Origin of the sequence: Streptomyces sp. CA-181903 (genome assembly GCF_050937075.1) — a bacterium.
Taxonomy (GTDB): Bacteria; Actinomycetota; Actinomycetes; order Streptomycetales; family Streptomycetaceae; genus Streptomyces.
Genome location: NZ_JBNJLY010000001.1, coordinates 916,036 through 1,029,008 on the forward strand (window position 1 = coordinate 916,036; position 112,973 = coordinate 1,029,008).

At 73.1% G+C, this 112,973-nt stretch carries 104 protein-coding genes, 5 pseudogenes and 1 riboswitch (2 of these 110 only partly in view); of the genes and pseudogenes, 48 read left to right on the top strand and 61 right to left on the bottom strand.

The window, feature by feature from the left end; translation table 11 throughout:
• From ACQEVS_RS03845 to ACQEVS_RS03865, 5 genes are all read right to left on the bottom strand, one after another.
• Positions 1-671: the 5' portion of an alpha/beta hydrolase gene (locus ACQEVS_RS03845; protein WP_433027234.1), read on the bottom strand. Its footprint begins 76 nt before the window's first position; the window shows 671 of its 747 coding nt (coding positions 1-671); its start codon is at positions 669-671; the stop codon falls past the left edge of the window.
• A 231-nt stretch (positions 672-902) separates the two neighbouring features.
• Positions 903-2,285 carry a protein kinase domain-containing protein gene (locus tag ACQEVS_RS03850; protein WP_433015199.1) on the bottom strand — a complete coding sequence of 461 codons (1,383 nt, stop codon included), beginning with the start codon at positions 2,283-2,285 and terminating at the stop codon, positions 903-905.
• Entirely contained in the window at positions 2,282-2,611 is a 330-nt protein-coding gene (locus ACQEVS_RS03855) for a hypothetical protein (protein WP_433015202.1), read from the bottom strand. The genes ACQEVS_RS03850 and ACQEVS_RS03855 overlap by 4 nt, the downstream gene beginning before the upstream one ends.
• On the bottom strand, positions 2,518-4,620 hold the full coding sequence (locus ACQEVS_RS03860) for an AAA family ATPase (RefSeq protein WP_433015205.1): 2,103 nt from the start codon (positions 4,618-4,620) through the stop codon (positions 2,518-2,520). The genes ACQEVS_RS03855 and ACQEVS_RS03860 overlap by 94 nt, the downstream gene beginning before the upstream one ends.
• A gap of 11 nt (positions 4,621-4,631) precedes the next feature.
• Positions 4,632-8,114 carry a protein kinase domain-containing protein gene (locus ACQEVS_RS03865; RefSeq protein WP_433015208.1) on the bottom strand — a complete coding sequence of 1,161 codons (3,483 nt, stop codon included), beginning with the start codon at positions 8,112-8,114 and terminating at the stop codon, positions 4,632-4,634.
• 241 nt (positions 8,115-8,355) lie between these two features.
• Here ACQEVS_RS03865 and ACQEVS_RS03870 point away from each other — a divergent pair, with 241 nt between their 5' ends.
• Positions 8,356-8,982 (top strand): TetR/AcrR family transcriptional regulator, encoded by a 627-nt coding sequence (locus ACQEVS_RS03870; RefSeq protein WP_433015211.1) that lies wholly within the window; start codon positions 8,356-8,358, stop codon positions 8,980-8,982.
• A 121-nt stretch (positions 8,983-9,103) separates the two neighbouring features.
• On the opposite strand, the gene ACQEVS_RS03875 is transcribed toward ACQEVS_RS03870, so the two are convergent.
• Positions 9,104-9,544: a hypothetical protein gene (locus tag ACQEVS_RS03875; protein WP_433015214.1), complete on the bottom strand. Its 441-nt coding sequence runs from the start codon at positions 9,542-9,544 to the stop codon at positions 9,104-9,106.
• An 82-nt stretch (positions 9,545-9,626) separates the two neighbouring features.
• Positions 9,627-10,118 (bottom strand): peptidylprolyl isomerase, encoded by a 492-nt coding sequence (locus ACQEVS_RS03880; RefSeq protein ID WP_433015216.1) that lies wholly within the window; start codon positions 10,116-10,118, stop codon positions 9,627-9,629.
• 160 nt (positions 10,119-10,278) lie between these two features.
• Here ACQEVS_RS03880 and ACQEVS_RS03885 point away from each other — a divergent pair, with 160 nt between their 5' ends.
• The 3 genes from ACQEVS_RS03885 (at position 10,279) to ACQEVS_RS03895 (ending at position 13,260) form a co-directional block, all read left to right on the top strand.
• Positions 10,279-10,452 (top strand): hypothetical protein, encoded by a 174-nt coding sequence (locus tag ACQEVS_RS03885; protein WP_433015219.1) that lies wholly within the window; start codon positions 10,279-10,281, stop codon positions 10,450-10,452.
• A 725-nt stretch (positions 10,453-11,177) separates the two neighbouring features.
• Positions 11,178-12,185 carry a DUF6895 family protein gene (locus ACQEVS_RS03890; protein ID WP_433015222.1) on the top strand — a complete coding sequence of 336 codons (1,008 nt, stop codon included), beginning with the start codon at positions 11,178-11,180 and terminating at the stop codon, positions 12,183-12,185.
• 97 nt (positions 12,186-12,282) lie between these two features.
• Complete coding sequence (locus ACQEVS_RS03895) at positions 12,283-13,260, top strand: serine hydrolase domain-containing protein (RefSeq protein WP_433015225.1); 978 nt, start codon at positions 12,283-12,285, stop codon at positions 13,258-13,260.
• A gap of 3 nt (positions 13,261-13,263) precedes the next feature.
• Here ACQEVS_RS03895 and ACQEVS_RS03900 read toward each other — a convergent pair whose 3' ends face one another.
• Positions 13,264-14,079: a TetR/AcrR family transcriptional regulator C-terminal domain-containing protein gene (locus tag ACQEVS_RS03900; RefSeq protein WP_433015228.1), complete on the bottom strand. Its 816-nt coding sequence runs from the start codon at positions 14,077-14,079 to the stop codon at positions 13,264-13,266.
• 97 nt (positions 14,080-14,176) lie between these two features.
• Here ACQEVS_RS03900 and ACQEVS_RS03905 point away from each other — a divergent pair, with 97 nt between their 5' ends.
• The 7 genes from ACQEVS_RS03905 (at position 14,177) to ACQEVS_RS03935 (ending at position 20,646) form a co-directional block, all read left to right on the top strand.
• Positions 14,177-15,064: an alpha/beta fold hydrolase gene (locus ACQEVS_RS03905; protein ID WP_433015231.1), complete on the top strand. Its 888-nt coding sequence runs from the start codon at positions 14,177-14,179 to the stop codon at positions 15,062-15,064.
• 116 nt (positions 15,065-15,180) lie between these two features.
• Complete coding sequence (locus ACQEVS_RS03910) at positions 15,181-16,014, top strand: helix-turn-helix domain-containing protein (protein ID WP_433015234.1); 834 nt, start codon at positions 15,181-15,183, stop codon at positions 16,012-16,014.
• Complete coding sequence (locus ACQEVS_RS03915; RefSeq protein ID WP_433015237.1) at positions 16,007-16,222, top strand: DUF397 domain-containing protein; 216 nt, start codon at positions 16,007-16,009, stop codon at positions 16,220-16,222. Before ACQEVS_RS03910 ends, ACQEVS_RS03915 begins: the two co-directional genes overlap by 8 nt.
• 116 nt (positions 16,223-16,338) lie before the next feature.
• Positions 16,339-16,566 carry a hypothetical protein gene (locus tag ACQEVS_RS03920; RefSeq protein WP_433015240.1) on the top strand — a complete coding sequence of 76 codons (228 nt, stop codon included), beginning with the start codon at positions 16,339-16,341 and terminating at the stop codon, positions 16,564-16,566.
• A gap of 49 nt (positions 16,567-16,615) precedes the next feature.
• Positions 16,616-17,212 (top strand): TauD/TfdA family dioxygenase, encoded by a 597-nt coding sequence (locus ACQEVS_RS03925; RefSeq protein ID WP_433015243.1) that lies wholly within the window; start codon positions 16,616-16,618, stop codon positions 17,210-17,212.
• Positions 17,213-17,479: 267 nt separating this feature from the next.
• Positions 17,480-19,102, top strand: coding sequence for a glycosyltransferase family 4 protein (locus ACQEVS_RS03930; protein WP_433015246.1), 1,623 nt, complete (start codon positions 17,480-17,482; stop codon positions 19,100-19,102).
• A 179-nt stretch (positions 19,103-19,281) separates the two neighbouring features.
• Positions 19,282-20,646, top strand: coding sequence for an NAD(P)/FAD-dependent oxidoreductase (locus ACQEVS_RS03935; RefSeq protein ID WP_433015249.1), 1,365 nt, complete (start codon positions 19,282-19,284; stop codon positions 20,644-20,646).
• 25 nt (positions 20,647-20,671) lie between these two features.
• On the opposite strand, the gene ACQEVS_RS03940 is transcribed toward ACQEVS_RS03935, so the two are convergent.
• On the bottom strand, positions 20,672-21,337 hold the full coding sequence (locus tag ACQEVS_RS03940) for a DUF1345 domain-containing protein (RefSeq protein ID WP_433015252.1): 666 nt from the start codon (positions 21,335-21,337) through the stop codon (positions 20,672-20,674).
• Between the two features lie 201 nt (positions 21,338-21,538).
• Here ACQEVS_RS03940 and ACQEVS_RS03945 point away from each other — a divergent pair, with 201 nt between their 5' ends.
• A complete protein-coding gene (locus ACQEVS_RS03945) occupies positions 21,539-22,210 on the top strand; it encodes a TetR/AcrR family transcriptional regulator (RefSeq protein ID WP_433015255.1) in 672 nt (223 codons plus the stop codon).
• 129 nt (positions 22,211-22,339) lie between these two features.
• The gene (locus ACQEVS_RS03950) at positions 22,340-22,882 is read left to right on the top strand and encodes an N-acetyltransferase family protein (RefSeq protein ID WP_433015258.1); all 543 of its coding nucleotides are present in this window, start codon (positions 22,340-22,342) and stop codon (positions 22,880-22,882) included.
• A gap of 10 nt (positions 22,883-22,892) precedes the next feature.
• Here ACQEVS_RS03950 and ACQEVS_RS03955 read toward each other — a convergent pair whose 3' ends face one another.
• The 5 genes from ACQEVS_RS03955 to ACQEVS_RS03975 all read right to left on the bottom strand — a co-directional run bounded on the left by ACQEVS_RS03955 (position 22,893) and on the right by ACQEVS_RS03975 (position 27,514).
• Complete coding sequence (locus ACQEVS_RS03955) at positions 22,893-24,149, bottom strand: DUF6986 family protein (protein ID WP_433015261.1); 1,257 nt, start codon at positions 24,147-24,149, stop codon at positions 22,893-22,895.
• A gap of 164 nt (positions 24,150-24,313) precedes the next feature.
• Positions 24,314-25,276, bottom strand: coding sequence for an electron transfer flavoprotein subunit alpha/FixB family protein (locus tag ACQEVS_RS03960; RefSeq protein ID WP_433015264.1), 963 nt, complete (start codon positions 25,274-25,276; stop codon positions 24,314-24,316).
• A gap of 70 nt (positions 25,277-25,346) precedes the next feature.
• On the bottom strand, positions 25,347-26,132 hold the full coding sequence (locus tag ACQEVS_RS03965) for an electron transfer flavoprotein subunit beta/FixA family protein (RefSeq protein WP_004938466.1): 786 nt from the start codon (positions 26,130-26,132) through the stop codon (positions 25,347-25,349).
• Between the two features lie 187 nt (positions 26,133-26,319).
• The gene (locus ACQEVS_RS03970) at positions 26,320-26,826 is read right to left on the bottom strand and encodes a flavin reductase family protein (protein ID WP_433015268.1); all 507 of its coding nucleotides are present in this window, start codon (positions 26,824-26,826) and stop codon (positions 26,320-26,322) included.
• Positions 26,827-27,172: 346 nt separating this feature from the next.
• The gene (locus ACQEVS_RS03975; protein ID WP_433015271.1) at positions 27,173-27,514 is read right to left on the bottom strand and encodes a TlpA family protein disulfide reductase; all 342 of its coding nucleotides are present in this window, start codon (positions 27,512-27,514) and stop codon (positions 27,173-27,175) included.
• A 313-nt stretch (positions 27,515-27,827) separates the two neighbouring features.
• Here ACQEVS_RS03975 and ACQEVS_RS03980 point away from each other — a divergent pair, with 313 nt between their 5' ends.
• Entirely contained in the window at positions 27,828-28,556 is a 729-nt protein-coding gene (locus ACQEVS_RS03980; RefSeq protein WP_433015274.1) for a lysophospholipid acyltransferase family protein, read from the top strand.
• A 259-nt stretch (positions 28,557-28,815) separates the two neighbouring features.
• Here the strand turns inward: ACQEVS_RS03980 and ACQEVS_RS03985 are convergent, their stop codons facing one another.
• The 4 genes from ACQEVS_RS03985 to ACQEVS_RS04000 all read right to left on the bottom strand — a co-directional run bounded on the left by ACQEVS_RS03985 (position 28,816) and on the right by ACQEVS_RS04000 (position 32,894).
• Entirely contained in the window at positions 28,816-29,883 is a 1,068-nt protein-coding gene (locus ACQEVS_RS03985; RefSeq protein ID WP_433015277.1) for a threonine aldolase family protein, read from the bottom strand.
• Positions 29,880-30,653: an SDR family NAD(P)-dependent oxidoreductase gene (locus ACQEVS_RS03990; protein ID WP_433027237.1), complete on the bottom strand. Its 774-nt coding sequence runs from the start codon at positions 30,651-30,653 to the stop codon at positions 29,880-29,882. Before ACQEVS_RS03990 ends, ACQEVS_RS03985 begins: the two co-directional genes overlap by 4 nt.
• Before the next feature lie 59 nt (positions 30,654-30,712).
• Positions 30,713-32,119 carry a DUF6421 family protein gene (locus ACQEVS_RS03995; protein WP_433015280.1) on the bottom strand — a complete coding sequence of 469 codons (1,407 nt, stop codon included), beginning with the start codon at positions 32,117-32,119 and terminating at the stop codon, positions 30,713-30,715.
• 208 nt (positions 32,120-32,327) lie between these two features.
• Complete coding sequence (locus tag ACQEVS_RS04000) at positions 32,328-32,894, bottom strand: GNAT family N-acetyltransferase (protein WP_433015283.1); 567 nt, start codon at positions 32,892-32,894, stop codon at positions 32,328-32,330.
• Between the two features lie 80 nt (positions 32,895-32,974).
• On the opposite strand from ACQEVS_RS04000, the gene ACQEVS_RS04005 reads away from it, so the two are divergent.
• From ACQEVS_RS04005 to ACQEVS_RS04015, 3 genes are all read left to right on the top strand, one after another.
• Positions 32,975-33,367: a VOC family protein gene (locus tag ACQEVS_RS04005; protein WP_433015286.1), complete on the top strand. Its 393-nt coding sequence runs from the start codon at positions 32,975-32,977 to the stop codon at positions 33,365-33,367.
• A 158-nt stretch (positions 33,368-33,525) separates the two neighbouring features.
• Positions 33,526-34,137, top strand: coding sequence for a DUF5134 domain-containing protein (locus tag ACQEVS_RS04010; RefSeq protein ID WP_433015289.1), 612 nt, complete (start codon positions 33,526-33,528; stop codon positions 34,135-34,137).
• Between the two features lie 150 nt (positions 34,138-34,287).
• On the top strand, positions 34,288-35,226 hold the full coding sequence (locus ACQEVS_RS04015) for a M56 family metallopeptidase (RefSeq protein WP_433015292.1): 939 nt from the start codon (positions 34,288-34,290) through the stop codon (positions 35,224-35,226).
• 195 nt (positions 35,227-35,421) lie between these two features.
• Here the strand turns inward: ACQEVS_RS04015 and ACQEVS_RS04020 are convergent, their stop codons facing one another.
• The 4 genes from ACQEVS_RS04020 to ACQEVS_RS04035 all read right to left on the bottom strand — a co-directional run bounded on the left by ACQEVS_RS04020 (position 35,422) and on the right by ACQEVS_RS04035 (position 38,348).
• Positions 35,422-36,603, bottom strand: coding sequence for a hypothetical protein (locus ACQEVS_RS04020; RefSeq protein ID WP_433015295.1), 1,182 nt, complete (start codon positions 36,601-36,603; stop codon positions 35,422-35,424).
• 331 nt (positions 36,604-36,934) lie between these two features.
• Entirely contained in the window at positions 36,935-37,639 is a 705-nt protein-coding gene (locus ACQEVS_RS04025) for a hypothetical protein (RefSeq protein WP_433015298.1), read from the bottom strand.
• Complete coding sequence (locus tag ACQEVS_RS04030) at positions 37,636-38,154, bottom strand: RNA polymerase sigma factor (protein ID WP_223770083.1); 519 nt, start codon at positions 38,152-38,154, stop codon at positions 37,636-37,638. Before ACQEVS_RS04030 ends, ACQEVS_RS04025 begins: the two co-directional genes overlap by 4 nt.
• 29 nt (positions 38,155-38,183) lie before the next feature.
• Positions 38,184-38,348, bottom strand: coding sequence for a hypothetical protein (locus tag ACQEVS_RS04035; protein WP_433015302.1), 165 nt, complete (start codon positions 38,346-38,348; stop codon positions 38,184-38,186).
• 430 nt (positions 38,349-38,778) lie between these two features.
• On the opposite strand from ACQEVS_RS04035, the gene ACQEVS_RS04040 reads away from it, so the two are divergent.
• The 6 genes from ACQEVS_RS04040 to ACQEVS_RS04065 all read left to right on the top strand — a co-directional run bounded on the left by ACQEVS_RS04040 (position 38,779) and on the right by ACQEVS_RS04065 (position 44,106).
• Positions 38,779-39,738 (top strand): hypothetical protein, encoded by a 960-nt coding sequence (locus tag ACQEVS_RS04040; protein WP_433027240.1) that lies wholly within the window; start codon positions 38,779-38,781, stop codon positions 39,736-39,738.
• 211 nt (positions 39,739-39,949) lie between these two features.
• Positions 39,950-41,401 (top strand): amino acid permease, encoded by a 1,452-nt coding sequence (locus tag ACQEVS_RS04045; RefSeq protein WP_433027243.1) that lies wholly within the window; start codon positions 39,950-39,952, stop codon positions 41,399-41,401.
• Positions 41,402-41,445: 44 nt separating this feature from the next.
• A complete protein-coding gene (locus ACQEVS_RS04050; RefSeq protein WP_433015305.1) occupies positions 41,446-42,306 on the top strand; it encodes a GNAT family N-acetyltransferase in 861 nt (286 codons plus the stop codon).
• A 228-nt stretch (positions 42,307-42,534) separates the two neighbouring features.
• Positions 42,535-43,011: a hypothetical protein gene (locus ACQEVS_RS04055; RefSeq protein ID WP_433015308.1), complete on the top strand. Its 477-nt coding sequence runs from the start codon at positions 42,535-42,537 to the stop codon at positions 43,009-43,011.
• A gap of 174 nt (positions 43,012-43,185) precedes the next feature.
• The gene (locus ACQEVS_RS04060) at positions 43,186-43,404 is read left to right on the top strand and encodes a MazG-like family protein (RefSeq protein WP_433015311.1); all 219 of its coding nucleotides are present in this window, start codon (positions 43,186-43,188) and stop codon (positions 43,402-43,404) included.
• A gap of 45 nt (positions 43,405-43,449) precedes the next feature.
• On the top strand, positions 43,450-44,106 hold the full coding sequence (locus tag ACQEVS_RS04065; protein ID WP_433015314.1) for a hypothetical protein: 657 nt from the start codon (positions 43,450-43,452) through the stop codon (positions 44,104-44,106).
• Positions 44,107-44,113: 7 nt separating this feature from the next.
• Here ACQEVS_RS04065 and ACQEVS_RS04070 read toward each other — a convergent pair whose 3' ends face one another.
• Positions 44,114-44,938, bottom strand: coding sequence for an alpha/beta fold hydrolase (locus ACQEVS_RS04070; RefSeq protein WP_433015317.1), 825 nt, complete (start codon positions 44,936-44,938; stop codon positions 44,114-44,116).
• A gap of 788 nt (positions 44,939-45,726) precedes the next feature.
• On the opposite strand from ACQEVS_RS04070, the gene ACQEVS_RS04075 reads away from it, so the two are divergent.
• On the top strand, positions 45,727-46,419 hold the full coding sequence (locus tag ACQEVS_RS04075) for an HAD family hydrolase (RefSeq protein WP_433027246.1): 693 nt from the start codon (positions 45,727-45,729) through the stop codon (positions 46,417-46,419).
• A gap of 39 nt (positions 46,420-46,458) precedes the next feature.
• Here ACQEVS_RS04075 and ACQEVS_RS04080 read toward each other — a convergent pair whose 3' ends face one another.
• Complete coding sequence (locus ACQEVS_RS04080; RefSeq protein ID WP_433015320.1) at positions 46,459-47,025, bottom strand: glycoside hydrolase family 25 protein; 567 nt, start codon at positions 47,023-47,025, stop codon at positions 46,459-46,461.
• A gap of 207 nt (positions 47,026-47,232) precedes the next feature.
• On the bottom strand, positions 47,233-48,699 hold the full coding sequence (gene rox / locus ACQEVS_RS04085) for a rifampin monooxygenase (RefSeq protein ID WP_433015323.1): 1,467 nt from the start codon (positions 48,697-48,699) through the stop codon (positions 47,233-47,235).
• A 666-nt stretch (positions 48,700-49,365) separates the two neighbouring features.
• Between rox and ACQEVS_RS04090 the strand changes: the two genes are divergently transcribed.
• Positions 49,366-49,617, top strand: coding sequence for a DUF397 domain-containing protein (locus tag ACQEVS_RS04090; RefSeq protein ID WP_433015326.1), 252 nt, complete (start codon positions 49,366-49,368; stop codon positions 49,615-49,617).
• A 23-nt stretch (positions 49,618-49,640) separates the two neighbouring features.
• Here the strand turns inward: ACQEVS_RS04090 and ACQEVS_RS04095 are convergent, their stop codons facing one another.
• Entirely contained in the window at positions 49,641-50,327 is a 687-nt protein-coding gene (locus ACQEVS_RS04095; protein ID WP_433015329.1) for an NAD(P)H-dependent oxidoreductase, read from the bottom strand.
• 59 nt (positions 50,328-50,386) lie between these two features.
• Entirely contained in the window at positions 50,387-50,719 is a 333-nt protein-coding gene (locus ACQEVS_RS04100) for an ArsR/SmtB family transcription factor (RefSeq protein WP_433015332.1), read from the bottom strand.
• 164 nt (positions 50,720-50,883) lie between these two features.
• Between ACQEVS_RS04100 and ACQEVS_RS04105 the strand changes: the two are divergent.
• Together ACQEVS_RS04105 and ACQEVS_RS04110 are read left to right on the top strand one after the other, a co-directional pair.
• A pseudogene (locus tag ACQEVS_RS04105) lies at positions 50,884-51,716 on the top strand (alpha/beta fold hydrolase).
• Entirely contained in the window at positions 51,709-52,263 is a 555-nt protein-coding gene (locus ACQEVS_RS04110) for a TetR/AcrR family transcriptional regulator (RefSeq protein WP_433015335.1), read from the top strand. The pseudogene ACQEVS_RS04105 and the gene ACQEVS_RS04110 overlap by 8 nt, the downstream one beginning before the upstream one ends.
• Here ACQEVS_RS04110 and meaB read toward each other — a convergent pair.
• The 4 genes from meaB to ACQEVS_RS04130 all read right to left on the bottom strand — a co-directional run bounded on the left by meaB (position 52,238) and on the right by ACQEVS_RS04130 (position 59,619).
• Positions 52,238-53,266: a methylmalonyl Co-A mutase-associated GTPase MeaB gene (meaB, locus tag ACQEVS_RS04115; RefSeq protein WP_433015338.1), complete on the bottom strand. Its 1,029-nt coding sequence runs from the start codon at positions 53,264-53,266 to the stop codon at positions 52,238-52,240. The genes ACQEVS_RS04110 and meaB overlap by 26 nt on opposite strands.
• Positions 53,267-53,282: 16 nt before the next feature.
• Complete coding sequence (gene scpA, locus ACQEVS_RS04120; RefSeq protein ID WP_433015341.1) at positions 53,283-55,475, bottom strand: methylmalonyl-CoA mutase; 2,193 nt, start codon at positions 55,473-55,475, stop codon at positions 53,283-53,285.
• On the bottom strand, positions 55,475-57,337 hold the full coding sequence (gene mutA, locus ACQEVS_RS04125) for a methylmalonyl-CoA mutase small subunit (protein ID WP_433015344.1): 1,863 nt from the start codon (positions 57,335-57,337) through the stop codon (positions 55,475-55,477). Before mutA ends, scpA begins: the two co-directional genes overlap by 1 nt.
• Positions 57,338-57,450: 113 nt before the next feature.
• A complete protein-coding gene (locus ACQEVS_RS04130) occupies positions 57,451-59,619 on the bottom strand; it encodes a SpoIIE family protein phosphatase (protein WP_433015347.1) in 2,169 nt (722 codons plus the stop codon).
• 79 nt (positions 59,620-59,698) lie between these two features.
• On the opposite strand from ACQEVS_RS04130, the gene ACQEVS_RS04135 reads away from it, so the two are divergent.
• Both ACQEVS_RS04135 and ACQEVS_RS04140 read left to right on the top strand, forming a co-directional pair.
• On the top strand, positions 59,699-61,129 hold the full coding sequence (locus tag ACQEVS_RS04135) for a lipase maturation factor family protein (RefSeq protein ID WP_433015350.1): 1,431 nt from the start codon (positions 59,699-59,701) through the stop codon (positions 61,127-61,129).
• A gap of 24 nt (positions 61,130-61,153) precedes the next feature.
• Complete coding sequence (locus ACQEVS_RS04140; protein WP_433015353.1) at positions 61,154-62,164, top strand: PHP domain-containing protein; 1,011 nt, start codon at positions 61,154-61,156, stop codon at positions 62,162-62,164.
• A gap of 167 nt (positions 62,165-62,331) precedes the next feature.
• Here the strand turns inward: ACQEVS_RS04140 and ligD are convergent, their stop codons facing one another.
• The 3 genes from ligD to ACQEVS_RS04155 form a co-directional block, all read right to left on the bottom strand.
• Positions 62,332-63,237 (bottom strand): non-homologous end-joining DNA ligase, encoded by a 906-nt coding sequence (gene ligD / locus ACQEVS_RS04145; RefSeq protein ID WP_433015356.1) that lies wholly within the window; start codon positions 63,235-63,237, stop codon positions 62,332-62,334.
• A gap of 16 nt (positions 63,238-63,253) precedes the next feature.
• A complete protein-coding gene (locus ACQEVS_RS04150; protein WP_433015359.1) occupies positions 63,254-64,339 on the bottom strand; it encodes a Ku protein in 1,086 nt (361 codons plus the stop codon).
• Positions 64,340-64,530: 191 nt separating this feature from the next.
• Positions 64,531-67,227 carry an ATP-binding protein gene (locus ACQEVS_RS04155; protein ID WP_433015362.1) on the bottom strand — a complete coding sequence of 899 codons (2,697 nt, stop codon included), beginning with the start codon at positions 67,225-67,227 and terminating at the stop codon, positions 64,531-64,533.
• 545 nt (positions 67,228-67,772) lie between these two features.
• Between ACQEVS_RS04155 and ACQEVS_RS04160 the strand changes: the two genes are divergently transcribed.
• The 5 genes from ACQEVS_RS04160 to ACQEVS_RS04180 all read left to right on the top strand — a co-directional run bounded on the left by ACQEVS_RS04160 (position 67,773) and on the right by ACQEVS_RS04180 (position 72,100).
• Positions 67,773-69,260, top strand: a complete 1,488-nt coding sequence (locus tag ACQEVS_RS04160) for a sensor histidine kinase (RefSeq protein ID WP_433015365.1) — start codon at positions 67,773-67,775, stop codon at positions 69,258-69,260.
• 4 nt (positions 69,261-69,264) lie between these two features.
• A complete protein-coding gene (locus tag ACQEVS_RS04165) occupies positions 69,265-69,672 on the top strand; it encodes a roadblock/LC7 domain-containing protein (protein WP_004954301.1) in 408 nt (135 codons plus the stop codon).
• Positions 69,669-70,031 carry a DUF742 domain-containing protein gene (locus ACQEVS_RS04170; protein WP_185940792.1) on the top strand — a complete coding sequence of 121 codons (363 nt, stop codon included), beginning with the start codon at positions 69,669-69,671 and terminating at the stop codon, positions 70,029-70,031. Before ACQEVS_RS04165 ends, ACQEVS_RS04170 begins: the two co-directional genes overlap by 4 nt.
• On the top strand, positions 70,012-70,635 hold the full coding sequence (locus tag ACQEVS_RS04175; RefSeq protein WP_185940791.1) for a GTP-binding protein: 624 nt from the start codon (positions 70,012-70,014) through the stop codon (positions 70,633-70,635). Before ACQEVS_RS04170 ends, ACQEVS_RS04175 begins: the two co-directional genes overlap by 20 nt.
• Positions 70,636-70,720: 85 nt before the next feature.
• Complete coding sequence (locus ACQEVS_RS04180) at positions 70,721-72,100, top strand: cytochrome P450 (RefSeq protein ID WP_433015370.1); 1,380 nt, start codon at positions 70,721-70,723, stop codon at positions 72,098-72,100.
• A gap of 281 nt (positions 72,101-72,381) precedes the next feature.
• Here ACQEVS_RS04180 and ACQEVS_RS04185 read toward each other — a convergent pair.
• Together ACQEVS_RS04185 and ACQEVS_RS04190 are read right to left on the bottom strand one after the other, a co-directional pair.
• Positions 72,382-73,212: pseudogene (locus ACQEVS_RS04185) on the bottom strand (terpene synthase family protein); the annotation flags it as partial.
• Between the two features lie 2 nt (positions 73,213-73,214).
• A complete protein-coding gene (locus ACQEVS_RS04190) occupies positions 73,215-74,126 on the bottom strand; it encodes an SAM-dependent methyltransferase (protein WP_433015373.1) in 912 nt (303 codons plus the stop codon).
• Between the two features lie 562 nt (positions 74,127-74,688).
• Here ACQEVS_RS04190 and lnt point away from each other — a divergent pair.
• The gene (gene lnt, locus ACQEVS_RS04195) at positions 74,689-76,257 is read left to right on the top strand and encodes an apolipoprotein N-acyltransferase (protein WP_433015376.1); all 1,569 of its coding nucleotides are present in this window, start codon (positions 74,689-74,691) and stop codon (positions 76,255-76,257) included.
• Here lnt and ACQEVS_RS04200 read toward each other — a convergent pair.
• Entirely contained in the window at positions 76,229-77,134 is a 906-nt protein-coding gene (locus ACQEVS_RS04200) for a Gfo/Idh/MocA family protein (RefSeq protein ID WP_433015379.1), read from the bottom strand. The genes lnt and ACQEVS_RS04200 overlap by 29 nt on opposite strands.
• 130 nt (positions 77,135-77,264) lie before the next feature.
• Here ACQEVS_RS04200 and ACQEVS_RS04205 point away from each other — a divergent pair, with 130 nt between their 5' ends.
• Together ACQEVS_RS04205 and ACQEVS_RS04210 are read left to right on the top strand one after the other, a co-directional pair.
• Positions 77,265-77,780 (top strand): DinB family protein, encoded by a 516-nt coding sequence (locus tag ACQEVS_RS04205; protein ID WP_433015382.1) that lies wholly within the window; start codon positions 77,265-77,267, stop codon positions 77,778-77,780.
• 91 nt (positions 77,781-77,871) lie between these two features.
• The gene (locus tag ACQEVS_RS04210; protein WP_433015385.1) at positions 77,872-78,687 is read left to right on the top strand and encodes a hypothetical protein; all 816 of its coding nucleotides are present in this window, start codon (positions 77,872-77,874) and stop codon (positions 78,685-78,687) included.
• Positions 78,688-78,733: 46 nt separating this feature from the next.
• On the opposite strand, the gene ACQEVS_RS04215 is transcribed toward ACQEVS_RS04210, so the two are convergent.
• Positions 78,734-79,723: a helix-turn-helix transcriptional regulator gene (locus ACQEVS_RS04215; RefSeq protein ID WP_433015388.1), complete on the bottom strand. Its 990-nt coding sequence runs from the start codon at positions 79,721-79,723 to the stop codon at positions 78,734-78,736.
• 286 nt (positions 79,724-80,009) lie between these two features.
• Entirely contained in the window at positions 80,010-80,996 is a 987-nt protein-coding gene (locus ACQEVS_RS04220; RefSeq protein WP_433015391.1) for an NAD-dependent epimerase/dehydratase family protein, read from the bottom strand.
• 290 nt (positions 80,997-81,286) lie between these two features.
• On the opposite strand from ACQEVS_RS04220, the gene ACQEVS_RS04225 reads away from it, so the two are divergent.
• Positions 81,287-81,700: a DUF3224 domain-containing protein gene (locus ACQEVS_RS04225; RefSeq protein WP_433015394.1), complete on the top strand. Its 414-nt coding sequence runs from the start codon at positions 81,287-81,289 to the stop codon at positions 81,698-81,700.
• 80 nt (positions 81,701-81,780) lie between these two features.
• Here the strand turns inward: ACQEVS_RS04225 and ACQEVS_RS04230 are convergent, their stop codons facing one another.
• From ACQEVS_RS04230 to ACQEVS_RS04250, 5 genes and pseudogenes are all read right to left on the bottom strand, one after another.
• Complete coding sequence (locus ACQEVS_RS04230; RefSeq protein WP_433015397.1) at positions 81,781-82,467, bottom strand: uracil-DNA glycosylase; 687 nt, start codon at positions 82,465-82,467, stop codon at positions 81,781-81,783.
• Positions 82,468-82,578: 111 nt separating this feature from the next.
• Complete coding sequence (locus tag ACQEVS_RS04235) at positions 82,579-83,340, bottom strand: SDR family oxidoreductase (RefSeq protein WP_433015400.1); 762 nt, start codon at positions 83,338-83,340, stop codon at positions 82,579-82,581.
• Positions 83,341-83,356: 16 nt separating this feature from the next.
• Positions 83,357-84,069: pseudogene (locus tag ACQEVS_RS04240) on the bottom strand (SDR family oxidoreductase).
• Between the two features lie 154 nt (positions 84,070-84,223).
• Positions 84,224-84,631, bottom strand: coding sequence for a DUF3037 domain-containing protein (locus tag ACQEVS_RS04245; RefSeq protein ID WP_433027249.1), 408 nt, complete (start codon positions 84,629-84,631; stop codon positions 84,224-84,226).
• Between the two features lie 8 nt (positions 84,632-84,639).
• Positions 84,640-85,467, bottom strand: coding sequence for a HipA family kinase (locus tag ACQEVS_RS04250; protein WP_433015403.1), 828 nt, complete (start codon positions 85,465-85,467; stop codon positions 84,640-84,642).
• Between the two features lie 296 nt (positions 85,468-85,763).
• Between ACQEVS_RS04250 and ACQEVS_RS04255 the strand changes: the two genes are divergently transcribed.
• Both ACQEVS_RS04255 and ACQEVS_RS04260 read left to right on the top strand, forming a co-directional pair.
• Entirely contained in the window at positions 85,764-86,432 is a 669-nt protein-coding gene (locus ACQEVS_RS04255) for a hypothetical protein (protein WP_433015406.1), read from the top strand.
• A 289-nt stretch (positions 86,433-86,721) separates the two neighbouring features.
• Positions 86,722-87,579 carry a DMT family transporter gene (locus ACQEVS_RS04260; RefSeq protein ID WP_433027252.1) on the top strand — a complete coding sequence of 286 codons (858 nt, stop codon included), beginning with the start codon at positions 86,722-86,724 and terminating at the stop codon, positions 87,577-87,579.
• A 41-nt stretch (positions 87,580-87,620) separates the two neighbouring features.
• Here ACQEVS_RS04260 and ACQEVS_RS04265 read toward each other — a convergent pair whose 3' ends face one another.
• A complete protein-coding gene (locus ACQEVS_RS04265; protein ID WP_433015409.1) occupies positions 87,621-88,952 on the bottom strand; it encodes an aminotransferase class I/II-fold pyridoxal phosphate-dependent enzyme in 1,332 nt (443 codons plus the stop codon).
• Between the two features lie 35 nt (positions 88,953-88,987).
• On the opposite strand from ACQEVS_RS04265, the gene ACQEVS_RS04270 reads away from it, so the two are divergent.
• Positions 88,988-89,722, top strand: coding sequence for a pyridoxamine 5'-phosphate oxidase family protein (locus tag ACQEVS_RS04270; protein WP_433015412.1), 735 nt, complete (start codon positions 88,988-88,990; stop codon positions 89,720-89,722).
• Here the strand turns inward: ACQEVS_RS04270 and ACQEVS_RS04275 are convergent.
• The 4 genes from ACQEVS_RS04275 to ACQEVS_RS04290 all read right to left on the bottom strand — a co-directional run bounded on the left by ACQEVS_RS04275 (position 89,709) and on the right by ACQEVS_RS04290 (position 93,541).
• Complete coding sequence (locus ACQEVS_RS04275) at positions 89,709-90,800, bottom strand: DMT family transporter (protein WP_433015415.1); 1,092 nt, start codon at positions 90,798-90,800, stop codon at positions 89,709-89,711. The genes ACQEVS_RS04270 and ACQEVS_RS04275 overlap by 14 nt on opposite strands.
• A 220-nt stretch (positions 90,801-91,020) precedes the next feature.
• Positions 91,021-92,220, bottom strand: coding sequence for an EamA family transporter (locus ACQEVS_RS04280; protein ID WP_433015418.1), 1,200 nt, complete (start codon positions 92,218-92,220; stop codon positions 91,021-91,023).
• Between the two features lie 12 nt (positions 92,221-92,232).
• Positions 92,233-92,793, bottom strand: a complete 561-nt coding sequence (locus tag ACQEVS_RS04285) for a Clp protease N-terminal domain-containing protein (protein ID WP_433015421.1) — start codon at positions 92,791-92,793, stop codon at positions 92,233-92,235.
• Between the two features lie 145 nt (positions 92,794-92,938).
• Positions 92,939-93,541 carry a PadR family transcriptional regulator gene (locus ACQEVS_RS04290; protein ID WP_433015424.1) on the bottom strand — a complete coding sequence of 201 codons (603 nt, stop codon included), beginning with the start codon at positions 93,539-93,541 and terminating at the stop codon, positions 92,939-92,941.
• A 399-nt stretch (positions 93,542-93,940) separates the two neighbouring features.
• On the opposite strand from ACQEVS_RS04290, the gene ACQEVS_RS04295 reads away from it, so the two are divergent.
• The 4 genes from ACQEVS_RS04295 (at position 93,941) to ACQEVS_RS04310 (ending at position 96,398) form a co-directional block, all read left to right on the top strand.
• Entirely contained in the window at positions 93,941-94,240 is a 300-nt protein-coding gene (locus ACQEVS_RS04295) for a hypothetical protein (RefSeq protein ID WP_433015427.1), read from the top strand.
• Between the two features lie 156 nt (positions 94,241-94,396).
• Positions 94,397-94,651 (top strand): MerR family DNA-binding protein, encoded by a 255-nt coding sequence (locus tag ACQEVS_RS04300; protein ID WP_433027255.1) that lies wholly within the window; start codon positions 94,397-94,399, stop codon positions 94,649-94,651.
• A gap of 190 nt (positions 94,652-94,841) precedes the next feature.
• Positions 94,842-95,345: a hypothetical protein gene (locus ACQEVS_RS04305; RefSeq protein WP_433015430.1), complete on the top strand. Its 504-nt coding sequence runs from the start codon at positions 94,842-94,844 to the stop codon at positions 95,343-95,345.
• Between the two features lie 225 nt (positions 95,346-95,570).
• Entirely contained in the window at positions 95,571-96,398 is an 828-nt protein-coding gene (locus tag ACQEVS_RS04310; protein ID WP_433015433.1) for a PhzF family phenazine biosynthesis protein, read from the top strand.
• Between the two features lie 33 nt (positions 96,399-96,431).
• Here the strand turns inward: ACQEVS_RS04310 and ACQEVS_RS04315 are convergent, their stop codons facing one another.
• Both ACQEVS_RS04315 and ACQEVS_RS04320 read right to left on the bottom strand, forming a co-directional pair.
• Positions 96,432-97,199 (bottom strand): CPBP family intramembrane glutamic endopeptidase, encoded by a 768-nt coding sequence (locus ACQEVS_RS04315; RefSeq protein ID WP_433027258.1) that lies wholly within the window; start codon positions 97,197-97,199, stop codon positions 96,432-96,434.
• Between the two features lie 407 nt (positions 97,200-97,606).
• Positions 97,607-99,103: a glutamate--cysteine ligase gene (locus ACQEVS_RS04320; protein WP_433015438.1), complete on the bottom strand. Its 1,497-nt coding sequence runs from the start codon at positions 99,101-99,103 to the stop codon at positions 97,607-97,609.
• Between the two features lie 479 nt (positions 99,104-99,582).
• On the opposite strand from ACQEVS_RS04320, the pseudogene ACQEVS_RS04325 reads away from it, so the two are divergent.
• Positions 99,583-100,166: pseudogene (locus ACQEVS_RS04325) on the top strand (hypothetical protein).
• 329 nt (positions 100,167-100,495) lie between these two features.
• The gene (locus ACQEVS_RS04330; protein WP_433015441.1) at positions 100,496-100,702 is read left to right on the top strand and encodes a DUF5999 family protein; all 207 of its coding nucleotides are present in this window, start codon (positions 100,496-100,498) and stop codon (positions 100,700-100,702) included.
• Between the two features lie 115 nt (positions 100,703-100,817).
• On the opposite strand, the gene gcvP is transcribed toward ACQEVS_RS04330, so the two are convergent.
• Positions 100,818-103,703: an aminomethyl-transferring glycine dehydrogenase gene (gene gcvP, locus ACQEVS_RS04335; RefSeq protein ID WP_433015444.1), complete on the bottom strand. Its 2,886-nt coding sequence runs from the start codon at positions 103,701-103,703 to the stop codon at positions 100,818-100,820.
• Between the two features lie 190 nt (positions 103,704-103,893).
• Positions 103,894-104,015: riboswitch (glycine riboswitch) on the bottom strand.
• Between the two features lie 191 nt (positions 104,016-104,206).
• Here gcvP and ACQEVS_RS04340 point away from each other — a divergent pair.
• Positions 104,207-104,587: a PRC-barrel domain-containing protein gene (locus tag ACQEVS_RS04340; protein WP_433015447.1), complete on the top strand. Its 381-nt coding sequence runs from the start codon at positions 104,207-104,209 to the stop codon at positions 104,585-104,587.
• Positions 104,588-104,741: 154 nt separating this feature from the next.
• Here ACQEVS_RS04340 and ACQEVS_RS04345 read toward each other — a convergent pair whose 3' ends face one another.
• The 9 genes and pseudogenes from ACQEVS_RS04345 to ACQEVS_RS04385 all read right to left on the bottom strand — a co-directional run.
• Positions 104,742-106,154: a DNA polymerase IV gene (locus ACQEVS_RS04345; protein WP_433015450.1), complete on the bottom strand. Its 1,413-nt coding sequence runs from the start codon at positions 106,152-106,154 to the stop codon at positions 104,742-104,744.
• Positions 106,155-106,300: 146 nt separating this feature from the next.
• Positions 106,301-106,785, bottom strand: a pseudogene (locus ACQEVS_RS04350) (MerR family transcriptional regulator).
• Between the two features lie 450 nt (positions 106,786-107,235).
• A complete protein-coding gene (locus tag ACQEVS_RS04355) occupies positions 107,236-107,709 on the bottom strand; it encodes a bifunctional nuclease family protein (protein WP_004947186.1) in 474 nt (157 codons plus the stop codon).
• A gap of 77 nt (positions 107,710-107,786) precedes the next feature.
• A complete protein-coding gene (gene ftsR, locus ACQEVS_RS04360; protein ID WP_433015454.1) occupies positions 107,787-108,572 on the bottom strand; it encodes a transcriptional regulator FtsR in 786 nt (261 codons plus the stop codon).
• A gap of 58 nt (positions 108,573-108,630) precedes the next feature.
• Positions 108,631-109,455: an FHA domain-containing protein gene (locus tag ACQEVS_RS04365; RefSeq protein ID WP_433015457.1), complete on the bottom strand. Its 825-nt coding sequence runs from the start codon at positions 109,453-109,455 to the stop codon at positions 108,631-108,633.
• A gap of 130 nt (positions 109,456-109,585) precedes the next feature.
• Positions 109,586-110,482: a DUF881 domain-containing protein gene (locus ACQEVS_RS04370; RefSeq protein ID WP_433015460.1), complete on the bottom strand. Its 897-nt coding sequence runs from the start codon at positions 110,480-110,482 to the stop codon at positions 109,586-109,588.
• Positions 110,483-110,487: 5 nt separating this feature from the next.
• Entirely contained in the window at positions 110,488-110,820 is a 333-nt protein-coding gene (locus ACQEVS_RS04375; protein ID WP_004947174.1) for a small basic family protein, read from the bottom strand.
• Positions 110,817-111,734 carry a DUF881 domain-containing protein gene (locus ACQEVS_RS04380; protein ID WP_433015464.1) on the bottom strand — a complete coding sequence of 306 codons (918 nt, stop codon included), beginning with the start codon at positions 111,732-111,734 and terminating at the stop codon, positions 110,817-110,819. The genes ACQEVS_RS04375 and ACQEVS_RS04380 overlap by 4 nt, the downstream gene beginning before the upstream one ends.
• A 112-nt stretch (positions 111,735-111,846) precedes the next feature.
• Positions 111,847-112,973 carry the end of a sugar phosphate nucleotidyltransferase gene (locus ACQEVS_RS04385; RefSeq protein ID WP_433015467.1) on the bottom strand. It continues 1,369 nt past the right edge of the window, so the window shows 1,127 of its 2,496 coding nt (coding positions 1,370-2,496); its start codon lies off the right edge, out of view; the stop codon is at positions 111,847-111,849.

The window sequence follows — 112,973 nt, forward strand, 5'->3', positions numbered from 1 at the left end:
TTGGCGTGCAGGGTCTTCTCCCGGGAGCCGAAGGCGTCGAACAGCTCCAAGGCCGCCTGCCGGTCGTTCCCTTCGTCGTCCCACTGCAGCATGACGTGCAACGGAATCGTCACCCGGCGGGCCTCCTCGTACATGGCCCGGGGGACGAAACTCCCGGCGAACAGGACGGCCGCCGAGATGCGCGGCTCGACCGCCGCCAGCCGGGTCCCGATGGAGATCACTCCCCCCGCGTACCCGACCGGGCCGCCGATCTCGGGCAGTGACAGCAGGGCGTCCAGGGCGGTCTGCCATTCCGGGACCGACGTGTCGACCAGCGGGAGGATGAGCGCGTCGATGATCTCGTCGGTCACCGGCTCGCCGGCCTCCAGCGCCCGGCGCAGATCGGCGCGGACCTGCTCGGTGGCCGGTCGGCGTGGCCGGTCGCCGCATTCGGGGAGCTCGATGGTGGCCGCGGCGAAGCCGTCCGCCGCGGCGTGCCGGGCCCGGTCCGCCAGCCGGGGGTAGGACTTGCGCAGCCCGAGAGGAGGGGGGCCGATCAGGACCAGCGGTACCGGTGCGGACACGGACGCGGACGCGGACGCGGGCGTCCACAGGATGCCGGGAACCCCACCGAGGGTGAATTCGCGTTCGAGGACCGCGTCGTCAAGACGACGCTCAGAAGTGAAGTGCACGGTCGTGCCTTTCAGGAGTGCCACGGAACGGCGCTCCCGGACGACCTATCGCCCGACCGTGACTCCGGAGGGGAGCACCCATGTCGATACTGCGTTCACGGGTACCACCTCCTCGTTCTCTCGCACGGCCGCCGGCAACGTAGCAGAGGCCGTCGCGGTTCCGCCAACGGTTTTCGCCGAGGCCCCGCGGCCGGACGCCACGACGCCGGAGAGCGGGCCCCGCCGCCCCGCTCAACGCCGGCGCCCTGGCGCCGCCTTCTCCAGCGCCTTGCGGAAGTCCGCCGCACTCTGGAAGCCGATCCTCGGCCGCTCCTGGAGTGCTTTGTCGATGACGTCGGCCAGCCCCCGGGGTATGCCGGGTTCCCGTCGGCGGATCGGCACCGCCGGCTCCTGCAGTACGACCATCCACGGGTCCTTGCCCCGCGGGAACTCCCGGGGCACCGCTCCGGTCAGCGCGTTGTACAGGCATGCCGCCATGGCCCACACGTCCACCGCCGGCGTCGCCTTGCGGAAGTCGATCACCTGCTGCCGCGCCATGAACGTCGGCTTGCCCGCTGTCGCCCCGGTGCGGGTCAGTCCGCTGAGACCTGCCTGGTCGAATGCCTTGCCGATGCCGAAGTCGGCGATCTTCGCGGTGACGGTGCCGCCCTGCTCCTCGTGCAGCAGGATGTTGGAGGGGCTCAGGTCCCGGTGCACCACTCCCTGAGTGTGCGCGTGTTCCAGGCCCTTGAGCGCCTGCAGCGCGATCGGCAGCGCTTCCTCCACCGGCATCCGCCGGTTCTCCCGTCGCTCCAGCAGCCGGTCCAGGCTGCCGCCGGTGCAGAACTCGGTGGTGAGGTAGAAGGTGCCGTCCGCGAAGCCGGCGTCGAGCAGGGAGGCGACGTGGGGGTGGCGCAGTGCCCGGGTGAGCGCCACCTCGCGCAGGAAGCGGACACGTGCCGTCTCGCTCGCCGCCGCCTTCGGCAGCATCACCTTCAGCGCCACCTCCTTGCCGGTGGTCTCGTGCCGTGCCAGGTACACGGCGCCCATGCCGCCGCGGCCGAGTTCGCGGATCACGTGGTAGCCGGAGATGGCCGTGAGGTCGGGGCGCCCGCCCTTGGCGAGCTCCAGCAGCAGCTTCAGCACGGCTCCCGGTTGCAGTTGGCAGGAGGCGCACAGGACCGGGCCGTCGTCCTCACCCGCCGCCTCGCTCATCTCCCGGCCGCACTTCACGCAGTGGACCCGCACCGACGTGGCCGGCCGGCTGATTCTGACGCCGACGCGGAAGACGGTGTCGCCGAGCTTGATCTCGTCCCCGTCGGCCAGGTCGTGCTCCGGGTACGACTCGGCCGCCGCCTCCTGGGCGGTGAGGCCCTCGCGCCGCTGACCGATCTTCTCGCCGTTGACGTAGGTGCCGTTGAGGCTGCCGAAGTCGCGGATGCGGATGTCCGGCGGGTTGATGTCGAGCAGGCAGTGGTGGCGGGAGACGGTGCGGTGGTGGTCGTCGTCCGGCAGCCGTGGCGAGCAGTCGGCGGATCTGCCCAGTACGCAGGTGGTGCGCTCGTCGAAGACGAACTCGCCGCGTTCGAGCCGCCCCTTGACGAGAGTCAGGGTGACGGTGGCGGGTGGCGTCATCGTTCTCCTTCGGAAGGTGCGGGGGAGCCTTGCCGGGGCAGGACCAGTCTCCCGCCGGCGGCGTCGGCCCGTACGGCGGCTCCGGCGGCGAGGTCCCCGGCGATCAGCGCGCGGCCGAGCGGCTGGACGAGCAGCCGGTCGACGGCCTGCTCCAGCGCGCGGGCGCCGGCCCGGGGGTCGGAGCCGTGGCGGAGCAGCAGCCGCCGGGCGGCCGGGGTGACGGTGAGGTCGATCAAACGGTCGCGGAGCCGGTCGCGGACCTGGGCGAGCAGCTTGTCCAGCACCTGCTCCAGCGCGGCGTCGTCCAGCGGTGAGAAGACCACCACGCGGCCGATCCTGCCGAGGAGTTCGGGCCGCAGCCCCTGCCGGAGCGCGGCCTTGACTCGTTCGTCCGCGCCGTCCCCGCCGGGACGTGCCTGCCGGGGGCGAAGCCGAGGGTTCCGGTCGCCGGAGCCGGCGTGGCGCCGAGGTTCGACGTCAGGATCACGACCGACTCGGAGAACGGCACCCGCCGCCCCCGGGAGTCCGTGAGCTGCCCCTCGTCGCAGATCTGCAGCAGGATGTCGAGGATGTCCGGGTGCGCCTTCTCCACCTCGTCGAAGAGCACCACGCTGTGCGGGTGGTCGCGCAGCGGGCCGCTCAGCTGCCCCTCGCGTTCGTGGCCGATGTAGCCGGGCGGGGCGCCGAGCAGCCGGGAGAGCGCGTACCGCTCCTTGTACTCGGACATGTCGATGCGCACGAGCCGCCGCTCGTCCCCGAAGAGGAACTCCGCGAGGGCTTTGGCCAGTTCGGTCTTGCCTGTGCCCGTCGGCCCGGCGAAGAGGAAGACGCCCGTCGGCCGCCGGGGGTCGCCGAGTCCGGATCTGCCGGTGCGCACCGCCTCGGCGACGGCTCGCACGGCCCTGTCCTGTCCGGCCACCCGGCGCCGCAGGTGCTCCTCCATCGTGAGCAGCCGCCGGGCCTCGCTCCGTACGACCCACTCCAGCGGCAGCCCGGCGCGCTCGGCCACCGCCGCCGCCACCTCGTCCCGCCCGACGCGCATGGCCACTTGGTCCCGCACGGCGCGCACGGCCGCCTCCGGTCTCGTCCCGTCAGGGCTGAGGGTGCGGATGCGGACCGCGGCGCACGCCTGGTCGAGCGCGTCGATCGCCTTGTCGGGCAGCCGCTGCTCCGGAAGGTGACGGACGGTGAGGGCGACGGCGGCCTCGCACGCGTCCGTGTCGATCCGTACGCCGTGGTGGGCGGCCAGTGCCGCACGCACGCCGGCCAGGATCTCGACGGCCTGGGCCGCGGTGGGCTCGTCGACCCGGATCACCTCGAAGCGGCGGCGCAGCGCCGCGTCACCCTCGATGTCGCGGCGGTACTCGCCCGGCGTGGTGGCGCCGATGCAGCGCAGGTCACCGCGGGCCAGCGCGGGCTTGAGGATGTTGGCCGCGTCGCTCGCGCCGCGTCCGCCGGCGCCGAGGACGGTGTGCAACTCGTCGATGAAGAGGATCACCTCCGGCGAGCGGCACGCCTCGTCCAGCACTCCCTGCAGCCGTTCCTCGAAGTCGCCCCGGTATCTTGCACCCGCCACCAGCGCCGCCATGGACAGCTCGACGATGCGGGCGTCGGCCAGCTCGGCGGGTGCGCCGGCGGACACCAGCCGCTGGGCGAGCCCTTCGACGATGCCCGTCTTGCCGGTTCCGGCGTGCCCGACGAGTACGGCGTTCGCCTTGCGCCGGCGCACCAACACACGGGCGAGCGCGCGCAGTTCGTCGCCGCGGCCGATGAGCGGCGGCAGCTTTCCCCCGCGGGCGAGGCCGGTGAGGTCGCGGCCGTAGCGATCGAGGAAGGGCGTGCCGGCGCCGCTGTCCGCCCGTTCGGGGAAGAAGGCCGCCGACGGATCGGTGATGCCGTGGTCCTCCAGTACCTTCCGCCCCACGGGGGTGAGCGCTTCGAGTACGGCCCGCAAGAGGTCGACGGCGCTCACCGTGTCCGGCCCGGACAGTTCCGCGGCGCGGGTGAAGACGCGGCGGGCGGCGCGACCGCGGCGGGGCTCGGCTCCGATGCCCGGCGCGGCGCCCGCGGCGAGTGCCGTGCGCAGGGCGCGGCGCACGATCCGCGGGTGGACTCCGGCCCGGTCGAACCGCTCCCGTACCCGCTTCGCGTCGGCGGTGACCGTCTTCCGCCCGGCGGCGTCCAACCCGTCGCGGACGAGCAGTTGTTCAAGGTCCGACCGGCACAGGGTGCCCAGGCCGATCAGCAGATGGTCCGGTTCCACCTCGGCCGCCCTGCCCGCGCGCGCCTCCGAGCGCGCCCGGTCCAGCACGAAGACGACGCTGTCGGCGTACATGGCGCCTCCGCTCACCACGAACCCCCGTCCCCTGTCTCCCGTTCCCAGTCCAGCTCCCACAACCACAGCGTGCCGTCGTCGCTTCCGGACGCCGCGTACCGGCCGTCGGGCGTGAGCGCGAGGGCCCGCACTTCCTCGGAGTGGCCCTGGAACGCGCACAGGCACGTGCCGTTGCCCGCGTCCCAGACCCGCACCGAACCGTCCGCTCCCCCGGAGACCGCGAACCGGCCGTCCGAGGTGAGCCGGCCCACGGTCGCCCCGCCCGACCGATCACCGAAGACGCGCAGGCGCGCGCCGGTGGTCGCGTCCCACAGGACCATGCCGTCGTTGTGCCGGCCGCTCGACAGCACCCGGCCGCCGTCGGCACTCAGCGACAGCGCGGCCGGCACGCCGGGGCGCCCGTCGAGCAGGCGCAGGCACCCCCCGCCGTCCAGGTCCCACAACCGCACCCGGCCGCCGGTGTCGGCGGACGCCGCCCGCCGCCCGTCCCGGCTCAACGCGACCGCGGTCACCGGCGTCTCGCCGCGGGCGAGTTGCGCGAGACGCCTCCCGGTCGCCAGGTCGTACACCAGCAGCGCGCGGCCGGCGTTCACCAGGAGCGCGCGGCGCCCGTCGGGGCTGAAGGCGGCCGGTTCGGCGGAGACGGCCAAGGGATCGGTGCGGACGCCCCGCACCCGTACCAGCTCGGCGAAGTCCGCCGTCCAGACGACCAGGCCGTCCGCGCCGTACGCCATGACGCGAGTACCGCCCTCGCTGATCGCGAACGCGGAGAACGCTTCGAGGGCCTTGCGCTCGTCCCATCCCCTGGCCACGTCCCAGATCCGTGCCGTCGTCTTCGTCCACAGGCCCTCGCCCAGGGCGAAGACCTTGCGTCCGCCGGGGTCGATCGCCACCGCGTGGACGGACCAGCGGTAACCCACCCCGAATCTCCGCACCGGCCGTGCCGCCCGCAGCCCGGCGAACACCTCATGGGGGACCGGCGGCGGCCCCGCCGCCGGCACCCGCCGGAGCCGCTCCCGGCCGGGCGGCTGTCGGGCCGGTTCCGCCCGCTCCGCCGCCCCGGACCGCCGTGGCGGGCTCGGGTGCGGCGGCGCGGTGTACGACCCCAGGCCGTCCCACTCCCACCACCGGGCGGTGCCGTCGTGCGCGAGGGAGATTCCGGTGTCCCCCGCCGCGCTCATGAGCACGGCGGCCACCGAGTCCCGGTGGCCGGTGAACGTGCGCAGGCAACGGCCCTTGTGGACGTCCCACAGGCGCACGGTGCCGTCCTCCTCACCGGACAGCGCCAGGCGGGTGTCGGAGCTCAGCGACAGCGCGAGGATCTCACCGGTCCGGGGGTCGGGGTGGGAGCCGATGCCGAGGCCGGTGACGATGCCGGTCATGGTGCCGATGCCGGTACTGGTGCCGGTGCGCCAGCGGCTGACGCAGCGGCCGCTGTTCAGGTCCCACAGACGCAGAAGACCGCTGCCGCCGACGAGCGCGTAAGCGCCCTCGGAGCTCAGCGCCGCGGCGGTGATGTCCTCTCCCGGGCCCTCCAGGGTGAGACGCCGGCCGCCGGAGTCCAGGTCCCACAGTTGCACGGTCCCGTTCCTCACGTACACGGCCCTCCCCGCGTACGCGGACGAGTCCCACCGGGAGCGCCGGTCACGCGCCTTGGCCGGCCTTGTCGCGAGTGCCCAGCGGCCGTCGTCGCTCACCGTGGCCCAGCGCCAGTCGGCTTCGCCCCCTGACTCGTCGCGCAGTTTCATCCGGTGCCACGGCTCCGGCTCGCCGACGCGCCACCGCTGCACCTCCCCCGCGACCGCCACCATGACCCCCTCGTCGTCCGCCTCCAGCCGGACGAGACCCGCCTCGGAGCCCGGCCACCACCCCGGCAGGCAAGCGGCGTACAGGCAGTCGCCGTTGTCCGTCCCGTGGCAGCGCAGCCGGCCGTCTCCGTGTGCCGACACCACGATCCGGCCGTCGCTCGTGACCGCGACGGCCTCGGGCGTGGTGTGCGTGAGGGTGAGCCGGCGACGGCCGTGCCGCAGGTCCCACAGGTGGGTGGTGCCCTCCCTGTCGCCCGTCAGCGCCCACCGGCCGTCGAGGGTCAGCCGCGCCGGAGGGCCGAGCGGGTCCCGTCGGCCCGTGTGCCAGGGCACCTCTCGGGTGCCGGCACAGCGTCCGGACGGCACCCGGCCCGACCGCAGCGTGTCCGCGAGGGCGAGCACCTCGGGCTCGCCGGGGCGTTCCCGCAGGAGGCCGTCCACCAGGGCACCGGCCGACTCCGTGTCGCCGCGCTCCAGGTGCACCTGGGCCGTCATCAGCCGGGCCTGCCAGGTGTCGCCGGAGCCCTCGGGGATGCCGGCGAGGAGTGTCATGTCGCTCGTGCAGGGCGGTTCGTCCTGGAGGGTCCCGTTCAGCGCGCCCCTGCGCCACGCCAGCACACCGGCGTTGTACGTGGCCTGCGGATGCCGGCGGTCGGCCGTCAGCGCGGCCGCGAACTCGCGTATCGCCTCTTTCTCACGGCCGAGTTCGAGGAGCGAGACACCGCGGTTGTTGTGGTCGTCGGCGCGGAGTTCGACGGGGTCGGGCACCGGACGCCGGTAGTCGACGCCGAGCGATTCCCGGTGGATGTCGGCGAGTTCGGCGGCCAGCCGGGTCATCGACTCCGGCCTGTGCTGCGCGTTGCGCCGCAGGCACCGGGCCAGCAGCTCGGCCATGGCACGGGGCATGCGCGGCAGCCCGTCGCCGCCGGAGCGGCCCTCCTTCACATAGGCCCGCAGCGCCGCGCCCGCGACCGGCCCGGCCAGCCATGTCACCCCGCCGGTGAACATCTCCAGCACGGACACGGCCAGGCTGTACACGTCGCCACGACGGCCGACCGCCCACCCCATCGGCGTACCGCCGGCCTGTTCCGGGGAGGCGTACGCCTGGGTCATGCCCCCCGCGAACGAGGCGGTGGCGCCGGCGGTGGCCATGCCGAAGTCGGTCACCTTCAGGGTGCCGTCGTGGTCCAGCAGGAAGTTGGCCGGCTTGACGTCCCGGTGCGCGATGCGCTCGACATGGGCGTGTCCCAGCCCCCGGGCCGCCTGGATCGCGACGTCCAGGATCCGTGCGAGGACGGCGGGTTCGTCGCCCTCGTAGAGCCGCCCGTCGTCCATCCACTCTTTGAGGCTGCCGCCGGGGACGTACTCGGCGAAGACGAGGGGGACGCCGTCGAGGACGCGCACGAAGTGACAGCCGCACACGTTCGGATGTCCGCGCAGGGACGCCCAGGTCTCGGCCTCGGCGAGGAACCGCTCGCGGTCGGCCGCGGCGGCCGTCGCCTCCGGCCGGGGGCACTTCATCGCGAGGTCGGTGCCCCACCGCAGGTGCCGCACCCGGTAGACGAGGCCCATCGCCCCCTGCTCGTGGACCCGCAGCACCTCGTACCGGCCGTCGACGACGTCTCCGACCCGCCAGCGGACCGAGCCCCCGCTCGCCCCGGCCCCCGCACCACCCGCCATCGGCATTTCGGCCTCCCCCGCCGCCCGAACCTCGTCGCCTGAACCGCGTCGCCCGAATCCCGTCGCCAGAATCCCGTCGCCCGAACCACCGGCCGGCTCGTGCACACCGACCCGGTGAACGACACCTTCACACACGCGCCTGCGGGGGGATACGGCTCCGCCGTGCCCACCGGTGCCCACCCACCCCCAAGCACTACCGGTTAGCCTTAAGTAACAGTCCCACCTCCGCATTTGCTAGTGTGATCCCATGACCGCGCCCCCCGGACGCCGCGAACGCAAGAAGGCGGCGACCCGCCAGAAGATCGCCGACGCCGCCCTCCGCCTCTTCCTGGAGCGCGGGTACGACGCGGTGGGCATCCGGGACGTGGCCGCCGAGGCCGACGTGGCCGTCACCACCCTCTTCTCCCACTTCGCCTCGAAAGAGGCCCTGGTCTTCGAGCAGGACGCGGACTTCGAGCACCGCCTCGCCCGGGCCGTCGGCGACCGCGCCCCGGACGAGCCGTTGATCCCCGCGCTGCGCCGCGAGATCCAGGCCCTCGTACGGCACTGCACGGCGGACGACGCCGCTCCGGTCTGGCGCATGATCGACACGTCGCCCGCCCTGCGGGAGTACGAGGAGTCGATGCGGCTGCGCCACGCGGAGTCGCTGGCGGCGGCCATCGCCGCCGAACCCGGCCTCGCGCGGACCCCGACGGCCTGCCGGGCGGTCGCGCGGTTCGCGATCGACGCCTACTCGCTGGCCCGCGAGGCGGCCGATCCGGAGGCCGCGGTGGACGAGGTCTTCCGGATGATCGAGGCGGCCTGGGAGGCGGCACGCCCCCTGGGCGGAACCGGCGAGGAGACCGCGCGGCCCTCGGTGGCGGAAGGCGTCTGAAGGCGACCGCCGGCTCGCCCCGCTGAAGGGCGCCCCCCGACGGGCCCGGGACGCCTCGGCTCACCGCCGCCCGTCTCGACTCACCGCCGCCCGTCTCGACTCACCGATTCCCCGTCTCGGCTCACCGGCCGCCGCCCTCGGTCGCGTCCTCCGACACCAGCCGGTCGGCCAGCCGGCCCCACGAGAGCAGCGCCCCCACGGCGATCATTCCGGCGATCGACGGCATGGGAACATGCCGCCCCGCCCCGTCCGCACTCCAGGCGTCGACGTGGCACCCCGCCGCGAAGAACCAGGCGAGGCCGCCCCCGACGACGAGCAGATGGTTGTCCTTCTCGCGCAGCAGCCGCATGCCCGCCCACAGCATTACGGGCATGGCCAGGACCAGACCGACGGCGAACGTGGCGAGCCACACCTCCGTCCCCGCCCAGGCGTTGTCCGGATCGGCCCTCTCCTCGGCGCGCGCGGCAGCGAAACCGGCGGTCAGGGCGGTGTGGCAGGCCAGGACGGCGAGGCCGGTGACCGCGGCCCCCTTCAGGGGTCTGGCCCAGTGGAACGTACGCATGGGCCCATGGTTTCCGCCCCGAACGCCGAACGCCTGAGTATCCGTACTCAGGCGTTCGGTGTGCGGCTCGCGGCGGCAAACGTCAGGCGACGGTGCCGCTCTCCTTGATGACGACGGCGGCCTTCAGGGCGCCGCTGTGCGAGCCCAGCGCCTCGATCCGCTTCACGAGCTCCTGGCCCTCGGCGACCTCGCCGAAGACGACGTGCTTGCCGTCCAGCCACGGGGTGACGACGGTCGTCACGAAGAACTGGGAGCCGTTGGTGTTCGGGCCGCGGTTGGCCATCGAGAGCAGGAACGGCCGGTCGTGCTTGAGGGTGAAGTTCTCGTCGGCGAAGGACTTGCCGAAGATGCTCTTGCCGCCGGTGCCGTTCCCGTCGGTGAAGTCGCCGCCCTGGAGCATGAAGTCCGGGATGACGCGGTGGAAGGCCGAACCGGCGTAGCCGTAGCCGTTCTGGCCGGTGGCGAGCTCGCGGAAGTTGCGCGCGGTCTCCGGGACGACGTCGTCGAAGAGCCGGAAGACGATGCGGCCGGCGTCCTTGCCGTCAATGGTGATGTCGAAAAAAACATTCTGCATGGCCACATCCTCACATCCTTCGGCGTGTCGCCCAATCCGCCCCCGCCCCGACGGCTCGGGATGCAGCGGGGTGAGGGGCGCGTCAGGCTGAAGGGAGGCCGGTTCCCGGCCGTCGGCACGCCTCAGAGGCGTGTCGTCCCCCGTGGAGAGAGGTGACGTCATGGTGGTGCAGACAGCGGTGCTCGGACCGGAAGTGGATCTCGCACTGGACGTCGTCGAGGCGATGACCCCCGTGGAGTCGCCCGTCGGGGACGTGCCGTCCTTCATGCCGATGTCCGCCCTCGGGCTTCTCCCCCAGCTTCTGGGGCCGGAGGAGCCGAAGGACCCGGCGTAGCGAGGAGGCCGTCATTCCCGCGAGCGTGGACCTGTCCTCGGCCACGGACGAGCTTGCGGCAGCGGTCCACGTGGCCCTGACGGACCACGGGCACCGGCCGCTGGCCGGGTTCCTGGCGTCCGCTCCGCAGGCGGACACGGCCCTGGCGGCCATCCGGGTGCTGGGGTGCGACGCCCTGGCACCCGCGCTGTCGCGCGGCACGCCGGTGGCTCCGGAAGAGGGCGAGGCGGTCCTCGAAGCCCTTCGGAGGCTTCCGGTGGACGGCCGGCAGCCCGTCGAGCTGCGCATGATCTCGGCCGCCGTGAACGATCTGACATCGTCCGAGCGGGTCCCGTCCCCTGCCGCTCACGAGGCGCACGCGGAGTGGGTGCAGCGCATCGACGGAAGTGACTGGCGCGCCCTGTCGCTCAGCGCGGCCTGGCTCGCGCCCATGGCGTGGCCCGCCACCAGTACGCTCCTGGCCCCCTGCGCGGCACGCTGGGCCCAGGGCGTGGGCAGGGGGCTCACGCGGGCGCTGCTCCGCCGCGACTTCGCCTTCGCGGCCCGTCTGACCCGCTGGGCCGCGCTCGCCTGGCGGGAGGGCGGCGACGTCGGACTCGATCTGCCCGGCGCCGTCGAGTACGTGGAGTGGTGCGGTGCCGGCGGGCCGGTGACCGCGCTGCACACCGCCGTCTCCCGGCATCTGCTCTCGTCCGGGGGGCCGCGTGACCACGACGGTGAAGCGTGTGGAGAACGCGAGACTGTCCGCCGTGGCCGACGGTGCCATGACGTGGCTGCACGAGAACTGCGCGTACTGCGCCCTGCCCGCCGACGTCAGCCCGCACCTAGCCGACCACACGAACGAGTACAAAGCGCTCGCCGAGATGACGCTGGCGGCGCAGGTGACGTCCGAGGCCCTGCCCACGCCGCGGAACCGCGCTCGCGCGCGCGACATCCTGGACCACTGCTGGCGGCAGTTGGGCCGGGGCGATCTGCTCTACGAGCGCCAGCTGCGCCACTTGTCCCTTTCCGACCCGGTCGAGACCTACGCGCACTTCGTCCGGGCCGGCTACCGCCACGGCGGGCTCGATCAGCTTCTGCGGCGCGTCCACCGGCTGACGGCCTTCAAGGCCGCCGAGCTGTACCCGAACCGCCGTCTCGCCGTCGCCAACGCGCAGCGGCTGGCGGGACTGCCGCACCCGGACCCCGGCGACTGGGCCGAGCCGGCCGCCCGTACCTGGCTGGGAAGCACCCCGGAGCCGTGGGCCATCGACTGGAACGACGCCTACTGCCTCACCCACACCGTCTACCACCTCGCCGACTGGGGGCGTCGCCCCCTCGCCCTCCCCGCGCCCGTGATCGACTACCTGACCAGGTGGCTGCCGGTCTGGCTGGACGTGTGGTGCGAATCGCAGGACTGGGACCTGGTCGCGGAGCTCCTCTACGTCGACGTCTGCGTTCCCCGGCCGGAACTTCCCGCCGCCCAGTGGGACGCGCTGGCCGCGGCCCAGGACGTCTCCGGCCGCGTACCGCCCAAGGGCCGGCCGGGTACCGGCACGGCACCCGGGGCCGCGTCCGGCCCGGCGGTGACCGATCCACCGGAATCCCATCCGACGGCATCCGATGCGGCGGCATCCGATGAGGCGGCATCCGATGCGGCGGCCGACTTCCGTCGCCACCAGCACACCACCTGCGTCACGGGCATGGCGGCCGCCCGCGCCGCTTGTGCCACCCGGACCGATGCGCCGGCTTGATCCACTGTGCGTGGTCCGCAAGGTTCGAAAGGGTTGCGCACATCCTGAAGATCCTCAAGCACTGCTGCGCGCCATCATCGGCGAGGCGGGCCGCAACATGGCCGCCGCGATCACGGTCGGCCGCGACGGCTGCGGTTACACCCTGTGCACCGGGTTCAGCAGCCTCACGTCACGCGCTCCCCTCACCCCGCACGCGCCGTTCGAGGTCGGTTCCGTCAGCAAGACCTTCACCGCGCTGCTGTTCGCGGTCCTGGTCGAAGAAGGCAGGATGCGCCTGCACGAACCCCTGGCCGATCACGTCCCGCCCGGCGCCATGCCCCCGGGCCGCGCGGCCCGGCAGATCACCGCCCTGCACCTGGCCACCCACTCTTCCGGGCTGCCCCACCTGGCGCCGCGGATGCTGCTCAGGGCACTGCCGACGTGCGTCACCAACCCCTACCTCCGCTACCACGACCGGGACCTCCTCACAGACCTGTCCCGGGCCCGCCTCAAGTTTCGCCCCGGCACCTCAAGGCACTACTCCAACATCGGGTTCGCCCTCCTGGGCCGCATGCTCGAACACGTCACCGAGCAGGGCTACGCCCACCTCGTCGCCGAGAGAATCGCCGGCCCCCTGGGCCTCACGCACACCACCGCCCGCAGCGACCTCGAACAGACCGAGGGCTACTGGCACGGCCACCCCATGCCGCCGCTGCGCACTCCGGGCTTCTCGGGCGCCGGGGCCATCCGCTCCAGCGCCCGCGATCTCACCCGCTTCCTCACCCAGCACATCTCCCCCGACCCCGGCCTGCCCCCGGCCCTGTACCGCGCCCTGCGGGCCGTCACCCGCACGGACTCGCCGCAGGCGACCACGCTGGGCTGGCTCAGCAGAACGACCGCTCACGGCGATCTCTACTTCCAGCCCGGAAGCACCCGGGCGGCGACGGCCTTCATCGGCTTCAGCCCCTCGCGCCGCACCACCGTCACGGCCCTCGTCAGCAGCGGCTGGACCCTGCGCAACTCCCTGATCCAGAACGCCTACCTCCTCCTGCGCCACCACGCCGCCAACCCCCTCACCCACGCCGCGCCCTCCTGATCGTCAACGGCCGGATCCGGCCGCCGTCGCCTCGATTCCGTCGAGGAGGACGGCCAGGCCGGCCGAGAAGACGCCGTCGGTCTCGCGCTCCCAGGCGTCCGCCGGATCCTCTTCGTCCACGGGCGCGGCCTGCGAGGAGGCGAGCCGCGTCGACAGCGGGAAGCGGTCGGCGAAGTCGGGGGCGAGCTCGTTCAAGAGCGTCACACGGGTGTTCCACCAGTCCCGGTCCGGGACGCCGGTCACGGCCGCCGCCCGGCGCGCCTCGGCCGTCGTCCGCGCCGAGCCGTGCACGAAGTGGAACAGCGAACTCACCACCGCTCGCAGCGTTTCCGCCCGCAGCCCGGCCCCCGACAGGGCGCGGAGCAGCGCCTCCAGTACGGCCTGCTCGTGCGGGCCGAGCACCGGGCGCGCGTACGAGACCTGGAGCACCCATGGATGCCGCAGGCAGAACGCCCTGAGCTCCGCCGCCCACCCGGTCACCGCGGCCCGCCAGTCTCCGTCCACCGTGCGGTCGGTGGCAATCTCCGCGTGCACCCGGTCGTACATGAGGTCGAGGAGTTCCGCCTTGCCGGGCACGTAGGTGTACAGCGCCATCGATGAACACCCCAGCCGCTCCCCCACCGTGCGCATCGACAGCCCCGCCGCCGACGCCGCCTCGTCGGCCACCGCGATCGCCGCCTCCACGATGACGTCCACGCTCAACCCGGGCTTGGGGCCCGGCGCTTTGCGCGCCGGCCGCCCGTTCGCCTTCGCCTCCGCGCGGCCCCAGAGCAGCGTCATGGACGCGGTCGGGTCGCCCTGCCCGGCGATGATGCCCACCCTTGAACTCCTTACGCACTACGTTATTGTCATCCCCGCCGAACACCTTACGCCCTACGGGAATTGGCCGTCGCCGGCCGGAACAGGGAGACAGTCCGTGATCGCAGCGAGGCTCCACGACGGAAGCGCCCTCCCGGTGGAGGTCCACGGAACCGGGCCCGTCACCGTCCTCCTCCCCGTCGACCCACGTCCCGCGCAAGGGACGCGCGCCGAGGAACTCCGGCGCTGGGGCGTCGATCCGGCGCTGGGCCGCTCCCTCGTCCGGGGCATCGCCGAAGCCGGGTTCCGCGTCGCCGCCTTCGCCTACGAAAACCACCTCATGGCCCACCCCCGGCCGGACGCCCTCACCCCCGACACCATCGCCGCCGACCTCCTGTCCGTCGCCGACGCGGCCGGCGCCGACCGCTTCGCCTACTACGGCTACTCCTGGCTGGCACTCAGCGGCCTCCAACTCGCCCTGCGCACCGACCGTCTCGCGGCCCTGGCCATGGGCGGCTTCCCGCCCCTCGGCGGCCCCTACGCCGAGATGCTGCGCGTCACGCGGGCCGCGCACGCTATGGCGGCTTCCGCCGCCGGGACCCGGGAGACCCCGGGCGGGACCACGGCCCCCGACGACTACGACTGGTCGTCCGTGGAAGTGTCCGCCACCGAGGCGCAGACGCGGCAGTTCGTAACGCTGTACGAGGCGCTGCGCGACTTCGACGAACGGGCGGCGCTGCCGCGGGTGCGCTGCCCGCGCCTGTGCTTCGCCGGATCCGCCGACGCGATCCCCTACGGGGAGGGGTGGGGTGGCGTCACCGTCGACATCGGCGGCGCGGTCGCGGCCGGACGCGCGGAACTGGCGTCCGCCGGCTGGACGGTCCGCCTCCTCGACGGCCTCGACCACACCCAGGCCATGCAGCCCGCGCATGTCCTGCCGGTCCTGCTGCCCTGGCTCGCGGCTTCCCTCCCGGCGTTGGACGAGGCCCCGCGTCCAACCAGTTGACGGCTTTCCGGCGTCAACCGACCGTCGCGGTGCATTCGATTCCGGCTCGGACGCCCCACCCCGCCCCATAAGCTCGGCCGCGCCGCGCCACAGCTCACCTGTCGGGGGTTCCCACCATGTCCGATCCGGAACGGCTCGACCCGTCTCGGGGCATCATCGCTCGTTACGCGACGCGGCTGCGGGAGCTGCGCGTCGAGGGTGGCCTGACCCGGGCGGAGGTCGCGGACCGGGTCTTCCTGTCGTACAGCGCGATCGCGAAGTTCGAGTCGGGTGAGCGCTTCCCCACTGAGGACGTGGCTCAGGAGCTGGACGAGGTTCTGGGGGCAGGTGGTTCGCTGTTCGACCTCTGGGACGACGTCCAGGACAGCCCGGACGCGAGATGGGCCAAGCGACGCTTCGACTACGAGTCGCGCACAGTGAAGTTCCGCCACTACACAGACTTCATCCCCGCCCTGCTCCAGACAGACGACTACTTGACAGCGCTCCTGAAAGCCGAGTTGTCGGCAACCGGGGGCGATCTGGAGGAGAAGGTCAGGTATCGCCAGAGAAGGCGGGCCCTGATCGAAGGGCCCGAACCACCGGAATTCTGTGCACTTATCACGGAATCCGCCTTGCAGTGGCGCATCGGAGACTGCCGGATTATGCGCGGACAGCTGACACATCTGCTCGCAGCAACCGACAAGCCCCATATTCACCTGCGCATCGTGACGTTCGACCGCGTCCCGCCGTCGGGCGGCCTTATGCGACTGGGCAGAACGACGATCATGACGTTGCGCAGCGGCCAGTCCATCGTGTACCGGCCCGGGATCATCAGAGGTACCTATATCTCCCAACCGCCAGAAGTCGCCGAGTACGAATCCCTGTACGATTCCCTACAAGCCTGTGCTCTATCACACGAGGAATCGACTGCGCTTATCCGCAGAGTGATTGAGGAGAAGTACCGTGCCTAGTCCCTCCGAACTGCACGCGATCACCTGGCGAAGCAGCAGCTACAGCATGGAAGAAGACCAGTGCCTCCAGGTATCGGACCAGCACTCCGGCCTGATACCCGTCCGCGACAGCAAAACCCCCACCGGCCCCACCCTCACCCTCCCCACCCCCGCCTGGTCCGCCTTTGTGACCGCGCTCACCGCCGAAGGCGGCCTCGCCCCCCGGTAGCGGGCGGGGGCTCGGTCCGCCCCGGGACCGCACCGGGACTGCACCCGGACCCCGTCCTCGGGTACGTTCCGGTGACGGGAACTGCCGGCAGGCAGCCGTCGCGGAAAGGTGAGCAGATGACCCAGCCCGCCCCGGTCGAAGCACTCACGGCGTGGAACGGCCACACCCTCGGCGAGGAGGACTGGCTGCTCCCGCTGTCACCCGCCTTCTCGCGCGCACTCGACGGCCGCGGCAGCGGCACGGGACCCGGGACGGGGCCCACGCGAGCAGCCCTGGGGCAGCCCTCGCGGATCTGGCCACACGTGTCACCCAACGCCTGCGCGAGGGGCGCGGATTCGTCGTGATCCGTGGCTTTCCGGTAGCCGGGCGCACCGACCGGGAACGCGCCACGACGTGCCGCCGACTCGCCGCCGCCCTGGGCACGGTGAGGCCGGAGGACCCCGGCGACCTCGTCACCGTGACCGGCGACGCCGGGCTGGGCAAGACCGACCTCGCCCTGGCCCTGCACACCGACCGCACTCCGGCACCCCACCCCCGAGGCTGCTGGGGCTGCTGTGCGTGCGCCCGGCGGCACACGGCGGGGAGACGCTGCTGGCGAGCGGGCACACCGTGCACAACAGGCTGCTCGCCGAGAGCCCCTGGGCCCTGTCCCGCCTCTACCAGGAATTCCACTTCGGCCGGGGAACCGGCTTCGACCGGCGTCGCCCCGTCTTCCGGCGACACGGCACCGACCTGCGCGTGCACTACAACCGGCGCGGAATCGAACGCGCCCATGAGGAAGCGGGCGCACCCCTGACCCCCGGTGACCGGGCGGCCCTCGACGCCGTCGACCGGATCCTGTCCGACCCGCGCACCGCCCTGCGCTTTCCCCTGCGCCGGGGAGACCTTCTCTGGCTCGACAACGCCGTCGTGCTGCACGGCCGCACCGCCTTCACCGACTCGCCCAACCCGCACGCCCGCAGGTGCCTGGCCCGCGTGTGGGTGGACTGACACCCTTCCATCCCACGAGCAACTCCCCTGCTCGGGCTAGCTACTTGATGCCGCAACGGACTCGGCGCCACCCGCGCGAAGCCGTCGACGCGTCCGCCCGCCGCACATGTCAGCGAACGCGCATCGCCATCCAAGCCGCTTTCGGACATTCGCCGTTGCGCCAAGCATGAGCCCTTCATTGATGAGGGCACGTATCCCATGACAGCGGTACGTGACGAATCAACTTCGTACAGTCACTGCACTGTTGGCGACGAAGGGACGACGTACGTGAGCACGCCCGCCTCGAACCGGTCACTGCGCATCAGCAAGCCCGCCGACGTCACCTACGCCGTCTGGGACACCACGCGCTTCGAGACCCGCGGCACCTCCTGGGTCGCCGTTCCCGGCGCGGAGATCGACCTCAAGCTCGGCCAAGGGCGGCCCTCGCTCGGCGCCCTGTTCGTGGCCACGTTCAGCGCGGAGGCGATCTGCGAAGCCCCTGACGACAACGGCGTCTTGAAGGCCACCGTCTTCTTCGGCGACACGCAGGCCGCGCCCGTCAGCGACAACCACCGCTTCGTCACCGCCCGAGGCCACGGCGAGTGGTCCAGCCACACCCCGCGCGCGCCTGAGCGTCCCCGCCGGCGGAACCGCCGTGCTCTGGACGGCCGTCGGGGCCGCCGGGAACGCTCCCGTCGGCACCACGGCACTCACCTTCACCGTCGGCACCGAGGAGTCGTCCTCGAACCCCGTCCACGTCACTTCGTCCCCCGAAGACTGAACGGCGGCGGCCGTCGTCCGCACCGCGTTCCCGCACCACCCCACCCCCGGAGGGAGTACTCGTACGTGAACACGGTGGCGCCCCACCGGCCCAGACCGGCCGCGACCCCCACCACCGGGGCCATGACCATCGTGGCCCGGGTGTACGGCTATCCGCCGACCCACAACGCGGGCTCCGAGTGGATGCTCCACTCGATGCTCCGCCCGCTGGCCGAACGCGGCCACCGCGTGACCGTCTGGCTGTCGCACCCCGGGGAGATCGAGAGGAGCTACGAGATCGACGGGGTGCGCGTCGTCCCGTACCAGGAGGGTCTCGACTTCACCGCCCACGCGGGCCGGGCCGATCTGCTCCTCTCCCACTTCGAGAACGTCCCGATCGTGGCGGGGCTGGCCCGGGACCGCCGCATACCCCTGGCCGTGATCTGCCACGACGACTTCTCGACGAGCTTTCACAACGCGGCCGGTGCCGACCTGGTCGTCTACAACAGCGAGTGGATCCGGCGGGAGGGCGAGATCTTCTACGCCCACTACCCGCAGGAGTTCCTGCCGCGGCACAGCATCGTCGTCCGCCCGCCCGTGCTCGCGGAGGAGTACCGCACCGAACCCGGCGACCGCGCGACCCTCGTCAACCTCAACCCCGACAAGGGGGGCGACCTCTTCTGGCAGATCGCGGCCTGGACCCCGGAGTGGGACTTCCTGGGCGTCCGCGGCGCGTACGGACAGCAGATCATGCCGCCGCCCCGGCTGCCCAACTGCGAGGTCGTCTCCGGCGTCCCGGGGCAGCGGATGCGGGAGCACGTGTACGGCCGGGCGCGCGTGATGCTGATGCCGAGCCTGTACGAGTCCTGGGGCCGCGTCGCGGTGGAGGCGTTCGCCTCCGGCATCCCCGTGATCGCCCACCCCACCCCGGGCCTCGTGGAATCCCTCGGCGAAGCCGGCATCTTCGCCTACCGCGACGACCTCAACGCCTGGATCCACGCCCTCATGTCCCTGAAGGACCCGGCCACTTGGCAACGCGCCTCCCGCCGCGCGAGGGCCCGCTCCGACGAACTGAGCGCCGTCCCCGACCTGGCCATCTGGTGCGACGCGGTCGAGTCGCTGCGGAGAGCGAACCGGATGCGGTGCCTCTGAGCGTTCCGGCGGCCCCGGCCAGGGCGCGGGCGGCCGCGCCCGCGTCGCGGGGGCCGGAAGCGCCGATGCCGGCAGGCGTGCGGCAGTGGACGCATTTTTCGTAACACTCGTTGCGAAAAATCTCTCCGCTGGTTACGGTGCTGCCGACCGCCGCATTCGGAACGGAGACCAGGATCGACATGCACGACATGGCAGCGAGCGTGGCCGGCTTCGCCGGCGTGACGTATTCGGCGTTCTCCGGCTGGGCCGACCGGCCCACCGATTTCGCCCCGATGCCGGAGGGGGAACTCACGTGCGACATCGCCGTCGTCGGGGGCGGTTACGCCGGCATGGCGACGGCACTGCGGCTGGCCGAGCACGGCGCCGATGTCGTCCTCCTGGAGTCCGGGTTCTGCGGATGGGGCGGCAGTTCGCGCAACGCCGGGTACCTGTCGAACGCGTTGGCAGGCGATCCGCAGCTGCTCGACACGCTGTACGGGCGCCGGCTGCCGGGTCTCGTCCGGTACGCGGACGAGGCGGCCCGCTTCACCGAGAAGCTGATCGGGCGGCTGGCCATCGACTGCGACTACGAGCCCACGGGCAACGTCATCGCCGCCGTCTCCCCGGGACAGCTCCGGCGCACCGAACGCAACGCCGGGATCCTTCAACGCGCGGGGGCGGACGTCGAGTTCGTCGAGGGCCGCGACTTCGGCCTGCCGGACACGTTCCTCGGCGGCGTCTTCGAGCGGGCCGGCGGACTGCTGAACCCCGGCAGGTTCGCGCTCGGTCTGCGTGACGCGCTCCTCGCGTCGGATGTGCGGACGTACGAACGGACCGCCGTGCGCGCGGTCGAGCCGCACGCCTCGGGGGTCGTCGTCAGCGTGGCCGGGGCCCGCGTTCACGCCGAGCGCGTGGTGCTGGCCACCAACGCCTACTCCCGCGACCTCGCGATCGCCCCGAGGCGGATGGTCACTCCGGTCTGGACCAGCCTGGTCGAGACCGAACCGATCGCCCCGGAACGCCTGGCGGCCACCGGCTGGACGAGGCGCAGCGGCATCATCACCCCGCACACGATCCTGGAGAACTACCGGCCCACGCCACACGGCACCGTCATGTTCGGCACCCGGCGGCTCCGGACGACGCGCGGGCCGCTGGGCGCCCGCGAGCCGGACGACGCGGTGGTGGCGGACCTCCTCCGCGGCTTCCACGAGCGGTTCCCGTCGCTCGGCGACGTCGCGCCGCGGCGCGCCTGGGGCGGGTGGATCGCGATGACGTCGTCGCTGCTGCCGATCGCCGGAGAGGCGGCGAAGAACGTCTTCTACGCCATCGGCTGCAACGGCCACGGCCTCGCCCAGTCCCCGTACCTCGGAACGCTGCTCGCCGACCGGCTCGCCGGCGGCCGGACACACGAGGACCTCGCCGCCGTATGGCGGACGCGGCCACGGTTCGCCCCCTCCGTTCTGAGTACGCCGACGCTGCACGCCGCCTGGACGGTCGACCGCGTCTCGGACCGCTTGCACCGCGGCCGGACGTGGTCGTCGCCGCAGCGCCGGCGGTCGCGCTGACGGCCGTTCCGCCGCCGTCGCGACGTCAGCGTCCGCCCAGCGTGGACACCAGGCTCGCGACCGTGACGGTGTTGAAGACGTAGGCGATGACCGTGTTCGCCGCCACGGTCCGCCGCATCTCCCGTGAGGTCACGTTGACGTCGGTGGCGCCGAACGTCGTCATCGCCGCCAGCGCGAAATAGACGTAGTCGGCCCAGGCCGGGGCCTCCTCCCCGGGGAAGTCGAGCGCCCGCTCGTCCTCCACGAGGTTGTCGGCCTGGAAGGTGACCGCGAAGGCCAGCACCACGCAGACCCAGGCGACGACGACCAGCGCGAGGGCCACCAGCGTGCGGGGGATGACGGGGAGGGCGGTGCCGAGGTGGCCGGGAAGCCACAGCACCGCCACCACCAGGGCGGCGGCCGCGATGAGGAGCGACGCCCCGGGCCCGGGCGCGGTTCCGAGGACGTAGCGCTGCAGGAACGTGCCGCGGGCTTCGCGCTGCGCCCAGGACCGGACCTGTTCCGGACTCACCCTCAAGAAGGCGGACAAGGTCAGCGCGAGGTAGGGGAGCAGGTAGGCGAAGAGTACGAACACGCCGATGTCCGCTGTCGAGACGTCCGTCAGGCTGTCGTTGGGGAGGACCGCCGCCGCGCACACCGCGAGGCCCAGGCTCACCGTCGATCGGCGCCGTTCGGAAAGCCAGCGGTGCACGGACGGGCCTCTCTGGACGGCGGCTGTCAGGGTGGCACTGACGGGAAGACCTGAGCGGATGAGCGGTGTCAAGGCTTGAGCGGATGATATGAGAGCTCCGGCGCCTGGGCGGCGGCGTCGCAGGCGTGTCTCGTGGCGATTCCTCCCACGCCGCAAATTCGCACAACGGGCGTTACGTCAACCGTGTGGCAAAATCGCGGGATGCCCGAGAATCCGACCCGCCCCGCGACCGCCCGCGACGGTAGCGGACCGGCCGGGCGGCGCGGACGGCCTACGGGCGACCACGAAGCGCGGCGGGCCGAGCTCCTGGAGGCGGCGGCCTCGGTGATCGCGCGGGAGGGGTACACCAACACCTCCCTGCGCAAGGTGGCCCAGCGCGCGGGGTGCACCACCGGGACGGTGACGTACTACTTCGCGAACAAGGAAGAGCTGGTCGCCGCGGTGGCCGAGAGCCGGTTCGACGCCTTCGACGCCTTGCTCGGCCCCGGCCGGGACCACCCCGGCATCAGGGCGGTCCTGGAACGGTGGCTGTCCCGCGCCGCCGGCGACCCCGAGTTCTGGCCCGTGATGTCCCAACTGCTCGCCCACGCGCGGTACGAGCCGGCCTTCGCCACCGTCATCGAGCGGCGCTACGCCCGCCACCGCGCCATCCTCGCCTCGCTCCTGGCGGCCGGGCAGGCACAGGGCGGCGTCCGCGACGACATCCCCGCCGACCTGCTCGCCGACCAGCTGGCCGCCATCGCCGACGGCTGGATGATGATGTTCCCCATCGAACCCAAGCGGTTCACGGCAGACCGGGTCCAGGCCCTCCTCGACGCCGCGATCACCTTGATCACCCCGCCGCCGGGCGGGCCCCGCGCTCCCGGCGCCTGAGTCCCGGCCCCCACCGGCCGGACCGGCGGCCGCACCCACCGGCCACGACGTCGTCTGTGGGAACGGCCGGCGTCGCCCGAGCGAAGAGGCGAAACAGCGGCGTAACGAGCGCCGCTTACCGTGACCCGCATGAGCACCACGACGAACGGAATCGAGGCGGCCCCGGACACCCGGATACGTCCCGGCGGCGAGGACGACCTCGAAGAGCTGACCCGCATCTACAACCACTACGTCGTGGAGACGCCGATCACCTTCGACATCGAGCCGTTCACCGTGGAAGGGCGGCGCCCTTGGCTGTTGGAGCACCCGGACTCCGGGCCGCACCGACTGCTGGTGGCCGAGCAGGGCGGGAAGCTGCTCGGGTACGCGACGAGCAGTGCCTTCCGGGCGAAGCACGCGTACGCGACGTCCGTGGAGACCACCGTGTACGTGGCGCCCGAGCATGTGGGGCACGGGGTCGGGCGCCTGCTGTACGCCTCGCTGTTCGAGGTGCTGGAGCGGGAGGACGTGCACATGGCGCTCGCCGGGATCACCGTGCCCAACGACGCGTCGCGGCGGCTGCACGAGCGGTTCGGGTTCCGGCCCGTCGGGGTCTACGAGCAGGTGGGCCGGAAGTTCGGCAGGTACTGGGACGTGGCCTGGTTCCAGCGGCGGGTGTCGCGGGAGGGGTGACCACGGGAGGTCACCCGGCGCGGCCCGCCAGGGCGTCGAGTTCCGGGCGGGTGAGGCCCGTCAGCCGAGCGACCTCCGCCGCGTCGGCCGCGCCGCAGTCGACCGCGCGGAGGAGGTGGCCGGCGAGGGAGCGGGCGGTGGCGGGTTCGTCCAGTACGGCACCGCCGTCGGCCGTCCCGCCGCGCGCGTAGGCCGCCAGCCGGGCCGCCGCCGTCTCCAGGCCCTCGCGGTAGAAGCCGTACACCGCCGCGTACCGCGTCGGCAGGTGGGCGGGGTGCATGTCCCAGCCCTGGTGGTAGGCGCGGGCCAACGCCCGGCGGACCAGGGCGTGGTGGTGGCGCCAGGCCGCGTGCACCCGCTCCGTCGGGCCCACCGGGAGGACGTTCGTCGAACCGTCCGAGAGGCGGACGCCCGTGCCCGCCACGGCGACCTGCATGACGGCCTTGGCGTGGTCGGCGGCCGGGTGGTCGGGGGCCTGGTGGTCGGGGGCCACGCCGCAGGCGGCGCTGTAGTCGAAGGTGCCGTAGTGCAGGGCGCTCACCCGGCCCTCCCCCGCGTCCAGCAGCCGCGCGACCGTCGCCCGGCCGTCCGGGCCCAGGACGGCCTGCGTGGTCTCGATCTGGACCTCGAAGCGGATCCGGCCCGCCTCCAGGCCGTGCGCCTTCTCGAACTCCCCCGCCACCTCCGCCATCGCCGTGACCTGTTCGGTGTGGCTGACCTTGGGGAGGGTGAGGACGAGCCCGGCGGGCAGTCCGCCCCTCGCCATGAGGCCCGTGAGGAAGACGTCGAGCGTGCGGACGCCCCGGTCCCGGACCGCCGCCTCCATGGACTTGGCGCGGATGCCGACGAAGGGCGGCGCGCCGCCGTCCGCGACCGCCGCCGCCGTCAACTCGGCCGCCCGCGCGGCCGCTTCGTCCTCCTCGGCGTCGGAGCGGCGGCCGTAGCCGTCCTCGAAGTCGACGCGCAGGTCCTCGACGGGCTCCCGGGCGAGTTTGGCCCGGACGCGGTCGTGGACGGCCGTGGCGTCCAGGCCGAGCGCGGCGGAGAGCGCTTCCGCGTCCGGCGCGTGGGCGTCCAGGGCGGCCAGCGCCCGTTCGCCCCACGTACGGACCGTGTCCGCCGCGAAGGCGTCCGCCGGGACGTAGACCGTGTGCACCGGCTGCCGGGTGCCCGGGTCGCCGGGGTAGCGGCGCGCGAGCTCCGCGTCCACGCCGGCCAGCCGGGCCGCGAGGCGGTCGGTCAGCGTGCTGTCGAAGGTCGTCGTCACGCTCCGGTGCACAGGGCCCCACCCGCCAATCCACCGCCGGGAGTTCAACAGTTCGTTGAAGCTAGCCGCGCCCGCGGCCCGTGGTCAACACCCCGGGAAACGCGACGGGCCCCCGCACGCCGCCGCGCGCGGGAGCCCTGAGAGCGGCCCCTGACGGGGAGGGATCAGCCCTTGCGGGCCTTGATCTCGTCCGTCAGCTGCGGGACGACCTCGAAGAGGTCGCCGACGACGCCGTAGTCGACCAGCTCGAAGATCGGCGCCTCCTCGTCCTTGTTGATGGCGACGATCGTCTTCGAGGTCTGCATGCCGGCCCGGTGCTGGATGGCGCCGGAGATGCCCGCCGCGATGTAGAGCTGCGGGGAGACCGACTTGCCGGTCTGGCCGACCTGGTTGGTGTGCGGGTACCAGCCGGCGTCCACCGCGGCGCGGGAGGCGCCGACGGCACCGCCGAGCGAGTCCGCCAGGGCCTCGATCAGCGGGAAGTTCTCGGCGCCGTTGACGCCGCGGCCGCCGGAGACCACGATCGCGGCCTCGGTCAGCTCGGGGCGGCCGGTCGACTCGCGCGGGGTGCGGGAGACGACCTTGGTGCCGGTGGCCAGCTCGCCGAAGGTGACGGACAGCTGCTCGACCCTGCCCGCGGCCGGGGCGGCCTCGGGGGCGGCGGAGTTGGGCTTCACGGTGATGACCGGGGTGCCCTTGGTGACGCGGGACTTGGTGGAGTACGAGGCCGCGAAGACGGACTGCGTGGCCACCGGGCCCTCGGCGCCGGCCTCCAGGTCGACGGCGTCGGTGATGAGGCCGCCGCCGACGCGGAGCGCGAGGCGGGCCGCGATCTCCTTGCCCTCGGCGGAGGACGGGACGAGCACGGCGGCCGGGTTGACGGCGTCGTACGCGGCCTGGAGGGCGTCCACCTTGGGGACGACCAGGTAGTCCGCGAACTCGGCGGCGTCGGCGGTCAGCACCTTGACGGCACCGTACTCGCCGAGCACCTTCGCGGCCTCGTCGGCGCCGGCGCCGAGGTGGACGGCGACGGGCTCGCCGATGCGGCGGGCGAGGGTGAGCAGTTCGAGGGTGGGCTTGCGGACGGCGCCGTCCACGTGGTCTACGTAGACGAGGACTTCAGCCATGGCGTTGCTCTCCTGCGGGAAGTGTGAGGGCGGTTGCGGGGTTCCGGGCTCAGACGAACTTCTGGCCCGCTCAGACGAACTTCTGGCCCGCGAGGAACTCGGCGAGCTGCTTGCCGCCCTCGCCCTCGTCCTTGACGATCGTGCCGGCCGTGCGGGCCGGGCGCTCGGCGGCGCTGTCGACCTTGGTCCAGGCGCCGTCGAGGCCGACCTCGTCCGCCTCGATGCCCAGGTCGGACAGGTCCAGCGACTCCACCGGCTTCTTCTTCGCGGCCATGATGCCCTTGAAGGAGGGGTAACGCGCCTCGCCCGACTGGTCGGTGACGGAGACGACGGCCGGGAGGGCGGCCTCCAGCTGCTCGGTGGCGGCGTCGCCGTCGCGGCGGCCGGTCACCTTGCCGTCCTCGACCGCGACCTGGGAGAGCAGGGAGACCTGCGGGACGCCCAGGCGCTCGGCGAGGAGGGCCGGGAGGACGCCCATGCCGCCGTCGGTGGAGGCCATGCCGCAGACGACCAGGTCGTAGCCGACGTGCTCGACGGCCTTGGCGAGCACCAGCGAGGTGCCCATGACGTCGGTGCCGTGCAGGTCGTCGTCCTCGACGTGGACGGCCTTGTGCGCCCCCATGGAGAGCGCCTTGCGCAGCGCGTCCTTGGCGTCCTCGGGGCCGACGGTGAGCACGGTGATCTCCGCGTCATCGGCCTCGTCGGCGATCTGCAGCGCCTGCTCGACCGCGTACTCGTCGAGCTCCGAGAGCAGGCCGTCCACGTCGTCGCGGTCGACGGTCAGGTCCTCGGCGAAGTGCCGGTCGCCGGTGGCGTCGGGCACGTACTTCACACAGACAACGATCCTCAAGCTCACGCCGGCTCTCCTACTGCATCGTCTCTTCAAAGCTGCCTTGGCAGGCAGCATAGGCGCCTTGGGGGGCGGATCCCGGGCGGGGCCGCTGAAGCCCGTACCGGAATGTTACTCGTCAGTACATCGAGCGTGTCACCCGAGCGCAAGGCCGTTGACCTGTGATGTGCCCAACGCGCGGGGCAGGGACGTCTCAGTCCCGCAAACCGTTGAAGCGTCCCTGGTGGTAGAGCAGGGGACGGCCCGTCCCGGCGGCCTCGCCCGTCACCGCCTCGGCGAGGAAGAGGCAGTGGTCACCGGCGGGCACCCGGGCCACCACCCGGCACACCAGCCACGCCAGCACGCCCTCCAGCAGAGGCACCCCCTCCGGCCCGGCACGCCACCGAGTGGGCGCGGCGAAGCGGTCGGCGCCGCTGCGGGCGAAGACGGCGGCCAGCTCCCGCTGGTGCTCGCCGAGTATGTGCACGCCGACGTGTTCGGCCTCGGCCAGGACGGGCCAGCTGGACGAGCCGGTGCCGGCGCCGAACGAGACGACCGGGGGCTCGGCGGCCACGGAGGTCAGGGAGGTGGCGGTGAATCCGACGGGGCGGTCGCCCTGCGCGGTGATCACGGCCACGCCGGCGGCGTGCCGGCGGAAGACCGAGCGCAGCAGCTCGGGACCGGCGGCGCGGAGGGTGCTGAGGTCAGGCGAGACCGACATGGGCTGTCCCCTTCAAGTCGAACAAGTCGAGCCGGAGTGGTGCGGTCGCGGATACTCACGGGCTCGGACAGCGCGTGCCGACTGTCACCGGTACGTCCACGTACGTGTCTAACTGCGAGAGAAGTCCAGGCCACATGGCGTCACCTTGACGAGGCGCGGCGAGCGGCGTCAAGGGCCGCCGGACGGATGGGACTCGGATCACCATGATCCGCGGCGGGGGGCGGCTGTTCGCGGCCTTCTCGCGGCTCAGGGTCCCTTCGTCACGCGACTTCTTCGCGTCACGTCGCTTCTTCGCGACTCAGTTCCCTCGTCACACGGCTTCTTCGCGTCACGCCGCTTCTTCGCGTCACGCGTTCCCCACGGCCGCCCCGAGCGCCGCGATGACGTGCGCCTTGCGCGGTTCGCCCTCCGCGCGGCGCACGACGCGGCCGTCGGCGTCGAGGACGAGGACGGTCGGCGTCGCGGCGATGTCCAGGGATCTGACGAGGCCGAGCCGGGCCTCGGCGTCGATCTCCACGTGGGCGACGCCCTCGACCATGCCCGCGACGTCGGCGAGGACCCGCCGGGTGGCCCGGCACGGCCGGCAGAACGCGCTGGAGAACTGCACGAGGGTGGCCCGCTCGCCCAGCTCCGCGCCGAGCGCGGCGGCGTCCAGCCGCGGCGCGCCGGCCTCTTCCTGTTGCCGCACGTCCGTCCTTCCGTCTCTCGCCGTGACGCGGGTCCGGCTACCCGCGCCGTCCTGTTCGACGCCGTTTCCCACCACGGCGTTCCGTCTCTCCGTCCAGCATCGCCGCAGGTGGAGGAATTCCCGCCGGAACCCCCGCCGTCTCCCCAGCCAATCCGGCAAATCGGACGACGTGATGAGGATCTCGCGGCCGAGAACGGCCCCTGACTGGCTTGCGGGCCGGACATTCGGGCACGATCTGCCGGAAGCCGCCACCCTACGGCTGCGTAACTTCAGCGGGAGCATCCTCCCCAGGCCCCCGAAGGACATAACCGATATGGCAGAGCTCGTGTACCCCCCGGTCATCGGCGCCGCCCGCACCCTGTTCAAGGCCGCCGACCTGCGCCTCGACGTCCAGGGCACCGAGCATGTGCCACAGCGCGGCGGGGCCGTGCTGGTGAGCAACCACATCGGCTACCTCGACTTCGTCTTCTGCGGTCTCGCCGCCCGGCCGGCGAAGCGGCTGGTGCGCTTCATGGCCAAGGAGTCGGTCTTCCGGCACAAGGTGTCGGGGCCGCTGATGCGGGCCATGAAGCACATCCCCGTCGACCGCTCGGCGGGCCTCGACGCGTACAAGCACGCGCTGTCGGCGCTGCGCTCGGGGGAGATCGTCGGGGTGTTCCCCGAGGCGACGATCTCGCCCTCCTTCACCCTGAAGACCTTCAAGACCGGCGCGGCGCGGCTCGCGCAGGAGGCCGGTGTCCCGCTGCTGCCGATGGCCCTGTGGGGCACACAGCGCCTGTGGACCAAGGGACGCAAGCGGAACCTGGGGCGCAGCCATATACCGGTGGCGATCCGGGTGGGGGCTCCCGTCGAGGCGGAGCCGGACGAGCCGGCGGAGAAGGTCACCGAGCGGCTGCGGGCCCGGGTGCAGGAGCTGCTGGAGGCGGCGCAGCGGGCGTACCCGGTGCGGCCGAAGGGCCCGGACGACACGTGGTGGGTGCCGGCGCACCTGGGCGGGACGGCGCCGACGCCGGCCCAGGCGGCGGCGATGGAAGGCGTCTGAGGCGTCACGGCGCCCGAAGGCACCTGAAGAGCGTCTGAAGGCGTCTGTAGGCACTTGATGGAAAGGCGCGTGAAGGCGCAGGCCGTGAAGGCGCGCGAGGGGCGCTGGAGGGCGTCCAGGAGCCGGGAAAGGCACCGAGGGGCGCCCGGGTGTCCCCCGCTCCCCCACGCGCGCCATCACGCCCCCGGACGGGACAGGACGACGGAAGGCCCCGCACTCCCACGAGTGCGGGGCCTTCCGGCCGTTCTCCGGCGCCGGGTCACCCCCGCGCCATCTCCTCCTTGACGAGCTGGACGAACGCGTCCACGTCGTCCTCCGTGGTGTCGAAGGAGCACATCCAGCGGACGTCGCCCGCCGCCTCGTCCCAGAAGTAGAAGCGGTACCACTTCTGCAGCCGCTCGCTCACCTCGCGCGGCAGGCGCGCGAAGACGGCGTTCGACTCGACGGGGTGCAGCACCTCGACGCCGTCGACGGCCCGAACGCCCTCGGCGAGGCGGGCGGCCATCGCGTTGGCGTGGGACGCGCTCCGCAGCCAGAGGTCGCCGGCCAGCAGCGCCTCGAACTGCACCGAGACGAAGCGCATCTTGGAGGCGAGCTGCATCGACAGCTTGCGCAGGTGCTTCATCGCCTTGACCGCGCCCGGGTTCAGCACGACGACGCACTCGCCGAACAGCAGCCCGTTCTTGGTGCCGCCGAAGGAGAGCAGGTCGACGCCGGCGTCGGTGGTGAAGGCGCGCAGCGGAACGCCCAGCGTGGCCGCGGCGTTGGCGGCGCGCGAGCCGTCCAGGTGGACCCTCATGCCCCGCTCGTGGGCGTGGTCGCAGATCTCCCGGATCTCCTCGGGGGTGTAGCAGGTCCCGAGTTCGGTGGTCTGGGCGATCGAGACGACCTGCGGCTGCGCGCGGTGCTCGTCGTCCCAGCCCCACGCCTCGCGGTCGATGAGCTCGGGCGTGAGCTTGCCGTGCGGGGTGGGGACGGTGAGCAGCTTCAGCCCGCCGACGCGCTCGGGCGCGCCGCACTCGTCGACGTTGATGTGGGCCGACGCGGCGCAGATCACCGCGCCCCACCGCTCCGTCACCGCCTGGAGGGCGACGACGTTGGCGCCCGTGCCGTTGAAGACGGGGAACGCCTCGGCGGTGGGCCCGAAGTGGGAGCGGAACACCTCCTGGAGGTGCTCGGTGTACCGGTCCTCCCCGTACGCGATCTGGTGGCCGCCGTTGGCGAGGGCGAGGGCCGCGAGGACCTCCGGGTGCGCGCCGGCGTAGTTGTCACTGGCGAAGCCGCGGACCCGGGGGTCGTGCCGGCGTATCGCGTCGGTCTCGCTCACGTGTGGGGAGTCAGCCACAGACGGGTTCCGTTCACTTCCGAGGCGGGCTTCGCCCAGACGCCGACGATGGCCTCGGCGAGGTCCTTGACGTCGGTGAAGCCCGCGAACTTGGCGTTGGGGCGTTCGGCGCGCATGGCGTCGTGCACCAGGGCCTTGATGATCACGATGGTGGCGGCGGCGGAGGGGCCACCGCCCTCCGCGGGGTCGCCGCCGGCCTTGCGGAAGGCGTCGCCCAGGGCCAGCGTCCACGCCTCGGCCGCCGACTTGGCGGCGGCGTACGCGGCGTTGCCCGCGGTGGGCTTGCTCGCGCCGGCGGCGCTGACCAGCACGTACCGGCCGTTGCCGCTGCGGTTGAGGGCGCCCTCGAAGGCCAGCGAGGTGTGCTGGACCGTACGGATGAGCAGCTTCTCCAGCAGCTCCCAGTCGGCGGGGTCGGTCTCGGCGAAGGTCGCCGAGCCGCGCCAGCCGCCCACCAGGTGGACCAGGCCGTCGACGCGCCCGAACTCCTTCTCCGTGCGGTCGGCCCAGGTGCGGGTGGCGTCCAGGTCGAGCAGGTCCACGGTGTCGCCGATGACGGTGGCGCCGCCGTGGGCGTAGCGGGCCGCGTCCACCGCCTCGGCGAGGCGGGCCGCGTCCGCGTCGGCGGCGACGACCGTCGCCCCCGCCTCGGCCAGCCGCAGCAGGGCCGCGCGGCCGGCCGGGCCGGCCGCTCCCGCCACCGCCACTACGGCGCCGTCCAGCCGGCCGTCGCCGTTGGTCGGAGTGCTCATGGTCGTCGCCTCCTCGTTCCCCGCGCTGTTCTCGGTGTTCCCCGCGCTGTTTCCCGTGCTCACGCGGCCACCTTCGTCACGCTCGCCGCGGTGATCCCCTTGGTCGAGGCGATCACGGTCCGCAGCTTCTTGGCAAGGGCCTCGTAGAACATGCTGAGCGGGAACTCGTCCGGAAGCACGTCGTCCACGAGCTTGCGCGGCGGCAGGCTCAGGTCCAGGGCGTCGGGGCCCTTGGCCCAGGTGGAGCCGGGGTGGGGGGCCAGGTACGTCGAGACGAGCTCGTAGGCGGCGAGCCAGTGGACGAGCTTGGGGCGGTCGATGCCGTCGCGGTACAGCTTCTCGATCTCGCCGCACAGCCGGTTGGTGATCTGCGGGGCGCGGTCCCAGTCGATGTGGAGGGTGTTGTCCGTCCAGCGTACGACGTCGTGCCGGTGCAGGTAGGCGAAGAGGAGCTGGCCGCCGAGGCCGTCGTAGTTGCGGACGCGCTCGCCGGTGACCGGGAAGCGGAACATCCGGTCGAAGAGCACGGCGTACTGCACGTCGCGGCCCTGGGCGTATCCGTCGGCCTCCAGCTTCACGGCCTCCTTGAAGGCGGTGAGGTCGCAGCGCAGCTCCTCCAGGCCGTACATCCAGAACGGCTGCCGCTGCTTGATCATGAAGGGGTCGAACGGCAGGTCGCCGTGGCTGTGCGTCCGGTCGTGGATCATGTCCCACAGGACGAACGCCTGCTGGCAGCGCTGCTGGTCGTGGAGCATGGCGGCGATGTCGTCCGGGAGCCGGAGGCCGAGGATGTCCACGGCCGCGTCGGTGACCCGGCGGAAGCGGGCGGCCTCGCGGTCGCAGAAGATGCCGCCCCAGGTGAAGCGGTCGGGGGCCTCGCGGACGGCGATGGTCTCCGGGAAGAGGACGGCGGAGTTGGTGTCGTAACCCGCGGTGAAGTCCTCGAAGGTGATGCCGAGGAAGAGGGGGTTGTCGTAGCGGGTGCGCTCCAGCTCGGACAGCCACTCGGGCCATACGACGCGCAGGACGACGGCCTCCAGGTTGCGGTCCGGATTCCCGTTCTGGGTGTACATGGGGAAGACGACCAGGTGCTGCCGGCCGTCGACGCGCCGCTCGGCGGGGCGGAAGGCGAGCAGCGAGTCCAGGAAGTCCGGCACGGCGAAGCCGGAGTCCGCCCATTTCCGCAGGTCAGAGACGAGGGCGGCGTGGTAGGCGGCGTCGTGCGGGAGGAGCGGCGAGAGCTGCTCGACGGCGGCGACGACCCGCTCCGTCTCGGCCCGTACGAGCTCGCCCGGCGGGGCGCCGTCGGCTGCCAGGTCGATCGAGCCGTCGGCGGACTGCCACGGCCTGATCGTCTCGACGGCGTCCTTGAGCTGCGTCCAGGCGGGGTGCCCGGTGACGCTCTCCACGGACGCCTCGGACGATTCGTCGGCGGCTATCGCCCTTGACGCGAGAATTTCCGTCATGACAACCCCTTCCCGGGAGGACCTGGCGTTAAGACACCGTATCCATGCGTGGTTCTCCTCCTCAAGGGGTGCTGCTGCAAATTATCCTGCCGGGCCCGGGGGGCCGCCGTCGTTTTTCCTGTCGGAGGCTGCCGAAAGCGAGAGACCTGCGCGAGGCCGCCGGATGCGGAGCGTCCGCGTCCGGCGGCCGTCCGTCACCGGAGGCGGACTACGGCAGTTCCTTCACCAGCAGCTCGAACTCCAGGTCCGCGCGGCGCGGAATGCCGAAGCGCTCGTCGCCGTACGGGAACGGGACCATCTTCCCGGTCCGCCGGTATCCCCGCCGCTCGTACCAGGCGATCAGCTCCTCGCGCTGCCGGATCACCGTCATGTGCATCTCGCGGACGCCCCACTCGGCCCGCGCCACCCTCTCGGCCTCGGTGAGCATCACCCTGCCGAGCCCCGCGCCCTGGAGGGCGGGCCGGACCGCGAACATGCCGAAGTAGGCGTGCTCGCCGCGGTGTTCGATGTGGCAGCAGGCGGCGGGGGCCTTGGCGTCCTCCGGGTCCTCGGCCAGCAGCACCCGGCCGTCCTCGGCGGTCACCACGGCGGTGACGCCCTCCTCGTCGGTGCGCTGCCCGCCCAGGAGGTCCGCCTCCGTGGTCCAGCCCACGCGGCTGGCGTCCCCGCGGTAGGCGGACTCGATCAGGGGGACGAGCGCGGGGACGTCGGCCGCGGTCGCGGCGCGGATCACCGGCCGGTCCTGGCCGGCGCGGGTGGTCTCCGTGGCTTCCATGGTGGTGCGGGGGTCCTTTCCCGGGGCGGGTGCGGTCGCTCCCGAGACTAACCGCAGGCCGGTGCGTACAGTCGGACGGCATGGTGCACGTACTGAGCGGCAGGGTGTTGCTGAGACCGACCGATCCGGAGCGCTCGCGGGCGTTCTACGGCGGGGCGCTGGGCCTCGCGGTCTACCGGGAGTTCGGCACGGGCGAGGAGCGCGGCACCGTCTACTTCCTCGGCGGCGGCTTCCTGGAACTCTCCGGCCGCGCGGAGGCGCCGCCGGCGCCGGGGCTGGAGCTGTGGCTCCAGGTCGCCGACGCGGAGGCGGCGCACGACGAACTCCGGGAGCGCGGCGTGCGGATCCTGCGGCCGCCCGAGCGGATGCCCTGGGGACTGATCGAGATGTGGATCGCCGATCCCGACGGGGTGCGCATCGTGGTGGTGGAGGTGCCGGAGGGGCATCCGCTGCGGTACCGGCCGGGCATCTGACGTACGCCGTAACGGCGTTCGGGCTCCACGGCTCTCCAAGGCAGGGCGCGCGCCAGACCCACCGCGCCCCCGCGCTGCGCCCGTGCGCTCCCGTACGAACCCCTCGACGGGGGCATTCTGCCCAGGGGAGCACACGTCGGGGGACGAGGAGGCGGGGCGTGCACGGACCACCGCTGGTCGGGTGGCTGCTGGTGGTGGTGGGCACCGCGGCGGGCGTGTACTGCCTGCACCGGGCCCGGTCCGGCGCGGCGGGGGAGCGCCGGGCCGCCCGGGGAGACGCGGTGATGGGGCTGGGCATGGCGGCCATGGCGGCCCCGGTGACGGTGCCGGCGGGCCGGCCCTGGGGATCGGTGGCCTTCGCGGCGCTGTTCGCGGCGGCGGGGGCGCGGGCGCTGGTGGCGGCCCGGCGCGGCGCCGACGCCCACCGACTGCACCACGCGGTGGGGGCGTTCGCGATGGTGTACATGGCGCTCGCCATGGCGGGTGCGCCGGCGGCCGGCCACGGCGGGGCCGGCCACGGTGACGGCCACCACCCGGCCGGAACACCGCTGTTGACGGGATTGCTGCTGGTCTACTTCGCGGTGTACGTGGTGCGGACGCTCGCCGCGATCGTCCCGGTGCCGGCGGCGCGGGCGGCACCTCCGCCCGGGCCGTCCCCCGCGCCCCCGGGGATGACCGCGCCGCCGTGGGCGCGCGACCGGCTCGAACTCACCGGCGCCTGCCGGGTTTCCATGGGGATAGGGATGCTGGCGATGCTATTGACGATGTAAGGGGCGCATGGGAGCCCCAGCCGAGCCCTCGGCCAAAAGGCGTAGGTCCCACCAGTGCACGCGGACGTGTAGGTCCACTACTGTTCTGCTCCAGCACTGGACCCACAGGACTCCACGCCGCCGTGGACGAATCCGAGGGAAGGCACACCCATGCTCGTCCCGCTCGCGCTGCTGGCCCTCGGCGCGCTGCTCGCCTCGCTCGCCCCCCGTGTCCTGGCCCGCGCCGACTGGCCCGACCGCGAGCCGGTGCTGGCCCTGTGGGTGTGGCAGTGCGTGGTCGCCGCCGTCCTGCTGTGCTGCGCGCTCGCCATGGCCCTGAGCGCCGCCGCGGCCTGGGAGGCCGTGCGCGGCAACGTGTTCGCCCCCGCGCCGAGCGGCGTGGTCGAGGCGTACGCCCTGGGCGGCTACGGCGCGTTGGCCGCGCCCATGGCCGTCGTGCTCGCCTGCGGGGCGGTGTGGACGGCCGCCATGCTCACCCGCGAGATCCGCGGCGCCCGCGCCCGGCGCCGGCAGCGCCGGGCCGGCCTCCTCGTCCGCTCGCCGCGGCTGCCCGGCGAGGAGCCGGGCGGCGAGCGGCTGATGCTGCTGGAATCCGAACGGCCCGACGCGTGGCTGCTGCGTGGCGGCCCCGCCCCGCAACTCGTCATCACCACCGGCGCACTGCGCCGGCTCGACGACTCCCAGCTCGACGCGCTCCTCGCCCACGAGCAGGGCCACGTCCGGGCCCGCCACGACTGGCTCCTCCACTGCTCCTCCGCGCTCGCCAACGGCTTCCCCCAGGTGCCCGTCTTCGCCGCGTTCCGCGACCGGGTGCACCACCTGGTGGAACTGGCCGCCGACGATGTCGCCTCGCGGCGGTTCGGGCGGCTGACCACGGCGCTCGCGCTCGTCGAACTCAACGAGGACCGGGGGGTGTTCGACCCTTGCGCGGCCCGGATGTCGCAGCTGCCGGGGCGGGTGGACCGGCTGCTGGCCCCGGGGCCGCGGCTCACTCCGGCCCGCCGGCTGCGGTTGACCGCCACGGCGGCGCTCGTGCCGTTCGTCCCGGTGCTCGTGACGTTCGTGCCGGGGTTGCGGGCGCTGGGGTAGGCGCCTGCGGCGGGCTGTGCCCCGGCCCCTCCCCTTCGCCGTTTCCCGGGGGCAAGCCCCCAGACCCCCTTGATCGCGGCCTCGCCGCTCGTCCTCGAACGCCGGACGGGCCTGATTTACGCGCCCGGGCGCGTGCTTCAGCCTGTCCGGCGTTCGAGGACAACCACGCGGAGCGCGGTTTGAGGGGTCTGGAGGTCACCACTCGACGATGACGAACCCGCTCTTGCCGGCCGTTCCTTCGACACCGGCCTCGCCCGGCTCACCACTCCAGCCGTCCTTGACGTTCTGGCCGTGCTTCGCCTGGCCGCTGCCGCCCTGTCCGCCGCTTCCCGCGTAGCCTCCGTGACCACCGCGGCCACCACGGCCACCACTTCCGTAGGACCGGCCGTGCGGCCCGCCGGCGCCCCCGCCCCCGGCCCCGCCGGAACCGCCGGAGAACGCCGACCCTCCGTAGCCGCCGTCCTTGCCATAGCCACCGAAGGTGCCCCGGCCTCCGGCGCTGCCGCTGCTCCCGCTCGCGCCGTTCACGACTTCGAGGGGGAGCGCCGGATCGCCCTTGGGGGTCTGGCAGACGAACTGGTCCTGGGCCTGGAAGCGCCCCCCGGCGCCGCCCAGCCCGCCGACCGTCTCCCGGCCGCCCTTCCCGGGGGATCCGCTACTGGTCTCACCGTTGTAGCCGCCCTCACCGCCTTCCCCGCGCACACCGCCCTTGCCGAGCCCGCCGCTAGGGCCCGCGGGTGCCGCGACGAGCAGGTGATCCGCCCCGTCACGCACGGAGGACGCGTAGAAACGCTCCATGAAACGGACGCGAGGGGCTTGACCGTCGCCGCCGGCGCCGCCGTCACCCCCGTTGGTGCCGCCGCCGAAGGTACTGCCGCCTCCCTTGCCGGGCTTGCCGGCGCTGCCGCCCTCTCCCTTGGTGCCGCTGGTGCGGCCGTGTCCCGGCCAGATGTACAGGGTCCGGTCCTTCAGCCCGTCGGTATGGCACTTGATGAATCCGCCCGCGCCTCCACCGCCGCCGGCACCACCGCCCCCACCACCGGAACCCGCTCCTCCGCCGCCTCCTCCGGACCTGGTACCCGGCTTCCCACCGCCGCCACCGCCGCCGCCTCCACCGCCACCGGCACCGCTGCCGCCCGCGCCACCGCCGCCCCAGGCCGACACCGTGACCGCCGTCACGCCCTTGGGCACCTTCCAGGTGTGGACCAAACCCGTGAACGTGAACATTTTCCGGCCGTGCTGGGGCGCGGCCTGGGCGGGTGCGGCGGCCTGGCCGCCAAGGAGGCTCGCGGCGACGAGGCTCGCGGCGAGCAGGGTGCGGGAAGCGGACCGGGCGCGTCGGGCCGGTCCGTCTTCCTGGTTCAGCAGGCCGTTCATGGTGGCTCCTGTCATGCCTGTCCGGGGCCACGAGAGGTACCGGTGCGATGACCGGGCAGTCAAAACGTCCGACCGGAAATCGGTGCCTCACATGCGAACTCCTGCGTTGGCATCCGTACACCTGCCCCACAACAGCTGACGCTCAGGCCGCCCTTCACCCACCGCGAACCGCCGTAAACCCGCTCGCCCGCGTGAACCCCACCCGCTGCCGCTGACCGTCCTTCGCCTGAACGGCTGTCCGGCCTCGGCCGCCTTGACCTCACCCCGCGTTCGGCTTCGGGGGTGCGGGGTGAGGCCCCCGCGAGAAACGGCGAAAGGGCGGGTCCGGGGCTCAGCAAACCGCCGTCAATTCACCGATCCGCTCCGGGAAGTCCGGCTGCGGCAGCGGCAGATCGACCTCCTCGACGAAGCCGAGCGCGTCCGGCACGTAAGCGATCACCGCCGTCGCAGCCGGCGAGAACCCCTCCCCGTCCCGCAACCCGTCCAGCATCTGGAGCGCCATGTTGAGATCGTTCCGGTCGATCTCCTCCGGAGTCTCCGGCATCAGCGCCTCCAGCCCCGCCTGCCGTCGCCACAGCTCCGCCTCCCGCCGCTCGCCGAGCGCCATGTGGTGCAGGTAGAGGCAGCAGGCCGCGCCGGTGTCGTCGGCGCCGGCGCCGAACTGCCACCAGAAGCGGGCGCTGTCCTCGCGGTCGGCGAGCTGGAGGACGCAGCCGAGGACGAGGGCGCCCTCGGGTTCGAGGAGGCGGTCGGCGAGGAGGGCGCCGAGCTTGTGGAGGTCGTGGGCGACGACGGTCTTGCAGAGGCTGCGGAGCCGGCGGTAGAAGGCGCGGTGGGGCAGGTAGTTGCGGTGGGCGGCGCGGACGGCGGCGGTGCGCGCCGGTTCCATCTGGTCGTCGAAGTACAGGGCGCCGTGCCACATGCGCTCGGTGAGCCGGACGGCGAGCCGGGTCTCGGCACGGTCGACCTCCGCGCTCGGGTAGGGGCGCGGGTCGAGCCGGGCCTTGGCCAGCACGTGGTCGAGTGTTCCGGTCACCGGTGCTCCTCTTCTCTCTCCAGTCCGAGCGCGTCGTGCAGGCGGTGGCGGGCGTGCCGGGCGGTGGAGCGCACCCCGCCCTCGGTGATGCCCATGATGTCGGCGGTCTCCCGGACGCTGTAACCGAGGCAGTAGTGCAGGACGATGACGTCGTGCTGGCGCGCCGGCAGGGCGCAGATCGCCTTGTAGACGGACAGGCTCTGCTCCAGTTCGCCGATGGGGTCCACGGCGTGGCGCAGGGCGGTGGTCTCGAAGGCCGCGGTGTCGATGACGGTGGGGCGGCGGCCGCGCGCCCGCGCGCAGTCGATGGTCCGGTGTCTGACCACGGCCCAGGCGTAGGCATTGGGGTTCTCGGTTCTCAGGACCTCGGTCCAGGTGAAGTACAGGTCCTCGAAGGCCTGGTCGACGGCCTCCTCCGCGTCGTGCCGGTTGCCGAGGTAGAGCTCGGCCCAGTGCACGTAGGCGGCGCGGTAGAGCTGGTGGAACGCCCGGTAGTCGGCGGGCAGTCCGGTCACGGGAAACGTACTCGCTCGGGAGGGTGCCGTCACCTCTCGCCTCCCCGCCGCCCGCGGGGGCCGCGGCGCAGTTCGCTCATGCCGATGCGGACACCGGCGGCGGCGGCGCGGCGCAGCAGGGCGAGGGCGTCACTGCCGAAGACGCGTGCGAAGACCGCCGCGCTCAACAGGTCGGCCGTGTGATGTGGGTTCACGGAACTGGTGGTCCCTCCGGTCGTTTTGATCATGTACCGGGCCGACGGGCCGCTGCCGAGTCCGCCGTGCCGCACGGGGAGGCGTCGCGGTGGCGCGCTCTCTTCCCCTTCGCCGGTAATGGCGTTCCACAGGGGTGTTTCGTGCATCGGACCAACGTAAAGTCTTACGGAAGGTTTTGCTCCGGTTACCCTGAGCCAAGCTGTGGGAGGTGACAAAAATCGAAAGTATGCGGGATTGGATCGTCCGGATGCCTCTCCGGGAGCGGCCGTCCTGAGTAGGGTGGGGTTCACGGCCGGTGAGCGTCCGACCACGCGCGGGGTCCGGACGCCGTCCGGCTCGGGCGAGTTGCGCGGTTCCGGTGCGGTGCGATTCCGGTGCGGCGCGTCCCGGCGGGACGCGTCCCGATGGGCGACAGGGTGGCAGGTGAGCATGGTCGCTGGCTCGTTCGAAGGTCGGTACGTCTGGCATCCGGCCGCCGACGACCACGAGTTGGCCCAGGCGTGCGTCGAGGTGCAGGCGGGCCGGTACCACAGCGCCCACGCGGTCCTGCACGACGTCCGGGACGACTTCGGGACGCGGGCGCACCGCTCGCTCGTCCTCGCCTCGATGGCCGCCGACTCGGACTTCGCCGAACGCTGGCTGGCCGAGGAACCCGGCCCGGACTCCGCCCTGTTGTGGGCCCGGGTGGCGATGTTACGGGCGTTGCGGATGGCCGACAGCCGGGACCGCAGGACGGCGTCCCTGCTGCGGATCGCCGAGGCGGCCTGCGACCAGGCCGCGCAGCTGGCGCCCAAGGACCCCACCCCCTGGGTGGCCCGGCTGGCGCTGGCCCGCACCGGCCGGGTCCGCGACCCCGCTCCCCCGGGGATGCTCACCGCGCCGTCCGGCCCGTGGTCGCTGTTCTCCCGGGCCCTGGCGCTGGACCCGTGGAACCGGGAGGCGCACCACCGCTTCCTCTCCTTCTACTTCGCCCGCCACGGCGGCTCGGCCAGCGCCCGCTGGGACGTGGCCGAGTTCCTGGCCAACCGCTCCCCCGCCAACTCCCCGCTGCGGCTGCTGCCGTTGGTGACGCTGGTGGAGGACTACGACCCGCGCGCCGACCCGTTCGCGGACCGCGCCTGGGGCCAGCGCCGCTGGCGGACACTCGCGCTGGAGGTCTACGCGCGGTGGCTCCCCGAGGTGCCCGGGTACCGGTTCACGCCCGTCCTCGACCTCGCCTACCTGGCGCACGCGCTCTCCATGGCGGGCTGCCTCGACGAGGCCCGCACGGTCTTCACCACCATGGGCCCCTACGCGTCCCGCATGCCGTGGAGCGTCTTCGGCAGCCCGGAGGAACAGCTCAGCAAGGCCCGCCGGCGGTGCGGACTGCCGGCGCCCGGCTCGCCCTGACCGGCCGCCGGGCCGTACCACCCGCAGCACCGGAAGCACCCGCGCCACCCGCACCACCGGACGTCGCGTGAGCCGCCCGGCGTCCGGCCCCGTCCCCCGTCCCCCTCGCAGAAAGCCGCTGTCCGTGTCGGAGTCCTTCTCTCCCGCTCACGCCCGAGTCCACCGGCAGGCCGCCCACGTCGCGATGGACGACGACGCGACGCTGCACGCCATGGGTTATCCGCGCAAACTCACGCGCAGATTCCGGGCGTTCGACAACTTCGCCATCTCCTTCACCATCATCAACATCCTCTCCGGGATCTTCTCCTCCTTCGGCTTCGGAATGAACGCCGGCGGCCCCCGGATCCTGGTCTTCGGCTGGATCGGCGTCTCGGTCATGGTGCTGTTCGTCGGCGCCTCGATGGCCGAGATCGCCTCCGCCTATCCGACCAGCGGCGCGCTCTACTTCTCCGCGGGCAAGCTCGCCAAGCGGCACAAGGGCGCCTGGTCCTGGTACACGGGCTGGCTCAACTTCATCGGGCAGGTCGGCGGCACCGCCGCCACCGACTTCGCCGCCGCCACCTTCATCCAGTCGTTCGTCGCCCTGCAATGGCCGTCGTACGAGCCGACGGCCCAGCAGACCGTCGGCATCACCGCCGTCATCCTGCTGGTCCAGGCCCTGGCCAACACCTACACCGTGCGGCTGGTCGCCATCGTCAACCGGATCTCCGTGTGGTGGCTGCTGATCGGCCTGGTGGTCATCGTCGCCTGCCTGATCGCCGTGCCCTCCGAGCACCAGTCCGCCTCCTTCGCCACCCACTTCGTCAACAACACCGGTTTCTCCAACGCGGTCTACGCCGGCATGCTGGGCCTGCTGGTGACGAGTTGGACGTTCACCGGGTTCGACGGCAGCTTCCACATGTCGGAGGAGACCGTACGGGCCACGGTGAACGCGCCGCGCGGCATCGTCCGGGCCATCGGCTGCTCCGCCCTCACCGGCCTCGTCCTGGTGCTCGCCCTGGTGTACGCCGTCCGCGACTACGCCTCCGAGGCCGCCGCCCCGGCCCCGCCGGTGCAGATCCTCATCGACGCGCTCGGGCTGACCACGGCCAAGCTGCTCCTGCTGCTCGTCATCGGCGCCATGCTCTTCTGCGGCCTCGCCAACATGACCAGCAACACCCGGCAGATCTTCGCCTTCTCGCGCGACGGCGCGATGCCCGGCTCCCGGCTGTGGCACTCCGTCTCGGACCGCACCCGCACCCCCGTCAAGGCGGTGTGGCTGGCGGCGGCCTGCGCCCTGATGCTCGTCATCCCCGGCTGGTGGTCGCACGTCGCCTTCACGGCCGTCGTCAGCGTCAACGTCGTGGGCCTGTTCCTCGCCTACGGCGTGCCGATCTTCCTGCGGCTGCGGCTGAAGGACTTCGAGCCCGGGCCGTGGCACCTCGGCCGGTTCGGACGGCCGGTGGCGTTCGTCGCCGTCGCCTGGATCGTGATCAGTAACCTGCTGTTCATGCTGCCGCAGGCGTCCCCGATCACCGCCGAGTCCTTCAACTACGCGCCGATCGCGCTGGGCGTGGTCCTGCTGATCGCCACGGTGTGGTGGTTCGCGTCCGCGCGGCGGCGCTTCAAGGGGCCGGTCAGCTACGGCAGTCCGGACGAGGTGGCGGCGATGGACCTCATCTGACCCCCGCACCACCCGACGTACACACCGGAAGGAACTCCAGCACCATGCACCCCATCGACGCAGCCGACCTCACCGTCACCACCGCCTCGGCCGAGGACTGGCGGCAGGTCGTGGCGTGGGCCACCGAGGAGGGGTGGAACCCCGGCCACGGCGACGCCGACCGCTTCCTCCCCACCGACCCGGAGGGCTTCTTCACCGGCCGGCTCGACGGACGGATCGTCACCGCCATATCGGTCGTCAACCACGGTCCGGACTACGCCTTCCTGGGCTTCTACCTCGTCGCCCCGGAACAGCGCGGCCGCGGCCTCGGCCTGGCCACCTGGCGCGCGGCCTTCCCGCACGCGGGCACCCGGACGGTGGGCCTCGACGCGGTGCCGGAGCAGGAGGAGACGTACAAGCGCTCCGGGTTCGTCCCCGCCTACCGCACCCTGCGCTGGACCGGCCGCCCGGCCAGGAGTGGCACCACGGCGGCCGGCGTCCACCCCGTCACCCCGGACCGCCTCGACCCCGTCGCCGCCTACGACCGGGGCTTCTTCCCCGTCGAGCGCCGCGCCTTCCTCGCCCGCTGGCTCGACGGCCCCGGCCGCGCCGCCCGGGTGCTGCTGCGCGACGGGCGCGTCACCGGCTACGGCCTGATCCGCCCCTCCGAGGACGGCCACCGCATCGGCCCCCTCTTCGCCGACACCCGCGAGGACGCCGAGGCCCTCTTCGACGCCCTCACCGCGCACCTCGGCCCCGACGAGGAGGTCTGCCTCGACATGCCCGAACCGAACACGGCGGCCGCGGCCCTCGCCGAGGGCCGCGGCCTGACCACGGACTGGCACTCCGTCCGGATGTACGCGGGCCCGGTCCCGGCGACGCCGGCGGAGCGGGCGTTCGCGGTGACGAGCCTGGAGCTGGGGTAGGGCGTACGCGCGGGGAACGGCCCGGCCGGTTCTCCGCGTGGGAGAACCGGCCGGTACCCCAGGGGTCCCGAAGGCCCCGGGGATCAGTACCCGCGTTCCGCCGGGGACGCCCGGGAAACCGGGTGTTCATAGGACGTCCCAGCCCATGACCTGCGATATCGCCGCGTTCCCTGCGGCAGGAGTGGGACGGCGAGTCACGCGCCGACGAGTCGCACTAACGTTCCGCCAATGGAATGGACGAGTCTTGTCGGCACGGCCCTGGGCGCGATCATCGCCACCGCCTCGGGTGCCCTGCTGGAGCGCCGGCGCTGGCGGCGCGAGCGCGGGGAGCGCGACGCGGCGGTGCGGCGCGCGCTGTACGCCGAGTACCTGGCGGGTCTGGCGGAGGCGCGGTCCGCGGGGGCGGTGCTGGCCCGGAACACGGCCATGGATCCGGCGGACCGGTTCACCACCGCCCGGGAGGCGTTCGCGCCCTGCATCCGGCTGCGGTACCAGATGGCCATCACCGCCCCGGCGGACGTCGTCCGGGCGTCCGACGAGGCGTTCCGCCGTCTCCGCGACTTCCGGGACCGCGTCATCGAGGGCGCGGGCGAGGCCGATTCGGCGTACGTGGACGGCAAGTCGGCCTACAACGAGGCGTTGTCGGCGTTGCAGGAGCTGATGCGGCAGGATCTCGTCGACGAGGACACCGGCTCGCGCCGGTGAGCAGCCCGCCGCTTCCGGCTGAGAGAGGTTCACCCGTGACATCCGCCCCCCGACAGCGAATCCGCCCTCTGGGCCACGGCCCGCCGCTCCGCCGCCGCCCTGGACGCCGCCAACGGCACGGGCGCGCACGAGACCGCGCTGCGGCTGCTCAAGCTGAGCGAGGAGGTGGGCGAGGTGCATCAGGCATACATCGGCATGACGGGCCGGAACCCGCGGAAGGGCGTCACCCACGACCGATCGGACGTGATCGCGGAACTCTGCGACGTCATCATCACCGCGGCCACCGCCCTCCACCTCTTCACCGCCGACCCGGCCGGCGCGCTGGAGGAACACGCGGGACGGGTGGGACGACGGGTGGCGGAGTGGCCGGGCCCGGCGATGCGTGATCATTAGGGAGGTCGGCCGCGCCGTGCGGTCCGGAGCAGGGGGGCGCGCCGCATGGGAATCGGTGACTGGAGGATCTGGCAGTCGCCCGTCGGCGCGACCCTCGGGTGCGCGTCGGTCGCGGTCCTGACGCTCGGGCCCATGGTGGCCGTCGCGGCGATGGTGATCTCCCACTACGAGACGCCGCAGGAACAGGACACCCCGCTCACCGCGGACAGCAGCCTGATCGGGCTCTGCGAGCTGCCGCCGAAGTACTTCCCGAAGACCACCGGCCCGTCGGCCGTCGACCCCACGTCCGTCTGGCTCTACCACAGCCAGAACGGAGGGAACCCCGGGCGGGACCGCATCGACATGAGCTCCCGCCCCGACGGCCCGCGGCTCGGCTGGAGGCAGCGGGACGCCCGCCGCGTCCGGTTCGTCGGCTGCACCGGAGTGGACAAGGACAGCCACTACGACTCCGGGCTGACCTGCTCCTACGGGGGCCGCACCGTTCACCTGCAAACCGGCCCCTACTCGCTGGAGCTCCGTGCGGTCCGCGACGGGCACGTCGTGGCCTCCGGGGAGATCACCCCGGCCCGTCCGCACTGCCCCACCGAGGACGCCTTCCACGCCTACGGCGCCCCGGACGAGGCGTACGCCACCCCGACGCCCAAGGAGTACCAGACCGTCTTCGAGCGGCTGGTCAAGGGCGCGGAGGACAGCGGAGACTGATCAGCCGTCAGCCGTGCTCCGGGCGGAACGACGGGCAGCCCTTCGCCGACGTCCCGCCGTGCGCGCCGAGGAACGCGAGCACGTCGCAGAACGATCGCCCCAGCACGTCGTCGTGGCCGGCGCCCGCGTACGTCCGCTCGGTGACCGAAGGCGACCCGAGCGCACGGAGATTCCGGGCGACTTGGGCCGTCCACGCGGCGGGCACGTCCTGGTCGGCGGCGCCCTGGACGATCAGGACGGGGGCGTGGACGGCCGCCCGGTCCGGATTGCCGTAGGCCGCCATCTTGTCGCCCACGAAGGCCAGTTGGGTGTGGTCGAGCGGCAGCGCCTGCTCGGTGGTGGTCCGGGCGAGAGCGGGGTGCGGGGCGATCAGGCACTCCTCGAAGACCTGGCGCGCGGTCCGGGTGGCGGACGGGCCGAGCAGCCGGGCCAGGTCGACGCCGGGATCGGTCGCGCTCAGTCCGGCCAGCGAGTAGAGGGCGAACGCCAGACTGCCCGGCTGGTGGGCGGCGATGACGCCGGGCAGCATCGCGTCGAGGTGGCTCGCCGGCGCGACGGCGACCGCGCCCCCGAACCGGGTCCCGGGCGCCCGTCCGGCGGCGCGAGCGGCGAAGAGCGCGGCCTGCCCGCCCTGGGAGTGCCCGACGGCGAACCACGTCGGCGCGAGGTCCGGGAGCAGCCGGCGCGCGGCGGTGACGCTGTCGACGACCGCGTTGCCCTCGTCCGGCCCGACCAGGTACGTGTGCGGGCCGGGGGTGCCGAGCCCCGGGTAGTCCGTGGCCACCACCGCGTAACCGGCCCGCAGGAAGGCGCCCGCCTCCTGGGCGTACACGGGGAACCCGAGGTCCGCCGCCTGCGACGGCGCGCACGCGTCCGCGATGCCGGTGGTGCCGTGCGCCCAGGCGAGGACGGGCCGGCCGCCCGGCGGCGGAGCGCCCGGGGGACGAGGAGGGTGCCGCTGACGGCGATGTCCTTGCCGTGGGCGTCGGTGGAGTGGTGGAGGACGGTCCACCGCTCGGCCGCCCCGGTCCGGGGGTCGGGCCCGTGCCGGGTGGCCGCGATCGGGGTGCCGGGCGGGGCCGGGGGCAGGGGCTGCGGCACCCGGTAGGTGTGCCCGTCGAGCCGGACCTCGGCCGGGGGTCCCCGGCGCCCGCGGCCCCCGCCGGACCGGAGCCGTCGGCCGAACAGCCCGCCGCGGCGAGCGCGACGGCGGTCACCGCGGCCAACGGCCAGGCGGGCCGGCGGCGCCGCGTACGGCCGCGATCGGATATGTCCCCGGGGCTGGTCGTCCTCACGGCGCGCGTTCCCTCCATCTGGGCGATGGAACCGAACCCAGCGTCCCATCCGCCCCGGTAGCCCGCAGGAGGCATCGTCCGGACGGGTGACGGGCGGGGATCGGCTTGGGCGAGGGGCTTGCGACGCGGGCTCGGGGCGGGGGCGGGGGCCGGGGCCGGGTCGCGGCCGGAGCCGGGCCGAGGCCGGAGCTGGGCCGAAACCGGAGCCGGGGGTTCCCGGACCGGGGGTTCCTGAACGGGGCCCCGAACCGGGGGCTCCCGACCGGGGGCCCTGGACCCGGGCATCCGAGCCCCCCAAACCGCCTGGCAGGCTGCCGCCATGACCATGACGGGTGTGCTCTTCGACTTCTCCGGAACCCTCTTCCGCATCGAGTCCCCCACCGCCTGGCTCCGCCACGCCGCCGGCCGCCGCGGCCTGCCCCTGCCCGACGGGGAACTCACCCGCCTCGCCGCCGCCTTGGCCGCGGCCGGCGCCCAGCCGGGCGGCCCGCCACCGGCGGCCGTTCCCGCGCACCTGGCGGACGCGTGGGCACTCCGCGACCGCTCCGCCGCCGAACACCGCGCCGCCTACCTGGGCCTGGCCCGTGAAGTCCCGCTCCCGGACAAGGGGTTGTACGAGGCGCTGTACGCGCGCCACATGGAACCCGACGCGTGGCTGCCGTACCCCGACGCGCCCGGCGTCCTCGCCTCACTGCGGGAGCGCGGCATACCGGTCGCCGTCGTGAGCAACATCGGCTGGGACCCGCGGCCGGTGTTCCGCGCGCACGGGCTGCACGCGTATGTGGACGCGTACGCGCTCTCGTACGAGCACGGTGTGCAGAAGCCGGACGCCCGCCTCTTCCGTACCGCCTGCCGGGCGATCGGGCGGCGGCCCGAGGACGTCCTGATGGTCGGGGACAGCGCGGCGGCCGACGGCGGCGCGGCGGCGATCGGCTGCGCGGTGCGGCTCGTCGAGCACCGGCCGGCGGACGAGCGCCCGGACGCCCTCCGCCGCGCGCTGGACCGGATCGTGGCCTGACCTCGAAGTCGCTCCGGAAGCCGCGCCGGAAGCCGTGGATCAGGTGGCCGCCCGCGCCTCCCGGCGCGCCCAGGCCCGCAGCTCCGCCCGGTCCGCGAACCGGGCGACGTTGCGGTCGATCCCGCCGGACGTGCCGTACTGGTGGAACGTCCACGGGAACTGCACGCCCGGCCGGCCCGCGGCGTGGTCGGGGTCGGCGATCCAGAGCCCGTCCCCGGCGCGGCTGGTGGTGTCCCGGTGGAACCAGAAGTCCCGGTTGCAGTAGAGGACGACCCGGTGCCCCGGCGCCCGCGCGCCCACCCGGGCGAGCCAGCGGTCCTTGTCGGCGCAGGAGACGCCGTCCTCCTCCCAGTCGAGAGCGAGGACGTCCCCCGCTCTCAGCGCTATCTTGCCCAGGAAGCGGTCCGCCTGCGCGGACATGGATCCCGGCGTGACGTAGTGGTAGTACCCGACCACCAGCCCGGAAGCCCGGGCCCGGTCCCGCTGCGCCACCCACTTGGGGTTGGTGTAGGACATGCCTTCGGTGACCTTGACGAAGGCGAAGTCCTGTCCTGCGACGGGGTAGTTCTCGCTCTGGTAGCTGCTGACGTCGACACCGTGGATCATGACGGGCTCCGAGCTCCTAGCGTGACACGTACACGTCACGTGAGTGCCCGGTCGCCCGCCCTGTCAACAGCACGGATCGGCCACGAACCGGTACCGGTTGGGGCGGCCCGTTCCAGACAGAACCGCCCGCCTCAGAGGGATCCGTTCACCTCGGCTCGCATCGCTCGCCTCAGCCCGTATCCCTCACCCCAGAGAGCGGCACCAGCCTCAGGCGGCAGCTCCGAACCACCGGGGCAACCGCTCCAGCAGCTCCCCCTGGTCGTCACCGGCCCAGGCGACATGCCCGTCCGGCCGCAACAGCACCGCCGGCGCGTCCAACTCCTCGGCGACGTCCACGACATGGTCGACCCGGTCCGCCCAGCCGTCCACCGAGAGCAGGCCGGTCTGGTCGAGGAGGAGGCCGCGGCCGCCGCGCATCAGCTCGTAGAGGCGGCCGTTCTCCTTCAGGGGCATGTCGCGCAGCCGGCGGCCGAGCAGGTCGTGACCCTCGCCGAAGTCGTAGCGGACCCCGACCGCGGTGATCATCGCGGTCACGTGCCGGTTGACCTCCTCGAAGCCCATCAGTTCGGTGAAGAGCTCACGCAGGGCGACGGCGCCCGGGTCGGTCCCCAGCAGGGTGATCTGCGCGCGGGTGTTGGCCAGGACGCGGGCGCCGACGGGGTGGCGTTCGGCGTGGTAGCTGTCCAGGAGCCCGTCGGGGGCCCAGCCGGCGACCTCGGCGGCCAGCTTCCAGCCGAGGTTGAACGCGTCCTGGACACCGAGGTTGAGGCCCTGGCCGCCGGTCGGCGGGTGGATGTGGGCGGCGTCGCCGGCGAGCAGCACCCGGCCGGACCGGTAGCGCTCGGCCTGCCGGGTGGCGTCGCCGAAGCGGGAGAGCCAGCGCGGCGAGTGCACGCCGAAGTCGGTGCCGGCGACCTCCCGCAGCCGCTGCTTGAACTCGTCCAGGGTCGGCGGCGCCGTCCGCTCCTCCGACACGCCCGCGGCGGGCACGACGACGCGGAACGTACCGTCCCCGTTGGGGATCGTCCCGAACCGGAGCTGCGTCTTGCGGACTTCCTCGACGACGGCGGCCACCTCATCCGGGTCGTCGCCCAGTTCCATGTCGCCCAGCATCGTCTCGACCGTCGCGGGCTCACCGGGGAAGCCGACGCCGAGCAGCTTCCGTACCGTGCTGCGGCCGCCGTCGCAGCCGACGAGGTAGCGGGAGCGCAGCCGGATGGTTCCCCCGCCGGCTACGCCCTCGTCGGCGGGGGTGCCGCCACGGGCCAGTTCGACGGTCACCCCGTCCTCGTCCTGCTCCAGGCCGACGACCTCGTGGCCGCGCCGGATCTCGGCGCCGAGCTCCCGCGCGTGCTCCTCCAGCAGCCGCTCGGTCACCGGCTGCAGGGTGGACAGGCCGTACGGATGCCCCGTGTCCAGCCCCTTCGGCCACGGCTTGGCGATACCGCCGAAGAGACCGCCGACCTGGAACCTCTCACTCACCTCAAGGAACCGGTCCAGCAGGCCCCGCTGGTCCATCAGCTCGACGCTGCGCGTGTGCAGGCCGCGTCCCCGGGACTCCTTGGTCGGCTCGGCCAGCCGCTCCAGCACGACCACGTCCACACCGTGCAGCCGCAGCTCGCCGGCCAGCATCAGACCGGTCGGACCGCCGCCGACCACGATTACGTCGAACATCCCCACGCCCACTTCCACGAGATCGCCATGCGCCCGGCCGCGGAAGGGCGTGATTCCGCCGTTTCCGCAGCTCTCCGGGCTTCGACTGGAGATTCTGCGGCATGACCGGGGCCTTGCCGCAAGGCCCCCCGTGCGCTATAAGTTAAGAGTGGCGAGGAGCGGACTCCTCGCCTTCGTCATTTCCGCGTCTCTGTATGTCCGCGGCCTATCAAGGTGCGGCGGCGGCCTGCCTCGGATGACGGCTCACATCGCCGGCCAGGTGGTTACGGACCCGGCGCTCCGCGAAGCGCCACCGCCCCTCGTGGCGCTCGAAGCGGTCGCGGTGACGGCCTGCGGCGATGGGCCGCAACGGCGGGGCGGGCAGCGCTTGCGGCACGGTGACGTACGCACCCGCGACCGCCGTGCCCGCCTGTTCGTCGCCTCGACGGCGATGTTGTTGACGGCGTGGGGGCTCCCCCCGGTGGGTGGTCTCCTCTGGCGGGCGTTCCCCTCCGGTTGGCGTTCCCTCCGGTTGGCGGCGGGACGGCTCGCAGCCTGCCATGCCCGATGGAGGGAACGTGGGATGGGCGGACGGACGACCTACCCATCGGGCGCCTCCTCGGGGAGGCTGGCAACCGTGCACGCCGAGGCGACGCCGTCAGCGGCCGTCAGCGAAGGAGAGTCACCGTGACCCGCACGCCCGCAGTCGCACGCGGCGCCACCGTATGGCGCCGGTCCAGTCACAGCGATCCCGGCCGGGGCGAGTGTGTCGAGGCGTCCGACCGTTTCGCCGACAGGGTGCTCATCCGGGACAGCAAGAACCCCGGCCGGGCGATCCTGATCTTCCCTCTCGCCTGCTGGCGCGCCTTCACCGAGGCGCTGTCCCGGCCGGAACGCCTGCGGGACTACGGGGAGTTCCCGTGGGCGGGTGACGGATGACGGGATGACGCCTGCCGGGAGGATCAGGCGGCCGCCGGTTCCGCCGCGGGGACGTCGCCGAGCGCCGCGAAGGTTTCGCGGACGGCTTCCAACGCGGTCAGGCGGTCGGCGTCGGACATACGCGTCGGCCCGTAGGTGACGACGGGCGGCAGCACCTCGTAGCCGACGAATTCCAGCATCCCGCGCCGGATGTGGTACAGGAAGTCGTCGATCGCCCCGAACGACCCGCCCCGGGCGAAGGACTCGGCCGTGCCGCCGGTGGTCACGAGGACCATGGCGCGCTTGCCACGCAGGGCGCCCCGGTCGAAGACGCCGTGGTCGCCGCCGAAGACCGCCCCCATGGCGAAGACGCGGTCGATCCAGCCCTTGAGGATCGCGGGCATCGAGAACCACCAGAGAGGGAACGACAGCACCAGCAGATCGGCGTCGAGCACCGCGTCCAGATGGGCCCGCACCTCGACGGGCAGGGTCCCCTCCCGGACGGCCTTCCGCTGCTCGGCCTGCGGCTTGAAGTGCCCGTCGACCGGCCCGAACTCATACCGGTCGAGGACCGGGACCCACCCGTCGGCGTAGAGGTCCACCACCCGCACGGAGTGCCCGGAGCGCCGCAACTCCTCGGCGGCGACCTGCATTTGGGACGTGCTGAAGGAGCCGGGCTCGGGGTGGGCGTGCACGATCAGGGCGGACTTGCTCGGTGTCGTCGCATCCATGGAGAGAATCGTATCGCCATATCTCGATACGTCGATAGGTTAACCGGCGCGTGAACCGCTCAGATCTGCTCACCGATCGCCTCCGCCAACCGCCGCAACCGCCCCTCGTCCCGCCGGTAGTGCGTCCACTTGCCCACCCGGGTGGACCGGACCAGCCCCGCCCGCTCCAGAGCGGCCATGTACGAGGAAACGGTCGACTGGGCCAGCCCGCTCTTGGCCTGGATGTGACTGACGCACACACCGACGACCTGCCGGTCGGCGATCGGCTCGTACGCCGCGAACTCCCGTTCCGGATCCCTCAGCCACCGCATGATCTGCAACCGCACCGGATTGCCCAGCGCCTTGAACGCCTCCACCAACTCCTCGCCCCGCCCCACCACCTCGTCACCCACGGCCGGCCTTCCTTCCTTCGACTTTCCACCCATTCTCGACACACCACGCTATCCCGACGCCCACCCGGCCTCGCCGCCTCCGCCGCACTCACGGCCGACGCTTGCCAACGAAAGCTAAGGATGTTAGCTTTGCGGCTAACAACATAAGCAAGCACGGGGGAACCATGACCGAGTACCTGACCATCCGCGGCAGGCGGATCGCCTACGACACCGCCGGCGAAGGCCCGCTCGTCCTGCTCGCGCACGGGATGGGCGACAACCGGCACGCGTACCGGGACGTGGCCGACGCGTTGGTCGCGGCGGGATACCGGGTCGCTCGGGCGGATCTGCGGGGACACGGGGAGTCGGACACCGAGTGGGAGGCGTGGTCGCGGACGGAGGTGGCGGGGGACCTCTTGGCGCTGGTGCGACGGTTGGGGGGTCCCGCCGTCCTCGTGGGGCACTCGTTCGCCGCCGGTGCGGGCGTGATCGCCGCGGCCGAGGAACCCGGGCTCGTCCGTGCCGTGGTGGGCATTGGGCCGTTCACCCGCGCCCAGCGGGTCGACGCGGGCGCACTGGTCTCCCACGTCCGGTACCGGAAGGGGCTCGCCCTGCTGCTGGGCGCCTGCATGTTCCGCAGCGTCGGGTTGTGGAAGCGGTACCTCCGGCACGCCCATCCCACCGGCGTCGAGCCCGCCCGCCTCGCCGCCCTGGAAACGGAGTTGCGCAGACCGGGACGGATGACCGTCGTCGCCCGGATGGGCGTGTCCGCGCCCTCCGACGCCGGGGCCCGGCTCGCCGACGTCCGGTGCCCGGTGCTGATCGTCCAGGGGACCCTGGATCCGGACTGGCCCGACCCCCGGGCCGAGGGGAGGGGATCGTGGCGGAACTCCCGCCCGGACTCGGCCGGTTGGAGATGATCGAGGACGCCGGGCACTATCCGCACGCCGAGTGCCCCGACCGCGTCACCGCCGCCCTGCTGGCCTTCCTCGGCCTCGGGGACGGCGTCCGTGCCTAGGGCCGCCCTGTCCCCCGACGCCGTCGTCGACATCGCCCTCGCGATCGTCGACGAGGGCTCCCCCGCCGCCCTGACGCTGTCCGCCGTCGCGGGCCGGGCCGGTGTCGCCACCCCGTCGCTCTACAAGCACGTCCGCAACCTCGCCGAACTCCGCGACCTGATGTCGGCACGGATCCTGGACGACCTCACGGACGAGGTCGGCCGGGCCGTGCTCGGCCGCTCGGCGGACGACGCGATCCGCGCTCTGATGCTCGCCTGGCGGGACTGGGCGCTGCGGCACCCGCACCGGTACGCGGTACTCGTGCAGCGGCCCGAGCCCCGGACAGCCGAGGCCGGGGATCGCCTGCTCGGGATCGTGTTCGCCGCGCTCCGCGCCTACGGCATGGAGGAGTCGGCGGCCGTCCACGCGACCCGCTGTCTGCGGGCCGCGCTCCACGGCTTCGCGGTGCTGGAGGCCGAGGGCGCGTTCGGGCTCCCCGAACGGCTGGAGGAGAGCTTCGACCTGCTGATCCATATGGTGATCAGCGGGCTGCGGACTCCCCGTTGACACCAGGGTCATCGGCCGCGACGCCCCGGAACGCCCCCAGGATCCGCTCCGCCGCCAGCGTCGCCGTCAACGTGCCGTCGCGCAGGGCCCGTTCGACGGCCGGGGTCACCGAGCGCACCCCCGGGTGGGCGTGCAGTTCGCCCAGGAGCTGGTCGCGGACCATGCCCCACGCCCACTCCACCTGCTGCTCGCTGCGTCGCCGGGCGAGTTCGCCCGTCGCCTCCAGGACGCGGCGGTGTTGTTCCAGGCGGTCCCACAGCGCGTCCAGGCCGGTGTTCTCGCGGGCGCTGCACGTGAGAACGGGCGGGTTCCAGGCGGCGTCGGGGGAGCGCAACAGCCGCAGCGCGCCGGCGAGTTCGCGGGCGGCGGACTTCGCGTCGCGCTCGTGCGGGCCGTCGGCCTTGTTGACGGCGACGAGGTCGGCGAGTTCCAGGACGCCCTTCTTGATGCCCTGGAGCTGGTCGCCGGTGCGGGCGAGGGTGAGCATCAGGAAGGTGTCGACCATGCCGGCGACGGCCGTCTCGGACTGGCCGACGCCGACGGTCTCCACAAGCACCACGTCGTAACCGGCCGCCTCCATCACCACGATCGTCTCGCGGGTCGCCTTGGCGACGCCGCCGAGCGTCCCCGCGGTCGGGGACGGGCGGACGAACGCGGCCGGGTCGACGGCCAGGCGCTCCATGCGCGTCTTGTCGCCGAGGATGCTGCCGCCCGTGCGGGTCGAGGACGGGTCGACGGCGAGGACGGCGACCCGGTGGCCGAGCGCGGTGAGCATGGTGCCCAGGGCGTCGATGAACGTCGACTTGCCGACTCCGGGCACGCCCGTGACGCCGATCCGCCGGGCCGCGCCGGCGTGCGGCAGCAGTTGCACCAGCATCCGCTGGGCGAGCTCCCGGTGGTCGGCGCGGGTGGACTCGACGAGGGTGACGGCGCGGGCGATGGCCGCCCGCTTCCCGTCGAGGACGCCCTTGACGACCGCGTCCAGGTCGATCGCGCGCGCCATCAGCCGGCCGCCCGGCTCACAGCTCGTGGCCGAGGGCCCCGGCGAGGGTCCCCAGCAAGTCGTGGGCGGCGTCGGGGATCACCGTGCCGGGCGGGAAGACGGCGGTCGCGCCCATCTCCAGCAGCGTCGGCACGTCCTGCGGGGGGATCACCCCGCCGACGACGATCATGATGTCCTCGCGCCCCTCCTCGGCCAGGCACTCGCGCAGCGCCGGCACCAGCGTCAGGTGCCCCGCGGCCAGCGACGAGACGCCGACGACGTGCACGTCCGCCTCGACCGCCTGCCGGGCGACCTCCGCCGGGGTCTGGAAGAGCGGGCCGACGTCCACGTCGAAGCCCAGGTCGGCGAAGGCGGTCGCGATCACCTTCTGGCCGCGGTCGTGCCCGTCCTGGCCCATCTTGGCGACCAGGATGCGGGGCCTGCGGCCCTCCTCCCGCTCGAACGCCTCGACGAGCGCGCGGGTGCGCTCCACGCCGGACGACGGTCCGGCCTCCTGCCTGTACACACCGGAGATGGTACGGATGCGGCCGGCGTGGCGTCCGTACACCTTCTCCAGGGCGTCGGAGATCTCGCCGACGGTGGCCTTGGCGCGGGCGGCGTCCACGGCGAGTTCGAGCAGGTTGCCGTCGCCGCCGGCGGCGCGGGTGAGGGCGTCCAGCGCGTCCCGGCAGGCGGTCTCGTCCCGCTCTTCCCGCAGCCGCCGCAGCTTCTCGATCTGCTGGGCGCGGACCGAGGAGTTGTCGACCTTCAGGACCTCGATCTGCTCGTCGCTGTCCACCCGGTACTTGTTGACGCCGATGACCGGCTGCCGCCCGGAGTCGATGCGGGCCTGGGTGCGGGCCGCCGCCTCCTCGACGCGGAGCTTGGGGATGCCGGCGTCGATGGCCTGGGCCATGCCGCCCGCCGCCTCGACCTCCTGGATGTGCTGCCAGGCCCGGCGCGCGAGGTCGTGCGTCAGCCGCTCCACGTACGTGCTGCCGCCCCACGGGTCGATGACCCGGCAGGTGCCGGACTCCTGTTGCAGCAGGAGCTGGGTGTTGCGGGCGATGCGCGCGGAGAAGTCCGTGGGCAGGGCGAGGGCCTCGTCCAGGGCGTTGGTGTGCAGCGACTGCGTGTGCCCCTGCGTGGCGGCCATCGCCTCGACGCAGGTGCGGGTCACGTTGTTGAAGACGTCCTGCGCCGTCAGCGACCAGCCGGAGGTCTGCGAATGGGTGCGCAGGGAAAGGGACTTGGGGCTCTTGGGGTCGAACTGCTTCACCAGCCGCGCCCAGAGCAGCCGCGCCGCCCGCATCTTCGCGATCTCCATGAAGAAGTTCATGCCGATCGCCCAGAAGAAGGACAGCCGGGGCGCGAACGCGTCCACGTCCAGCCCGGCGCCCATCCCGGCCCGCAGGTACTCGACGCCGTCGGCGAGGGTGTAGGCGAGCTCCAGGTCGGCCGTGGCCCCGGCCTCCTGGATGTGGTAGCCGGAGATGGAGATGGAGTTGTACCGCGGCATCCGCTGCGAGGTGTACGCGAAGATGTCGGAGATGATCCGCATCGACGGCTTCGGCGGATAGATGTAGGTGTTGCGGACCATGAACTCCTTGAGGATGTCGTTCTGGATGGTCCCGGCCAGCTTCTCGGGCGGTACGCCCTGCTCCTCCGCGGCGACGATGTAGAGCGCGAGGACGGGCAGCACGGCGCCGTTCATCGTCATCGACACGCTCATCCTGTCCAGCGGGATGCCGTCGAACAACTGCCGCATGTCGTAGATGGAGTCGATGGCGACGCCCGCCATGCCGACGTCACCGGTGACGCGCGGGTGGTCGCTGTCGTAGCCGCGGTGGGTGGGCAGGTCGAAGGCGACGGAGAGGCCCTTCTGTCCGGCCGCGAGGTTGCGGCGGTAGAAGGCGTTGGACTCCTCGGCGGTGGAGAAGCCGGCGTACTGCCGGATCGTCCACGGCTGGTTGACGTACATCGTCGGGTACGGGCCGCGCAGGTAGGGCGCGATGCCGGGGTACGTGCCGAGGAAGTCCAGGCCGTGCAGGTCCTCGCCGGTGTAGAGGGGTTTGACGCCGATGCCCTCCGGGGTCTCCCAGAGCAGGTCGCCGGCGCTCCGGCCGGTGCTCTCCTTCAGGGCCGCCCGCCACTGCCCGGCGTCGGCGGGGGCCTGCGCCCCGGGTCCGTCCGGTTCGAGGTCGATGCGGGAGAAGTCGGGGATGCTCATCACGCCACTCCGAGGTGGTCGAGGACGGAGGAGAGGAGGGCGACCGCGTCGTCGCCGGCGGAGACGAAGGCGTCGACGCCCGCGCGCCGCCAGTCGTCGCGCCGGTCCCCCGGGCGCCCGGCGAGGAACACCCGCGTCGCGCCCGCGGACTTGAGGGCGCGGGCGACGTCCTCCGCCTGCTCGGCGTAGAGCGCGTCGGAGGAGCAGAGGCAGGCGACGGCGGCGCCGCTGCGGCGGAACGCGTCGGCGGCGGTGTCCGCGTCGACGGTGACGGGGTCGTGGACGGGCTCGATACCGCCCGCCCGGAAAAGATTGGCGGCGAAGCCGGCCCGCGCGGTGTGCGCGGCGGCCGGGCCGAGGGCCGCGAGGAAGACGCGGGGACGGGCGCCGGTGGCGGCGGCGTGGGCGTCGGACCGGGCGCGCAGCGCCTCGAACGCCTCGTCGCGGCGGACGCGCGGAAGGCCGCCGGCGGGCGGCGCGGGCGCGGGCCGCCGCTCGACGGGTCGCTCGTCCAGGTGCGGGAACTCGCTGACGCCGGTGACCGGTTCGCGCCGGGTGGCGAGCCGGCGGGAGCGGTCCGCCCAGGTGGCGGCGAGCCGTTCACCGATCAGCCCCGAGCGCAGCGCGGCCTCCTGGCCACCGGCCCGCTCGATCTCCTGGAACCAGGCCCAGGCCGCGTGCGCGAGCTCGTCGGTCAGCCGCTCGACGTACCAGGAGCCGCCCGCCGGGTCGACGACCCGGGCCAGGTGCGATTCCTCCAGCAGGATCGACGAGGTGTTGCGGGCGATCCGGCGGGCGAACGCGTCGGGCAGGCCGAGGGCGCTGTCGAACGGCAGGACGGTGACGGCGTCCGCGCCGCCGACGCCCGCGCCGAGGCAGGCGACGGTGGTGCGCAGCATGTTCACCCACGGGTCGCGGCGGGTCATCATCACCGGCGAGGTGACGGCGTGCTGGCGCTGCGCACGGGCGGCCGGGGACGCACCGCAGACCTCGGCGACACGGGACCAGAGCCGGCGGGCGGCGCGCAGGGCGGCGACGGTGAGGAACTGGTCGGCGGTGGCCGAGAACCGGAACTCCAGCTGCCCGCACGCCTCGTCGACGTCCAGGCCGGCGTCGGTGAGGGTCCGGAGGTAGGCGACGCCGGTGGCGAGGGCGCAGCCGAGTTCCTGCGCGGTCGAGGCGCCTGCCTCGTGGTACGGCAGGGCGTCGACGACGAGGGCGCGCAGGCCGGGGAACTCCCGTGCGCAGCGCACCGCGAGGGTGGTGCCGGGGCCTTCGCCGCCGGTACGGGCGAGGGTGCCCAGCGGGTCGATGCCGAGGTTGGCGGGGACCGTGCCGGGCCGGATGCCCCGCTCCTCGTACAGCCGCAGCAGCGCCAGGCCCGCGGCCTCCGCGTCGGCCCCGGCGTCCAGGACGACGGGCGCGAGGTCGAGGTAGACGCCGTCCAGGGCGGTGGCGAGGCCGTCGACGGGGATGCCGGCGGGGCCCACGGTGAGCCAGAGGGAGGTGACGCCGTTCTCCAGGTCGGCCAGGACGGCGTCGTTGGCGCGGCGGGGGTCGGGCTCGGCGTGGAGCTGGCGTACGTCCCAGCCGGAGACCGCCGTTCCCTCGGGGCGCCCGCCGCGGACGAACGGCGGGAAGCCGGGGAGACCGGGGTCGGGTGCCGCGTCGTCGGCCGTGTAGAGCGGACGGGTGCTCAGCCCGTCCTGGAGGGCGGTGGCCAGCGCGTCCTCCGCCGCCGTTCCCCCGGCGTCCTTCCCCGCCTTGCGCAGTACGCCCTCGACGAGGCGCTGCCACTGCTCGCGGGTCGCGTCCGGGAATTCGGCGGCCAGGGAGAAGCCTTCTTCGGGCAGGACCGTCATGGGGGGAAGGCTAGGGGGTCGGGCGCGCCCGGCAGCAGAGGATACGGCTGTGACCTTGACCTCTTCCCGGAGTGCGGGCCGTTCGGGCGCCTTGGGGGCGCGCGCGGGGCGTGTCACCCGTCCCCCCGCCCGGCCCGCCCCGCCGACTCCTTCGCCCCCTTCACCTTCTCCGCCCCCGACGCCCCTGCTACCTCCGCTGCCCCTGCCGCCCCTGCCGTCCCTTCGACCGACAAGTCGAACTCGCACCACACCGATTTGCCGCTCCCCCGCGACTCCACGCCCCACCCGTCCGCGAGCCGGTCCACGAGCAGCAGCCCGCGCCCGGAGACACCCGACTCGCCCGGTTCGCGGCGGCGGGGCAGCGCGCTGGAACGGTCCTCGACCTCGACGCGCAGCCGCCGTCCGGCGCCGGGGAGCATGCGGATGGTGACCACGGCCGCGCCGTCCGTGTGCAGCAGGGCGTTGGTCGCCAACTCGTCGGCGGCGAGCTCGATGTCGTCGGCCCGGTCCCGTACGCCCCAGGCGCGGACCGCGGTGCGGATCATGTGCCGGGCGGCGGACAGCGCCTCGGGGTCGGCGGGGGCGATGTGCTGCTGGAGGCGTCCGCCCGGGCGGGCGACGGTGCCCTGACGGCGCAGCAGGAGGATGGCCATGTCGTCCTCGCCGACGCGCTCCTCGACGACGTCGCACAGCCGGTCGGCGAGGTCGTGCGGGTCCTCGGGGCCCTCCTGGACGAGTGCGGCGAGCAGCCGGATGCCCTCGTCCAGGTCGGAGCCGGGCTGTTCGACCAGGCCGTCGGTGAACAGCATCAGCGTCTCGCCGGGTTCGATCTCCACCGTGGTCACGGGGTAGTCGAGCCGCCCGAACTCGGCGGACAGGCCCAGCGGCAGGCCGCCGGCGACGGGCAGCCTGCGGGAGGTGCCGTCGGCGTGCCGGAGCAGCGGGTCTATGTGCCCGGCGCGGACGAGCTGGACGGCCCCCGTGGCGAGGTCGGCCTCGGCGTAGCAGCAGGTGGCGAAGCGATCGGTGTCCAGTTCGTGGAGGAAGGCGGAGGCGCGGGCCATGACCGTGCCCGGGGAGTGCCCCTCGGCCGCGTAGGCGCGCAGGACGATGCGGAGCTGGCCCATGACGGCGGAGGCGTGGGTGTCGTGGCCCTGGACGTCGCCGATGACGGCGGCGACCCGGCCGCCGGGCAGCGGGACCACGTCGTACCAGTCGCCGCCGATGTCGCGGCCCATCCGGGCCGAGCGGTAGCGGACGGCGATCTGGGCGCCGGGCACCTCGGGGATGCGGCGCGGCAGCATGGCCTGCTGGAGGCCCTCGGCCAGGTCGTGTTCCTGGTCGAAGAGCATGGCGCGGGCGATGCTCTGGGCGAGGCTGCTGCTGAGGGCGATGAAGAGGTCGCGTTCCTGCCGGGTGAAGCCGCGGGCCTCGCGGTAGAGGAGGCCGAGCGCGCCGATGGGCCGGGCCTGGGCGATCAGCGGCAGGTAGGCGGCCGAGGAGATGCCGATGCCCTTGATCCGCTCCCACAGCCAGGGGTAGCAGCGGGCCCACTCGTCGCGGGACTCGATGAAGCGCGGGGTCATGGTGCGGATGACCTCGCTCATCGGGAAGTCGTCGTCGATCCGGGTGTAGCGGGTGCCGGGGATGAAGTGCTCGGACGGGCCCTCGGCGACGAGGTGGACGCGCCCGGACTCGACCAGCCCGAGGACGAGGAGGTCGGAGCCCAGGTGTTCGACGGCGCGGGCGTCCTTGAAGAAGTCGATGACGTCCTGGACGGTCCTGGCGTGGGCGAGGGCGGCGGTGGTGGTCTCGACGACGGTGGTCGTGTGCCGGCGGTCGCCGTTCTGCTCCCCCGGCCGGTCGGGGAGGCGCAGTTCCTCGTTGGCCTCGCGGAGGACGCCGAGGATGCGGCGGGGCCGGCCGGCGGCGTCCCGCTCGATGCGGCCCTGGGTGTAGGCCCAGCGGAGGCCGTCGGGGCAGCGCACCCGGTGGTAGGCGCCGTAGCTCTCGCTGCCGTCCTTCAAGGCCCGCGCCACCAGGGCGTCGAGCCGGGCGCCGTCCGCGCGCGGCACCCGGGCGGCGAGGTCGCCGATGCCGCCGCGGAACTCGCCGGGCGGCATGCCGAGGATGTCGAGGGCGATGGGGTCGAGGTGGAGCCGTCCGCTGAGGAGGTCCCAGTCGAAGGTGCCGACGTGGTTGAGGGCGAGGCAGCGCTCCGGGCGGGCGGGCCAGTCATCCGGCAGCGCTCCGGAGGCAGGCGTGGCTCCCCGATCAACCATGGATTCACTCTGCCACCTTTTGTCCGTTTCTTCGATGTGACTGCGCGGTCGACGGGGCGCCCGGGGTACTCGGAGGGGCATGGAGTGGTTCACGGCCTCCGGGTACGGGCTGAGCCGGCTGGTCTTCCAGCGCGGGCTGGCCGTCCTCTACCTGGTCGCCTTCGCCTCGGCGGCGCTGCAGTTCCGGGCGCTGATCGGGGAGCGCGGCATGCTCCCCGTACCGCGCTACCTGGCGTACGTCCCGGCCCGCCGGATCCCCACCCTCTTCCGCTTCCACTACTCGGACCGCTTCTTCGCCGGCTGCGCCTGGGGCGGGGCCCTGCTGGCCGCGGCGGTGGCGGTGGGGGCCGCCGACGCGGTGCCGCTGTGGGCGGCGATGCCGATGTGGCTGGTGCTGTGGGGGCTGTACCTGTCGATCGTCAACGTCGGCCAGACGTGGTACGGCTTCGGGTGGGAGTCGCTGCTGCTGGAGACCGGATTCCTGGCGGTGTTCCTGGGGAACGCGCGGACGGATCCGCCGGTGCTCGTGCTGTTCCTGCTGCGCTGGCTCCTCTTCCGGGTGGAGTTCGGCGCCGGGCTGATCAAGATCCGGGGCGACCGCTGCTGGCGCGATCTGACCTGCCTGTACTACCACCACGAGACGCAGCCGATGCCCGGCCCGCTGAGCTGGTTCTTCCACCGGCTCCCCCGGCCGCTGCACCGGGTGGAGACCGCCGCCAACCACGTCGCCCAGCTGGTGGTGCCCTTCGGCCTCTTCGCGCCGCAGCCGGTGGCGAGCGTCGCGGCGGGGCTGGTGATCGTCACCCAGCTCTGGCTGGTCGCCTCGGGCAACTTCGCCTGGCTCAACTGGATCACGATCGTGCTGGCCTTCACGGCGGTGGACGGCGACGCCATGGCGGACCTGTTCTCGGCGTCCGGCCCCTCCCCCGCCCCCTCGGCGCCGGTCTGGTACGAGGTCCTGGTCCTCGCGGTGACCGTGCTCGTCGCCGTGCTGAGCTGGTGGCCGGTGCGCAATCTGCTGTCGCGCGGACAGCGCATGAACATGTCCTTCAACGCGTACCACCTGGTCAACACGTACGGCGCCTTCGGCAGCGTCAACCGGAGCCGGTACGAGGTGGTGGTCGAGGGGACGTCGGACACGGTCCTGGGCCCGGAGACCGAGTGGAAGGAGTACGGCTTCCGGGGCAAGCCGGGCGATCCGCGCCGGCTCCCCCGGCAGTTCGCACCCTGGCATCTGCGGCTTGACTGGCTGATGTGGTTCGCGGGGATCTCCCCGGCCTACGCCCGCGACTGGTTCGACCCCTTCGTCGAACGACTGCTCGAAAACGACCGCGACACCCTGCGCCTCCTCCGCCACAACCCGTTCCCCGACACCCCACCCGCTCACGTCCGCGCCCGGCTCTACCTCTACCGCTTCACCACCTGGCGCGAGCTGCGCACGACCGGCGCATGGTGGCACCGCGAGCTGGTGCGGGAGTTCCTGCCGCCGGCGGCGCTGCGGCGGCCGTGATTCCGGAGAGAGGAGACGAACCGGATGGACCCTGTGGAGGCACTGGAGCGCATCGCCTTCCTGCTGGAGCGCGACGGGGCGCCGACCTACCGCGTCCAGGCGTTCCGGACGGCGGCCGGTGTGGTCGCCGCCATGCCCGCCGACGACGTCCGCCGCCGTTCGGAGGCCGGGTCGCTCACCGACCGCAAGGGCATCGGGCCGAAGACCGCGGCCGTCGTCGCCGAGGCGCTGCGCGGCGAGACGCCCGCCTACCTGGCCCGGCTGGAGCAGGAGGCGGACCGGCCGCTCACCGAGGGCGGTGCCGCGCTGCGGGCGGCCCTGCGCGGCGACTGCCACCTGCACTCGGACTGGTCGGACGGCGGCAGCCCCATCGACGTCATGGCCCGCGCCGCCCGCGACCTCGGCCACGAGTGGGCGGTGCTCACCGACCACTCCCCCCGCCTGACCATCGCCCGCGGCCTGTCCGCCGACCGGCTGCGGCAACAGCTCGACGTGGTCCCCGAGGTCAACGAGCGGCTCGGGGACGGCTTCCGGCTCCTCACCGGCATCGAGTGCGACATCCTCCCCGACGGCTCCCTCGACCAGGAGGACGAGCTCCTGGACCGGCTCGACATCGTCGTCGCCTCCGTCCACTCCAAGCTGCGCATGGACGCCGAGAGCATGACCCGCCGCCTCGTCGCCGCCGTCGCCAACCCCCTCGTCGACGTCCTCGGCCACTGCACCGGCCGCCTCGTCGGCGGCAAGCGCCCCGAGTCCGTCTTCGACGCCGAACTCGTCTTCACCGCCTGCGAACGCTTCGGCACCGCCGTCGAGATCAACAGCCGGCCCGACCGGCTGGACCCACCGCGGCGGCTGGTGCGGCTGGCGCTGGAGACGGGGGTGCTGTTCGCGATCGACAGCGACGCGCACGCGCCCGGGCAGCTGGACTGGCAGGTGCTGGGGTGTGCCCGGGCGGAGGAGTGCGGGGTGCCGGCGGAGCAGGTGGTCACGACGTGGGGGCGGGAGGAGTTGCTCGCGTGGGCGCGGGGGAAGTAGCCCCGGTCCCGCCCTTTTACCGTTTCTTGCGGGGGCAAGCCCCCGCACCCCCCGGGACGGGCTATTCAGCCCGTCCGACGTTTGAGGACAACCGCGCGGAGCGCGGTTTTTGGGGGGCTGGGGGCTTGCCCCCAGGAATCGGCGAAGGGGCGGGGCTGGGGCACCCCTCACGGCAACACACCCCGCACCGCATCCCCCACCAGCGGCCCCAACAGATCCCCGAACTCCCCCACCCGTTCCACCACCGCGTCCAACCCGAACCCCAGATCCCCGGGCTCCCGACAGGAGCCCACCTCATCCCACGTCACCGGCGCCGCCACCCCCTCCCGCTCCCCCCGCACCCGCACCGTGTACGGTGCGGCCGTCGTCTTGGCGCTCGCGTTCTGGGACCAGTCGATGAGCACCTTCCCGCGCCGCTCCAGCTTCGCCATGGAGACGACGACCAGCCCGGGGTGCTCGTTCATCAGCCGGGTGGCGAGCCCCTTCGCGTAGGCGCTGACCGAGCGGCCGGGGGCGGGGTGGATGGGGGCGTACAGGTGGAGCCCCTTGGAGCCGGAGACCACCGGGAAGGCGGTGAGGCCGTCCTCGTCGAGGAGTTGGCGCAGCCGTTCGGCGACGCGGCAGCAGACGACGAGGTCGGCGCCGGGGCCGGGGTCCAGGTCGAGGACGACGCGGTCGTGGGCGTCGCGCCCGGCCGCGGCCGTCCACTGCGGCACGTGCACCTCGTACGCGCCGAGGTTGACCATGGCGACCAGCGCGGCGACCGAGTCGATCACCACCTGCTGAGTGGTGCCGTCCCGGTGCCGGACCGTGGCCCGCGGCACCCAGTCCGGCGCGCCGGGCGGCGGGTTCTTGGCGACCCAGCTCTCGCCCGCCGCGCCCTCCGGAGCCCGGACGAAGGACACCGGGCGGCCGGTGATGTGCGGCAGCATCGCCGGGGCGATCCGCGCGTAGTAGTGCAGGACGTGGGCCTTGGTCTGGCCGGTGGCGGGGAAGAGGACGCGTTCGAGGTGGGAGAGGGAGAGCCGGTGGCCCTCGATCTCCACCGTCTGGCGGCCGGGTGCGGCGGGCACGGGGGCGTCCGCCCTCTCAGGACGCCCGCTTCTTGCGCCGGCCGCCGCCGGACGGCTCGGCCGCGTGGGCCGCCAGGGCCTTCAGCAACTCCTCGCGGCTCATCGAGGAACGGCCGGGAATTCCCGCGTCGGTGGCCCGCTGGTAGAGCTCCGTCTTGCTCAGCCCCTCCAGCTCCGCGGCGGCGGACTTCTTCGTCTCCTTCCCGGCCGCCTGCCGGGTGCGGCGCTTCTCCGCCGCGTCCTTGAGCCGCACGGGTGGCCGGAGCTCCGCTTCCTCCTTCGCCTTGCCGCCGCCGGTCTTCGCCTTGTCGATGCTGGCCTGCAGGGCGCCCATCAGGTCGATGACGTTGGTCGAGCGCGGCGCCGGCTCGCTCTTCTCCACCGTCGCGCCGGCCCGCTTGGCCTGGACGAGTTCGAGCACCTTCTCCTGGTAGGTGTCGTGGTACGTCTCGGGGTCCCAGTCGACGCTGAGCGCCTCCACGAGCTGTACGGCGGTGGCCAGTTCACGATCGGCGACCTTGGCGTGCTCGGGGAGCGTGCCGATCTCCGTGCGGGGGTCGCGGATCTCGTCGGCCCAGTGGAGGGTGTGCAGGGTGAGGATGTCGCCCTCCGCCTTCACCGCGACCAGGTATTCGCGGTTGCGCATCACGAACGTGGCGATCCCGGCCCGGTTCGACCGGCTCAGCGCCTCGTGGAGCAGCGCGTAGACCTTGGCGTACTCCTTGCTCTTGGGGCCCAGGTAGTACGTCTTGTCGAAGTAGATGGGATCGATGGTGTCCAGGTCGACGAAGCCGCTGATCTCCAGCGACTTGGAGCGGCCCGGGGCGATCTCCTCCAGCTCGCCGGGTTCGACGACGACGTAGTCGTCCCCCATGTCGTACCCCTTGACGATCTCCGTGAGGGGGACTTCCTCGCCGGTGCGTTCGTTGACGCGCTTGTTGCGGACGCGGTCGGAGGTGCCGCGCTGGAGCTGGTTGAAGCGGATGGTGTGGTTTTCGGTGGCCGAGAACATCTGGACCGGTAGGGCCACCAGTCCGAAGGTGAGGGCTCCGCTCCACACCGCGTGTGCCATGACGTCCTCCGCCTCGGGGGTTTCCTCCATGGCACCCCGGTGCGGTGGAGATCGCATGTCGGAGTGCCCCAGGCCCGCCCTTTCTCCGTTTCCTGCGGGGGCGAGCCCCCGCACCCCCGAAACCGCGCTCCGCGCGGTTGTCCTCAAACTCCCCCAGAGGGGGCACCCCCAACGGGCTGATTTCAGCCCGTCCGGCATTTGAGAAAGGGCGGGACCGGGGCCTACCCCGCTCCGACCTCCGCCAGCTCCGCGCGAGCCGCTCCCGCCACCCCCTCCGCCCCGCACTCCTCCGCGATCCGCAGCCCCTCCCGGAGCCGCTCCGCCGCCTCCTCGCCGCGCCCGACGTGCCGCAGGGCCGTGCCCAGGTCGATCAAGCCGCACGCCCGCTCGTACCGGCACGGAGATTCGCCCAGGTGCCGGACCGCCTGCTCCAGACGGGGGACGGCCTCCTCGGGCGCATCCGGTCCGGCGAGGGACGCGACCCGGCGCAGCGCCTCGCCGATGGCCGTCTCGGTGCCGAACCGGTTCGCGTATTTCAGGGAGCGGTCGGCCAGCTCACGGGCCCGCTCGGGCTCCTCGGCGGCGACGGCCGTGGCCAGGTCGAGGGACCAGGGCGCCCAGAGGACGTTGTGCCTGCCGCGTTCGTCCAGCCGCCGGCCCGCCGCCTCCAGTTCGGTGACGGCTTCCTTGGTGCGGCCGAGGGCGAGGAGCAGCCTGCCGAGGACGCAGGCGGCGTCGGGCATGACCATGGCGGGCGGGTAGGGCGGGCCGAAGGAGTACTTCTCGGCGACGGCCTGGGCTCCCGCGACGTCGCCCTTGGCGAGCAGGGTGTCGATCAGCAGGCAGCTGCCGTCCCACTGGATGGGGACGCCGGGGCCCAGCCGGTCGGCGAGCCGCAGGCCCTCGCGGAGGAGGCTCTCGGCCTTCCGCAGGTCGCCGCGGCGGCGGTGGACGAGGCCCAGGAACTCGTGGGCGAAGGCGAGGTGCCCGCCGCGCCAGCCGGAGATCTCGAACTCTCGGATGGCCTCCTCGAACAGCTCCTCGGCCTTGTCCAGCCGGTCGCAGAAGGCGTAGGTGATGCCGATGATGCTGGGGAGTTCGAAGCCCCATTCGGTGTTGGTCCAGCCCATGCCGTCGGCGAGGCGTCCGTCGACCAGGGCGCGGTCGGCGAGTTCGACGACCTGGAGGACGTCCTCGCCCTGGATCATGGCGTCGAAGGCCCGCAGGGCGAGCAGGGCCCGTTCGGCGTTGTCCCGGCCGCTGAGGCGTTCGGCCAGATCGGCGATCTCCTGGGACCGGGCGTGCGCGCCCTCCTCCTCCAGCTGGATGCCCTTCCAGAGGAAGTGGGCGGCCTGGAGGCGCATCCGGCCGGGGCCGTCGGCGGTCTGCCCGGCGTGCTCGGCGACCACTTCGGCGGCCTCGGCGAGCTGGCTGTTGTGGGCGTACGCCTGGGAGAGCCGGTAGGTGGCGTCGACGCGCAGGTTCTTGGGCAGCCCGGACAGGGCCAGGGCCGAGCGCAGGTGGTTGATGGTGGTGGGCGGCGAGGTGAGCAGGGCGGAGCAGCCGAGTTCGAAGAGGACCTCGGCGCGGTCCTCCTCCGGGGGCGGCTCGGCCAGTGCGCGCTCCAGGCACCGCTGGGCCGCCTCGGGCGCGCCGACGGCGAGGTGTTCGCGGGCGGCGTCGCGCAGCTGACGGACGAGGTCGGGGTCGCCGTCGGGGTGGACCTCCAGCAGGTGCCGGGAGGCGGCGGCCGGTCCGTGGCCGGCGTTGGTGACCGCCCAGGCGGCGAGGCCGTGCATCGCGGTGCGGGCGGCGGGCGGGATGGCCCGGTAGACGGCGGTGGCGATCAGCGGGTGGACGAACTCCAGCTCGGCCGCGCCGGTGAGGATGCGGGCCTCGCGCAGCCGGTCGGCACAGACGGCGCCCTCGGCCGGGCTCATGCCGGCGAGCATGGCCGCCACCCGTACCTGGATCTCGGTGCCGAGGACGGACGCGCCCCAGGCGAACCGGGTGGTCGCGTTGCCCAGCCGCTCCAGCCGGGCGACGAGGCCGCTGCCGCGGGCGGCGGCGCCGAGTTCGCGCAGCAGGGCGGCGGACTCCTCCATGGGCCGCAGGCTGCGGTCCCTGGCCTTGGCGACGAGCTCGACGGCCTCGTAGGGGTTGCCGCCGGTGACGGCCCAGACCTCGCGGCAGAAGGGGTCGTCGGCCTCCCGGCCCATGGCGGTGCGCACCAGCTGGGCGACCGCCCCGGGGGTGAGCGGGTGCAGGGTGACCGGCCGGTTGCCGCGACCGTTCACCAGGTCCGCGAAGGCCGGTGAGTGCTTGGGGAGTTCGTCGGGCCGGTAGGCGACGGCGAGCAGGACCGGCAGTTCCGTCAGCCGGACGGTGAAGGACGTCAGCCACGCGAGCGACGCCGCGTCGGCCCAGTGCGCGTCGTCGACGATGAGGACGAGCCGCTCCTTCGCGCAGGCCAACTGCGTGACGAGCCAGTCGAGTCCGTCGCGCACGCCCTGCGGGTCGGCCTGCGGGCCGACCGGTGGCGCGATGCCGAGGGCGGGGCCCGCGATGTCGTACCAGTCGCCCAGGATCTCCCGTCGCTGCCGCTCCTCCATCGGCGCCAGGGCGGGCTGGAGCAGCTGCCGTACGACGTGGAAGGGGACGGACTGCGCCTGCTCGCCGCCGCGGGCGGCGAGGACCGTGCAGCCGCCGCGCTCGGCGGCCAGCCTGCGCATCTCCCCGAGCAGGGCGGTCTTGCCGACGCCCGCGTCGCCGTTGAAGAGGAGGAGCCCGCCGGACGGCCGGCCGCTTCCGTCCGCGCCGCCGCACAGGGCCTCCACGGCCCGCTCCGCGGCGGCCACCTCCTGCTCGCGCTCGAACAGGGCGGTGTACGGGCGTCGTTCGTGCTCTTGCCGCGTCATGACGTGTCTCCCGTATGAGTGTGGTGGAGCGAGCCTAGCCGGACGTCCGGACGCCGGGGGGAGGGTTCGTCGGACTGACCACCCGGGATCGTCCGGGAGTTCCCAGGCACTTCCGAGAGCTCCCGGGAGGCCCCGAGAGCCCCCGAGAACACGGCCCGCCGATCTCCCGAACGCGTTTTCAGGCCATTCAAAAATGTTTTCGAGAATCCGCCCCCGGGGCCATTGTGACGCCTTTCGAATTCCCTCGTCAGCCCTTTCCGCGAATATGACAACTTCGCGCCGGACGACCGCGCGACAGGCTACGCTCCATTCCCGCAGCGGTCGTGGCGACTACGGCACGCTGCCGCCGACCGCCGCGCCGACGCGACCGGAGAACCCCCGGCGAACCCCGGCGAACCCGGGGAGATCCCGGGGAATCCGGGAACCTCGGCCTCTGCTCGCATCCGTTCGCACCGTCCGCATCCCTGTCGGGCGCCGGCGGCGACGCCTCCCCCGTGGTCCCACGTCGCCCCCCGACACATTCCCCCAAGCCCCCGAGGAACTCGATGGTTGGTACTGGATCGTCACCTCAAGTCAGGCGGCCCGCCTCGTCCCTCATATGGCTGGTCCCTCCTGTGGTGCTGGCGGTCTGCACCGCCACCGCTGCCCTGCTGGCCCCCATGGACGTCCGCACCCCGACGGCCTGGTGCGGGGCCGCCGCCACCGTGGCGGTCGCCCTGACCTCGTCGGAGGCCGCCCGCCGGGGCCGGGTCATCAACTCCCTGCGGCGCCGGTGCGCCGAACAGGAGGCCGCCCTCCGCCACCAGCTGGCCCAACAGGACGCCGCCACCGCCCGGTTGGCGAGCGAACTGCTCCCCAGGGCCGTGGAGATGCTCCAGCGCGGCGCCTTCGCCGACGAGGTGGTCCGCGCCGTCGCGCCGTCCCCCTCGGACAGCTCCCCGTACGCCGCCGAGCACCGCAAGGTGATCCGGTTCGTGGTCGAGGCGGTCCAGGCCGAGGAGGGCCTGCGCGACTCGGCCCACCGGGCGTTCGTCAACATCGCGCGCCGCGTTCAGGCGATCGTCCACCAACAGGCCACCGACCTCCGGGAGATGGAGGACCGGCACGGCAACACCCCCGAGGTCTTCAGCGACCTGCTGCACCTCGACCACGGCACCGCGCTGATCGGCCGGCTCGCGGACAGCATCGCCGTCCTCGGCGGCTCCCGCCCCGGCCGCCAGTGGAAGAACCCGGTGCCGCTGTACAACGTCCTGCGCGGCGCGATGTCCCGGATCATGGACTACCGCCGGGTCGACCTGCACTCGGTCGCCGACGTCGCCATCACCGGACCGGGCGTCGAGCCCGTCATCCACGCCGCGGCCGAACTGCTCGACAACGCCACCCGGTACTCCCCGCCCGAGACGCGGGTGCACCTGACGGCCGTCGAGATCCAGTCCGGCGTCGCCATCGAGATCGAGGACGCGGGCGTCGGCCTCACCGACGAGCACCGCCGGCGCACCGACCGGGTGCTGGAGATGGCCGACCGCGGCTTCGACCTCGACGACCTCGGCGAGACCCCCCGGCTGGGCCTGGCCGTGGTCAGCCGGCTGGCGAAGAACTACGACTTCCGGGTGTCCCTGCGGCCCTCGGCGTACGGCGGGGTGCGCGCCGTCCTGATCGTCCCGAGTGAACTGGTCACCGCCAGCGCCACCCCGGGCGGCGAGATCGCCCGCGCCGCCACGCTGCCGCCCCCCAAGGTCCGCAAGAAGCCCGGCCGTCCGCTCCCCGACCCGCCGCCCGCGATGGAGACCCCCGCAGTGGGCACCCACACCGCCAACGGCCTTCCGCAGCGCCGCCGGCGCCCCCTCGGCATGGCCGCCCGCGCGGCGGCGGTCGCCCCGGCCGCGGCCGAGGATGCGCCGCGCGCGGAGCCGGAGTCCGAGCCCACCCAGCCGGGCCTGTGGCTGGCCGCGTTCACCAGCGCCCTCAAGGGCGACGCCCCGGAGGGCGACCGGGGACCGACAAGTGATGACCCGTCAGACGAGAAAGAGTAGCCAAGTGACGCAGCAGCGGTTCAACATGGACTGGATGCTCAAGGATCTGGCATCCAGCGTGCCCCAGATCCGGCACGTGATCGTGCTGTCCTCGGACGGCCTGCGCATGGCTCAGCACGGCACGGACACCGACGCCGCGGACCGGCTGGCCGCCGCGTGCGCGGGACTGCAGAGCCTGTCCACGGCGGTGGCCGCCGAGTTCCCGCACGGCGACGGGCAGATGCGGCTGGTGGTGATCGAGGTGGACGGCGGTTTCTTCTACCTCATGGCCGCCGGTGCCGGTGCGTTCCTGGCGGTGCTCGCCGACGACGACGTCGACGCCGGGCTGATGGGGCATCGGATGCGTGACCTGGTGGCCAGGATCGGCGAGCACCTCACCAGTCCCCCGCGCGTCACCGGGCCGGTGGCATGAGCAAACCCGAAAGGGCATGGGATCCCGGCAATCCGGACCGGCTGTACATCGTCACCAAGGGCTGCGGCGAGTCGAAGCAGGGCACCACCAGGCTGGACCTGGTGACCCTGATCGTCGCCCGCACGGAGACCGACCCCGGTCTCCAGCCCGAGCACGGGACGATCGTGCGCATGTGCGACTACCCGCTGTCCGTCGCCGAGATATCCGCTTACCTCACGCTGCCCGTCAGCACGGTGACCGTCCTCCTCACCGACCTCCTCACCCGGGGTCATGTGGAAGCCAGACCCCCGGTCCCCGTCGCTGCCCTTCCTGACGTAAGCCTCCTGGAGGCGGTGATGCATGGACTACAAAACCTCTGACCCCCACACCGGTCCCAGGAGGGAGGACATCCTCCCGGCCACCGCCGCGGCGGCGGTGAAGGTCGTGATCGTGGGCGGCTTCGGGGTCGGCAAGACCACCCTCGTCGGCACGGTGAGCGAGATCAGACCGCTCACCACCGAGGAGACGATGACCCAGGCCGGCGTCGGCGTGGACGACATCGCGGGGATCGAGCAGAAGATCGAGACCACCGTGGCCATGGACTTCGGCCGCATCAGCATCAACGAGCAACTGGTGCTGTACCTGTTCGGCACGCCCGGGCAGGAGCGGTTCTGGTTCCTCTGGGACGGCCTCTTCGAGGGCGCCCTGGGCGCGGTGGTGCTGCTCGACACCCGTCGGCTGGAGGTCAGTTACGAGGTCGTGGGCATCCTGGAGGAGCGCGGCGTGCCCTTCGTGGTCGCCGTCAACGCCTTCCCCGGCGCCCCCGTCCACCCGGTCTCCGAGCTGCGGGCGGCGATGGACCTCCCCGAGTCCGTGCCGATCTTCGCGTGCGACGCCCGGGACCGCGCCTCCTGCCGCGACGCCCTGATGACCCTCATGCGGTACCTGTACAGCCTCGCTCACACCACCCCGGAGCCACAGTGACCCCTCCCGACGAGCACTCCCGCGCCGACGCCGCGCAGGCGGCCCCCCGCCGCAGTGCCCGGCCCACGCCTACGGGGACGGCGGCGTGGCCCGGCTGTACGGGCCGGCCGCCGAGGACGACCCGATGGGCCTGTACGAGCAGCTCCGCGAGCGGCACGGCGCGGTGGCGCCCGTCCTGCTCAGCGGGGACGTCCCGGCCTGGCTGGTGCTGGGCTACCGGGAGAACCTCGACGTGACCCGGACCCCGTCGCGGTTCTCCCGCGACTCGCGGATCTGGCGGGCCATGCGCGAGGGGCGGATCGGCCAGGACCACCCGCTGGCGCCCATCGCCACCTGGCAGCCCATCTGCTCGATGGCCGACGGGCAGGCGCACGAGCGGTGGCGCGGCGCCATCAACGACTCCATCGCCCGTTTCGACCGGCGGGGCGTACGGCGGCACATCACCCGGTTCGCCAACGAACTCATCGACGAGTTCTGCGCGACGGGCACCGCCGACCTGGTGCACGCGTTCGCCGAACCGCTGCCCATGATGGTGATGACCCAACTCCTCGGCATGCACGAGGAGTACAGCCCCGAGCTGGTGCAGGCCGCCCGGGACATGATCAAGGGCACCGAGACCGCCGTCCGCAGCAACGCGTTCGTCCAGGCGGCGCTGCGCCGGACGGTGGAGCGCAAGCACCGGGAGCCGGGGCCGGACTTCACCAGCTGGCTGCTGGAGCACGAGTCCAAGCTGTCGGACGAGGAGGTGCAGCAGCACCTGCGACTGGTGCTGATCGCGGCCTTCGAGACCACGGCGAACCTGATCGCGAACACCCTGCGGATGGTGCTCACCGATCCCCGGTGCCGGGCCAACCTGGCCGGCGGCCACATGACGCTGCCGGACGCGGTCGAGCAGACGCTGTGGGACGAGCCGCCGTTCATCACCATCCTCGGCCGCTGGGCGACCCAGGACACCGAGCTGGCCGGGCACCGGATCCGGGCCGGGGACGCGCTGGTCCTGGGGCTGGCGGCGGCCAACGTGGACACGGCCATCCGCCCGGACCCCACCACTCCGGTGCACGGCAACCGCTCGCACCTGGCGTTCAGCGGCGGTGCCCACGAGTGCCCGGGCCAGGACATCGGCCGGGCCATCGCGGACACCGGCATCGACGCGCTGATGACCCGGCTGCCGGACGTCCGGCTGGCGGTGTCCGAGACGGAGCTGCGCTGGTCGTCGTCGCTGATGTCACGTCACCTCGTCGCCCTGCCCACGCGGTTCACGGCGGCCGCGCCGCTGCCGCCGGCGCCTCCCGAGCCGGAGTGCGAGCCCCCGGTGCGGGAGGAGGACGGCGGCTCCGGCGGTCAGACCTCGGCCGGCGACCGTTCGACGCGCGTCCCGGCGCCGCCCGCCGACGTCCCCTCGTCCTCGGGCCGGTCGCGCGGCGCGTGGTGGAGGTCGTTCGTCCGGTGGTTCCGGGGTGAGTGAGACAGGGCGTCGAGCTGGTCCCACCACCAGGCGGCGGAGGGGATCGGCAGCGGGCCGGTCGCCGGGTCGCTGGGCGTGTCCCGCCAGGTGATGCCGTAGGTGGCCCCCGGCACCGGAAGGTCGTACCGGTTCCGGGGGCTGGCGTAGCGGGGGGCCGCGTTCATCCACCGGATGCAGCCGGCGATGTAGTGGCCCAGCGCTTCGAGGTAGCGGGTGAGGTCCGGTCCCGCGTCGCGGGCGATCCGGTCGCGCAGGGCGAGGAACAGGGTCATGGCCCGGTCCCTTATGGCCAGGGCTTCCCGGAGCGCCCGGTCGGCGGAGGTGCCGTTGTGGTGGACGAGGACGTTGACGATGTTCTGGTCGGTGATCTCGTGGTCGTCCTCCTTGGCGTAGGAGAACAGGTCGTTGTCGCAGCTGACGATGAACCCGGCGGCCTCGGTGAGCGCCTGGACGGGGGCGGAGGCCAGCTCGGGGGCGGGTACCTCGATGCCGTTGGCGATCTCGCTCCAGGCGAGGGAGAAGCGGGTGCCGTTGATCGAGGGGCGCAGCGCCACGTAGTCGGAGAGCGTGGGCATCACCCCGCGTTCGATGTTGCTGACCTGCCAGGAGGCGCCGAACAGCCAGTCGCGCATGCCTTCGGCGACCCGGCGGAGCTGGACCGGGGTGGCCGCGGCCCGGGTCCTGGCGGCGAGGTCCTCCAGGGCCCGGTCGAACGGGGAGTCGCCGAGCATGGCGGAGCCGGGCGCCTCCAGACAGCGGGAGATCCTGGCGTTGAGGTCGACGATGTGGGCGGTGTTGACGTCGGCGGCGCCGGTGTCGTGCCAGATGTCGTCGAGGGCGAACGCCCAGTGGTTCCACTCGATGAAGAGCAGCAGGGGTTCGTCGCGGCCGTATGGGATCATCCGGCAGCTGAAGTCGGTGCTGTGGGTGGCGATGCTCCAGGCCCGGTCGGTGGCGTCGCGGAAGATGCCGGTGGCGTCCAGCCAGCCGATGGCGCGCCGTTCGAGCTCGTCGCGCCGGGGATGGACGGCATCGGGGATCGGGCAGTAGAAGGGGGGCAGCCGCCAGCCGATGGCGCTGGCGCGCGGCGGGGGTCCGTAGGGGACGACCATGCTCAGTTGCCCTCCATCCGGAAAAGCAGCAGGCGGGTCTCGACCGCGTGATCGCGCCAGGCCCGGAAGAGCTTGCCGTGGGTGAGGGCGGATTCGTGCAGCCGCTCCACCGTGATGGGGGACGGTTCGTCCTCCGCCCGTTGCACCCGGTCGAGTTCGGCTGTGGTCCAGGCCATGGACTGGACCCAGAACTCGGCGACGCGGTCGGTGATGTCCTCGTCCTGCTCGAGTTCGAAGCCGGCCGCGCGGGCGGCGGAGATGTACTCGGCGAGGGTGCCGAGGCGGGTCTTGTAGTAGCCGTCGATGAAGGTGGTCCACTCGGGCCGGCAGAGGAAGTGCTCCTGGATGCCGAACCAGCCGCCGGGGCGGAGGGCCTTGGCGACGACGGTGAAGAGGCGTTCGCGGTCCATGTAGCCGGAGCTCTCGATGGCGACGGCCGCGTCGTAGCTGGATTCCTCGCACAGGTCGTGGATGTCGCCGAGGACCGGGGTGACCAGGTCCTCGACCCCGGCCTCGCGGACGAGGTCGGCCATCACCGGGACGTGCTTGGCGGTGACGGTGATGGCGGTGACGGAACTTCCGTACTCCTGCGCCCAGTAGATGGAGCCGCCGCCGATGCCGCAGCCGATGTCGAAGAGCTGGTGCGGCGGATTGTCCGGCACGCCCCACAGGCGGGCGGCGTGGTCGAGGACCGTTTCCTGCGAGGCGCGCAGCCGGTTGCGCAGGACGCGCTGGGAGACGGTGGTGTTGGGGTGGACGCCGGGCTCGAACATGCCCACGTGAAAGTGGATCCGGGGGCCGGGGCCGTACTTGTGGAGGATCTCGGCGGTCTTCCTGGAGTAGTACGACGGCACCTGGGCCTCATCACACGCCGCATCCGTGGCTGCGGTCACCTCGGCGACAAGGTTGTCCATGGGATCCCTCCGGGACGTCAACGATCGGTGGACGGATGGAAGGGGAGACAGGCCGCGGGTGGTTCCCGTGCCCGGCGGCGACTGGATTGCCGTTCGATCACATGCGCGAGTCACGCCGCCCCCCAGCAACAAGCGACCAGCATTCCTGTCCAGTTTTGCCCGGTACCTGCCCAGGGCGGGACGGCGATAACCCGTGATACGTACCGGCGTACGCCTTTCTGACGCCGCAGGCCAGGATCGTTTCGCTTCGCTTTAGACCGTATAGCGCCGTTTCCCTGCCTCGTTGAGTTGAGAAAGGCTGAAACTTGCACGCTGTTGTCGGGGTTTTGGCCTCGCCAAGGACCGATATCCGGACGCCCGGCAGATGGCCGGATCCCGTTCGTGCGTATGGTGTGCGGACGAACGTAGGGGGCGCTCCCACTTGTGAAGGTGCGCCCTTTCACGGCGTCCCCCTGTTTCCGGGGCGACGCGGTGCGCCGCAGCCGCCTCACGGCTGGTCCCGCCGCGCGCCGCGCACACTGGACCTCCGGCCGGAAAACCGGCCCCGACGAGGGAGAACGTGATGAGGGTGAGGTTCCCGGCGCGGACGACCGGGACGTTCCCGGCGCGGGCGTCCGGGCCGCCCCCCGCCGGCGGGCGGTGGCGCGTGCCCGGCGCGGTCGTCGCGGGCGCCTTCCCGGCCCTCGCCTTTCCGGCGCCTTCCCTGTGGTGGCTGGCCTACGTGGCCCTCGTGCCCTGGCTGCTGCTGGTCCGCTCGGCCGGCTCGCCGCGCCGGGCCGCGCGGGAGGCGTGGCTGGGCGGCGGCGGCTTCCTGCTGGCCGTCCATCATTGGCTGTTGCCCAGTCTCCACGTCTTCATCCTGGTGCTGGCGGCACTGCTGGGGCTGCTGTGGGTGCCCTGGGGGCTGCTGGTCCACCGGCTGCTGGGCGGCCGCCCGGGGCCGGGCCGGGTGGCCGCGGCCCTGATGCTGGTGCCCGCGGGCTGGCTGCTGGCCGAACTCGTCCGCTCCTGGGAGTACCTGGGCGGCCCCTGGGGGCTGCTGGGCGCGAGCCAGTGGCAGGTCCCGCCCGCACTGCGGCTGGCCTCCGTCGGAGGTGTCTGGCTCGTCGGCCTGCTGCTGGTGGCCGTCAACACCGCGCTCGCCGCGGTCCTCGCGCTGCCGCGCGCCCGGCTCGCCGGCCTGGCCGCGCTGACCGGCTGCGCCGCGGTCACCGCCGGGGTGTGGTGGTGGGCGCCGCAGCCGCGCGCGGCCGGCACGGCGCGGATCGCGATCGTCCAGCCCGGCGTGATCGACCGCCCGGGCCGGCGCCTGGAGCACGAAGAGGCGCTCACCCGGACGCTGGCCGGCCGTGGCGTCGATCTGGTGGCCTGGGGCGAGAGCAGCGTCGGCACCGACCTCGGCGCCGACCCCGCGCTGCGCGCCCGGCTCGCCGCGCTGTCCCGTACGGTCGGCGCCGACCTGCTCGTCAACGTCGACGCGCGCCGCTCGGACCGCCCCGGCATCTTCAAGAGCTCGGTGCTCGTCGGCCCCGGCGGCCCCACCGGCGACCGCTACGACAAGATGCGGCTGGTGCCCTTCGGCGAGTACGTGCCCGCCCGCTCGCTGCTGGGCTGGGCCACGTCGGTGGGCAAGGCGGCCACCGAGGACCGCCGCCGCGGCGACCGTCAGGTCGTCATGACGCTGCCGTCCGGACGCGGCGGGGGCCTGCGGATCGGCCCGCTGGTGTGCTTCGAGACGGCGTTCCCCGACATGAGCCGGCACCTGGCCGCCGACGGCGCCCGGGTGCTCGTCGCCCAGTCCTCGACCTCGTCGTTCCAGCACGGCTGGGCACCGGCCCAGCACGCGTCGCTGGCCTCGCTGCGGGCCGCCGAGACCTGGCGGCCGATGGTCCACGCCACGCTGACCGGGGTGAGCTCGGTGGCCGACGCGCACGGCCGCCCGGTCGGACGCCGGATGGGCACCGACACGTCGGCGGCGGCCGTGTACGACGTCCCGCTGGCGAGCGGCACCAGCTTCTACGTACGCGCCGGGGACTGGGCGGTGTACGCGGCACTGGCCGCGCTGGCGCTGTACGGCGCCGCGGAGGGCGTGCGCACCCGCGTCAGGCGCGTCGCTCCTCCACGGCGTTGACGATCCGCTCGCACAACTCGTGGGTGCGCAGGGCGTCCTCGGCGTCCGGGGTCCTTCCTTCACGGACCGCGTCGAGGAACGCCGTGACGCACTGCTCGATGCCGCGCTGCCGGGCGACCGGGGTCCAGTCGCCGCGCCGGCGGACGGTCCGCGCCCCGTCGTGGTCGACGACCTCGGCGAGGTCCCGGACCTCTCGCTTCCGGTCCTGCCCGGAGACCTCCAGGACCTCCTCGACGGATCCGCTCCGCCGGTTCATCACCCCGAGGGCGGTGAACCCGTCGCCCGCGAGCGTGACCACGAGGTGCTCCAGCAGGCCGTCGACGACCCGCGCCCGCACGTCGACGTCCGCCACCGGGCCGGGGGCCAGGAAGCGGAGGGTGTCCACGACGTGGATGAAGTCGTCATAAATCATCGACCGGGCGTCCTCGGCCAGGTCCACCCGGTTCTTCCGCAGCACGATCAGGTCGCGGGGGTGGTCGAGGCAGGCGGCGTAGTCGGGCGCGTACCGGCGGTTGAAGCCGACGGCGAGCGGCACGCCGCGGTCCCGGGCCAGACCGACCAGCCGCTCGCAGTCGGCGAGTTCGCGGGCGAGCGGCTTGTCCACGAAGACCGGGACGTCCGCTTCCAGGAGCCGGCCGACGATCTCGGGGTGGACGGCGGTGGGGGCGTGCACGAGCACGGCGTCCGGGCGGGCGGCGAGCAGTGCGTCCAGGTCGGCGTGGCGGTGCGCCTCCGGTACCCGGTGGGCGTCCCCGACGCGGGCCAGGGTGGCGGGGGTTCTGGTCTGGAGGTGCAGCTCCAGACCGGGCAGGGCGCCGAGCACCGGCAGGTACGCCTTCCGCGCGATGTCCCCGAGTCCGACACAGCCGACCTTCACAGATCCTCCTTGATGCGTGGGTTCGTGCAGCATACGGGGGAGAGTCCCGGGAGCCCCGACGGCCGCCGGGACGCGGGTTCCCCCGGAAAAGGGTGTGCCGCGTTCCCCGTCCCGGGGCAGGATGACCGCCATGACCGAACCCCGGCGGCGGAAGCCGCCTCACATCGCCGACGAGACGACGTCCCTGGAGGCGTTCCTCGACTTCCAGCGGGCGACCCTGGAGCACAAGTGCGCGGGCCTGGACGACGCGGGGCTGCGCACCGCCTCCGTACCGCCGTCCTCGCTGACGCTGCTGGGGCTCGTCCGGCACATGGCCGACGTCGAACGCCACTGGTACCGCCGGGTGTTCACGGGCGAGGACGCCCCGCCGCGGTTCTACAGCGACGAGAACGAGGACGGCGACTTCGAGTTCCCGGCGGACGCCACCTGGGAGGAGGCCCTCGCCGCCTGGCGGGAGGAGGTGGCCGCGGCCCGGGCGGCGGTACGCGGCCGCTCCCTGGAGGAGACGAGCGCGGGCCGGCACCACACGACGGGGCAGCCGATCGGCCTGCGGTGGATCCATCTGCACATGATCGAGGAATACGCGCGGCACAACGGTCACGCGGACCTCATCCGGGAGCGCGTCGACGGGGCGACCGGCTCGTGACCCCTGCCGGGGGCGCGCGGGCCTGGTGATGTCTCTCCGTCACCCCTGAGGGGAATCCCCAACCGCCGCTTCCTTTGGCATGGTTGGGCGGATGTCCAGGATCCCCGTGACCGCCGTTCTGGTGGTGGTGGCGCTGTCGGCCACCTCCGGCTGCGTCTCCCTGTCCGGCCACCACCCGCCGCGCCCCGGCTCCGCCCGGGCCGGCTGGGACCTGCGGCAGGGGCAGGACCGCGAGTCACTGGCCCGGACGGGTCCGGAGCCGCGGGGGACGGACGGGCCTGGGGCGCCGGGTGTGCCGGGTGGTGTGCCGGGGTCGCCGGGAGTGGGGACACCGGGGGTGTCGGGGGTGCACGGGTCACCGCCACTGCCGGGGCTCCCTGGTTTCCCGGCCGTCCCGGGGCTTCCGGGGCTTCCGGGATCCGGCATCCCCGGCTCCGGCGTGCTCGGCCCGCCGTTCGCGCCGTCCGCCGCCCCTCCGGCCGGGGCCGGCACGACGCGGCGCGACGGACGGTCGGCGCCGTACCGCGGCGGGACGGACACCCGGGGGCCCGCCGCTCCCCCGCCGTCCACCGGCGGATCCGCCGCGGCCCCCGAGCGCCGGCGTTCCTCGCCGAGCGCGAGCGACCGGGCGGAGGAGCGCCACTCCGAGGCGCCCCCACCGCCGGCCGCCCCACCGCCGTCCGAACACCACGCCCCGCCACCCCCGCCCAGGTCGGACCCGCCCCCGGCCCGCCCCCGGCCCGATCCGGAACGCCCCCGCCCGGCCCCCGCCCCGGCCCCCGAACAGCAGCACCCCGCGCCGCCGCCCCGGGGCCGCATGGGCACGTGCGCGATGGGCGAGCAGTACGGCCGGTGGCAGCCGGGCAGCGACGCGTCGCGCATCTGCCGTCAGGTGTACGGGGGTTGACGGCCTCTCGCGGCCGGGCCGGCCCGCTCGGCACGGCCCTCCCGCCTCAGCCCCCGGCCGCGTACCGCGCGGCGAGGGCCGACGCCGCCGCGGCGACCGCCGCGCGCAGGTCGGGCGGTCCCAGCACCTCGGCCTCCGCGCCGAGCCCGAGCAGGTCGCAGACCGCCACCGGCAGGGACTCCACGGGGAGGACGACCTCCGTCCACCCGTTCGCGTCCGCGGACCCCGCTTCCGCCGCGGCCCGGGCGCCGGCGGCGCCGAACTTCGCCGGCAGCAGCCGGAGGACGCACGGCGACACCCGCAGCCGGGCCTCGCCCTGGTAGCGCATCCCCTCCAGGCGGCGGGAGGTCTCCGCCCAGGCGGCCGCCAGGTCGAAGCCCGGCGGCCGCTCGAAGCGGCCGGGCAGCGGCTCGGCGGCGAGGACGCGCGAGACGCGGTAGGTGCGGGGGGTGTCCGCCGACCCCTCGGCCGGCACCGCCTGGGCGACCAGGTACCAGATGCCGCCCTTGAGGACGAGGCCCAACGGGTGGAGTTCCCGGCGCACTTCGCCCTTCCAGCGGCGGTAGTGCACGCGCAGGACGCGCTGCCGCCACACGGCGTCGGCGACGGCCGCGAGGTGCGGTACGGGTTCCGCGTCGCGGAACCAGCCCGGCGCGTCCAGGTGGAAGCGCTCGGCGACGCGCCGCGCCCGCTCCCCCATGCCGGCCGGAAGGGCGGCCTCCAGCTTGAGCCGGGCCGCGGCGAGATCGGCGCCCAGGCCGAGTTCGGCCGCGGCGCCGGGCACGGTGGCGAGGGCGAGGGAGCCGGCCTCGTCCTCGGTAAGGCCGGTGAGGCGGGTGCGGTAGCCGTCGAGCAGCCGGTAGCCGCCTGCCGGGCCACGGTCGGCGAGGACGGGGACGCCGGAGGCGCTCAGCGCCTCCACGTCCCGGTAGACGGTACGGACCGACACCTCCAGCTCCGCCGCCAGTTCGGGTGCGGTCATCCGGCCCCGGTTCTGGAGCAGGAGGAGCAGGGAGAGGAGGCGGTCGGCACGCATTCCGGCATGGTCCCACCACCGGTTCCCGTACCCGACATGCGGTGGCTGTCGTGCTGTCACAGACCGCGGTGCCCGCGTCGGCACGTCGCCGCCAAGCTGCACCAACCACCGTCACGGCGCTCCGCGTCACCCTCGCCCGAGAACCCCGGCCGGCCGAGTCCGGCGAAACCCAGGGGCCTTCAAGGACGGCCGTACCGGTTCCCGGCCGGGCCCGCCAGGGATCGGGGAACCGGAACGGAGGGCGCCTGTACGGACGCTCGGACGGGGAGAGGCCGGCCCGGCGCCGTCAGCCGAGGGCGTCGAGCAGCTCGCGCTCGCGCCGCGCGCTGAGGCCCGCGCGCCTTTCCCGGTCCAGCCCCTGCTCGCGTTCCCAGCGCAGCGTGTCGGCCAGCGTCTCCGCCAGGGGCCGGTGACGCAGCCCCGCGGCGCGCGCCGAGGACCCGTCCCGGGCCGACCAGCCTTCCCAGCCCGGCTCGACCAGCCACATCGCCAGCGATTCGGTTCCCATGTACTGGGCCACGCCGTTGGCGAGCAGCCACGCCGGTTCGGCGGTGACCACCGGACCGGTGTGCCCGCCGACCGCGCGGGACAGCTCCGTCCACTCTCCGAACGGAACGACCGGCCCGACGGCGTCGTACGTGCCGGTCGTTCCCGTCTCCGCGGAGTCGAGCAGCCAGGAGGCGAGGTCCCGCACGTCGACCATCTGGGTGGGCAAGGCCGGTGTGCCGGGGACCAGCATCGGTCCCCGCGGATCGCGTGCGGCACGGGCGACCCAGTAACCGGAGCGCCCGCTGTGATCGCCCGGGCCGCCGATGAGCCCGGCCCGGGCGATGAGGAGGCGGTCGCCCACAGCCGCCGCCGACGCCTGCTCGCAGGCGACCTTCGCCTCGCCGTACATCGCGCGGTCGACCTCGCTCCGATCGGTCGGGGCGAGCAGGGCCGCGGACTCGTCCGCCCCCGGCGTGGCGTGGGACGCGTAGGCGCTGACGGACGAGACGTACACCCAGTGCCCGGCCTTGCCGCCCAGCGCGTCGAGCGCGCCACGCACGAAGCCCGGCTGCCATGACACCTCGACGACCGCGTCCCATTCGCGGTCGAGCAGGGGCTCGTACGCCGACGGGTCGCGCCGGTCTGCCGCGACCAGTCTCGCCCCGTCCGCGACTTGTCCGCTCTCACCACGCGCGAGGCAGGTCACCCGATGGCCGCGTTCGATCGCCTGCCGTGACAGCTCCCGCGCCACCCATGCCGTTCCGCCCAGAACCAGGATCTCCATGCCGACACACAAGCACCGGGATGATCACCTGGCCAGGTGGATTCGCTGACAGCGGATCGCCGGTTGTCAGACCGGCCTCAGCCCATGAGCCATGGCGTCGGCCCGCCGAGGCATCCGAACGCCCCGGATCCATAGGGAGGTTTGCGTCGGCGTCGTCCGTCGTCGACCGTGCCCGAGAACGGGGCCGACTCTCCATAGCAACCTGACAGAAGGTGTCAGGTACGGGCGGGAAGCTGTACGGGAGCCGCCCGGGCCGTACCGGCGGCCGCCGATCCGGGAGGAACCACCGCATGACCACGCACGCCGACTCCACGTTCACCTTCCTCGACTGGAAGGAGGACGAGCTCGGCCGGACGGAGGGCGGCACCCGCCTCGCCCGGGCGTACGTCCGCAACACGTACCGCGGCGCCATCGAGGCGGCGGACACGCACTGCGCCTACACCATCGCCTACGCCCCGGACGGGACCGGCACCTTCTCCGGCTACCAGCTCTTCGAGGGCACGGTCGCGGGGCGGAAGGGCGGCTTCGCGGTGCGTGAGGAGGGCACCTTCGACGAACGGGGCACGGTGCGCTGCTCGTTCGAGGTGATGCCCGGTTCGGGCAGCGGCGAGCTGGCCGGTCTGACGGGCAGCGGCTCGTACACGGCGGAGCACGGCGTCAAGGCCGTGCCGTACCGGTTCAAGCACTCCCTCGATCTCGGCTGAGCGCCGGCGGGTGACGGGGGCCGACCCTGCACCGGTCCCCCGACCCCGGTCTTCGCCCCGGCCTCCACCCCCCGTTCCCGTCAGCTCTCCAGATCCGGGATCCGCCAGTCGATCGGCTCGTGCCCCTGAGCCGCGATGGCCTCGTTGATCTGGGTGAACGGGCGGCTGCCGAAGAACCGCTTGGCCGACAGCGGCGAGGGGTGGGCGCCCTTGACGACGGCGTGCCGCGACTCGTCGATCAACGGGAGCTTCTTCTGCGCGTAGTTGCCCCACAGCACGAAGACCGCCGGGTCGGGCCGCTCGACGACGGCGCGGATCACGGCGTCGGTGAACTTCTCCCAGCCCTTGCCCTTGTGGGAGTTGGGCTCGCCGCCGCGGACCGTCAGCACCGCGTTGAGCAGCAGGACGCCCTGCCGGGCCCAGGGCATGAGGTAGCCGTTGTCGGGCACGTCGTAGCCCAGTTCCTCGCGCATCTCCTTGTAGATGTTGCGCAGGGAGGGCGGCGTCTTGACGCCGGGGCGCACGGAGAAGCACAGGCCGTGGCCCTGGCCGGCGCCGTGGTAGGGGTCCTGGCCCAGGATGAGGACCTTGACCTGGTCGTAGGGGGTGGCGTCCAGGGCGGCGAAGACCTCGCCGCGCGGCGGGTACACCGGCGCCTTCGCCCGCTCTTCCTCGACGAAGTCGGTCAGCTCCTTGAAGTAGGGCTTCTCCAGCTCCTCGCCGAGGACTGCGCGCCAGGACTCGGGCAGTACGTCGGTGACCGTCACTTCAGCAACCTCCGGGGTCGGTTCTCGATCTCGTCCGAGAACTTACCGGTGACCACTGACAACGCCCGCCGCGCGGGGTCCGGGGTCCGCGCGGACCCCGGTCCCCACCGCTCAGACCGCGGCGTTGAGGAACCGTCCCCCGTCGAGGACGAGCGTCTGCCCGGTGATCCAGGCCGCCGCGTCGGACAGCAGGAACGCCACCGCGCCCGCCACGTCCTCGGGGGCGCCGAGCCGGCCGAGCGGGTAGCCGGCGGTGGCCTCCTCCTCGCGGCCCTCGTAGAGGGCGGCGGCGAACTTGGTCTTCACCACGGCGGGCGCGACGGTGTTGACGCGGACGCCGGGCGCCATCTCGTGGGCGAGCTGGAGGGTGAGGTTGGCCAGGGCGGCCTTGCTCATGCCATAGGCGCCGACGAAGGGTGACGCGGAGAGCCCGGCGATGGAACCGATGTTGACGATCGCCCCGCCGTTCTCCTTCTGCCACGCCCGCCACGTCTGCTGGGCGAAGCCGAGGGCGGAGACGACGTTGGTCTCGTAGACCTTGCGGGCGACGCCGAGATCGGTCTCGGTGATCGGGCCGAACACGGGGTTCGTTCCGGCGTTGTTGACGAGGTGGTCGACGCGGCCGAAGGTCTCCATGGCCCGTTCGACGGCGGCGGCCTGGTGGGCCTCGTCGTGCGCCTTGCCGGGCACGCCGAGCGCCCGGTCCGCGCCCAGCCGTTCGACGGCCTCCGCGAGAGCGGTGGCGTCGCGGCCGGTGATGACGACGCGGTCGCCCCGGGCGACCAGGGCCTCGGCGATGGCGTACCCGATGCCGCGGCTCGCCCCGGTGACGAGCGTCACCTTTCCGGTGGCCCGGATGTCTTCGGTGGTCATGGCTGGGCGTCCCCGTTCAGTCGAGCGGCCCGCCGGCCACGTACAGCACCTGGCCGGAGACGAAGCCGGCGTTCTCGCCGGCGAAGAAGGCGATGGCGTGGGCGACGTCGTCCGGCTGCCCCACCCGTCCGACGGGGATCTCCCCGGCCGCCGCGGCCTGGAGGTCCTCGAACCCGATGCCGATCCGGGCGGCCGTGCCGGCCGTCATGTCGGTGGCGATGAACCCGGGGGCGACGGCGTTGACGGTGACCCCGAACTTGCCGAGCTCCTTGGCGAGGGTCTTGGTGAAGCCCTGCAGACCGGCCTTGGCGGCCGAGTAGTTGGCCTGTCCCCGGTTGCCGAGGGCGGAGCTGCTGGAGAGGTTGACGATCCGGCCCCAGCTGGCGTCGACCATGTGCTTCTGGCAGGCGCGCGACATCAGGAACGCGCCCCGCAGGTGCACGTTCATGACGGTGTCCCAGTCGTCCTCGCTCATCTTGAACAGCAGGTTGTCGCGGAGCACCCCGGCGTTGTTGACGAGCACGGTCGGCGCGCCGAGTCCGGCGGTCACGCGGGTGACGGCGGCCGTGACCTGCTCCGCGTCGGAGACGTCGCAGCCGACGGCGAGGGCCTCGCCGCCGGGGGGCCGGCGACCGCGCGGCCTTCCACGGCGAGGCGCAGGGCTGTCGCGGCGCCGATGCCGCGGGCGGCGCCCGTGACGACGGCCACCCGCCGTTCGCTGGTCAACATGGGGACTCTCCTCACCTCGGGCGGTGTCCCCGGCCGCTGCGAGCGGGCCGGGCGGCCCCTCGGACGGTGGGTGAGCAACCGCTCAGTAGCTTCGGCCGATCAGACGCTAGAAGCCCCGCCACCCGCTGTCAACGCCCCGTCGGACGCCCCCGGCTCACCGGACCAGCAGGTCGAGCAGGCGTTCCGGTTCCCCGCTCGGGTCGAGCGTCAGCCCGGTGTGCACCGGGCCCGGCTGGACGACCGTGCTGCGCGGCGCGATCAGCCAGCGGAAGCGGCGTCCGGCGTCGTCGCGGGCGGCCTGCCCGGCGCGCTCGCCGCCGGCGCAGACGCCCTCGACGGCGCGGAGCGCGGCCCGTACGCCGGCGACGTCCGCAGCGGGGTCGAGCGCGAGCAGCCGCGCCTCGTCGAGATGGACGCGGGCCTCGACGAACGCCCGTGCCTGGCAGTAGACGACGACGCCCGCGTTGATCCGCTCCCCGCGCTCGACACGCGGCACGACCCGCAGCAGCGCGTACTCGAAGACGTCCCGCTCCTTGACGTCCTTCGTCCTGACGTCCTTCATACGGTCCGTCACTTCCCGGCCTTCCTGTGGTCCAGCCTGACCCGCACCCACTCGGGCGCCTGCGAGGGCTTGTCGGCGCTGCGTTCGCCGAGGGTGATGCGGTCGCCGACGCCGGCCGCCCGGGCGAGCAGCACCTCGACGTAGGCCCGGCGCACCGCGTCCGGTCCGTCGAAGCCCGGCTCGTCCTCCAGCCAGACGTCGGGGACGGCGGCGACGACTTCGGTCAGCAGCTCCTCGGTGACGCGCGGCGCGAGCTCGGCCGTGGCGGCGGAGAGGTCGGGGGCGAAGGTGGCCAGGACGTGGTCCGAGGCGTCGTACCCCTTGTCCGCGGCGGCGCCCGCGGAGGGCCAGTTGTGGTGCCAGATCATGGTGGCGCCGTGGTCGATCAGCCACAGGGCGCCGTGCCAGACCAGCAGGTTGGGGTTGCGCCAGGAGCGGTCGACGTTGCCCACCAGCGCGTCGAACCACACAACGCGGCCGGCCTCGGCGGCGTCCGTCTCGAAGGCGAGCGGATCGAAGCCGAGCGCGCCGGGAAGGTAGTCCATCCCCAGGTTGAGGCCGCCGCTGGATCGCAGCAGCGCCTGCACCTCCTGGTCCGGCTCGCCGCGTCCGATGACCGGATCGATCCGCACGCCCATCAGCTCGGGCACCCGCAGCCCGAGCGCGCGGGCGAGCCGCCCGCAGATCACCTCGGCGACGAGCGTCTTGCGGCCCTGTCCCGCCCCGGTGAACTTGACGACGTACGTCCCGAGATCGTCGGCCTCGACGAGCCCGGGCAGCGACCCGCCCTCCCGCAGGGGCGTGACGTAGCGGGTGGCGGTGACCTCGGCCAGCATTACCCCACGCCTCGCAGCTCTCTCGCCTTGCAACGCATGCCCCACTCCCAACGGGCGTTCCGGGGAACCGGCCCGGAACGGCCTTTCCAGGCTTCCGGTTTCCGGTGTGAAGTGAGCATAGTAACCGAGCGTGACCACCGGTGTGGAACGGCGTGGTCCCGGTTCGGGCCCTCCGTCCGGGATCGGCCACACGGCCCGGCCGACAGTGGAAGGATGCGCTGGGCAGGCGGCGGGTGCCGCGGCGGCAACCGCATGGCGGGGCGTCATCGCCGACGCCCGTGACGGAGGGGACAACCATGGCTCAGGACGTCGACACCGTGCCCGACGAGGCTCTCCTGTACACGGACGACCTGACCGAGGCGGACGTCATCGCGCTGACGGAGTTCCTCGGCGGGCGGCTGGAGGAGATGGCCGGCCGGCACGAGGAAGGCACCGACGAGCACGCGGCCGCCGTCGGATTCTCCCGGCTCGTCGCCATGGACGGCCTGCAGCTCCGCGACTACGTCAACGCGTGGCGGGACGTCGAGCACCGGCACGAGTACCCCGTGGCGGAACACCTGCTCCGGCAGGAGATCCACTTCGGTTGGATCCACCTGTGCCAGGCCGCCGCCGGGTGGCGCGGCCACGCGGGGTTCAACGCCGCGCGCTGGCGGGTCCTGCGGTACTTCTGCCCGCAGCACCAGGAGTTCGTCGAAGCGGCCGGAGCCGACGAGTGGACGTGCGCCGAGCCCCCGGCGTGTACGAGCCCGACGAATCCACGACGGGGACGTGGCGCCCCCAGGCGCACCCGTGACCGGCCGCCGCCGCGCCACGCGGCCGCCCGCTCAGCCGGTGACGCGCCTGACCCCAGGTCACGGCCGCGTCCCACGGCATCTCGTCCGTCTCTGCCGCATGCATGGCCCGTCCTCACTGCGCGTGGGGCGCCGTCCGCCACCATGATCCGTTGCCACGATCCGTCGCCATGATCTGGCAGAGCGATCCGTCGACGAGCAGCTCAGCGACGCTACGCGAACACGTGTACGATAATTTGGTTGTCGCGAGAGGTCCGGTCGGACATCTTGAGCCGCATGAGCACCGTCACCCCACGGCCCCCACGGCCATCCCAGCCGCCCCGGCCACCGCCTCCGTCCCCGCCCACGACACCGGCCCGGCCCCTCCCCTTCCGCCCGTGTCTCCGCCCTCTCCGCCGTCGACTGGCGGATCCGGTTCGGCGCGCTGGCCCTCGTCTGGGGCTTCAGCTTCCTGTTCATCCGGCTGGGGACCGACGGGTACGCCCCGCTCTTCGTGTCCCTGGGCCGCATGCTGTTCGGTACGGCGGTGCTCGCCGCGGCCCTGCTCGTCAAACGGGAGCGGCTGCCCCGCTCGGCGCGGACCTGGGCGCATCTGACGGTGGCGGCGTTCCTCCTCAACGTGCTGCCCTTCTCCCTCTTCGCCTACTCCGAACTGCGCATCCCCTCCTCCCTGGCGGGCATCTGCAACGCCACCACGCCCCTGTGGGGCATGGTGTTCTCCCTGGTGGCGCTGTCGGAGGACCGTCCGACCCGGCGCCGGTTCGCGGGGCTGCTCCTCGGCTTCGCCGGGGTGCTCGTGGTGCTCGGCGCCTGGAACGGGTTCTCCGGGCAGGACCCGTGGGGCACCGTCATGGCGCTGACGGCCTCGGCCAGTTACGCGATCGGCTGGATCTACGTGCGGCGCACGCTGTCCGGCACGGGCGACTCGCACCTGTCCCTGTCCACAAGCCAGTTGCTGGTGGGCACCGCGCAACTCGCCGTCGTCGCCCCGCTGGCCGCGCCGCTGCCGTCCGCCTTCCACCCGGTGTCGCTGCTGGCGATCACCGCGCTCGGAGCGCTGGGGACCGGGATCGCCATGCTCGTCCAGTACGGACTGGTGGCGGAGGTCGGTCCCACCACGGCGGCGCTGAGCACCTACTTCATCCCCGTGGTGGCCACGGCCGCCGGAGCCGCGCTGCTCGGCGAGACCTTGACCTGGAACACCCCGGTCGGCGCGCTGATCGTGCTGGCCGGCGCGGCGCTGACCCAGGCCCGCGGCACTTCACGGGGCAGGGCCGCCCGCAGCGCCTCGGCGGCCACGCGGGACCGCGACGACGCGTAGCGGTAGCGGGCGGGGCGCGGCGGTCCCCGCCCCCTCCCCTCTCAGCCATAACGCCCCGCCGCGGCCGGCCCGGTCGCGGACGCCAGCACGTCCGCCATCCGCTCCACGTCCTCCGGCTCCAGGGCGGACACCGTGATGCGCACCCCGGGCGGCGAGACGAGCCGGAACCGGGCGCCGGGCGCCACCGCGTAGCCCGCGCTCAGCAGCCGGGCCACGGCCCCCGTCTCGTCCGGCACCGGCAGCCAGACGTTCAGCCCGCTGCGCCCACGCGCCGCCAGCCCCCGCTCGCGCAGGGCGTGGACGAGCGCGTCGCGGCGGCGGCCGTACGCGGCGGCCGTCGCGGCCGGGTCGACGGCCCCCGTCCGCCACAGGTGCAGCACCGCGTCCTGAAGGATGTGGCTCACCCAGCCGGGCCCCAGGCGTTGCCTCCCACGCACCCGGTCCACGGTCACGGCGTCGCCGGTGAGTATGGCGAGCCGCAGGTCGGGGCCGTACGCCTTGGCGACGGAGCGGACGAACGCCCAGTGCTCGGTGACCCCGCCGAGCGGCTGCGGAGTCGCGTCGACGATGCCGTGCCCGTGGTCGTCCTCGACGAGCAGCACGCCGGGATGGGCGGCCAGGACGGCCCGCAGCTCGCCGGCGCGCTCGGCGCCGACGAGCGCGCCGGTGGGATTCTGCGCGCGGCCGGTGACGACCAGGGCCCGGGCGCCGCCCTCCAGGGCGCGGGCGACCTCCTCCGGCCGCGGGCCGTCGTCGTCCACCGCGACGGGGACGGCCCGCAGGCCGAGGGCGGGGACGAGGTCGAGGAGGCTGCCCCAGCCCGGGTCCTCGACCGCGACGGCGTCGCCCGGGCGCAGATGGGCCGCCAGCACCCGTTCCAGCCCGTCGAGGGCACCGGAGACCACCGCGACCGGTCCGTCCGGCACGCCGTCCGCGTCGAAGGCGGTGCGCGCCATCCGCTCCAGCTCGGTGTCGACCAACGGTTCGCCGTAGAGCACCGGCGTCCGGGCCGACCGCTCGGCCGCCGCGGCGAGCGCGGCGCCGAGCGGCGGCAGCAGCGCGGGGTCCGGGTTGCCCGTCGCCGCGTCGCACACCCCGTCCGGCACCTCCACCGCCATGAGCTCGCGCGGCGTGCTGGCCGGGCGGGGCCGCACCCGGCTGCCGCGCCGGCCGGCCGTCTCGATCACCCCCCGGTCGCGCAGGATCCGGTAGGCGGACGCCACCGTGTTGTGGTTGACGCCCAGCTCGACGGCCAACTCCCTGAGGGGCGGCAGCAGTTCCCCCGGAGGGAGGCGGCCGTCGCCGACGGCGCGTTCCACGCTCTCCGAGATCTCCGCTGCGCGGCGGCCCGTGATCCGATACTCTCCTAGCACAAACTCGATTATGCACTAGTGCAATGGAGTCCGCAATGTCTTCCCCGGCCTCGCCCTCGGCTTCATCCCCGGCCTCGACGGCCTCAACCCCGTCCCCTTCACCGGCCCCCTCCCCCGGCGGAACGTACGAGCGCACCGCCCGCACCACCCCCACGCGCTACCGCGACCGCACCTCCTACGACCGCGAGCTGGTCCACGCCATCCTCGACGACGGCTGCCTCTGCCACCTGGGCTTCGTCCGCGACGGCGCGCCGGTCGTCCTGCCGACGCTCTACGGACGCGTCGGCGAGCGGCTGTACGTGCACGGCTCCACCGGATCCGCCCCACTGCGCGCCGCCGGGGAAGCCGCCGAGGGCATACCCGTCTGCGTCACCGTCACCCACGTCGACGGCCTGGTGCTGGCCCGCAGCGCCTTCAACCACTCCGTCAACTACCGCTCCGTCGTGGTGCACGGCACCGCCCGCCGGGTGACCGACCCGGAGGAGCTGACCACCGCGCTCGACGCCCTGGTGGACCAGGCGGTGCCCGGCCGGGCGGCGGACTCCCGGCCGGCGTCGCCCAAGGAACTGGCCGCCACGGCGGTGCTGCGCGTCGACCTCGCGGAGGTCTCCGCCAAGGTCCGCACCGGCGGCCCCGGGGACGACCCGGAGGACGTCGACCTGCCGTACTGGACGGGCGTCGTCCCCGTGACCACCGTGCGCGGGACGCCGGTCCCGGCGGACGGCCTCGCCCCCGGCGTCCCGCTCCCCGGCTACCTCACGCCTCGCTGACCGGCCCGGCGGCCGCGGCGGCCTCCGGACCCCCGACCGGACCCCCGACCGGCCCACCGGCCGGAACGGCCGCCGCGGACCGCGCCGTTCGCCCGGCCCCGCGCGCCTCCACCAGGGCCAGCCCCGCCACCGCGGCCATCAGCACCGCCGTGCCCAGGACGGTCGCGGCCGTCAGCCGCTCCCCCAGCACCGTCACCGCGATGACCGCGGCGGTGACCGGCTCCAGCAGGGTGATCACGGTGGCCGTGGTGGCGCGCACCGCCTGCAGCCCGGTGAAGAACAGCGCGTAGGCCAGCGCCGTCGGCACGATCACCAGATACCCCATCAGCAGCAGCGTGCGCCCCAGCCCCTGAGCGCTCGGCAGCGCCCCGCCCGCCAGCGCGAACGGCAGCAGGAGCACGGTGCAGACGCCGAACGAGGTCAAGGTCGTGGTGAACGGGTCCGTCGCCCGGCCCGCCCGGCCGAGGTGCCGGGCGTGGACGGCGAACAGCGCGTACCCGGCCGCCGACAGCAGCGCCAGCGCCACCCCGGCCGGCCGTACGGTGGCCGAGCCGCCGCCGAGGACCAGCACGGCCAGCCCGGCGAGGGCCCCGGCGACGGCGAACCGCCCGCCCGCGCCGAGCCGTTCGCCCATCAGCAGCCGGCCGCCGAGCGCCGCCAGCACGGGCGCGGCGCCCAGGGTGACGACGGTACCGACGGCCGTGCCCGTCGCGTCCACCGCCGCGAAGAAGGCCGCGTTGAACACGGCCAGTCCGACCCCGTTGACCAGCACGGCCGTCACCCGGCGCCGCCTCGGCCCGGCCGGCCGCGGACGCCCGTCCGCGCGCCGCGAGGGCAGCAGGAACCGTACGGCCAGCAGCAGCGCGAAGCCGCCGGCGCAGCGCCAGAAGGTGAGCGTGACGGGGTCGAGGCCGCTGCTGTCGATCGCCAGGGTCGCGGTGGCCCCGGTGGTCCCCCAGGTGAGGGCGGTGAAGGTGACGTAGAGCAGGCCGCGCCCGGCGGACGGGATCCGCGGGCCGCCGGGGCGCGCGGAAGGAAGGGCAGAAGGAAGGGAAGACGACACGGAAGTGTCGGACATGGCTGTTCTCCCGCTGAAGACGTGAAAGGTCGCGTGGTCTTCGAACGCGGGCAGCGGCCGGTACCCGGGCGCGCCTCATGGCGCACCGGGCCGGTCACCCGGAAGAGGTCCGGGGAACCCCCAGGGATCGACTCGGAGGTGATCAGGTGGGGGGAGAGAAGGGCCGCCCGCGCTAGGCGGCGGGAGGCGGAAGAACAGCACTCGTAGGCATGATCACATCTTAGGACCGCGGCGTGTCCCCGGACAACTCCCTTCCGCCGGCCCGGCCTTCCGCCTCTCGAAGGCCGCCCCGAAGGCCATCTCGGAGGCCGTCCCGGAGGCCGTCCTGAAGACCGCCCGGAGGATCACCCGCAAGACCGTCCCGAAGCCCACCCGGAAGACCGTCTCGAAGCCCGCCCGGAGCACCGTCCGCAAGACCGCCCCGGAGCCCGTCACCCCCGCCCCGCACCCCGCCCTCCCGCGGCGCCGACCGCTGGGCGACGAAGGCGCCGAGCAGCACGACGGCGCCGCCCACGAGTTGCGGAACGGACAGGCGCTCGCCCAGCAGCACCCAGGCCAGCACGGTCGCGACCACCGCCTCCAGGCAGGCCACGACCCCCGCCACCTGCGGAGACAGCAGCCGCACCGACACCACCCCGGTGAGGTAGGCGGCCACGGTCGCGATCAGCACCAGCCACGCCAGCAGGACGACGGCAGGCACATCCCCGCCGCACAACTCCGCGCTCCCGGCGAGCACCCGCGCGTCCATGGCCCAGGGCCGCGCCACCGCCGTGAGGAGGAGCGCGCCGAAGAGGAAGCCGTAGGCGATGACGCCCACCGGGTCGGCGGCCTCGGCGTCGTCGCCCCCGTGGTCGGACAGGACGAAGTAGCCGACCTGGCAGACGGCACCGCCGAGGGCGAGCAGCAGCCCCAGGGCGTCGAACCGCAGCCCGGCCCACACCTCGACCACACAGGCCAGCCCGCCGACCGCCAGCACCACGCCGGCCGCCGCGGCCCGCGACACCGCCCGCCGCCGGACGAACCGCACCCAGCCCAGCACCAGGGCGGGGGCCAGGTACTCGACGAGCAGGGCGACACCCACCGGGATCCGCGAGATGGCCGCGAAGTAGCAGGTCTGGACGCCCGCGACGGCCAGCAGGCCGAAGCCCGCGAGCAGCGCGGGACGGCGCGTCACCAAGGCGCGGTGCCGCCACGCGACGGGCAGCAGCACCAGGGCCGCGCCGGCGGACCGCAGCCAGACCACGTGGAGCGGGTCGAGCCCCGCCTCGATCAGCGGCTTGGCCGCGACCCCCGAGCCGCCGAACGCGAGCGCGGAGACGAGGGCGAGGATCAGTCCCGTCCCCCTTCCGCCGGACGGCACACCGGACAGCACGCGGGGCAGCACGCCGGGCAGCAGGCGGGACAGCAGTTCCTTCCCCATCGACGCATCATGTCAGGCTCCGACAGGACCGTCACCGGTGTGGCTCCTGACCCACCGGCCGGCCACCGGGCGGACGCGCAGCCCCGCCGCGTCGATCCCGGCGTGTGCCAGCACCTCCACGGCCCGGCAGCGGGGGTCGAGCGCGAGCGCGGCCAGCAGGTCCAGCCCCTCGACCGGACCCGGGCCGCGGGCGGCGGCCCGCGCGTACGCCTCGCCCATGGCGATGGCGGCGGCGGGCGACCAGCCGGGGACACCGCCCTCCGGCAGCAGCGGCAGCGCCCGGGAGCCCTCGACGGAGCCGCGCCAGCGCAGGCCGTAGCCGATGCTGCGCTGCACGAGGTAGCCGAGCAGCCGCACGACCCGGTCCGGGCCGCCGGGCAGCGCGAGCCGGGTCTCGGGGTCGGCTTCCAGCAGGGAGTGCAGCAGGTGGGCGGTGTCGATCTGCCGGTCACCGTCGCGCAGGGCGCGCCGGCGGGCGCCGGCGACCGCCACCGCCACCTCCGTGCCCAGCGGGACCTCCGTGCCCAGCGGAACCTCGTCCGCCCCGCCGATGTCAGGTGTACGGCTTTGCACCCTCCCACCCCATCAGTCCGGGCCGGTGGAGGCATCCCCGGGCGGAAGCATTCGCGCGTCCCCCTCCGGTTGGGCGCGGACACCCGAGCGCTCCTCCTTGAGGAGGAGACGCACGGGCGGTGTCCCCCAGGGGACCGACGGCGCGTCAGTCGCCCTCGGCGAGGATCAGATAGAGCTTGCGGCGCGTCTCGTTGACGGCGGCGAGCGCCTGCTCCCGCTGCTCCGCGCTGCCGGTGCGCCAGACCTGCCCGAACGCCTCCATCAGCGCGAAGCCGGCCTGCCTGACCTCCTGCGCGGTCTCACGGTCGGCGCCCCCCGCGACCTGCTCCCAAGGGGCCTCGGCACCGGCGTCGGCCTCCGCGCGGCCGTCCTCGGTGAGCGCGAACAGCTTCTTGCCGCCCTGGCTCGCGCTGCTGATCAGCCCCTCGTCCTCCAGCAGTTGCAGGGTGGGGTAGACCGACCCGGGGCTGGGGCGCCACCCGCCGCCGCTGCGCTCCGCGATCTCGCGGATCATCTCGTAACCGTGCATCGGCCGGTCCTTGAGCAGCGCCAGGATCGACGCCCGCACATCACCGCGCCGCGCCCGGCCACCCGGACCACCACGCCCCCGCCCGCCGAACGGGGGCCCGCCGAAGGGCGGCCCGAACGGCCCGAACGGCCCGAAGGCCCGCCGCCCGCCACGCTCTCCTCGCTCACCACCGCCGAACCGACCGAAGCCGGGATGCTCGTGACCATGGGGGTACCGCATATCGTTCCTCCAGTTCATCGATCGTTCACGATGCTTCGACGATATATCGGTAACGCTCGCACGACAAGCCCCCGCCCCCGTCCTCGCACCGCCACACGGTTGAGCTGCGCCGGCTGCCCACGGGCCCCGTGGGGCCCTGCCCAAGCGCGGCTCGGTGCGACTCCGGGGACACGGCGGTATCGGCCGTACGGGGGCGGGCCGTCCCGTATCGGCGTTCCGGGCGGCGCATATCGTCACTGGTCGAAGTCGGTCTCGCCGTTCCGCTGTCCCAAGGTGGGGAAAGTCCTGGCGGCCGGGACGCTCTCGTCCTTACCGTTCGGGTCGTCAAGGCACCGCCGCGGGGGTTCGGATCGAGCCGACGGGCGTGCGGGCCGAAATCTCAGGATCAGGGAGGTCGCCTTGCGTCGTCTCACGCGCACACTCGGCGTGCTCGGCGGGAGCGCTCTGCTCACGCTCGGCCTTACTCAGTCGGCCGATGCCGCGGTCGGGAAGTTGGAACTGAACGGACGTGTCATCACCGATCCCGCCCGGTCGTCGTGCCATACCGGCGGCCCGCTCAATCTCATCGTGCACAACGACACCAACTCCCCGGTGGTGGTCTTCGACCAGCCGGCATGCGCGGGCAATGTGATCGGCATAGTGGGGCCGGTCAGGAACGGCTTCTTCCCCAGGGGGTGGAGCGTCCGCGTCATGCAGTAGGCGCCATCGGCGCGTACCTTGCGCAGAGCCGGGCAGTCAGGGGCCGCTTGAGCATGACGGCGCCGAGAGGGCCACCGAGCACGGTGCCCACCGGAGAGGCCGTGAGAAGGGCGGCGCCTCGGACGGCGAGGACCGTGGCCAGCCAGGCGGCGGCGGATCGCCCTGATCAAAATGGCGCAGCGGGCCGGATTCACCCTGGCCGAGATCCGCCGGCTCCTGGACACCGGCGCCGACCGGGGCGCCACCAGGCAATGGCGCGCTCTCGCGGAGCGCAAGATCCCCGAACTGGACCGGTTCATCAAGGAGACGCAAGCCCTCCGGAACGCCGTCGCCGACTGCCTCGCCTGCGGGTGCATGAACTTCGACAGCTGCCGACCGCTCTCCTCCGACACCCCCGACGACGACACCTGAGACCGGCTACGGCTCCCAGCCGTCGGCGGCGGGCCCGTACCGAAGGCGATCACACAGTCGCAAGGGATCCGGCCGGAACCCCTGCGTCGATCGATGGCCGGGAACGGCCCTACGTCGGACACCATTCCAGTGGGAGCATGCACATGCCAAACACTGGCACCGTCCACCTCGATGACTTCCAGGGGGAATCATGCGGACACGCGCTCGCATTCGCGCGGCCTCGGTCGCGCTCGCCGTCGCGGCGGCCGGCATCACGTTCACCACGACCGGAACCGCGTCCGCCCGGGCGACGAGCTGCCCCTCGAACGGTCAGGTGCTCGGGGCCATCCAGACCATCAAGGTGGGCTCGCAGTCCATCGGTCAGTTCTACCTCGGATGGAACTGCAACGGCGCCTACACCGAGGTCAACCTGTGGAACACCAACTACGTCAACAACTGGCGTTACGGCCAGGTCGACGTGAAGTCCAGCTCGAACGTCTCCACCAACTCGAACAAGCCGGTGCCGAACAACGGCACGTACTGGTTCGACGCCGGGTACATCCCCGTGACCGGCGTGAACAACACCCGTGAATACAGCGGCAGGTGGAACTTCAACGCCTACGGGCACTCGTGCTCCGGCGAGACCTCGACGTGGAACTTCTCCTACGGCGGCGTGAGCACCACCGACAACCACCCGTACTCGAACTGCACCTGAAGCGGGCGGGCGGGCTGCACATGCGAAGGTATCGGCTCGGCGGTGATCGCTATTCGTAAGGTCACGGAGGGGCTCCAGAAGGTTTCGCCGATGTGGGTGCCCGATCATGTCGCATCGGCTCGTGCCCCCGGCGGCGGGACCGGCCCGCACTCCACCCGGCCGAACGAGGCCACCTCCCGGCGATTGGCCGTGTCGGGAACCACCCCCGCGCCCTACGGTCCTGCCATGCGAATCCGAATCGTCGACGCGTTCACCGACCGCCCCTTCGCCGGCAACCCGGCCGGCGTCATGCTCTTCGACGGCCCCTTCTCCGACGACGACCGGCTCCAGGCCGTCGCCGCCGAGGTCAACCTCTCCGAGACGGCGTTCGCCCGCCCGCTGAACGGCACGGGCGAGGGGGACGGAGGAGAAGCGGACTGGGCGCTGCGCTGGTTCACCCCCTCCACCGAGGTCGACATGTGCGGCCACGCCACCCTGGCCGTCGCCCACGTCCTGCACACCACCGGCGCCGCCACCGGCACCGTCCGCTTCGCCGCCCGCTGCGGTGTGCTCACCACGACGGCGCACGACGACGGGTCCCTGACGCTGGACTTCCCGACGTCCTCGCTCACCCCGCTGGCCGTCCCCGACGGACTGGCCGAGGCGCTCGGTGCGGCGCCGCTGAGCGTGCACGACACCAGCGGCCACATCGGCGACCTGCTCGTCGAGCTGTCCGACGAGCGGACCGTCCACGCCCTGACCCCCGACTGGCGCGCGCTGGCGGGCCGGTCCCGCCGGGGGATCATCGTCACCGCGCCCGCCGCCGACCCCGCCCTCGGCTACGACTTCGTCTCCCGCGGCTTCTTCCCCGGCGTGGGCATCGACGAGGACCCGGTCACCGGCAGCGCGCACACCGCGCTGGCCCCCTTCTGGGCGGCCCGCCTCGGCCGCACCGAGCTGACGGGCCTGCAGGGCGGCGCCCGGCGGGGCCGGGTCCGTACCGCGCTGCGCGGCGACCGCACCCTGCTGACGGGCCGCGCCGTGACAGTGATCGACGGCGAGTTCCTCGTGTAGGGCCCCGGTCCGCGGCGGGGAAGGGCCGGCGGCTCACGCCGTCGGCAGCCACCCCACCTTCCCCGCGAGCAGCGCGTATCCGGCGAACGCCACGATGTCGATCAGCGCGTGCGCCGCCACCAGCGGCCCCACCCGCCCCCAGCGCCGGTACAGGAGGACGAAGAGGACACCCATCGCCACGTTGCCGAAGAACCCGCCGACGCCCTGGTAGAGGTGGTACGAGCCGCGCAGCACCGCGCTCGCGGCCAGGGCCGCCGGCGGTCCCCAGCCCGTCTGCCCCAACCTCCGCAGCAGATAGCCGACGACCACGACCTCTTCCAGCACCGCGTTCTGCACGGCGGAGGCGATCAGCACCGGGAACTTCCACCACACGTCCGGCAGCGACTCCGGCACCACGGTCAGGTTGGACCCGGCGGCCCGTGCCCCCAGGTAGAGCAGCAGCCCGGTGCCGCCCACGACGGCGGCGACGGCCGTGCCGCGCGCCAGGTCGGAGCCGGGGCGGCGGCGGTCGAAGCCGATCGACCGCAGCCCGGCGCCCTCCCGCGACAGCAGATGGGCGACGAGGAGGACGGGCACCAGCGCGGTCGCGATGCCGAAGAGCTGCCAGGCCAGGTCCAGCCAGGGCCGGCCGGGCGCGTGGGAGGTGTTGAGCCGGGCCGCCTGGTCCTTGAGCCCGCCCGGCCGGGTGAGCGCGCCGATGAAGCTGATCAGCGCCGAGACCCCGCTGGCGCCCAGGGAGAGGGCCAGGACGAGGACGGTCTCGGTGCGCAGCGTCCGCCGCGACGGTACGGGGACGGGCACGGCGCCCGGTCCGGACGTCCCGGCCGGGACGTCCGGACGCTCGTCAGCGTCACGCAACCCCGCGTCACGGGCCTCCGCGTCACGGGCCTCCGCGTCACGGGCGTCGTCCCGTCGCGTCGCTCTGTTCACTCGTGGTCCACTCCTGCCTGCGCCCCTCGCCGTACCGCCCGCGCGGCGAAGCACACGGCCGGTACGGGGTGTCCTTACGCGGCGGTGACCGCCACCGCATCGTCCCAGCTTGCCCGATGCCCGCGGGCCCGGACCACAGAGGGACTCTTCGCGCGAGGCCGCGAGGCCGCGAGGCCGCGAGGCCGCGAGGCCGCGAGGCCGCGAGGCCGCGAGGCCGCGAGGCCGCGAGGCCGCGAGGCCGCGAGGCCGCGAGGCCGCGAAGTGGCGAAGCCACGAAGTCAGGCGATCCCTGCCGGCCAGGTATGCACCGGCTCCCCGGTCGCCATCAGCTCGCAGTAGCGCCGCGTGGTGGCGGCCAGCGCGGCGTGCCGGTCCAGGCCGCGGTCCCGTGCCGCGTGGTAGGTGGCGGCCTGCCAGGAGGCCCCGTTGGCGCGCCGCCGGCAGCGGCCCTCGATGACGCCGAGGTAGCGGTCGCGGTCGGCGGGTTCGACTCCCCAGGCGTCGAGGCCGGCGGCGGCGAGCGGCAGCAGTTCGTCGCGGACCAGCCGGACGGCGGGCACCTGGGCCACGCCTCCGTTGCGCCCCTTGGGCCAGCGCAGCACGGCGTCGATGCCGTGCCGGCAGGCGGCGTCGAAGTTGTCGGCCGCGGCGGCGAACGGCAGCCGCGTCCACACCGGGCGCGGCTCCTCCGCGAGGGCCCGGACGAGTCCGTAGTAGAACGCCGTGTTGGCCAGCACGTCGGTGACGGTCGGGCCGGCGGGCAGGACGCGGTTCTCCACCCGCAGGTGCGGGACGCCGTCGGCGATGCCGTAGACGGGCCGGTTCCAGCGGTAGACGGTGCCGTTGTGCAGGACGAGTTCGTCCAGTAGCGGCACCCCGCCCGCGTCCAGCACCCGCAGGGGGTCCTCGTCGCCGCTGATGGGGAGCAGCGGGGGGAAGAAGCGGAGGTTCTCCTCGAAGAGTTCGTACGCCGAGTCGATCCACCGCTCCCCGAACCAGGTGCGCGGCCGTACGCCCTGCGCCTGCAGTTCGGGCGGGCGGGTGTCGGTGGACTGGACGAACAGCGGCGGCCGGCTCTCGCGCCACAGCTCGCGGCCGAAGAGGAAAGGGGAGTTGGCACCCACCGCGATCTGTGCGGCGGCCACCGCCTGGGCCGCGTTCCAGACGGCGGCGAACCGGCCGGGGGTGACCTGGAGGTGCAGTTGCACCGAAGTGCAGGCGGCCTCCGGACAGATGGACCGCGCGGTGCAGGTCAGCCGTTCGACGCCGTCGATGTCGATGCGGACGTCCTCGCCGCGGGCCGCCATCACCTGCTCGTTGAGGAGCGCGTAACGGTCGGCGGCGGAGAAGTTGTCGGGGACCAGGTCGGACTGGCCGAGCGTCGGGAGAATGCCGATCATCACTATTCGGGAGCCCACTTCCCGGGCTTTCCGGTCGGCATAGGAGAGACCGGTGCGCAGCTCCTCGGCGAGTTGGTCGAGAACGCGTCCCGACAACCGGTGCGGAACAATGTTCACTTCCAGGTTGAATTGACCGAGTTCCGTCTGGAAATCGTGGCTCGCGATACGCTCCAGCACCTTGGCATTCATCATGCTCGGCATACCGTCGGGGCCCGCGAGATTCAACTCGATCTCCAGCCCCATAAGGTTCCGGGGCCGGTCGAAACGCTTCTCCTCCAGTAACCTCCCCAGCCCTTCCAGGCACTGCCGGAGCTTGTCCCGGTGCCGCTGCCGGTCGTCCAGCCCGAACTCCACGGCGGCGACCTTCTCACCCATGGACGCGTCCTCCTCCAGCGGTCGCCCTCGGCGCCGGCCCGTTCCCGTCACGGTCGATGATGCCCAGACGAGGCGATCGAAACGCCTCACCCCGTACCCGTATAACCGGTAGGCTGGCAACCAAGCGCACTCCGGCACATTCCGATGGCATGACGGCAGCTCATGGCATGTCGCATTGCGCTGGTGATAAACGCCGACGAGTTTCGGCCGACCGTTCCCGGGAAAGAAACCGAGGTCAGGTGTGCGCGACCGGGAACGAAAACACCGAAAACGCCCCCGCAGGCGGCCCTGATTTCCTCTTGCCGGAAATACCGGCGACAGCTAGCCGAAACATCCCGTGAACATGTGTCGTATAAACTCGGAGTGAGGCAGAGAGTAGGCGCCCCGGCAGTCGGTCCCGGCCCCCCTCTGACCCCGCACACCGACAGCGTCGTCACCTGCCAGCACCTGCGTGTCTCCGAAGTGAGAGGCGACCCATCATGCCGCTGCACATCCCCCTGCCCCCGCGCCTGCCCTCCGTAGCGTCCGCACCGCCCTCGGCTCCCCCACCGCGGTCCGGGAGACCCGCACCCCGTCCCTGAAGGCCGCCCAGGGAGCGCTCGCCTGCGAACTCCCGCTCCCCGTCCACGTCCTGGAGCAGCACCCCCCGGCCGGCGCCGCTCCCCGCACCCGGCTCACCGGCTGGCGCTTCCTGATCAAGGAGGACGAGCGCGCCATCGCCGCGGGCGAGGCCCGGCCGACCGCCGACGGCTGGACGTTCTCGCACTTCTTCGAGGGACCGTACGTCGTCTCCACCGAACTCGCCCTGCGGCAGGCCGAGTCGCTGTCGACGCCGTACCAGCCGCGACTGCTGACCGTGCCCGGCCTCTACATGCTCACCTTGTGGCTGCACGGCGACATCACGGCCGACGCCGAATCCGGCCTGCCCGCCCCCGGCGACCTGCTGGTGCCGCTCGCCCCCGCGCCGCCCGGCATCGCCGCCCACCGCCCGCACCGCTTCGCCGACCTGCTCCCGGTGCTCACCCTCCGGCTGACCACCGCACCGATGCTGAAGACCGCGTGACGCGTCCGACGGCGCCCCGCGACCACCCCGGTCGCGGGGCGCCGCGCCGTTTCCCGCCCCTCCCGGCCTTCCCGCCCCGATGTCACCCACACGGCTCAGCGCACGGAGGTCGACCCGAATCGACCGAAGGGGCAGACTTGTTGACAGCAACCGTCCGCATGGGTGACGCGTCTTCCTCCACAGCGGACCGCTGCAACGAAATCCCTGCGAAATCACGCCCGTAGGGCAACACTGGGACCGACAGACCACATCGTCACGGGGGCGGCATGACCACCGCATCGAGCCGCAGCACAGCGACAGCAGAGACATCCCAGCGAAAGAACCCTCCCATGTGTCAGCACCATCCCGCGTGCCCGTCAGCCGATTCCGCCGACCGGGAAGCCGCCCACCTCGTGGCGCACTTCCCCCAGCAGGGCTGGAGCCTGCTGTGCAACGGCGTCCTCTGCTTCGAGGACACCGGCGAACTGCTGCCGGACGGGCAGATCATCGCCCCGCACCGGCCGCTCGGCGTCGAGCATGTGGTGACGGCGGCCTGACCGTCAGCCGGCACCAAGCGCCACGCACGCACCACGCGCACCACGTACGACGCGACGAAAGGGCCGGCCCGGCGTTCCCGCCGGACCGGCCCTCCCCGTGTGACGGGCCTGCCGCCTAGCCCTCGTACTCGTCCAGCGGCGGGCAGGAGCAGACGAGGTTGCGGTCACCGAACGCACCGTCGACCCGGCGCACCGGCGGCCAGTACTTGTCGGCCGCGGAGACGCCGCCCGGGAAGACCGCCGTCTCCCGGTCGTACGGGTGCTCCCACGCGCCGGCGATCGACGCGGCGGTGTGCGGGGCGTTGCGCAGCGGGTTGTCGTCCTTGTCCCACTCGCCGGAGCCGACCTTCTCGATCTCCGCGCGGATCGCGATCATCGCCTCGCAGAAACGGTCGAGTTCGCCGAGGTCCTCGCTCTCGGTGGGCTCGATCATCAGCGTGCCGGCCACCGGGAACGACATCGTCGGGGCGTGGAAGCCGTAGTCGATCAGTCGCTTGGCCACGTCGTCGACGGTGACGCCGGTCGCCTTGGTGAGCGGCCGGAGGTCCACGATGCACTCGTGGGCGACGAGGCCGTTGGGACCGGTGTAGAGCACCGGGTAGTGCGGTTCCAGGCGCTTGGCGATGTAGTTGGCGCTCAGCACCGCCACCTGCGTCGCGGCCTTGAGTCCCTCGCCGCCCATCAGCCGGACGTACGCCCAGGAGATCGGCAGGATGCCGGCCGAGCCCCACGGCGCCGCCGAGATCGGGCCGACCCCGGTCTCCGGGCCCGCAGCGGGCTGGAGCGGGTGGTTGGGCAGGTACGGCGCGAGGTGGGCGCGGACGCCGACGGGACCGACGCCCGGACCGCCGCCACCGTGCGGGATGCAGAAGGTCTTGTGCAGGTTCAGGTGCGAGACGTCGCCCCCGAACTCGCCCGGCTTCGCCACGCCCACCAGGGCGTTGAGGTTGGCGCCGTCCACGTACACCTGGCCGCCGGCCTCGTGGACGAGGGCGCAGATCTCGCTGATGTGCTCCTCGAACACCCCGTGCGTGGACGGGTAGGTGACCATGAGGACGGCCAGCTCGTCGCGGTGCTTCTCGATCTTGGCGCGCAGGTCGTCGGCGTCGACCTCGCCGTCCTCGCCCGTCTTCACCACGACGACGCGCATGCCGGCCATCACGGCGCTGGCCGCGTTGGTGCCGTGCGCGGAGGACGGGATGAGGCACACGGTCCGCTGCTCGTCGCCGTTGGCGCGGTGGAAGGCGCGGACGGCCAGCAGGCCGGCCAGCTCGCCCTGCGACCCGGCGTTGGGCTGGAGCGAGACCTTGTCGTAGCCGGTGACCTCGGCCAGCCGCTCCTCCAGCTCACGGATGAGCGTGAGGTAGCCCTCCGCCTGCTCCGCCGGGGCGAACGGGTGCAGCGCCCCGAACTCCGGCCAGGTGACCGGCTCCATCTCGGTCGTCGCGTTGAGCTTCATGGTGCACGAACCCAGCGGGATCATGCCCCGGTCCAGCGCGTAGTCCCGGTCGGCGAGGCGGCGCAGGTAGCGCAGCATCGCGGTCTCGGAGCGGTGCTGGTGGAAGACCGGGTGGGTGAGGAAGTCGGAGCGGCGCAGCAGCCCCTCGGGGAGCGCGTCGGCGGTACCGGCGTCCAGCGCCTCGACGTCGGCGTCCACCCCGAACGCGGCCCAGACGGCGGCCAGGTGCTCACGGGTGGTGGTCTCGTCGCAGGCGATGCCGACGGTGTCGGCGTCCGTCCGGCGCAGGTTGACGCCCCGCTCCAAGGCGGCGGCGACGATCTCGTCCGCCCGGCCCGGCACCCGCGCGGTGACGGTGTCGAAGTACGCGCCGTGCACGACCTCGACGCCGCCGGCCCGCAGCCCCTCGGCGAGCAGCGTGGCGTACCGGTGGACGCGGCGGGCGATGCCCGTCAGCCCGTCGGGCCCGTGGTAGACGGCGTACATCCCGGCCATGACGGCCAGCAGGACCTGCGCGGTGCAGATGTTGCTGGTGGCCTTCTCGCGGCGGATGTGCTGCTCGCGGGTCTGGAGGGCCAGGCGGTACGCCTTGTCGCCGTCCGCGTCGACGGAGACACCGACGAGGCGGCCCGGCAGGCTGCGCGCGTACTGCTCACGGACGGCCATGTAGCCGGCGTGCGGCCCGCCGAAGCCCATCGGCACACCGAACCGCTGGCTGGTACCGACGGCGATGTCGGCGCCCAGCTCGCCGGGCGGCGTGAGCAGCGTCAGCGCCAGCAGGTCGGCGGCGACGGTGACGATCGCACCCAGCTCGTGCGCCCGCTCGATGACCGGCCGCGGGTCGCGGACGGCACCGGAGGCACCCGGGTACTGGAGCAGCACACCGAAGACGCCGCGCTCGGCGATCTCGTCCGGGATGCCGGCCGAGAGATCGGCGACGACGACCTCGACACCGGTCGGCTCGGCACGCGTCTCGATGACGGCCACGGTCTGCGGCAGCGCGTCGGCGTCGACGAGGAACACCCCGTCCTTCACCTTGCCCACGCGCCGCGCGAGCGCCATCGCCTCGGCGGCTGCGGTGCCCTCGTCGAGCAGGGACGCGCCGGAGGTGGGCAGCCCGGTGAGATCGGCGACGACGGTCTGGAAGTTCAGCAGGGCCTCCAGCCGGCCCTGGGAGATCTCCGGCTGGTACGGGGTGTACGCCGTGTACCAGGCGGGGTTCTCCATGACGTTGCGGAGGATCACCGGCGGGGTGAACGTGCCGTGGTAGCCGAGCCCGATCATGGGCACGAGCACCTGGTTGCGGTCCGCGAGACCGCGCAGTTCGGCGATCACCTCGGCCTCGCCGCGGGGCGCGGGCAGCCGGAGCGCCTCGGCGCTCTTGATCACGTCCGGCACGGCGGCGGCGGTGAGTTCGTCCAGCGAGCCGAAGCCGACATGGGCGAGCATCTTCGCCTGAGCCTCGCTGTCGGGGCCTATGTGGCGGCCGGCGAAGGGAGTGCCGCGCTCCAGGTCGGAGAGGGCGATGCGGTGGGCGGTCATCTGCGGGGGCCTCCTGGTCATTGCGACCTGCGAGGGGTACCACGGCGCGGGTACCCGGACGGCCTCCCCCTCTGTCATCTCGACCTGAGAGCTTCACCGGGCCCTTGTGACGCGACCCGGCTTTCACCGTCGGTGAGGAGGGGCTCGGCGTGGTGCCCGGTCCGGTGCCCGCCCTGCTTTCCAGAGTGACCTCGTCCGCGCGGTACGTGTGCCTGAGAGATTCCGGGGAGGATTTGCTCCTTCGGCGCCCCCGTCGAATCCGTCGGGGCCAATGCCCGTCCGGCTTCTGGGGGACTCTCCCGCGCGGGGTCCACAGCCAATCGCCAGCCTACCAGCGGCAATGCCGACGGCGGATCTCTCCGAGCGGTGCTTTTCCGCACGCTCCCCCATTACTCCTGATTGGCGGCTTATCTCGCCACCCGAGGGTTTCCCGAGCTTTGGGGAGGGTCTTCCGGGGAAATTAGGGGACAGAGAGGGGACGGAAGTGACTCCCGGGAGGACAGATGCAGTCGGATATCGATCCTCGGACCCTGATCGGCCGCAAAGCGTACGACCGCGACGGCGCGAAGATCGGCACCGTGGACGAGGTCTACCTCGACGACGCCACCGGCGAACCCGAGTGGGCGGCCGTACGCACCGGCCTGTTCGGCCGCGACGCGTTCGTCCCCCTGGAACCGAGCGAGGTCGTCGACGAGTCCCTGCGCATCCCCTACGACCGAACCCTCATCAGAACGGCCCCCGACCTGGGCGTGGGCCGCCATCTCTCCCCCGAACAGGAACTCCGTCTCTACCACCACTACCGCATGCCCTTGCCGGGCCCGGAAACGCCCGCGGCCGGGACAGGCGGGTGGGAGCGGGACGACGACGAGCCGGGCGGGCACTGACCGAAGTGCCCCGCGGCCTCCGGGTCGGGCGGGCCGCCACGGCCCGTCCGGCCCGAGGACGCGCACCGCAGGCGCGTTGGGGGGCGGGGGCCCGCCCCCCGCAAGAAACGGTGAAAGGGAGGGACCGGGGCGCTCCAAGCGCGGCAGCGCGCCCTCACCGCCCCGACGCGGCGGCCACGCCACCGGCCGGCGCCCCCTCCCCCACCGCCGGCCGTATCAGCGGCACCGGCTCCGCCGGCTCCAGATCAGGGTCGTCGACGGTGAACGTCCGCACCCGCCCCGGAGCCACCGACCAGGGCTCCTCGAACCGCACGGTGACCCGCCCGAGTCCGCTCCCCTGCACCCATCCCCGGCCGAGCTCCCGATGCACCACGTCCAGCCCTGGCAGCCACCGCCGGGCCGGCGACGCGTCGTCGTCAGCCCGCGCCTCGGGCGCCCCCTCGGCATCCGGGAGTCCTCCATCACCCGCAGCCGCCTCCGCGGCCAACGCCTGCGCCTGCGCCTGCGCGAACAAATCCTCCTGCGTGTAATCCGCGAGCCCGCTCACCCCCACCCCCAACAGCCGCACCCCCGCCGTAGTGTCAACCCCCTCCAGCAACCGGGCAGCCGCCTCCCGAACCACGGCCGGGTCGTCCGTGGGCCCCCGGAGCGTCTCGGAGCGTGTCAGCGTCGAGAAGTCGTAGCGCCGCACCTTGATGACGACCGTCCGCCCCGACCGCCCGGCCGCACGCAGCCGCCGGACGCAGCGGTCGGCGAGACGCGCGAGCTCCAGCTGCACACGCGTCCGGTCGGTCAGGTCCTCGGCGAAGGTGTCCTCCACGGAGACGGACTTCGCGTCCCGCTCGGCCACGACGGGCCGGTCGTCACGGCCCGTCGCCAGGGCGTACAGCCCGGCCCCGTGCGCCTTGCCCAGCAGCCGCACCAGTTCCGCCTCCCCCGCCTCGGCCGTCTCGGCCACCGTGTGGATGCCCGCGCGCCGCAGCGTCTCCGCGGTGGCGGGCCCGACGCCCGGGATCGTCCGCACCGACATCGGCCCCAGCAGCTCCAACTCCGTGCCCGGCTCGATGACGACCAGCCCGTCCGGCTTCGCCTGCTCAGAAGCGATCTTGGCCAGCATCTTGGACCCGGCGAGGCCCACCGACCCGCTGACCCCCGTCGCCGCCAGGATGTCCCTGCGCAGCCGCTCCCCCACCGCCCGTACGGCGGCCGAGTCCGGCTCTACGCCACCCGCCTCCAGGTCGACGAACGCCTCGTCGAGGCTCAACGGCTCCACCAACGGCGACAGCTCTCCCAGCAGCCCCATGACCACGCCGCTCACCTGCTGGTACAGGCTGAAGCGCGGGGTCAGATAGGCCGCGTTGGGACACAGCCGGCGGGCCTGGGCCGTCGCCATGGCGGAGTGCACGCCGAAGACCCGCGCCTCGTACGACGCGGTGGCCACCACGCCGCGCGGGCCGATGCCGCCCACGACGACCGGCTTTCCGCGCAGGCTGGGCTTGGCCGCCTGCTCCACCGAGGCGTAGAAGGCGTCCATGTCGAGATGCAGGATCGTCGGTGAACCTCTCACACCACGAATGGTCCCGCATACCACTGACAATCGCGCTGACGTGCGACGACGAGCCCGACCGCGCCGCGTCACACCCATGCCCGGCCATACGGAAGCGGGCCCGGGGAACAACCCCGGGCCCGCTTCCGTACGTCCGAAGACCGCCCTCAGCCGGCCCGGTTGCGCCGCCGCGCCAGCTCGTCCGCCGGATTGTGGCCGATCAGCGTCTCGCCGGTGTCCACCCGCTCGCCGTGCAACTGCGCGAGCGCGCTCTCGACGTCCCGCCAGACCACCCCGACGGCGATCCCGAAGACGCCCTGGCCCCCTGGAGGAGCCCCACGACCTCATCGGGGGACGCGCACTCGTAGACCGTCGCGCCGTCGCTCATCAGCGTCATCTGCGCCAGATCGGCCATGCCGCGGGAGCGCAGGTGCTGCACGGCGGTGCGGATGTTCTGCAGGGAGACGCCGGTGTCCAGCAACCGCTTGACGATCTTGAGGACCACCACGTCCCGGAAGCTGTACAGCCGCTGGCTGCCGGACCCGTACGCGGGCCGGACGCTCGGCTCCACGAGCCCCGTGCGCGCCCAGTAGTCGAGCTGCCGGTAGGTGATGCCGGCCGCCGCGCAGGCGGTGGGCCCGCGGTAGCCGATGGTCTCCGTGCCGGCCGCCGCGCCGCCCCCGGCGTCCGCGTCCCTGGGGCCGCCGGCCCGGGGCCCGCGCTGAGCGGTGACCGCCGCCGCCGGAACGGGGGTGCCGCCCACGCTCCCCACGCCGCTCAGACCGTGGGCGGGCGTACCGCCCGTACCGTTCAGGCTGTGCGGGAGGGTCACCGGTTCGACCGATCCCCCGTGCAGCGGATACGGACTGCCGACCGCTGTACCGTCGCCCGTGCTTCTCACGCCGACCTCCGTCCTTGACCTGCCTTCTCGACGGTAGGCAGTCGCTCGGGGTGCGTCAACGATCGCCACACTCGGCACGCCGAGTGATAATCACCCTGAGAGTGGTTTTACGTGTCCCCGCGGGGGAAAGGCTACTCGAATACCCTGCCGTGGCCCCGGGCACGCCCTGTGCGGGCCTGCCGCGGGGGACCGCCGGCCGCCTCACTGGCTGTTGGTACCGAAGTCCTCGGGCGAGATCTGGTCGAGGAACTCGCGGAACTTCTCCACCTCGTCCTCCTGCTCGTCCGGGATGGCGATCCCCGCGTCGTCCAGCACCCCGTCGCTGCCGTAGATCGGCGTTCCGGTGCGCAGGGCCAGCGCTATGGCGTCGGACGGCCTGGCGCTGACCTCGACTCCGCTGGCGAACACCAGCTCCGCGTAGAAGACGCCTTCGCGTAGGTCCGTGATGCGGACCTCCGCGAGCTGCTGCCCCACCGCCTCCAGCACGTCCTTGAAAAGGTCGTGGGTCAGCGGTCGGGCCGGAGCCATCCCCTGCTGGGCGAAGGCGATCGCCGTCGCCTCCCCCGGTCCGATCCAGATGGGGAGGTAGCGGTCGCCTCCCACTTCGCGCAGGAGCACGATCGGTTGGTTGGAGGGCATTTCCACCCGGACACCCACGACATCGAGCTCGTTCACACAGCAACCCTAGGACGTGCTCGGCCGGTTTGGGTAGTCGGGGCCCGCCTCGGTCACTGTCCGCACCGCCGAAACGGTCACCGTCCGCGCGGCTGGAGGGCGGAGCGGACCAGCGCCGCGTGCAACCGGACGGACAGTCCGGCGAGCTCCCGGGCGGTGGCCTCGGCATGGGCCCTGGTCTGCGGGTTGCGGTGCCTGCGCAGGGGTGCGACCACCTGTTCGACCAGACCCGCCTCGCGGTCCGCCGCGGCCTTCACGGCCCGCAGGTGCCGCGGTTCCAGCCCGAATCGTCCCAGGTCGGCGACGAGGCGGGCGACGGCCACGGAATCGGCCCCGAATCCGCCGTCCGGGTGGGGGACGACCAGCCCGTACGACTCCCACTCCACGAGCTCGCCCTCGGTCACCCCGGTGAGCTCCAGCAGCTCGGCGCGGCCGATCCGGCCGCCGGGCCCGGCGGGAACGGGCTCGGGGCCGGCCTCCGCCGGATCCTCGGGCCCTTCGTCCGGCGGCTCCCCGAGGTCGAGGCCGTCCCGGGGCTGCCCGGGGGCGGGCAGCGGGACGCGCTCGCCGCGGGCCAGCGCGTCCAGGTGCTCGCGGATGACCTTCAGCGGCAGGTAGTGGTCGCGCTGCATCCGCAGCACCTGGGCGAGCCGCTCCACGTCCGCCGTACTGAACTTGCGGTATCCGGACGGCGTGCGCTGCGGCTCGACCAGGCCCTCCGCCTCCAGGAAACGGATCTTGGAGATGGTGACCTCGGGGAACTCCTCGCGCAGCAGGTTGAGCACCGTTCCGATGCTCACCAGCCGGCCTTCCGCACCGGCGGTGCCGGAGGAACCGGCACCGACCGACGGTGTCTGAAGCATGGCCCTTCCCTTGCTGTCCTCCCGGGCGGCTGTCCCCCCGGACGCGGTCCGGGAGGGGTCAGATGCCCCGCTGGCTGCCGAAGAAGACCAGACGGTACTTGCCGATCTGCACCTCGTCGCCGTTCGACAGCACCACCGAGTCGATCTGCTCCCGGTTCACGTACGTGCCGTTGAGGCTGCCGACGTCCGTGACGCTGAAGCCGCCGTCCTGGCCCCGCCGGAACTCCACGTGCCGGCGCGAGACCGTGACGTCGTCGAGGAAGATGTCGCTCTGCGGGTGGCGGCCCGCCGTGGTCACCTCGCCGTCCAGCAGGAAGCGGCTGCCCGAGTTCGGACCGCGCCGGACGACCAGCAGCGCCGAGCCCAGCGGCAGCGCCTCCACGGCGGCCTGGGCCTCCGGGGAGAGCGACGGGATGGGCGTCTGCCCGGTGGTCTCGGAGTCGTACGCCTCCAGACCGGAGATGGAGATCGTGGACGTGGTCTCCGAGGCGCGCTCGGCGACGGCACCCGGCCGCAGCGGCGCACCGCAGTTGGAGCAGAACCGGCTGTTCTCGCCGTTCCGATGACCACACCTCGTACAGACCGGCAACGCAGCCCCTTCCCCCGCACCCGACATCGGCGTACCGAGACCTATGCGCGCGGTCGCCGTGGGATCGCCTGGAGGAACTCCCTGGCCCCCGTGGGCATCCCCCTGGTCGCGGAAGAGGGGGCGCCCCTCCTGGCCCCGCTCATCGCCTTCCACCGGCCCCTGGGCCCGGTGGCGCGCGGAACCGCCGCCGCTCTGGCGGGAGCTCTTGCCGAACAACTTCGCAAACAACTTCACGGGCGATTCCCCTTGACCGAAACAGACCCGCCCGTGGGGCAGGACAAAACCTCGCTGCACACACCGTCCGACCTGGACATCCTTACAACGTCCAAGGCCGATGGACAGTTTCCATCACGCACCCCCGTCTTGGTGCGCCGACCCCCCGCAACTTCCCGCCCTCCCCGCAGGACCCCTGCGTTCGCCTGCCTCACCGCGATGACGACCGAGCGTAGTCAGGCCGCTTCGCCGGACGCAAGGCGTCGACAACGATCTTCTCAGACCGGGAGATGTCGACCCCGGCCTGCTCCTTCTGCAGAGTCTGCACCACACCACCGGGGATGTTGAGAGCGGGCTTCAGATCGTCGGGCTTGCCGATGACCTTGAACTTGTAAGGCTGCGACACCTTCTTGCCGTCGATCTCCACCTTCCCCGCGGTACCGGAGAAATATGTGTCGGCGGCCACCCGGACATCGTTGAGCTGGATCGCCTCGGCGCCGGCCGCCCGCAGCTCCTGGACGGCGTCCAGCAGCATGTCGGGCTCCACCGCCCCCTTGCCGTCGCTCACCGTGAGGACGATGCCGGGCCCCTGGGCGGCGACCGTGCCCGCCAGGATGCCGAGCTGCTGTTCCTTCTGCGCCGTCTGCTTACGGGCCTCGGCAGCCTGGTTCGAGCTGCTCTCCAGCTCCGAACGCTGGCCCTCCAGCTTCCGCTTCTCGTCCTCCAGCCGCTTGGTGCGGTTGTCGAGTTCGTCCAGGATCCGCACCAGGTCCTCCTGGCGCGCACCCCGCAGCACGCTGCTCTCGCTGTTCGAGCGCACCTGGATCGCCAGACCCAGGCCCAGCACGCACAGCAGCAGGGCGACGGTCAGCTGGGCCCGGGTGAACCGGGGCGGCCAGAGGCCCTTCACCAGCCGTTGACGCCCCGTCAGGGGCGGTTCGGCGGACGGCTCCGGCGCGGCGGCCGCAGGCACCCCGCCGGCATCCTCCGCACCTTCCGGTTCCCCGGCCGGCCCCGCCCCGGGACCACCCGGCGCGGACGGCTTCCGATCCTGCTCTCCCCGGCCGGGCCGCTCCGCCGGCCGCCCGGGCGTGTCGTCGTCGCTCATCGGCCTCACGCCCGGAACACGTGCCGCCGGATGGCGGCGGCGTTGGAGAAGATGCGGATGCCCAGGACGACCACCACACCGGTGGACAGCTGCGCCCCGACGCCCAGTTTGTCGCCCAGGAAGACGATGAGGGCCGCGACGACCACGTTCGACAGGAACGACACGACGAAGACCTTGTCGTCGAAGATGCCGTCCAGCATCGCCCGGAGCCCGCCGAACACCGCGTCCAGGGCCGCGACGACGGCGATGGGGAGGTAGGGCTCGACCGCCGTCGGCACCACGGGGCGGACGACCAGTCCGACCACGACTCCCACGATGAGGCCCAATACGGCGATCACGATGTGCCCTTCCCTGTGTCGGCGGCGCGGCCGGCCGCGCCGCCCCCCTGCGGCCGTGCGGTTCGTACGGTCAGACTCGGCGCGGGCGACAGCCGGATGTCGTCCTCGACGGAGATGTTGGCCCTGACCCCGTAGTTCTGCTGGAGGACGTGGAGGTACTGGCCGTCGACGCTGTCCTGGAACGAGGTGCTCATCCGCCGGCCGTCGCCGATCGCCAGCACCGTGTACGGCGGCGCCAGCGGCTTGTTGTCCACCAGTATGGCGTCCCCGGCCGCCCTGATCGCCGACAACGAGGTCAGGCGCTGGTCATTGATCGCGACGGCCTCGGCACCGGCCTGCCAGAGGCCGTTGACGACCCGTTGCATATCGCGGTCGCGCACCCGGCCGGTGTCGGAGAAGCCGCTGCTCTCCCGGGGGCCGCCGCCCCCGCTCTTCGCCTGCTTGGCGTCGTCGACGACCACCTTGACCCCGGGGCCGTGCACCGGCGTGGCCCCGGCGAGCAGCGACACCAACTCGGCCTTGTCGCCGCCGTGTTCCTCCAGGGCCTCGCGCTGCCGGTCCCCGACGCTCTCCCGCAGTCCGTTGACGTTCTTCTGCAGCGCGTCGGCCGCCGCCGTCTCCTTCTCGATGCGGCCGATGAGCTGCTCGCGCTCCTTGGCCAGCGTCGGCGCCGATATGCGCGCCTGCGCGGCACCGAGCGTCACCACCACGGCGGCCAGCAGCAGCGCCGCGGCCAGCCCCAGCTTCGCCCGGAGCTTGCCCGGCAGCCCCTGGCCGCCCTCGGCCCGCCGGGCCGCCGCCTCCGCGTAGCCGTCGTCCAGGCTGTGGTCCATCACATTGGTCAGCAGCGACATGGAGGCGTCGGGGCGCGGAGGCGGTGCGGGGGTCCTCCGAACGGGGGGCTGCTGCGACATGCCGCACATCGTCGCACGTCGGGGGCGTCGTCTCCCAATGGCCCCACCGGCGTGCCGGAACGGGAACGGGAGACACCCCGCGAAGGGTGCCTCCCGTGACCGCTCGGGTCCGTCAGCGGCCCGCGCCGTCCACCACCGCGGACCACTCGTCCAGCAGTGCCTGGGCGGACGCGTCGTCAGGCCCCTCGGCCCACAGGTGCGTCACGGCCTCGGCCGGGTCGGGCAGCACCATCACCCACCGCCCGTCGGCCTCGACGACCCGGACGCCGTCGGTCGTGTCGACCGCGCGGTCCCCGGCCGCCTCGACCACCTGACGCATCACCAGACCCTTGACCGCCCACGGCGTGGCCACATCGCGCCGCAGGACGTGTGCCCGGGGGATGCGTGCGTCGATCTGGCTGAGCGTGAGCTGCGTCCGGGCCACCAGGCCGACCAGCCGCACGAACGCGGCCGTGCCGTCGAACACGCTGCTGGACTCGGGCACGATGAAGCCGCCGCGCCCGTCGCCGCCGAAGATGGTCGAGTCCGCCCGCCCGACCCGGGTCAGGTCGTCCGGCGAGGTCGTCGTCCACTCCACCTGCGTACCGTGGTAGGCGGCCACCTGCTCGGCGATCCGGGTCGTGGTGACCGGCAGCGCCACCCGGCCGGACCGCCGCTCGGCGGCGACCAGGTCGAGCATGACCAGCAGCGCGCGGTCGTCCTCGACGATCCGCCCCCGCTCGTCCACCAGCGAGATCCGCTCGCCGACGGGGTCGAACCGCACGCCGAACGCGGCCCGCGCGGAGGCGACGATCTCCCCGAGCCGGACCAGGCCGGACCGCCGGGCGTCGGCGGTCTCGGTGGGCCGCGCCTCGTCCAGCCCGGAGTTGATGGTCAGCGCCTCCACCCCGAGCCGGCCGAGGAGGCTGGGGAGGACCAGGCCGGCGCTGCCGTTGGACGCGTCCACGACGACCTTCAGCCCCGCCTCGGCGACGCCCGTGGTGTCGACGGACCGCAGCAGCGAGCCCGTGTACGAGTCGTAGACGCTCGACGGGAAGGACAGGTCGCCGATCTCGCCGGGGAACGCGCGCCGGTACTCCTGGCGGGCGAAGACCCGGTCCAGCTTCCGCTGCCCCGCCTGCGACAGGTCGGCGCCGCGCTCGTCGAAGAACATGATGTCGACGGAGTCCGGCACCCCCGGCGTGGTCCGGATCATGATGCCGCCGGCGCTGCCCCGCGCGGTCTGCTGCCGGGCCACGG

Coding starts and splice junctions, on each gene's coding strand:
- ACQEVS_RS03850 (WP_433015199.1), bottom strand. CDS start 2,285: ATGACGCCACCCGCCACCGTCACCCTGACTCTCGTCAAGGGGCGGCTC.
- ACQEVS_RS03860 (WP_433015205.1), bottom strand. CDS start 4,620: ATGTACGCCGACAGCGTCGTCTTCGTGCTGGACCGGGCGCGCTCGGAG.
- ACQEVS_RS03865 (WP_433015208.1), bottom strand. CDS start 8,114: ATGCCGATGGCGGGTGGTGCGGGGGCCGGGGCGAGCGGGGGCTCGGTC.
- ACQEVS_RS03870 (WP_433015211.1), top strand. CDS start 8,356: ATGACCGCGCCCCCCGGACGCCGCGAACGCAAGAAGGCGGCGACCCGC.
- ACQEVS_RS03875 (WP_433015214.1), bottom strand. CDS start 9,544: ATGCGTACGTTCCACTGGGCCAGACCCCTGAAGGGGGCCGCGGTCACC.
- ACQEVS_RS03880 (WP_433015216.1), bottom strand. CDS start 10,118: ATGCAGAATGTTTTTTTCGACATCACCATTGACGGCAAGGACGCCGGC.
- ACQEVS_RS03885 (WP_433015219.1), top strand. CDS start 10,279: ATGGTGGTGCAGACAGCGGTGCTCGGACCGGAAGTGGATCTCGCACTG.
- ACQEVS_RS03895 (WP_433015225.1), top strand. CDS start 12,283: ATGGCCGCCGCGATCACGGTCGGCCGCGACGGCTGCGGTTACACCCTG.
- ACQEVS_RS03910 (WP_433015234.1), top strand. CDS start 15,181: ATGTCCGATCCGGAACGGCTCGACCCGTCTCGGGGCATCATCGCTCGT.
- ACQEVS_RS03920 (WP_433015240.1), top strand. CDS start 16,339: ATGACCCAGCCCGCCCCGGTCGAAGCACTCACGGCGTGGAACGGCCAC.
- ACQEVS_RS03935 (WP_433015249.1), top strand. CDS start 19,282: ATGCACGACATGGCAGCGAGCGTGGCCGGCTTCGCCGGCGTGACGTAT.
- ACQEVS_RS03945 (WP_433015255.1), top strand. CDS start 21,539: ATGCCCGAGAATCCGACCCGCCCCGCGACCGCCCGCGACGGTAGCGGA.
- ACQEVS_RS03950 (WP_433015258.1), top strand. CDS start 22,340: ATGAGCACCACGACGAACGGAATCGAGGCGGCCCCGGACACCCGGATA.
- ACQEVS_RS03960 (WP_433015264.1), bottom strand. CDS start 25,276: ATGGCTGAAGTCCTCGTCTACGTAGACCACGTGGACGGCGCCGTCCGC.
- ACQEVS_RS03970 (WP_433015268.1), bottom strand. CDS start 26,826: ATGTCGGTCTCGCCTGACCTCAGCACCCTCCGCGCCGCCGGTCCCGAG.
- ACQEVS_RS03980 (WP_433015274.1), top strand. CDS start 27,828: ATGGCAGAGCTCGTGTACCCCCCGGTCATCGGCGCCGCCCGCACCCTG.
- ACQEVS_RS03990 (WP_433027237.1), bottom strand. CDS start 30,653: ATGAGCACTCCGACCAACGGCGACGGCCGGCTGGACGGCGCCGTAGTG.
- ACQEVS_RS03995 (WP_433015280.1), bottom strand. CDS start 32,119: ATGACGGAAATTCTCGCGTCAAGGGCGATAGCCGCCGACGAATCGTCC.
- ACQEVS_RS04000 (WP_433015283.1), bottom strand. CDS start 32,894: ATGGAAGCCACGGAGACCACCCGCGCCGGCCAGGACCGGCCGGTGATC.
- ACQEVS_RS04005 (WP_433015286.1), top strand. CDS start 32,975: ATGGTGCACGTACTGAGCGGCAGGGTGTTGCTGAGACCGACCGATCCG.
- ACQEVS_RS04015 (WP_433015292.1), top strand. CDS start 34,288: ATGCTCGTCCCGCTCGCGCTGCTGGCCCTCGGCGCGCTGCTCGCCTCG.
- ACQEVS_RS04020 (WP_433015295.1), bottom strand. CDS start 36,603: ATGAACGGCCTGCTGAACCAGGAAGACGGACCGGCCCGACGCGCCCGG.
- ACQEVS_RS04040 (WP_433027240.1), top strand. CDS start 38,779: ATGGTCGCTGGCTCGTTCGAAGGTCGGTACGTCTGGCATCCGGCCGCC.
- ACQEVS_RS04045 (WP_433027243.1), top strand. CDS start 39,950: ATGGGTTATCCGCGCAAACTCACGCGCAGATTCCGGGCGTTCGACAAC.
- ACQEVS_RS04050 (WP_433015305.1), top strand. CDS start 41,446: ATGCACCCCATCGACGCAGCCGACCTCACCGTCACCACCGCCTCGGCC.
- ACQEVS_RS04055 (WP_433015308.1), top strand. CDS start 42,535: ATGGAATGGACGAGTCTTGTCGGCACGGCCCTGGGCGCGATCATCGCC.
- ACQEVS_RS04065 (WP_433015314.1), top strand. CDS start 43,450: ATGGGAATCGGTGACTGGAGGATCTGGCAGTCGCCCGTCGGCGCGACC.
- ACQEVS_RS04075 (WP_433027246.1), top strand. CDS start 45,727: ATGACGGGTGTGCTCTTCGACTTCTCCGGAACCCTCTTCCGCATCGAG.
- ACQEVS_RS04080 (WP_433015320.1), bottom strand. CDS start 47,025: ATGATCCACGGTGTCGACGTCAGCAGCTACCAGAGCGAGAACTACCCC.
- rox (WP_433015323.1), bottom strand. CDS start 48,699: ATGTTCGACGTAATCGTGGTCGGCGGCGGTCCGACCGGTCTGATGCTG.
- ACQEVS_RS04095 (WP_433015329.1), bottom strand. CDS start 50,327: ATGGATGCGACGACACCGAGCAAGTCCGCCCTGATCGTGCACGCCCAC.
- meaB (WP_433015338.1), bottom strand. CDS start 53,266: ATGGCGCGCGCGATCGACCTGGACGCGGTCGTCAAGGGCGTCCTCGAC.
- scpA (WP_433015341.1), bottom strand. CDS start 55,475: ATGAGCATCCCCGACTTCTCCCGCATCGACCTCGAACCGGACGGACCC.
- mutA (WP_433015344.1), bottom strand. CDS start 57,337: ATGACGGTCCTGCCCGAAGAAGGCTTCTCCCTGGCCGCCGAATTCCCG.
- ACQEVS_RS04130 (WP_433015347.1), bottom strand. CDS start 59,619: ATGGTTGATCGGGGAGCCACGCCTGCCTCCGGAGCGCTGCCGGATGAC.
- ACQEVS_RS04135 (WP_433015350.1), top strand. CDS start 59,699: ATGGAGTGGTTCACGGCCTCCGGGTACGGGCTGAGCCGGCTGGTCTTC.
- ACQEVS_RS04140 (WP_433015353.1), top strand. CDS start 61,154: ATGGACCCTGTGGAGGCACTGGAGCGCATCGCCTTCCTGCTGGAGCGC.
- ACQEVS_RS04150 (WP_433015359.1), bottom strand. CDS start 64,339: ATGGAGGAAACCCCCGAGGCGGAGGACGTCATGGCACACGCGGTGTGG.
- ACQEVS_RS04155 (WP_433015362.1), bottom strand. CDS start 67,227: ATGACGCGGCAAGAGCACGAACGACGCCCGTACACCGCCCTGTTCGAG.
- ACQEVS_RS04160 (WP_433015365.1), top strand. CDS start 67,773: ATGGTTGGTACTGGATCGTCACCTCAAGTCAGGCGGCCCGCCTCGTCC.
- ACQEVS_RS04170 (WP_185940792.1), top strand. CDS start 69,669: ATGAGCAAACCCGAAAGGGCATGGGATCCCGGCAATCCGGACCGGCTG.
- ACQEVS_RS04175 (WP_185940791.1), top strand. CDS start 70,012: ATGGACTACAAAACCTCTGACCCCCACACCGGTCCCAGGAGGGAGGAC.
- ACQEVS_RS04190 (WP_433015373.1), bottom strand. CDS start 74,126: ATGGACAACCTTGTCGCCGAGGTGACCGCAGCCACGGATGCGGCGTGT.
- lnt (WP_433015376.1), top strand. CDS start 74,689: ATGAGGGTGAGGTTCCCGGCGCGGACGACCGGGACGTTCCCGGCGCGG.
- ACQEVS_RS04205 (WP_433015382.1), top strand. CDS start 77,265: ATGACCGAACCCCGGCGGCGGAAGCCGCCTCACATCGCCGACGAGACG.
- ACQEVS_RS04210 (WP_433015385.1), top strand. CDS start 77,872: ATGTCCAGGATCCCCGTGACCGCCGTTCTGGTGGTGGTGGCGCTGTCG.
- ACQEVS_RS04215 (WP_433015388.1), bottom strand. CDS start 79,723: ATGCGTGCCGACCGCCTCCTCTCCCTGCTCCTCCTGCTCCAGAACCGG.
- ACQEVS_RS04220 (WP_433015391.1), bottom strand. CDS start 80,996: ATGGAGATCCTGGTTCTGGGCGGAACGGCATGGGTGGCGCGGGAGCTG.
- ACQEVS_RS04225 (WP_433015394.1), top strand. CDS start 81,287: ATGACCACGCACGCCGACTCCACGTTCACCTTCCTCGACTGGAAGGAG.
- ACQEVS_RS04235 (WP_433015400.1), bottom strand. CDS start 83,340: ATGACCACCGAAGACATCCGGGCCACCGGAAAGGTGACGCTCGTCACC.
- ACQEVS_RS04245 (WP_433027249.1), bottom strand. CDS start 84,631: ATGAAGGACGTCAGGACGAAGGACGTCAAGGAGCGGGACGTCTTCGAG.
- ACQEVS_RS04250 (WP_433015403.1), bottom strand. CDS start 85,467: ATGCTGGCCGAGGTCACCGCCACCCGCTACGTCACGCCCCTGCGGGAG.
- ACQEVS_RS04255 (WP_433015406.1), top strand. CDS start 85,764: ATGGCTCAGGACGTCGACACCGTGCCCGACGAGGCTCTCCTGTACACG.
- ACQEVS_RS04270 (WP_433015412.1), top strand. CDS start 88,988: ATGTCTTCCCCGGCCTCGCCCTCGGCTTCATCCCCGGCCTCGACGGCC.
- ACQEVS_RS04275 (WP_433015415.1), bottom strand. CDS start 90,800: ATGTCCGACACTTCCGTGTCGTCTTCCCTTCCTTCTGCCCTTCCTTCC.
- ACQEVS_RS04280 (WP_433015418.1), bottom strand. CDS start 92,220: ATGGGGAAGGAACTGCTGTCCCGCCTGCTGCCCGGCGTGCTGCCCCGC.
- ACQEVS_RS04290 (WP_433015424.1), bottom strand. CDS start 93,541: ATGCGGTACCCCCATGGTCACGAGCATCCCGGCTTCGGTCGGTTCGGC.
- ACQEVS_RS04305 (WP_433015430.1), top strand. CDS start 94,842: ATGCGGACACGCGCTCGCATTCGCGCGGCCTCGGTCGCGCTCGCCGTC.
- ACQEVS_RS04310 (WP_433015433.1), top strand. CDS start 95,571: ATGCGAATCCGAATCGTCGACGCGTTCACCGACCGCCCCTTCGCCGGC.
- ACQEVS_RS04320 (WP_433015438.1), bottom strand. CDS start 99,103: ATGGGTGAGAAGGTCGCCGCCGTGGAGTTCGGGCTGGACGACCGGCAG.
- ACQEVS_RS04330 (WP_433015441.1), top strand. CDS start 100,496: ATGTGTCAGCACCATCCCGCGTGCCCGTCAGCCGATTCCGCCGACCGG.
- gcvP (WP_433015444.1), bottom strand. CDS start 103,703: ATGACCGCCCACCGCATCGCCCTCTCCGACCTGGAGCGCGGCACTCCC.
- ACQEVS_RS04340 (WP_433015447.1), top strand. CDS start 104,207: ATGCAGTCGGATATCGATCCTCGGACCCTGATCGGCCGCAAAGCGTAC.
- ftsR (WP_433015454.1), bottom strand. CDS start 108,572: ATGCTTCAGACACCGTCGGTCGGTGCCGGTTCCTCCGGCACCGCCGGT.
- ACQEVS_RS04370 (WP_433015460.1), bottom strand. CDS start 110,482: ATGAGCGACGACGACACGCCCGGGCGGCCGGCGGAGCGGCCCGGCCGG.
- ACQEVS_RS04380 (WP_433015464.1), bottom strand. CDS start 111,734: ATGTCGCAGCAGCCCCCCGTTCGGAGGACCCCCGCACCGCCTCCGCGC.